The 113,064-nt window shown below is 49.5% G+C and carries 92 protein-coding genes and 2 pseudogenes; 46 read left to right on the top strand and 48 right to left on the bottom strand.

What is annotated here, in order from left to right; translation table 11 throughout:
* Positions 1-356: 356 nt before the first annotated feature.
* From LC073_RS17150 to LC073_RS17015, 28 genes and pseudogenes are all read left to right on the top strand, one after another.
* Positions 357-758: a hypothetical protein gene (locus LC073_RS17150; protein ID WP_226648538.1), complete on the top strand. Its 402-nt coding sequence runs from the start codon at positions 357-359 to the stop codon at positions 756-758.
* A gap of 768 nt (positions 759-1,526) precedes the next feature.
* On the top strand, positions 1,527-1,733 hold the full coding sequence (locus LC073_RS17145) for a hypothetical protein (RefSeq protein WP_226648537.1): 207 nt from the start codon (positions 1,527-1,529) through the stop codon (positions 1,731-1,733).
* A 775-nt stretch (positions 1,734-2,508) separates the two neighbouring features.
* Positions 2,509-3,093, top strand: a complete 585-nt coding sequence (locus LC073_RS17140; protein WP_226648536.1) for a hypothetical protein — start codon at positions 2,509-2,511, stop codon at positions 3,091-3,093.
* Between the two features lie 771 nt (positions 3,094-3,864).
* Entirely contained in the window at positions 3,865-4,455 is a 591-nt protein-coding gene (locus LC073_RS17135; protein ID WP_226648535.1) for a hypothetical protein, read from the top strand.
* A gap of 482 nt (positions 4,456-4,937) precedes the next feature.
* Positions 4,938-5,183 carry a VF530 family DNA-binding protein gene (locus LC073_RS17130; protein WP_226648534.1) on the top strand — a complete coding sequence of 82 codons (246 nt, stop codon included), beginning with the start codon at positions 4,938-4,940 and terminating at the stop codon, positions 5,181-5,183.
* 620 nt (positions 5,184-5,803) lie between these two features.
* Positions 5,804-6,490 (top strand): DUF1963 domain-containing protein, encoded by a 687-nt coding sequence (locus LC073_RS17125; protein ID WP_226648533.1) that lies wholly within the window; start codon positions 5,804-5,806, stop codon positions 6,488-6,490.
* A 545-nt stretch (positions 6,491-7,035) separates the two neighbouring features.
* A complete protein-coding gene (locus LC073_RS17120) occupies positions 7,036-7,452 on the top strand; it encodes a hypothetical protein (RefSeq protein WP_226648532.1) in 417 nt (138 codons plus the stop codon).
* Positions 7,453-8,223: 771 nt separating this feature from the next.
* Positions 8,224-8,718: a T6SS effector amidase Tae4 family protein gene (locus LC073_RS17115; RefSeq protein WP_226648531.1), complete on the top strand. Its 495-nt coding sequence runs from the start codon at positions 8,224-8,226 to the stop codon at positions 8,716-8,718.
* Positions 8,718-8,930, top strand: coding sequence for a hypothetical protein (locus LC073_RS17110; protein ID WP_226648530.1), 213 nt, complete (start codon positions 8,718-8,720; stop codon positions 8,928-8,930). The genes LC073_RS17115 and LC073_RS17110 overlap by 1 nt, the downstream gene beginning before the upstream one ends.
* A 136-nt stretch (positions 8,931-9,066) precedes the next feature.
* A complete protein-coding gene (locus LC073_RS17105; protein WP_226648529.1) occupies positions 9,067-9,954 on the top strand; it encodes a homocysteine S-methyltransferase family protein in 888 nt (295 codons plus the stop codon).
* An 830-nt stretch (positions 9,955-10,784) separates the two neighbouring features.
* A complete protein-coding gene (locus LC073_RS17100; protein WP_226648528.1) occupies positions 10,785-11,018 on the top strand; it encodes a DUF5062 family protein in 234 nt (77 codons plus the stop codon).
* Positions 11,019-11,773: 755 nt separating this feature from the next.
* Positions 11,774-12,019 carry a VF530 family DNA-binding protein gene (locus tag LC073_RS17095; protein ID WP_226648527.1) on the top strand — a complete coding sequence of 82 codons (246 nt, stop codon included), beginning with the start codon at positions 11,774-11,776 and terminating at the stop codon, positions 12,017-12,019.
* A gap of 676 nt (positions 12,020-12,695) precedes the next feature.
* Positions 12,696-13,010 (top strand): annotated as a pseudogene (locus tag LC073_RS17090) (class I tRNA ligase family protein).
* Positions 13,011-13,022: 12 nt separating this feature from the next.
* The gene (locus tag LC073_RS17085) at positions 13,023-13,217 is read left to right on the top strand and encodes a hypothetical protein (RefSeq protein ID WP_226648526.1); all 195 of its coding nucleotides are present in this window, start codon (positions 13,023-13,025) and stop codon (positions 13,215-13,217) included.
* A 548-nt stretch (positions 13,218-13,765) separates the two neighbouring features.
* The gene (ndhC, locus tag LC073_RS17080) at positions 13,766-14,179 is read left to right on the top strand and encodes an NADH-quinone oxidoreductase subunit A (RefSeq protein ID WP_226648525.1); all 414 of its coding nucleotides are present in this window, start codon (positions 13,766-13,768) and stop codon (positions 14,177-14,179) included.
* An 18-nt stretch (positions 14,180-14,197) separates the two neighbouring features.
* Positions 14,198-14,845, top strand: a complete 648-nt coding sequence (locus LC073_RS17075; RefSeq protein ID WP_226648524.1) for a NuoB/complex I 20 kDa subunit family protein — start codon at positions 14,198-14,200, stop codon at positions 14,843-14,845.
* A gap of 41 nt (positions 14,846-14,886) precedes the next feature.
* Positions 14,887-16,692, top strand: a complete 1,806-nt coding sequence (gene nuoC / locus LC073_RS17070; protein WP_226648523.1) for an NADH-quinone oxidoreductase subunit C/D — start codon at positions 14,887-14,889, stop codon at positions 16,690-16,692.
* A gap of 131 nt (positions 16,693-16,823) precedes the next feature.
* The gene (gene nuoE, locus LC073_RS17065) at positions 16,824-17,390 is read left to right on the top strand and encodes an NADH-quinone oxidoreductase subunit NuoE (protein ID WP_226648522.1); all 567 of its coding nucleotides are present in this window, start codon (positions 16,824-16,826) and stop codon (positions 17,388-17,390) included.
* The gene (gene nuoF, locus LC073_RS17060; protein ID WP_226648521.1) at positions 17,368-18,642 is read left to right on the top strand and encodes an NADH-quinone oxidoreductase subunit NuoF; all 1,275 of its coding nucleotides are present in this window, start codon (positions 17,368-17,370) and stop codon (positions 18,640-18,642) included. The genes nuoE and nuoF overlap by 23 nt, the downstream gene beginning before the upstream one ends.
* A 53-nt stretch (positions 18,643-18,695) precedes the next feature.
* Positions 18,696-21,536: an NADH-quinone oxidoreductase subunit NuoG gene (nuoG, locus tag LC073_RS17055; RefSeq protein ID WP_226648520.1), complete on the top strand. Its 2,841-nt coding sequence runs from the start codon at positions 18,696-18,698 to the stop codon at positions 21,534-21,536.
* Positions 21,537-21,539: 3 nt separating this feature from the next.
* Positions 21,540-22,496: an NADH-quinone oxidoreductase subunit NuoH gene (nuoH, locus tag LC073_RS17050; protein WP_226648519.1), complete on the top strand. Its 957-nt coding sequence runs from the start codon at positions 21,540-21,542 to the stop codon at positions 22,494-22,496.
* Between the two features lie 40 nt (positions 22,497-22,536).
* A complete protein-coding gene (gene nuoI, locus LC073_RS17045; protein ID WP_226648518.1) occupies positions 22,537-23,055 on the top strand; it encodes an NADH-quinone oxidoreductase subunit NuoI in 519 nt (172 codons plus the stop codon).
* A 198-nt stretch (positions 23,056-23,253) separates the two neighbouring features.
* A complete protein-coding gene (nuoJ, locus tag LC073_RS17040; RefSeq protein ID WP_226648517.1) occupies positions 23,254-23,778 on the top strand; it encodes an NADH-quinone oxidoreductase subunit J in 525 nt (174 codons plus the stop codon).
* Positions 23,768-24,085, top strand: a complete 318-nt coding sequence (gene nuoK, locus LC073_RS17035; protein WP_264190656.1) for an NADH-quinone oxidoreductase subunit NuoK — start codon at positions 23,768-23,770, stop codon at positions 24,083-24,085. The genes nuoJ and nuoK overlap by 11 nt, the downstream gene beginning before the upstream one ends.
* 1 nt (position 24,086) lies before the next feature.
* Positions 24,087-25,925: an NADH-quinone oxidoreductase subunit L gene (gene nuoL / locus LC073_RS17030; RefSeq protein WP_226648516.1), complete on the top strand. Its 1,839-nt coding sequence runs from the start codon at positions 24,087-24,089 to the stop codon at positions 25,923-25,925.
* Positions 25,922-27,514 (top strand): NADH-quinone oxidoreductase subunit M, encoded by a 1,593-nt coding sequence (gene nuoM, locus LC073_RS17025; protein WP_226648515.1) that lies wholly within the window; start codon positions 25,922-25,924, stop codon positions 27,512-27,514. The genes nuoL and nuoM overlap by 4 nt, the downstream gene beginning before the upstream one ends.
* Positions 27,511-29,052 carry an NADH-quinone oxidoreductase subunit N gene (locus tag LC073_RS17020; RefSeq protein WP_226648514.1) on the top strand — a complete coding sequence of 514 codons (1,542 nt, stop codon included), beginning with the start codon at positions 27,511-27,513 and terminating at the stop codon, positions 29,050-29,052. The genes nuoM and LC073_RS17020 overlap by 4 nt, the downstream gene beginning before the upstream one ends.
* A gap of 82 nt (positions 29,053-29,134) precedes the next feature.
* Positions 29,135-29,593 carry a hypothetical protein gene (locus LC073_RS17015; RefSeq protein WP_226648513.1) on the top strand — a complete coding sequence of 153 codons (459 nt, stop codon included), beginning with the start codon at positions 29,135-29,137 and terminating at the stop codon, positions 29,591-29,593.
* Between the two features lie 106 nt (positions 29,594-29,699).
* Here LC073_RS17015 and LC073_RS17010 read toward each other — a convergent pair whose 3' ends face one another.
* The 5 genes from LC073_RS17010 to LC073_RS16990 all read right to left on the bottom strand — a co-directional run bounded on the left by LC073_RS17010 (position 29,700) and on the right by LC073_RS16990 (position 37,173).
* Positions 29,700-32,225, bottom strand: a complete 2,526-nt coding sequence (locus LC073_RS17010; protein ID WP_226648512.1) for a TonB-dependent receptor plug domain-containing protein — start codon at positions 32,223-32,225, stop codon at positions 29,700-29,702.
* Between the two features lie 530 nt (positions 32,226-32,755).
* On the bottom strand, positions 32,756-33,466 hold the full coding sequence (locus tag LC073_RS17005) for an aspartate/glutamate racemase family protein (RefSeq protein ID WP_226648511.1): 711 nt from the start codon (positions 33,464-33,466) through the stop codon (positions 32,756-32,758).
* A 119-nt stretch (positions 33,467-33,585) separates the two neighbouring features.
* Positions 33,586-34,404, bottom strand: coding sequence for an MBL fold metallo-hydrolase (locus LC073_RS17000; protein ID WP_226648510.1), 819 nt, complete (start codon positions 34,402-34,404; stop codon positions 33,586-33,588).
* Positions 34,405-34,552: 148 nt separating this feature from the next.
* The gene (locus tag LC073_RS16995) at positions 34,553-35,056 is read right to left on the bottom strand and encodes a protein disulfide oxidoreductase (RefSeq protein WP_226648509.1); all 504 of its coding nucleotides are present in this window, start codon (positions 35,054-35,056) and stop codon (positions 34,553-34,555) included.
* A 59-nt stretch (positions 35,057-35,115) separates the two neighbouring features.
* Positions 35,116-37,173: a protein-disulfide reductase DsbD family protein gene (locus tag LC073_RS16990; protein ID WP_226648508.1), complete on the bottom strand. Its 2,058-nt coding sequence runs from the start codon at positions 37,171-37,173 to the stop codon at positions 35,116-35,118.
* Positions 37,174-37,294: 121 nt separating this feature from the next.
* Here LC073_RS16990 and LC073_RS16985 point away from each other — a divergent pair, with 121 nt between their 5' ends.
* Complete coding sequence (locus LC073_RS16985; protein WP_226648507.1) at positions 37,295-38,149, top strand: alpha/beta fold hydrolase; 855 nt, start codon at positions 37,295-37,297, stop codon at positions 38,147-38,149.
* 57 nt (positions 38,150-38,206) lie between these two features.
* Here LC073_RS16985 and LC073_RS16980 read toward each other — a convergent pair whose 3' ends face one another.
* The gene (locus LC073_RS16980) at positions 38,207-39,235 is read right to left on the bottom strand and encodes a glycosyltransferase family 4 protein (RefSeq protein WP_226648506.1); all 1,029 of its coding nucleotides are present in this window, start codon (positions 39,233-39,235) and stop codon (positions 38,207-38,209) included.
* Positions 39,236-39,329: 94 nt separating this feature from the next.
* Positions 39,330-40,487: an NAD-dependent epimerase/dehydratase family protein gene (locus LC073_RS16975; protein ID WP_226648505.1), complete on the bottom strand. Its 1,158-nt coding sequence runs from the start codon at positions 40,485-40,487 to the stop codon at positions 39,330-39,332.
* Between the two features lie 1,134 nt (positions 40,488-41,621).
* On the opposite strand from LC073_RS16975, the gene LC073_RS16970 reads away from it, so the two are divergent.
* The gene (locus LC073_RS16970; protein WP_226648504.1) at positions 41,622-43,247 is read left to right on the top strand and encodes a di-heme oxidoredictase family protein; all 1,626 of its coding nucleotides are present in this window, start codon (positions 41,622-41,624) and stop codon (positions 43,245-43,247) included.
* Positions 43,248-43,332: 85 nt separating this feature from the next.
* Here LC073_RS16970 and LC073_RS16965 read toward each other — a convergent pair whose 3' ends face one another.
* The gene (locus LC073_RS16965; RefSeq protein WP_226648503.1) at positions 43,333-43,812 is read right to left on the bottom strand and encodes a GFA family protein; all 480 of its coding nucleotides are present in this window, start codon (positions 43,810-43,812) and stop codon (positions 43,333-43,335) included.
* A gap of 92 nt (positions 43,813-43,904) precedes the next feature.
* Here LC073_RS16965 and LC073_RS16960 point away from each other — a divergent pair, with 92 nt between their 5' ends.
* Positions 43,905-44,699, top strand: a complete 795-nt coding sequence (locus LC073_RS16960; RefSeq protein WP_226648502.1) for a class I SAM-dependent methyltransferase — start codon at positions 43,905-43,907, stop codon at positions 44,697-44,699.
* Between the two features lie 35 nt (positions 44,700-44,734).
* On the opposite strand, the gene LC073_RS16955 is transcribed toward LC073_RS16960, so the two are convergent.
* The 27 genes from LC073_RS16955 to trmJ form a co-directional block, all read right to left on the bottom strand.
* Positions 44,735-45,466 carry a phosphatase PAP2 family protein gene (locus LC073_RS16955; RefSeq protein WP_226648501.1) on the bottom strand — a complete coding sequence of 244 codons (732 nt, stop codon included), beginning with the start codon at positions 45,464-45,466 and terminating at the stop codon, positions 44,735-44,737.
* On the bottom strand, positions 45,459-47,066 hold the full coding sequence (locus tag LC073_RS16950; protein WP_226648500.1) for a phosphoethanolamine transferase: 1,608 nt from the start codon (positions 47,064-47,066) through the stop codon (positions 45,459-45,461). Before LC073_RS16950 ends, LC073_RS16955 begins: the two co-directional genes overlap by 8 nt.
* Positions 47,067-47,209: 143 nt before the next feature.
* Positions 47,210-48,475 carry a sensor histidine kinase gene (locus LC073_RS16945; protein WP_226648499.1) on the bottom strand — a complete coding sequence of 422 codons (1,266 nt, stop codon included), beginning with the start codon at positions 48,473-48,475 and terminating at the stop codon, positions 47,210-47,212.
* A complete protein-coding gene (locus tag LC073_RS16940; protein ID WP_226648498.1) occupies positions 48,472-49,149 on the bottom strand; it encodes a response regulator transcription factor in 678 nt (225 codons plus the stop codon). Before LC073_RS16940 ends, LC073_RS16945 begins: the two co-directional genes overlap by 4 nt.
* Positions 49,150-49,641: 492 nt before the next feature.
* On the bottom strand, positions 49,642-50,463 hold the full coding sequence (locus LC073_RS16935; RefSeq protein WP_226648497.1) for an MBL fold metallo-hydrolase: 822 nt from the start codon (positions 50,461-50,463) through the stop codon (positions 49,642-49,644).
* 165 nt (positions 50,464-50,628) lie between these two features.
* Positions 50,629-51,318: a tRNA (N6-threonylcarbamoyladenosine(37)-N6)-methyltransferase TrmO gene (tsaA, locus tag LC073_RS16930; RefSeq protein ID WP_226648496.1), complete on the bottom strand. Its 690-nt coding sequence runs from the start codon at positions 51,316-51,318 to the stop codon at positions 50,629-50,631.
* 60 nt (positions 51,319-51,378) lie between these two features.
* On the bottom strand, positions 51,379-52,842 hold the full coding sequence (locus LC073_RS16925; protein ID WP_226648495.1) for an NAD-dependent succinate-semialdehyde dehydrogenase: 1,464 nt from the start codon (positions 52,840-52,842) through the stop codon (positions 51,379-51,381).
* 138 nt (positions 52,843-52,980) lie between these two features.
* Positions 52,981-54,375: a ribosome biogenesis GTPase Der gene (gene der, locus LC073_RS16920; RefSeq protein ID WP_226648494.1), complete on the bottom strand. Its 1,395-nt coding sequence runs from the start codon at positions 54,373-54,375 to the stop codon at positions 52,981-52,983.
* Positions 54,376-54,515: 140 nt separating this feature from the next.
* Positions 54,516-55,679 carry an outer membrane protein assembly factor BamB gene (gene bamB, locus LC073_RS16915; protein WP_226648493.1) on the bottom strand — a complete coding sequence of 388 codons (1,164 nt, stop codon included), beginning with the start codon at positions 55,677-55,679 and terminating at the stop codon, positions 54,516-54,518.
* Positions 55,679-56,389 carry a YfgM family protein gene (locus tag LC073_RS16910; RefSeq protein ID WP_226648492.1) on the bottom strand — a complete coding sequence of 237 codons (711 nt, stop codon included), beginning with the start codon at positions 56,387-56,389 and terminating at the stop codon, positions 55,679-55,681. Before LC073_RS16910 ends, bamB begins: the two co-directional genes overlap by 1 nt.
* A 70-nt stretch (positions 56,390-56,459) precedes the next feature.
* Positions 56,460-57,722: a histidine--tRNA ligase gene (gene hisS, locus LC073_RS16905; protein ID WP_226648491.1), complete on the bottom strand. Its 1,263-nt coding sequence runs from the start codon at positions 57,720-57,722 to the stop codon at positions 56,460-56,462.
* A gap of 66 nt (positions 57,723-57,788) precedes the next feature.
* Positions 57,789-58,901 carry a flavodoxin-dependent (E)-4-hydroxy-3-methylbut-2-enyl-diphosphate synthase gene (ispG, locus tag LC073_RS16900; protein ID WP_226648490.1) on the bottom strand — a complete coding sequence of 371 codons (1,113 nt, stop codon included), beginning with the start codon at positions 58,899-58,901 and terminating at the stop codon, positions 57,789-57,791.
* 100 nt (positions 58,902-59,001) lie between these two features.
* Positions 59,002-59,955, bottom strand: coding sequence for a helix-turn-helix domain-containing protein (locus LC073_RS16895; RefSeq protein WP_226648489.1), 954 nt, complete (start codon positions 59,953-59,955; stop codon positions 59,002-59,004).
* The gene (pilW, locus tag LC073_RS16890; RefSeq protein WP_226648488.1) at positions 59,945-60,724 is read right to left on the bottom strand and encodes a type IV pilus biogenesis/stability protein PilW; all 780 of its coding nucleotides are present in this window, start codon (positions 60,722-60,724) and stop codon (positions 59,945-59,947) included. The genes LC073_RS16895 and pilW overlap by 11 nt, the downstream gene beginning before the upstream one ends.
* 406 nt (positions 60,725-61,130) lie before the next feature.
* On the bottom strand, positions 61,131-63,071 hold the full coding sequence (locus tag LC073_RS16885; RefSeq protein ID WP_226648487.1) for a cytochrome-c peroxidase: 1,941 nt from the start codon (positions 63,069-63,071) through the stop codon (positions 61,131-61,133).
* A 449-nt stretch (positions 63,072-63,520) separates the two neighbouring features.
* On the bottom strand, positions 63,521-65,449 hold the full coding sequence (locus tag LC073_RS16880) for a cytochrome-c peroxidase (protein ID WP_226648486.1): 1,929 nt from the start codon (positions 65,447-65,449) through the stop codon (positions 63,521-63,523).
* Between the two features lie 292 nt (positions 65,450-65,741).
* Entirely contained in the window at positions 65,742-66,860 is a 1,119-nt protein-coding gene (gene rlmN, locus LC073_RS16875) for a 23S rRNA (adenine(2503)-C(2))-methyltransferase RlmN (RefSeq protein ID WP_226648485.1), read from the bottom strand.
* Positions 66,861-66,922: 62 nt separating this feature from the next.
* Positions 66,923-67,351, bottom strand: a complete 429-nt coding sequence (gene ndk, locus LC073_RS16870; RefSeq protein ID WP_152451925.1) for a nucleoside-diphosphate kinase — start codon at positions 67,349-67,351, stop codon at positions 66,923-66,925.
* Positions 67,352-67,551: 200 nt separating this feature from the next.
* Entirely contained in the window at positions 67,552-67,746 is a 195-nt protein-coding gene (gene iscX, locus LC073_RS16865) for a Fe-S cluster assembly protein IscX (RefSeq protein WP_226648484.1), read from the bottom strand.
* 28 nt (positions 67,747-67,774) lie between these two features.
* A complete protein-coding gene (gene fdx, locus LC073_RS16860; protein ID WP_226648483.1) occupies positions 67,775-68,113 on the bottom strand; it encodes an ISC system 2Fe-2S type ferredoxin in 339 nt (112 codons plus the stop codon).
* A gap of 77 nt (positions 68,114-68,190) precedes the next feature.
* On the bottom strand, positions 68,191-70,062 hold the full coding sequence (gene hscA / locus LC073_RS16855) for a Fe-S protein assembly chaperone HscA (protein ID WP_226648482.1): 1,872 nt from the start codon (positions 70,060-70,062) through the stop codon (positions 68,191-68,193).
* Between the two features lie 81 nt (positions 70,063-70,143).
* Complete coding sequence (hscB, locus tag LC073_RS16850; protein WP_226648481.1) at positions 70,144-70,671, bottom strand: Fe-S protein assembly co-chaperone HscB; 528 nt, start codon at positions 70,669-70,671, stop codon at positions 70,144-70,146.
* A gap of 123 nt (positions 70,672-70,794) precedes the next feature.
* Complete coding sequence (gene iscA / locus LC073_RS16845) at positions 70,795-71,118, bottom strand: iron-sulfur cluster assembly protein IscA (RefSeq protein WP_226648542.1); 324 nt, start codon at positions 71,116-71,118, stop codon at positions 70,795-70,797.
* Positions 71,119-71,157: 39 nt separating this feature from the next.
* Positions 71,158-71,580, bottom strand: coding sequence for a Fe-S cluster assembly scaffold IscU (iscU, locus tag LC073_RS16840; protein ID WP_226648480.1), 423 nt, complete (start codon positions 71,578-71,580; stop codon positions 71,158-71,160).
* A gap of 27 nt (positions 71,581-71,607) precedes the next feature.
* On the bottom strand, positions 71,608-72,822 hold the full coding sequence (locus LC073_RS16835) for an IscS subfamily cysteine desulfurase (RefSeq protein WP_226648541.1): 1,215 nt from the start codon (positions 72,820-72,822) through the stop codon (positions 71,608-71,610).
* Between the two features lie 64 nt (positions 72,823-72,886).
* Positions 72,887-73,363, bottom strand: coding sequence for a Fe-S cluster assembly transcriptional regulator IscR (iscR, locus tag LC073_RS16830; protein WP_152451911.1), 477 nt, complete (start codon positions 73,361-73,363; stop codon positions 72,887-72,889).
* Positions 73,364-73,468: 105 nt separating this feature from the next.
* Entirely contained in the window at positions 73,469-74,260 is a 792-nt protein-coding gene (gene trmJ / locus LC073_RS16825; RefSeq protein ID WP_226648479.1) for a tRNA (cytosine(32)/uridine(32)-2'-O)-methyltransferase TrmJ, read from the bottom strand.
* 135 nt (positions 74,261-74,395) lie between these two features.
* Here trmJ and LC073_RS16820 point away from each other — a divergent pair, with 135 nt between their 5' ends.
* A complete protein-coding gene (locus tag LC073_RS16820; RefSeq protein WP_226648478.1) occupies positions 74,396-75,199 on the top strand; it encodes an inositol monophosphatase family protein in 804 nt (267 codons plus the stop codon).
* Positions 75,200-75,260: 61 nt separating this feature from the next.
* Here LC073_RS16820 and LC073_RS16815 read toward each other — a convergent pair whose 3' ends face one another.
* Positions 75,261-77,264, bottom strand: coding sequence for an ATP-binding protein (locus LC073_RS16815; protein WP_226648477.1), 2,004 nt, complete (start codon positions 77,262-77,264; stop codon positions 75,261-75,263).
* A gap of 607 nt (positions 77,265-77,871) precedes the next feature.
* Between LC073_RS16815 and LC073_RS16810 the strand changes: the two genes are divergently transcribed.
* Both LC073_RS16810 and LC073_RS16805 read left to right on the top strand, forming a co-directional pair.
* Complete coding sequence (locus LC073_RS16810) at positions 77,872-79,041, top strand: fatty acid desaturase (RefSeq protein ID WP_226648476.1); 1,170 nt, start codon at positions 77,872-77,874, stop codon at positions 79,039-79,041.
* A gap of 307 nt (positions 79,042-79,348) precedes the next feature.
* On the top strand, positions 79,349-80,500 hold the full coding sequence (locus tag LC073_RS16805; protein WP_226648475.1) for an acyl-CoA desaturase: 1,152 nt from the start codon (positions 79,349-79,351) through the stop codon (positions 80,498-80,500).
* Between the two features lie 54 nt (positions 80,501-80,554).
* Here LC073_RS16805 and LC073_RS16800 read toward each other — a convergent pair whose 3' ends face one another.
* From LC073_RS16800 to LC073_RS16775, 6 genes are all read right to left on the bottom strand, one after another.
* Positions 80,555-81,559 (bottom strand): alpha-L-glutamate ligase-like protein, encoded by a 1,005-nt coding sequence (locus LC073_RS16800; RefSeq protein ID WP_226648474.1) that lies wholly within the window; start codon positions 81,557-81,559, stop codon positions 80,555-80,557.
* A gap of 9 nt (positions 81,560-81,568) precedes the next feature.
* Positions 81,569-83,101: an inactive transglutaminase family protein gene (locus LC073_RS16795; protein WP_226648473.1), complete on the bottom strand. Its 1,533-nt coding sequence runs from the start codon at positions 83,099-83,101 to the stop codon at positions 81,569-81,571.
* Between the two features lie 61 nt (positions 83,102-83,162).
* Positions 83,163-83,855, bottom strand: a complete 693-nt coding sequence (locus LC073_RS16790; protein ID WP_226648472.1) for an ATP-dependent zinc protease — start codon at positions 83,853-83,855, stop codon at positions 83,163-83,165.
* Between the two features lie 297 nt (positions 83,856-84,152).
* Positions 84,153-84,476 carry a YqcC family protein gene (locus LC073_RS16785; protein WP_226648471.1) on the bottom strand — a complete coding sequence of 108 codons (324 nt, stop codon included), beginning with the start codon at positions 84,474-84,476 and terminating at the stop codon, positions 84,153-84,155.
* Between the two features lie 106 nt (positions 84,477-84,582).
* Complete coding sequence (gene dinG / locus LC073_RS16780; RefSeq protein WP_226648470.1) at positions 84,583-86,721, bottom strand: ATP-dependent DNA helicase DinG; 2,139 nt, start codon at positions 86,719-86,721, stop codon at positions 84,583-84,585.
* Between the two features lie 100 nt (positions 86,722-86,821).
* Positions 86,822-87,991, bottom strand: a complete 1,170-nt coding sequence (locus tag LC073_RS16775) for a 1-acyl-sn-glycerol-3-phosphate acyltransferase (RefSeq protein ID WP_226648469.1) — start codon at positions 87,989-87,991, stop codon at positions 86,822-86,824.
* Between the two features lie 246 nt (positions 87,992-88,237).
* On the opposite strand from LC073_RS16775, the gene nhaC reads away from it, so the two are divergent.
* The 4 genes from nhaC (at position 88,238) to pgi (ending at position 93,548) form a co-directional block, all read left to right on the top strand.
* Entirely contained in the window at positions 88,238-89,821 is a 1,584-nt protein-coding gene (nhaC, locus tag LC073_RS16770) for a Na+/H+ antiporter NhaC (RefSeq protein WP_226648540.1), read from the top strand.
* The gene (locus tag LC073_RS16765; RefSeq protein WP_226648468.1) at positions 89,814-90,902 is read left to right on the top strand and encodes a DUF3549 family protein; all 1,089 of its coding nucleotides are present in this window, start codon (positions 89,814-89,816) and stop codon (positions 90,900-90,902) included. Before nhaC ends, LC073_RS16765 begins: the two co-directional genes overlap by 8 nt.
* A gap of 513 nt (positions 90,903-91,415) precedes the next feature.
* Complete coding sequence (locus tag LC073_RS16760) at positions 91,416-91,610, top strand: hypothetical protein (protein ID WP_152451883.1); 195 nt, start codon at positions 91,416-91,418, stop codon at positions 91,608-91,610.
* A 315-nt stretch (positions 91,611-91,925) separates the two neighbouring features.
* The gene (gene pgi, locus LC073_RS16755) at positions 91,926-93,548 is read left to right on the top strand and encodes a glucose-6-phosphate isomerase (protein ID WP_226648467.1); all 1,623 of its coding nucleotides are present in this window, start codon (positions 91,926-91,928) and stop codon (positions 93,546-93,548) included.
* 82 nt (positions 93,549-93,630) lie between these two features.
* Here the strand turns inward: pgi and LC073_RS16750 are convergent, their stop codons facing one another.
* From LC073_RS16750 to sbcB, 4 genes are all read right to left on the bottom strand, one after another.
* Entirely contained in the window at positions 93,631-94,395 is a 765-nt protein-coding gene (locus tag LC073_RS16750) for a slipin family protein (RefSeq protein ID WP_226648466.1), read from the bottom strand.
* A gap of 80 nt (positions 94,396-94,475) precedes the next feature.
* On the bottom strand, positions 94,476-95,897 hold the full coding sequence (locus LC073_RS16745) for an NfeD family protein (protein WP_226648465.1): 1,422 nt from the start codon (positions 95,895-95,897) through the stop codon (positions 94,476-94,478).
* Between the two features lie 118 nt (positions 95,898-96,015).
* The gene (locus tag LC073_RS16740; RefSeq protein ID WP_226648464.1) at positions 96,016-97,032 is read right to left on the bottom strand and encodes an aspartate carbamoyltransferase; all 1,017 of its coding nucleotides are present in this window, start codon (positions 97,030-97,032) and stop codon (positions 96,016-96,018) included.
* A 111-nt stretch (positions 97,033-97,143) separates the two neighbouring features.
* Positions 97,144-98,595 (bottom strand): exodeoxyribonuclease I, encoded by a 1,452-nt coding sequence (gene sbcB / locus LC073_RS16735; RefSeq protein WP_226648539.1) that lies wholly within the window; start codon positions 98,593-98,595, stop codon positions 97,144-97,146.
* 135 nt (positions 98,596-98,730) lie between these two features.
* Here sbcB and argS point away from each other — a divergent pair, with 135 nt between their 5' ends.
* The 6 genes from argS (at position 98,731) to LC073_RS16705 (ending at position 106,284) form a co-directional block, all read left to right on the top strand.
* Entirely contained in the window at positions 98,731-100,467 is a 1,737-nt protein-coding gene (gene argS, locus LC073_RS16730) for an arginine--tRNA ligase (RefSeq protein ID WP_226648463.1), read from the top strand.
* Positions 100,468-100,629: 162 nt separating this feature from the next.
* The gene (locus LC073_RS16725; protein ID WP_226648462.1) at positions 100,630-101,517 is read left to right on the top strand and encodes a dTDP-4-dehydrorhamnose reductase family protein; all 888 of its coding nucleotides are present in this window, start codon (positions 100,630-100,632) and stop codon (positions 101,515-101,517) included.
* 206 nt (positions 101,518-101,723) lie between these two features.
* Positions 101,724-103,202 carry a nucleoside hydrolase gene (locus LC073_RS16720; protein WP_226648461.1) on the top strand — a complete coding sequence of 493 codons (1,479 nt, stop codon included), beginning with the start codon at positions 101,724-101,726 and terminating at the stop codon, positions 103,200-103,202.
* Between the two features lie 451 nt (positions 103,203-103,653).
* Positions 103,654-105,255, top strand: a complete 1,602-nt coding sequence (locus tag LC073_RS16715) for a J domain-containing protein (RefSeq protein ID WP_226648460.1) — start codon at positions 103,654-103,656, stop codon at positions 105,253-105,255.
* The gene (locus LC073_RS16710; RefSeq protein ID WP_226648459.1) at positions 105,255-105,596 is read left to right on the top strand and encodes a tetratricopeptide repeat protein; all 342 of its coding nucleotides are present in this window, start codon (positions 105,255-105,257) and stop codon (positions 105,594-105,596) included. The genes LC073_RS16715 and LC073_RS16710 overlap by 1 nt, the downstream gene beginning before the upstream one ends.
* On the top strand, positions 105,589-106,284 hold the full coding sequence (locus LC073_RS16705; RefSeq protein WP_226648458.1) for a DUF1266 domain-containing protein: 696 nt from the start codon (positions 105,589-105,591) through the stop codon (positions 106,282-106,284). Before LC073_RS16710 ends, LC073_RS16705 begins: the two co-directional genes overlap by 8 nt.
* 146 nt (positions 106,285-106,430) lie before the next feature.
* On the opposite strand, the gene LC073_RS16700 is transcribed toward LC073_RS16705, so the two are convergent.
* Positions 106,431-106,793: a hypothetical protein gene (locus LC073_RS16700; protein ID WP_226648457.1), complete on the bottom strand. Its 363-nt coding sequence runs from the start codon at positions 106,791-106,793 to the stop codon at positions 106,431-106,433.
* 637 nt (positions 106,794-107,430) lie between these two features.
* Between LC073_RS16700 and gcvP the strand changes: the two genes are divergently transcribed.
* Positions 107,431-110,322, top strand: coding sequence for an aminomethyl-transferring glycine dehydrogenase (gcvP, locus tag LC073_RS16695; protein ID WP_226648456.1), 2,892 nt, complete (start codon positions 107,431-107,433; stop codon positions 110,320-110,322).
* Between the two features lie 507 nt (positions 110,323-110,829).
* A pseudogene (locus LC073_RS16690) lies at positions 110,830-111,780 on the top strand (IS5 family transposase).
* Positions 111,781-112,003: 223 nt separating this feature from the next.
* Here the strand turns inward: LC073_RS16690 and LC073_RS16685 are convergent.
* Positions 112,004-112,903: a hypothetical protein gene (locus LC073_RS16685; protein ID WP_226648455.1), complete on the bottom strand. Its 900-nt coding sequence runs from the start codon at positions 112,901-112,903 to the stop codon at positions 112,004-112,006.
* Between the last annotated feature and the right edge of the window lie 161 nt (positions 112,904-113,064).

Here is a 113,064-nt window from a genome sequence, read left to right as displayed (position 1 = left end):
TACGACGCTTGAGGTTGTATTCTGCTTCGGCAAAGGTGAATTGGTGCATGATCTATCGTAGCCTTGACGGATAGCCTAATACTACCAAATTGACTGGGAATTATTCAGAGGTTCCTTAGATGTTACAAATATAAAAATGTTTGCCAGAATCTCCAAAGTAGAATTCAAATACGAAGAATATGAAAAATCATATATGGATTTTCAAATCTGGCTCACAAGGAAAAAGGTAAAGCCAGAGTCGTTGCAATGGTAAATCCACGTACCCTAACAAACCAACCCAAAAAGGAGCAAAGACCAACGCGGAGCTGAGTAGGGCGTTAGGGTCTTTATTTATCGGAGTATAGAAAGGTAAAGAAATGGAAAAAAATGAAATAGGTTTAAGAGACATAAGTATTAACTGTCTCGAAAATTCGATCATAAAATACTTTAAACAAGAAATTAAAAACATATCTTATGACAGTAGAATAATTAATAGCTTTCATTATTATGGTCAAAGTGAGCTGAATTCCATTGCAATTAACGTTCGACTTAAAGTGGGGAACGCATTTACCGCTTATGAAGATTGTGATTTTACTAAACTAAGTATTACAGAATATACTAAAGTTATTGAAAAAGCTGTATTAGATGTTACAAATGTAAAAGTGTTTGCCAGAATCTCTGAAGTAGAATTCAAATACGAAGGAAGTATAAATTCATATATGGCTTTTCACGTTTGTCTTACAAGGCAAAAGGAAAAACCAGAGGCTTTGCAATGGTAAGTTCACACGCCCTAACAAACTACTCCAGCCGACGTTTTCGTCTTCGCTCCGTTTTAGGATGGCTACGCACTCTACCCCCAAAACTCCACTACAACGAAAACGCACCTAAGTAGGGTGTTAAGTGAGTAATCGAGGTTGACCACAAATGATGATTCACTTCAAAGTTGAATGCAGGACTAATGAGTAGGCTATTTTTCACGTAGAAGCACAATATGAAAAGTAGGGTGAGTTTTTCTACACCCTCGTTAACTTGTGCGGAAGTTAAATTGACAAAAGGAGTTGGAATGCAAGTTTCGCATCTAAAAACAATCAATAAATATGAGAAGTTGGGCTCTCAAGCAAGAGACATGGCATCCAGAAAATACCAAGGCACCTCCTCGGAAAAATTATGCTAGAGGCAATAGATCACAAAGCTCTTGCTGCTTTCAAATCAATAGATTTGGATCAAGAACGCTCTGTGAGTTGGAATTGGAGTTTTTCTAGCCGGTATAAAATTTTCTATCCAAAGGCGTTTGACCTTTCTGTGTGGCATGGAAGTACTTTGTGCTCATTAACTCTCGGTCGACCGACATACAGAGGCACAGCTATACGTTTGGATTTTATTGAGCGTTTCAACAAGCATGTTTTGTTCGCAAACGATATGTTTCCTATTTCATTATTGGCCTATGAAGCGTATGCGCGTCTAATCGGCGCGACTCAAATTAGAGTAATGGATCCACTCAACGATAAATTGGTGAAATATTATTCATCTCAGGGTGGATTTTCGTTATGCCCTGGAAAGCAAGGCGTACCGCATCATTTGGTAAAAAATCTATGAGAAAAAGTGATGAATTGAAGAAAATTGAAGAAGGATTAAAGAAATCCTCCGAAGATCTCTTTAAGCCTCGCCCTAAAGACATCGAAGATGAGTTGAGTAAAAAAGATACATTCGGTGCTCCAGATAATCTGGTAGAGCGGGACGACGTGGAAGAATAAGCTAAATCGGGTAGCCGGTAGTTCCCAGCCACTGGCTCCCAAACCACCCATCGTACGGGGCCGCAATGGGCGGTTTCCTATCCGTAATGAATCTCTATCTAAGAGTAGTGTCACGGCAATGTACTACCTCAATTTTACCCGACTGGAAACATATCGGTAGGCTAGCCCAATCTTTTTAACACATGGATTTAGGCTCCGGCCTTCCCTGTCCAAGGTATTAATCTTGGCATTTGGCCACTATGCCATCTGCTTACTTATGTTGAATCACCTTGGTCAGTAATGACCAAGGTACTGTTGTGTTCCATCACTTTTTACTATCCCGGCGATGGTGGCAACCTACTTATGAGTCAGGAGCCACACTGACTATTTCACAGCAGCAAGTTAAACAGATCCCCCCAGGTAAGAACATGAACTATCACAACACAACTGCATCATTTACTCTACCCAGTAAATCACTTGGCTTCGGTGCCCTTGCCCACCTTATCTCTAGACTAAGCCTTATAGGATATTTCTGTTCGTCAGCTTATAGTCTTGCTAGCAGCTTCCTCTCCACAAGACCTTACGGTATTACAGTTGCCATTCGCTAGTAGTTAGCATTTAATGGAACCCATTAAACGGTGATCTTCCCAAAGGGGACTTTCACTCATTAGTCCGCGTCCATGCTGGGCGTACCAAGCCGAACCAAGAACTTCCCTTGGTCGCTGGTACAGCCAAAACGCTGCGCTTATCTGCCTGCCCTTGTTCAGGGCGCGATATCTCAGGAGATTGAAGAGTTGTGATTATTAGGAATGTGGTGTTAGTAATATCCTTTCTGGGGCTAGCTGGGTGTGCTTCAACCGAGTTGAAAAAATCATTTAAGCCAGTAAAAAATACATATGAAAGTATACAATTCAATCCTGTATTTGGCGAGGTGACTAGTAAACATCCAGAATATTTAAAGGCCCAGAAGGAGTGTGAAAATACTATTTACGCTGACGGGGTCAAAATTAATGATATATTTGTACATGATCGATCAAAGCTAAACGAAATATCCACCAAACACATGTCTGAATATATTAAAAATAGATTATCTCTGGGTTTAGGCATTAATGGATCATTTAATTTGGCCAATACGGCTTTATCTATCCCAATTGAAAGTGATACCCCCTCTTATCAGTCTAAGGGTAACCCCAAAACATATGAAGATTATTCAAAAGAATATATGACTCTGGAGAAGCCGACTGAAATTAAGACTATTAATAGCCTTCAGGAGAAATATATTGAATGTATGCGAGAAGAGAAAAAATTTGAGCCTATAAAATTTATTATAAAGAATTCTGAAACAGGTGAGATAATAAGGGAACACAAAGTCAAAAAATAAGACATATCGAGTAGTTGGCAGCTTTAAGCTGCCAACCATTTTGCGAGTCCGCAATGGGCGGTTCCCTATCCGTAATAAATCTCTGCCCAACGATAGTGTCGAGCAGATCTTGAGTTGAGTGTCATGGCAATGCGCTACCTCAACTTTATCCGAATGGAAACATATCAGTAGGCTAGCCGCGTCTTGTATCTTATGGATTTAGCTCCAGGCCTTCACCCTGTCCAAGGTATTACTCTTGGCATTTGGCTACAATGCCGTCGGCCGACTTCTCTCTAATCACCTTGATCATTACTGACCGAGGCGCTGTTATGTCCCACCACTTTTGTCTATCCCCGGATGGCGGCTAGCGGGCTGGACCTATTTATGAGTCAACGGCCATGCTAACAGCTTCACAGCAGCAAGCTAAACTGATCTCCCCAGATAAGAACGTGAACTTTCACTACACAACTGCATCATTGACTCTACCCGCAAGATCACCCGGTTTTGGTGTCCTTGGCCACCTCACCTCCAGGCTAAGCCTTATAGGATGCTCTGTTCGTCAGCTCGTAGTTTGCTAGCGGCTTCCTCCCCACAAGACCTCGCGATATTGCAGTTGCCATTCGCCAGTAGTTAGCATTTAATGGAATCCATTAAATGGTGAGCTTCCTACAGGGGGACTTTCACATCATTAGTCCATGCCCATACTGTGTGTAGAAAGTCAATCAATGCCACCCCTTCGGGGCTGGACCTCCACACTAAGTGCTTCGGCCCATTATTGAGGCGTTAAGTGAAATGATGAAATACACTCCATTACTCTTACTATTGATGTGGGCTACACCAGAAAATGTTTTTGCGTGTATGAAAATTGCTCCCTTAATGCTTAAGGAGTATGAGGGTATGTCAGTCTATGAATCGAATTTGGCGTCGAGTGATATTGCTTTTCGAGGTTACTTGATACAAGCGGAAACTACGGCACGAGCATCTCGGGAAGAGGGTGGTGCAAGAATCTATAAGTATCTCGTAATTGAGCCATTTAAAGGGAATATTAAAAAAAATGAGATCGTGGAGATATCACAAAATCGTACTTATTGTAGCTTTACCTATAGTATCGACAAAGAACATTTAGTTTATCTTACAAAAGATAAAAACGGACTATATCAATTTGGTATGGCTAACTCTGGCCCGCTATTAGATCAAATTCTTGATATGGAAAAAGAGGAAGATGTAGAGTTTTATCAAGAGATCGTGGAAGCCGGTAGAGGATCTGATTATGTGGTGCGATCATATTTTCCCGACGGGAAGCCAAGAATTTACACATATAGTGTTGAAAAACAGCTGGACAAAGTTCGTGCCGCATCATTATTTAAATCGGGTAGTCAGTAGTTTCTACCTGCCGGCCCCACACCACCCATCGTACGAGTCCGCAATGGGCGGCTCCCAATCCGTACAAGCCAACGATAGTCTCGAACAGCTCTTCATTTGAGCTGAGTGTCATGGCAGTACGCTACTTCTGAGTCAGCGGCCACGCCGACAACTTCACATCAGCAAGCTAAACAGATCTGCTCAGATAAGATCGTGAAATTTCACTACATAACGGTATTATTGACTCTACCCGTTAGATCACCCGGCTTCGGTGTCCTTTGCCACCTCCCCTCCAAGCTAAGCTTTATAGGATGTTTCTGTTCGTCAGCTTGTAGTTTTGCCAGTAGCTCCCTCCCTACAAGACTTCCTGGTGTTGCAGTTGCCATTCGCCAGTAGTTAACATTTAATGGCGACCATTAAATGGTGATTTCCCTATAGGGGACTTTCACCCCATTAGTTCACGCCCATGCTCGCGGCATTAAACATAGGGTATTGATTGAAGAATGAGTAAAGAACAACCAAATAATCCGCTACATGGTATTACTCTTGAGAAAGTTGTTACACGATTGCAGGAGCATTATGGCTGGGATGGTTTGGCAGATAGGATTAATATCAATTGCTTTAAGAGCGACCCATCAATTAAGTCTTCGCTCAAGTTTTTACGCAAAACCCAGTGGGCGCGAGATAAAGTCGAGAATCTGTATATCTCAACTTTTGAAAATAAATCTCCGTGGGGTAATCGTAAATAAGCACTATTTGGTAACCACATAGATGTCGCTGTGATTAGGCAGGGACAGGCGCATAAATCGGATAGCCGGTAGTTTCTAGCTACCGGCCCCCACACCACCCATCGTGCCAGTCCGCAATGGCCGGTTCCCTATCCGTTGAATCCCTACCCAACGATAATATCGAGCAGCTCTTCATTTGAGTAGAGTATCATGGCAGTGCGCTACTCCTGAGTCAGAGGCCACGCCGGCAGCTTCACAGCAGCAAGTTAAACTGATCTCTCCAGATAAGAACGTGACCTTTCACTGCACAGCTGCACCATTGACTCTACCCTTAGACCTCCCCGTTTCGGTGCCCCTCCAGGCTAAGCCTTATAGGATGTTTCTGTTCGTCAGCTCGTAGTCTTGCTAGCGGCTTCCTCCTCACAAGACCTCACGGTGTTGCAGTTGCCATTCGCTGGTAGTTAGCATTTAATGGCGCCCATTAAACGGTGATCTTCCTACAGGGGACTTTCACCCCATTAGTTCATGTCCATACTAGGCGTACCAAGTTACTCAAGTACACTCCGTTCCGCTTCCGCGGGACAACCTACACTGAGTTTCAGCTGCCTATTAGCAACGGTTTAGAGTACACAAGGATAAGTATGATTACTCGGAATACAATAAAATTCAAAGTAACTGAACTACCGATTTCTGATGTTGTTACAAAATTTGGCGGTCAGCCCAATTGGCTTGAGGAAGCTCAATGGCCAATAAGCTCTGAAATAGATTCTCCCATGCGCTTTATTTGTCAGATCAAACTTACAAATGATCTATTCCCAGGTTGTGAGGGAAAAGTGGCCTATATCTTCATGACAGATGATGATGAGTACGTTGATGGAACATGGGAGCCAGATGGTGGCGAGAATGCAGTAATTATTCAACCGGGTGGTAAGCCTCAAATTAAGGTACGAAATAACACCACTGGACCAACTTTACAGGACTTTGTTGAAGTAAAGGGAAAAACTGGTCTTTACCCAATAGACATCGAATTAGCTGTTGATCTTTCAGCCTCAAAAGACCCAGAGTTCATTCCAGAAACAGAACGCTTTGACCTAGCTGACGAGGACTATGAAAAATACTGTAATAAGCTGGGAGGAAATAAAATTGGTGGGACACCTAGCTTTCTACAAGGTGACGAATTTCCCGGAAATACGGATGATTGGTCACTTCTTATGCAGCTAGATTCCTGTGAAGTTCCATTTAGTATCAATTTTGGAGACTCCGGTGTTTCATACGCATTTATAAATAAAGAGGGAACGATTGGTAAGTTTCTCTGGCAATGTTGTTGAGTGGCTCAAGATCATGTAGCCGGCAGTTTCTAGTTACCGGCTATTACACCAGCCATCGCGGGGGTGCGTAATAGGCAGTTACCTATCCATATGCTTAACGATAGTCTCGAACTGGTTAAGCCCATATATGAGTCTATTACCGCCCTGACAGCTTCACTGTAGTAAATTAAACAGAACTCCCCAGTTCAGAGTATGAACTTTCATTACACAACTGCACCTTTGACTTTACCCGTTAGATCACCTAGCTTCGGTGTCCTTGGCCACCTCACCTCCAGAATAAGCCTTATAGGACGTTTCTCTTCGTCAGCTCGTAGTTTTGCAAGTAGCTTCCTCCCCACAAGACCTCGCGGTATTGCAGTTGCCTTTCGCTAGTAGTTAGCATTTAATGGAAGCCATTAAATAGTGATCTACCTAAAGGGTACTTTTATCCCATTAGCCCACGCCCATGCTGAGCGTACCAATTCAATCAACTACAAGCCTTTGGCGTCGGACTGGCATACAGCCAGCCGGTTGTTGAGGCATTAGACCGTAAATATGAGAGTAGAATGAATAAATTAGTTCGAACGGCAAGCACTGTAATTTCAATACTTCTTTTTCTATATACAACTATAGTATTCGGCAACTCTCCCCCTAAACCGAAAATTCAACCTCAGACGCCCGTCTGCAGTGAAAATCGTTCACCATACCGCGACCTGGATTTTTTAGTTGGCCGCTGGGATTTTTTTACGATAGATGGAAAAAAAATCGCCGATCAAGTTTACTTAAAAAAAGAGCAAGGATGTCTTATCCATGAAGACTGGTCGTCAATATTTGGTGGTACTGGAACAGGGATGAATTTTGTAGATCCTGCTACCGGAAAGTGGCGACAAGTCTGGATGAGTCCTCGCTATCATATAGATTACTCTGGTGGTTTAGTTGAAAACGGTGATTTTGTATTAGAGGGGTCGCATCTATCCGAATAATGGTGAACCTGTATCTGCTATAAGGGGAGTTTATTCGCGGCAAGCCGATGGTTCGGTGGTGAAGGAGTTTCTTAGGCTCGACGAATCAACCAAAATATGGAAGCGATTTTTTATAGGCGTAGCTCGTAGGCACTTAGAGAAAGAAGAGTAATGTGAAAGTATTTATTGCCTTAAATCGGGTAAGCGGTAGTCTCTAACTACCGCCCCCTACACCACCCATCATGCGGGTCCGCAATGGGTGGTTTCCTATCCGTTATGAATCTCTACCCAGCGATAGTGTCGAGCAGTTTTTTATTTGATAAGAGCATCATGGCGGTGCGCTACTTCTGAGCCAACGGCCACACCGACAACATCACAGCAGCAAGCTAAACAGGTCTCCCCAGATAAGAACGTGAACTCTCACTACACAACTGCATCATTGACTCTACCCTTTAGATCACCTGGCTTCGATGTCCTTGGCCACCTCTCCTCCAAGCTAAGCCCTATAGGATGTTTCTGTAGGACTGTTACTAGCGGCCTACTCCCTACAAGACCTCGCGGCATTACAGTTGCCATTCGCTAGTAGTTAGCATTTAATGGAAACCATTAATCGGTGATACTCCTACAGGGGACTTTCACCCCATTAGTCCACGGTCATACTGGGCGTATTAGGCGCCTGCAATCTGACTTCCGGCCACTGTTACCTCTTGTACAAAAAGCCGTACAAAAGCTACCGGCGGTTGAGGTAGGCGTTAGCTTTAGTCGGAAATAGCAAACCAACAAGGAAGTTAAATGGTACGTTTTGATAGATTATGGAAAAACTACCCAAATGAAGATCCATGTGATGCAAAGAACGGGGATGGTGAAAAGCTTTTTGGAAACCAATGCGCGATTCGGCTAAGTCATGCAATGAAAAAATCTGGCATTAAATTCAATACTTTTCCAAAAGGAAGGAAGTGTTGGGTTCACCCTGGGGAAGAACATATTCTTGCAGCAACAGAGCTTGCAGACTGGATCGAAAAATCAAAAATTCCAAATATGCTCGTTACGGAAAATATTACCGGTGAAAACTGGAGGAAAAAAGTAGAGTCGAGGAAAGGAATCATATGCTTTGAAGATTACTACCTCCGTGGTGATGGTAGTGGTGGAGATCATATCGATCTCTGGAATGGTAGAGCCATGACTGGAATTGGTTCATATTTTCGCACAAGATTCAATATAGTTATTCCAAGTATTTGGTCTGACTTAGGTAAATCTAAGAAAATAAGGTTCTTTCCGGTAGCATGATGAAAAAATTACTTTGGTTTATCGTCGCTTTTGTTTGTATCAGCCTTGCCTATTTCTTCTTAGTGTATTTGGCTGGATGGGCCCTGAGCCTGGCAGATTTCAGGCTCTATAATTCTGAAGCAGATCAACAGCGTAATTTCAACATCGTAATGTCAGGGTGGCTTTTACTTTCTATAGTTGGTGCTGCTTGGTTAAGTAGGCGAAAAAGCTAACAATGCGCTGTAGTCCTCAGCTTACTGTGGGCACCTTTTGCGCGGTCGCTGCGCGCCTATTATTTCGGACAATGCGCCCGCAGCGTGCTGAGGCTGAGACTGAGCACGGCGTTAATTGTATTTAACCGGGATTTTTATGCACGATTTCCTTAGTCAAGATTTTATATTGTCAGAGGCGGCGGTAGTTGAGCGGCTGCGTGAGATGCCAGAGGTCAGTCTTGATGAAAATCTTATAAATACTCATCTTATCTATAGTCCAATTGGCAGATCATCTTTAGCCAAGATCTACAATGAATATATTTACTTAGCTATTCAAGCTAGCCTTCCTTTACTAATTGCAGCTCCAACATGGAGAGCTAATTATGAACGTGTATTAGCATCTGGATTTCCAGAATGTATCAATCAAGATTCTGTTACATTTATTCGTTCATTGATTCCTGAAACTGTTCATAATATTAAAGTCGGCGGTCTCATTGGCTGTAAAAATGACTGTTATAGGCCTGAGCAATCACTTTCTATTTCTGAAGCTCAATATTTTCATTCTTGGCAGGTTAATGAGTTTTCAAATACAGATGTTGATTATCTCATGGCCGTTACGCTACCAAGCTTATCAGAAGCACTTGGTCTAGCTATTTTAATGTCAAGGCAACCTAAGCCCTTTATTATTAGCTTTGTACTTGATGATCAAAGTAACTTGTTAGATGGTACTCCTCTTCATATAGCAATCTCTGAAATAGATGAACTGCTAACATCAAAGAAACCACTTGGCTACTTTATTAACTGCGTACACCCTAAATATATCAAATTAGATAAGGTGCCTTGTGGTAGATTACTTGGTGTTCAAGCAAATGCTTCTTCGCTATCTCACCAAGAACTAGAGCTCGCAAGTATTGTACAGATTGATGATATTCATGAGTGGGGTAGTGCAATGATAAGTTTACATTCCAATTATGGGGTTAAAGTTTTAGGTGGTTGCTGTGGCACAGATAAGAGGCACCTAGAATATCTGATAGGAAAGAGCTAAATCAGGTAGCCAATAGTTTCTGGCTACCGACCCCCACACCACCCATCGTGCGGGTCCACAATGGGTGGCTCCCTATCCGTAATGAATCTCTACCCAACGATACTGTCGAGCAGCTCTTCATCTGAGTTGAGTATCCTGGCAGTGCGCCACCTCAACTTGATCTGACTGGAAACATATCGGTTGGCTAGCCCTATCTTTTAACTCGTGGATTTTGAGTTCAGGCCTTCACCCTGTCCAAGGTATTAATCTTGGCGCTGGGCTACTTTGCCGTCTTCTGACTTCTGTTGAATTACCCTGGTCATTACCGATTGAGGCGCTACTGTGTTCCACAATTTTTGTCTATCCCCGCGATAGTGGCTAGCGGGCTGGGCCTACTTATGAGCCAGCGACCACACTGACAGCTTCACAGCATAAAGTGAAACAGATCTCCCCAGATAAGAGCGTGAACTTTCTCTACACAACTGCATCATTGACTCTCCTCGTTAGATTACCCAGCTTCGGAATCCTTGGCCACCTCGCCTCCAGGATAAGCCTTATAGGATATTCTCGTTCGTCAGCTCGTAGCTTTGCTAGAGGCTTTCTCCCCCCAAAACCTCGCGGTGTTTCAGTTGCTATTCGCTAGTAGTTAGCATTTAATGGAAACCATTAAACGGGGATCTTCCTACTGAGAACTTTCACCTCATCAGTTCAAACCCATGCTGGGCGTAACAAGCGCCTGCAAATTGACCTCCGGCCACTATCACTTTTTTTGCCAAAATCTTGACAAAAAAGGCACCAGTAGTCTCCGGGCGTTAAGTGTCTAATATCGACGACCTTTTTGAGACATGATAATGAAGAAACTAAAAAACGAAAAAGAGTTGGTGAAAAAGGCTATAGCACTTGGTACTGCATATGGAACCAAACGAGGAGTTGTCGAATTCGAAGCTACCGATTCAGCTCACGAGAAACTCGAATATATTTATCGTCTTTTAGTTCACGATAAATTAATTCAACCGCTTCAAGAAGACAAAATATCACAGAAGGCTATCATGCATAGGTTGGCAATTTGGGCCTCAAAGCAATGAGGCTCTAATAGGGTTTTCAACTGAATCAGGTAGCCAGTAGTTTCTAGCTACCGACCCCCACACCACCCATCGTGCGGGTCCACAATGGGTGGCTCCCTATCCGTAATGAATCTCTACCCAACGATACTGTCGAGCAGCTCCTCATTTGAGTTGAGTATCCTGGCAGTGCGCCACCTCAACTTGATCTGACTGGAAACATATCGGTTGGCTAGCCCTATCTTTTAACTCGTGGATTTTGGGTTCAGGCCTTCACCCTGTCCAAGGTATTAATCTTGGCATTAAGCTACTATGCCGCCGGCTGACTTCTGTTTATTCACCTTGGTCAATTACTGACCGAAGCGCTACTGTATTCCACCACTATTTTCCTTCCCCGTGATGGTAGCTAGCGGGCTGGGCGTCAGCGACCACGCTGACAGCTTCACAGCAGCAAGCTAAACAGATCTCCCTTGGTAAGAGCGTGAACTTTCACTACACAGCTGCATCATTGACTCTACCCGTTAGATCACATCGCTTCGGTACCTCCGGCCACCTCGTCTCCAAGCTCAGCCTTAGGGTGTTTCTGTTCGTCAGCTCGTAGATTTGCTAGCGGCTTCCTCTCAACAAGACCTCACGGTGTTGCATTTGCCATTCGCTAGTAGTTAGCATTTAATGGAACCCATTAAACGGTGAACTTCCTGCAGGGGATTTTCACACCAATAGTTCACGCCCGTGCCCGCGGCATTATGCGTCATTAAACATAGAGTATTGATTGAAGAATGAGTAAAGAACAAGCAAATAATCCGCTACATGGCATTACTCTTGAGAAAGTTGTTACACGTTTGCAGGAGTATTATGGCTGGGATGGTTTGGCAGATAGGATTCATATCAATTGCTTTAAGAGCGACCCATCAATTAAGTCTTCGCTCAAGTTTTTACGCAAAACCCAGTGGGCGCGAGATAAAGTCGAAAATCTGTATATCTCAACTTTTGAAAATAAATCTCCGTGGGCTAATCGTAAATAAGCACTATTTAGTAACCACATAGATGTCGCTGTGATTAGGCAGGGACAGGCGCATAAATCGGGTAACCGGTAGTTTCTAGCTACCGGCCGCCACACCACCCATCGTCCGGGTCCGTAATAGGCGGCTCCCTATCCATAATGAATATCTACATAACGATAGTGTCCAGTAGCGTTTCATTTGAGTTAAGTGTTATGTCAGTGCGCTACCTCAACTTTATCCAACTGGAAATAGATCGCAGGCTAACCCTACCTTTTAACTCATAGATTTGGGTTCAGGCCTTCGCCCTGTCTAAGATATTCAAATTGGCATTTGGCTACTAGCCGTCTACTGACTTCTGTTTAATCACCTTGATCATTGCTGACCGAGGCGCTGCTGTGTTCCACCACTTTTTCTCTATCCCCGCGATGGTGGCTAGCGAGTTGGGTCTATTTACTAGTCAGCGGCCACGCTGATAGCTTCAGAGCAGCAAGCTAAACAAATCTCCCCAGATAAGAACGTGAACTTTCACTTAATGGAAACCACTAAACGGTGATCTTCCCACAGGAGACTTTTACCCCATTAGTTCACGCCCATGCTGGGCGTACCAAGTTGCTGTTGTACATTCTGACAACAAAAAGGGTGGCCTCCACCGAAGGTGCTATCGCGCACCGCAAAGTAAGGCGGTAGCAACTATAAACTGACCATCGCCGATCTCTGGATTATCTCCCAGCTACAACGCACCGAGATTAGCGTATGCAAAGCCATGGACAGCTACCGCTTCGACCTCGCCTCCCAGACGCTCTATGACTTTGTCTGAAGCGAATGCTGTAGCTGGTACCTTGAGCTGTCTAAGCCAGTATTCTGGGATGACAACGCGCCCAACGTAGTGAAGAAAGACACCCGACGTATTCTGATCCGCGTACTGGAAAATATTTTGCGCTTGGCGCACCCGCTGATGTCTTATATCACCAAGGAAACCTGGCAGCGCGTAAAAACCCTGGCCGGCGCCTAGGTCGAAATCATCATGCTGCAGCAGTACCCAGAGCCCAGCGCCAACAAAATCGATGAAGAGACGGAAGCGGCTATCGTTTGGCTGAAGCAAACCATCGAAGGGATGCGTAATATTTTCTGTGAAATGAATATTTCCCCGACGAAGAAAATTCCGTTGATTCTGCGCAATGGCTCTGCACGTGATAGAGAGTTGCTAGTTCAGGCGTAAAGCCTGCCAACCAAACTTGCCTACCTTAAGGCGATCACCTGGCTGGAAGCCGGTGAATCAGCAACCGTTATGTTGATCAGTTTTTATTATTGAAAATAAGGTGATTCTGCCCCCTTATTTATTACAATTTCATTACTCAGGCTGCCCCCGACTCCCTTTCAAATATCGTCTCTTCACTCATTTATTTATCAATTGAGACCTTCAAATATTTCCATTTGCGGAAAAAATGTGAAGCCTCTTAGCCACTGACGTTAATTGTTACAGAATCCCAGCTAATAAAAAGCAAAGTCGTAAGAAGTAAACGTTCCTTAGTGGCACTGGCGCAATCTACAGCTAGGCCTTATAAACAGTGAACGGCCGGACAAGGTTTTTAGATTTTAAATAATATCCATTGAAACAGATGCCAATCCAAGAATAAAAACTTACTGTCCAATTCGCTTTCACCCGCAGAGAAAGCGTCCCCACCAAGTATTATTTGTTCAGTATTCTCACGGTGGTATTAAGGATCAATTCGGGCCAGGCCCAATAGAAAAACGGGGTGAAAGACGTTGAACTACCCAGAACAGCTCAACCCGATAGTATGGCCTCTGGTTGTTTATTGCCTCGCTGTGCTCGCATTAATCGTGTTAATGCTTAGTCTCTCCTATTTTCTGGGTCAAAAGAGAAGAGACCCTGCCACTGATGAACCCTTTGAGTCTGGCATTATTTCGCAGGGCAGTGCTCGGTTACGAATATCCGTTGCTTACTATCTGGTTGCCATTTTATTCATCGTGTTTGACCTAGAAGCGGTCTATCTATTCAGCTGGTCAATTGCTTTCTTTGAAACTGGACTACTCGGCTTTATCGAAGCCAGCGTATTTATCATCATTCTACTGGTGGGATTGATCTATCTCTGGCGCCTAGGTGCCTTGGAGTGGGGAGGAAAGCAGAAAAGCCTGATCAATCGCAAAAATCATCAATAAAGAAAATCTGGAAAGAGCATGCGCTGGAAGCTGAGTAAAGCCGACGATGTCATTGCCTCCGACTCACGTAAGACAGATAGCGTCGAGATGGAGGAAGACCTGCAAAAGAATGTCCTACTCGCTAAATTAGAAGAGTTGGTAGCCTGGGGGCGCTCTAATTCACTTTGGCCATTTAACTTCGGGCTCTCCTGTTGTTATGTGGAAATGGCCACCGCATTTACCAGTCGCCACGATATATCTCGCTTCGGCGCGGAAGTGATTCGTGCAACGCCAAGACAAGCTGATCTTATTGTAATTTCCGGCACCGTATTCTTAAAAATGGCGCCAGTGGTACAGCGCCTTTATGAACAGATGATTGAACCCCGTTGGGTTATTTCCATGGGTTCCTGTGCCAATTCTGGAGGCATGTACGATATATACAGCGTGGTGCAGGGAGTCGATAAATTCTTGCCCGTCGATGTGTACGTACCCGGCTGCCCTCCACGTCCCGAAGCCTTATTGCAAGGGCTCACCCTACTACAAAAATCAGTCGCCTCCGAACGTAGAAACTTTAGTTGGGTAGTGGATGAGCAAGGGACCAGAAAAGTCCCAAAACCTAGCCAGAGAGATTTACACCGAGAGGAACGTATGCGCACAAAGCTATTGCGCTCTCCAGATACGGTATAAAAAGTTTAAAGTGCAACAAGAAAAATAAAAACGGAACTCTCATGACTGGCGTTATAGCAAAAAGTGTTCACTGCGAGACTGCCTACATCCAGGAGGCTGAACTGTTCCTGCGTGAAATAGATCTGGAATATCATTCACATAACTACTGGTTACAACCTAACTGTGGGGATATGCCCACCCTATGGGTAGACGCCCAGTCACTGATTCCCCTATTACAATTCCTTAAGCAGAATATTTCCCGTCCATTCGACATGCTCTACGATCTCAGTGCGATAGATGAGCGATTGAGGGTAAATCGTGGAGAAGGACCGGAAAAGCAGCCGGCCAGTGATTTTACCTTGGTCTATCAGCTTCTCTCTTTCACCCGAAATTTATTTATCCGCATCAAGGTCGCACTGGCCGACTCCAAGCTTTCAGTACCCTCAATTTCAGGAGTTTGGGAAAACGCCAACTGGTATGAGCGGGAAGTCTGGGATCTCTTTGGAATCAACTTCGAAGGGCATCCACATTTGCGTCGAATTATGATGCCCCCCACCTGGAAAGGGCATCCCCTCCGTAAAGATCATCATGCGCGCGCCACAGAAGTAGACCCTTTCACTCTCTCTGAAGAAAAAGAACGCAAGGAGCAAGAGGCGCTATTGTTCCGCCCTGAGGACTGGGGCATGGCCCGCGCCAATGAAGACTCGGAATTTATGTTTCTAAACCTGGGGCCCAACCACCCTAGCGTACACGGCGTTTTTCGTATCGCCCTGCAACTCGATGGCGAACAAATCGTGGATGCGGTACCGGATATCGGATACCACCATCGCGGCGCAGAAAAGATGGCGGAACGTCAGGCCTGGCATACCTATGTGCCCTATACAGACCGTATTGATTACTTGGGTGGTGTTATGAATAACCTGCCCTATGTATTGGCTCTTGAGCAACTCGCCGGAATTCAGGTGCCCGAACGCGCCCAGGTTATTCGAGTGATGATGTGCGAGTTTTTCCGTATTTCCAGCCACTTGGTATTTTTCGGCACTTTTGCGCAAGATGTCGGCCAGATGTCTCCTGTCTTTTACATGTTTATCGATCGGGAAAAGTTATTTGGTATTGTCGAAGCCATCACTGGCGGAAGAATGCATCCAGCCTGGTTTCGTATTGGCGGCGTAGCCCAAGATCTTCCAGAGGGCTGGGATAAAATGGTTCGGGAATTTCTCGACTATATGCCCGAACGGTTGCGCGATTACGATGGCATGGTAATCAAGAACAAGCTATTACAAAAGCGCACTCGGGGAATCGGTGTCTACAATACCGCTGAAGCAATAGAGTGGGGAGTTACAGGCCCCGGCTTACGCGCAACCGGGCTTGATTGGGATTTACGCAAAAAACGCCCCTACAGCGGCTACGACCAATTTGAGTTTGATATTCCCAGCTATGATGGTGGTGACTGTTTTGATCGATGCCGTGTACGAGTGGATGAGATGTGGCAGAGCTTGCGCATCATTCGCCAGTGCCTGGAGAATATGCCCACGGGCCCTTATAAATCCGATCATCCATTGACGACGCCGCCGCGCAAGGGGCGCACTATGCAGGATATCGAAACCCTCATTCAACACTTCGTCAATAACAGTTGGGGACCGGTAATGCCAGCCGGTGAAGTGTGTTTCCCTATCGAGGCCACCAAAGGTCTCAACAGCTATCAGATAATCAGCGACGGGGGGACAACATCCTATCGCACTAGAATACGCACCCCCTCATTTCCACACTTGCAAATGATCCCACTGATGTCTCGGGGGCTACTAATTGCGGATTTGATTGCAATTATTGCCAGTATTGATTTTGTTATGGCTGATGTGGACCGATAACTAAAAAAATGCACTTATATTTGGGAGGGGATTTTTATGAAATTCACAGTTCAATGTCTTCTTGTCGCAATAACAACCGACGGCAACGGCATCTTCTAGATGCCTCCGTAAGTTCAACATAGGAGGCGTAAATGTCCAGCTTATTAGAACCGGAAGCTATTGAAGTAATGGAGCGAAGCAACAAGGACCCAGACCAATTCTCCGGAACCCTCACCGATGAGGAAAAAAGAGAAATTGACGAAGAAGCCGCTCATTATGAGGGTAAGTCTTCAGTGGGTTTAGAGGCACTCAGAATCGTACAAAAGCATCGGGGTTGGATTTCAGATAGCAGCCTTCAGGCTATTGCAAATTACTTGGAAATACCGGTGGCTCAATTGGAAGGTGTAGCCACCTATTTTCAACTGATATTCCGCCAACCGGTTGGTAAAGAAGTGATATACCTGTGTAAAAGTGCCAGTTGCTGGATTATGGGGTGCGATCAATTACAAAAACATATAAGTCAGCGCCTACAAATTGAGCCTGGCCAAACATCTGCTGATGGAATCTTTACCTTACTGGAAACTCCCTGCCTGGGAGACTGTGATAAAGCGCCAGTGCTGATGCTGGGAGATGAAATGTATAGAAATCTAGATGAATCAGCCATCGACGCATTAATTGAGAAAAAGAAACAAGTCCATGCTGACAAATCCTCTCACTAAAAATATCACTAAAGATAATATCGCCGCTGATATCACACGATACTTGGCTAACGATGGTTACCAAGGATGGCGCAAGGCTCACTCTATGGCGCCGGATGACATTATCACTCTTGTCAAAGAGGGAGGGTTACGTGGTCGCGGCGGAGCCGGATTTAATACCGGACTAAAGTGGAGCTTTGTTCCCCGTGGTGAGGGTTCTCCAAAACAAAAATTTATTGTCTGCAATGCAGATGAAATGGAACCCGGCACCTTTAAAGATCGCCTTTTGATGGAACGTGATCCTCACTTATTACTAGAAGGCATGGCAATTGCTGCCTACGCCATAGGTGCGTCTGTTGGCTACATTTTTATTCGCGGAGAATATCATCTAGCAGCAGAGCGCTTGGAATTGGCAATTGAGGAGGCAAGATCCAGAGGATTCATTGGCAATAATATATTTAATGGTGAATATTCACTGGAAATCTTCGTGCATCGTAGTGCAGGTAATTATATCTGTGGTGAGGAAACAGCACTGCTCAACGCCCTTGAAGGGCGCCGTGCAATTCCCAGAGCCAAACCCCCCTTTCCCCAGGTAAGTGGTCTCTGGGGTAAACCTACGGTAGTCAACAATGTAGAGACCTTCTGCAATATCCCACATCTGGTGGCCCTTGGGATCGACTGGTATCGAGGCTTGGGAGTGGGTCAGGATGCCGGCAGTAAAATTTTTGGTGTCAGTGGCAAGGTCAAGAATCCAGGTGCCTGGGAACTGCCCATGGGGACATCCATTCGCGAAATTATTGAACAGCATGCCGGAGGCATGCGAGATGGACTGAGACTGAAAGGTTTTCTTCCAGGTGGCGGATCTACCGATTTCCTCGGACCCGACCACCTGGACCTTCCCATGGATTACGACGTAATCGGCAAGGCTGGCAGCCGTATGGGAACCGGCACAATTACAGTGATGGATGATAAGACCTGTCCCGTTGGGCTTGTGCTAAATCTTACCCAGTTCTTCGCTCGCGAGTCCTGTGGCTGGTGTACCCCCTGCCGGGATGGCTTGCCATGGGTTGTGAAAGTTCTACAGCGAATAGAAAACGGTGAGGGTCTACCCGAGGATCTCGAACTTCTACAAGAGCAATGTGAACGAATTGGCCCTGGTAAAACTTTCTGTGCACTGGCTCCTGGAGCGGCAGAACCCATTCAGAGTGCCCTCAAATTGTTCGAACGAGACTTTCTAGACCATATTAAAAAAGGCTGTTGTCCCTATAAATAATTAACAAAAATTGGCCAAGGCTCAAAATAACATCGATAAAAAATGGATTAGCGATGCCAACCATTACGATCGACGGCGAGAAATACCAGGTTGATGGTGATCAGAACCTACTCAGTAGCTGCCTGACTCTGGGTTTAAATGTTCCCTATTTTTGCTGGCACCCAGAAATGGGCTCAGTAGGCGCCTGCCGGCAATGTGCCATGATCGAATATAAAGACAGCGAAGATCAATCAGGCCGCCTGATTATGAGCTGTATGACTCCAGTTCGTGATGGTGGCATTTACAGTGTCAATGCAGAGACTGCAAAAGAATTTCGCGGCAGCATAATTGAAGACCTGATGACCAATCATCCCCACGATTGTCCAGTTTGTGAGGAGGGTGGCGAGTGTCATTTACAGGACATGACAGAAATGTCAGGCCACACCATGCGTCGCTATAGGGGCACCAAGCGTACACACCGCAATCAATATCTTGGCCCATTTATCAATCATGAAATGAATCGCTGTATTACCTGCTATCGCTGTACAAGGTTTTACAACGATTATGCCGGGGGGAACGACTTACAGGCTCTTGGCCGAAATCATCAGGTTTACTTTGGCCGTCAGCAAGAAGGACGTCTGCAAAATGGCTTCAGTGGCAACTTAGTTGAAGTCTGCCCAACAGGCGTTTTTACCGATAAGACTTTTAGCGCACATTTTGTACGTAAATGGGATCTGCAAACTGCGCCCTCGATTTGTGAGCACTGTGCAGTGGGATGTAACACCGCCCCTGGTGCAAGGGAATCCGGTAACGGCCACGACCCCATGCTAAGGCGTATTACCAATCTCTACCATCACGATATAAACGGTTATTTTCTCTGTGACCGCGGACGTTTCGGCTATGAATATGTCAATAGTCCAACACGTATTGATCAGGTATTAAGTGCTCGAAATGAAGAACTTATCGGCTCTACCGCAGATACTAAAGATCAATTACATCGTCAGGTAAATCCCCGTGACGGCGTTCTCCATCTATCAGTTCAAATCACTGCAGCTCAGCGCAAACTTCGCCGAATCATTGGTATCGGCTCCCCCCGGGCATCCCTTGAAAATAATTATGCACTACGACAGTTAGTTGGGCTCGATAACTTCTTCTCTGGATTAAACCGTCTCGACCAACATTTGCTACAACTGGTCAACAACATACACAGTGACAACCGAATCACAAGCCCCAACACCCCGGAAATAGAAACCGCTGATGCAATTTTGATCATCGGTGAAGATATCTATAATACGGCTCCACGCATTGCCTTGGCCGTACGTCAAGCAGCACGTAATCGTCAGAAAAAACAAGCACAAGATCTAAAAATACCACTGTGGCAAGATACCTCAGTTAGACAGTTAGAAGGTGATCCCAGCCCAATTATCTTTATTGGAACAGAGTTCACCGAGCTAACAGACATTGCCACAACTACTCTATTTGAATCGCCGGAAAGAGTCACCCTCTTCACCCAAGCCCTTACTCAGGAAATATCTAAATCTAGCAAGCAGTCCACAGAAATTTCTCCAGAGTTTCAGAAAGAAGTCAATCACACTGCTGAGATATTACTCAAGGCGACGAACCCACTCATTATTTCCGGAATCTCCAGCAGGCACCTCGACACTCTAAATGCGGTAGCAAATCTGGCTCGTGTTCTTAGTAATCATAGAAAGGTACCCACTAAGCTGTACTTGAATTGTGGTGAAGTGAATAGCCTGGGGATGATCCAGCTTTTTAATGAGAAAGAAGGTAGTCTGGAACAACTTATGGAGTCACTATCAGTCTCAGATAAGGAAATACCTACCAGTCTTATCGTACTTGAAAATGATTTATATCGACGACTGGATACACCATCCGTGGAAAAACTGCTTTCTCTCGTGGATGAAGTGATTCTTATCGATACCCTACTTACACCCACAGCCAAGAGGGCAAACTGGATCTTTCCGGCATCTACAACAGCTGAATCACAAGGCACTTATGTAAACAATAATGGCCTGGCACAGCGATTCTACGCGGTCTATGAAGGAAAAGGATACATACAAGAGAGCTGGCGTTGGCTGGTGGATGCAGTAGATTTTTGCACAGAGAAATCTGAAAATTACTCAGTTCTCAGAAGCTGGAAACACAGTACAGATCTCAGTGATGCTCTGGCAAGAGAGATTTATACGTTGAAGGTTTTGGCCGAAATCGGCCCAAATGAAGATTTCCGAATAGATGGTCTTAAAGTCGCACGTCAAAGTGCCCGTTATAGCGGCCGTACAGCTATCCACGCCCAACAACATGTCTCAGAGACGCCGCCTATTAAAGACCCTGATGCTCCAATGAACTTTAGTATGGAAGGTATACACAATCCCAATAAAACTCAGCTACAGGCTAATATTTGGTCACCCGGATGGAACTCTAACCAGTCTATTTTTAAGTTTCAGCAACAAGTTGGCGGTGAACGTAAAGGCGGTCCATCAGGAAAATATATTGAGTTCTCCCAACACTCTACACAAGACTCGAATGTTTCTGAAGAAACATCAGTAAAACCAACTGAAACCTCCAATAATTTACAGATGCTGCCCATTTATCGCCTATTTGGCAGTGAAGAGCTCAGCAACCAATCGATGTCCTTCTCTGAGGTCATAGAGGCTCCCTTCATATTGATGCATCCCGATGAAATATCTCAGTACGATACCCAAGAGGGAGAATTGGTAGATATCGAAACTAACTGTGGCAACTACAGAGCTGAAATTAAAGGCTCTAATACGATCCCACATGGATGCATTGGCGTACCTTTTGGTTTGCCGGGCCTGGAATCTCTAGCTCCTCAGATCCCAGGCTATGCTTCTCTACGACCGGCTGTGACACCGGCAATAAGTGAGGAACAGTAAGCCATGAATACTTCAATCTGGATTACTCTGTTAAATATTTTCGGTGTACTTATCGCTACAGTGTTACTCGCAGCCATTCTCACCTGGGGAGAAAGGCGACTGCTGGGATTCTGGCAAGACAGGCCAGGACCAAACCGGGTGGGTCCATTCGGCACATTACAAGTCATTGCCGATATGATTAAATTATTTTTTAAAGAAGATTTCACTCCTCGATTCGCCGATATTCCAGTCTTTGTTCTAGCACCAACTGTCGTTATGGCAACGATGTTAATCGCCTTTGCAGTTGTGCCTATGTCACCGAGTATTGGTGTTGCAGATCTTAATATTGGTCTCCTATTTGTGCTGGCAATGAGTTCCATTGCGGTTTACAGCATAATCCTCGGAGGTTATGCCTCCAACAATAAGTATGCACTACTGGGTGGACTTAGGGCCGCCGCTCAAACCGTATCTTACGAAGTCTTTATGGGATTGAGCCTGATGGGCGTAGTGATGATGTCCGGTAGTTTCAATCTGCGGGATATTGTCATTGCCCAGGCGGATACTTGGTTTATTGTGCCTCAGTTTCTTGGATTTATCGTTTTTTTTATTGCCGGTATTGCCGAAAGTCGCAGGACACCCTTTGATCTCCCTGAGGCAGAGCATGAATTGACGGCAGGATTTCATACCGAATATTCAGGTATGAAATTTGGAATGTTCTTCGTCGGTGAATACCTTGCCGTAATTCTAATAGCTGCACTGATCACCACTTTATTCCTAGGGGGGTGGCACGGCCCCCTGCTTCCACCTATTATCTGGTTCTGCCTCAAAACTGCTTTCTTGGTTGCCATTTTCATCCTGCTACGAGCCGCCCTCCCACGCCCTCGATACGACCAGTTAATGAAATTTGGATGGAAAGTCATGCTGCCATTATCACTGGTTAATCTGCTCGCCACCGCTGGAATACTGTTATGGATCGCCTAGGCATTCAATCATATCTACCCAGCAGCGCCGGAGAAAGAAAATGATCGCCAGTCAAATTCGCAGTATGTGGTTAGTTTTTAAGCATTTATTTCGACGCAATGTCACTGTGCAGTACCCCGAAGAGAAACCCTACTTGGCACCTCGCTATCGAGGAAGAATTATTTTAAGCCGCGATCCTAATGGGGATGAGCGCTGCGTTGCCTGCAATTTATGCGCGGTTGCCTGTCCACCCGATTGTATTTCATTACAAAAGACAGAAGACCCTGATGGTCGTTGGCGCCCTGAATATTTCCGTATCAATTTTTCACGCTGCATTATGTGTGGACTCTGTGAAGATGCATGTCCAACCTATGCCATCCAGCTGACACCTGACTTTGAGATGTGTGAATATGATCGGCAAAATATGGTGTACGAAAAGGAGGATCTCTTAATTGATGGACCGGGAAAATATCATGACTACAGTTTTTATCAAGTCGCCGGCAAAGCAATTAAAGGGAAAGATAAGGGACAAGCTAACAATGAGGCAGAACCGATTAATGTTAAGAGCCTTAATTTGTAACCTATAAAAACAGGAAGTATTAGAGACCTTTATCGATTAAAAGTTACAGATCAATAAGAAAGACTTAGCTCCATAATTCAAAAGATTACTGAATTCAAATAAACATTTAGAGAAACAGTGATCGCATTGTCTGAAACGCAGCCACAAGCGTAACGACCTCTAAATTGACAACAATATTATTTAGGAGAGATCAGAGATATGAATTTTGTCTTCTACTTGACATCTGCTATAGCAGTGGTAGCAACTGCGATGGTGATCTTTCATAAAAATGCCGTGCATGCGCTTCTTTATCTTGTAACTTCATTATTGGCGGTGGCTGTTATCTTTTACCAGTTTGGAGCTCCTCTGGCTGCAGCCCTAGAAGTCATTATTTATGCCGGTGCCATTATGGTGCTCATTGTTTTTGTAATTATGATGCTCAACCAGGGAGATTCCACTGTAGTACAGGAGCAAACCTGGCTTCAACCCAGAACATGGTTAGGCCCTGCTTTATTATCTGCCCTATTGTTAGCTCAACTAATTTTACTAGTAAGTAGTGGAAAGATTTCCTCAAACCAAACTTTCCACTATATAGGCCCCAAGCAAATTGGTATCGCACTCTTCAGCCATTATGTCCTCGCCGTAGAGTTGGCCTCAATGTTATTACTGGCCGGGTTAGTCGGCGCGTTCCACCTGGCTCGGCGCAAGAAAATTGATTCTGAGGGTTCCAGCAATGCCTATTGAAACCGCACCAGGGCTTGAAGCAGGAATCATGCTCTCATCCATTCTTTTTTGTCTTGGCCTAGCCGGCTTAATGATGAGACGAAATGTCATCTTTATGCTGATGTGTGTAGAAATATGTACAAATGCGGCAGCATTGATGTTTGTTGTGGCCGGTGCACACTGGGGTAATGTTGATGGGCAAGTAATGTTTGTATTTGTGGTCACCCTGGCAGCTGCAGAGGTTGCCATTGCTCTCGCTCTGGTTCTGCAATTTTACCATCGTAAACACACCGTCGATATTGATCAACTAAATGAACTGAGAGGTTAATATGCAGGGGCTATTGGCTTGGGTGCCTCTTTTACCGCTGATTGGCTTCCTGATATTGGTTGCTATACCGCTTTTTCATCGAAGTGAGCCACCTCAAAAATTTGTTGCTTGTATCGGCGTAGGCAGTGTTGGCTTGGCCGCACTATTGACAATGATCGTAGCTTTCACTTTGTTTTGGAAAACTCCATCCGAGCTAGTCAATATTTCTCTATGGCAGTGGATGCTTGTGGATAACCTGCAAGTGGGTTTCAACTTCCATATAGATTGGTTAACTATTGTGATGTTGCTGATTATCACAGGAGTAGGATTTCTAATCCATCTTTATTCAGTGGGTTATATGCGGGACGATATGGACTTTCGCCGTTATTTCGCCTATCTGAACTTATTTGTATGTGCCATGCTGATTCTGGTTTTGGCTGATAATTTGGTTTTACTCTATTTAGGTTGGGAAGGTGTTGGGCTCTGCAGTTACCTGCTAATAGGATTTTGGTACAAAGAGCCAGCCAATGGTACCGCTGCACAAAAAGCGTTTATTGTTACCCGAATTGGCGATACTGCAATGGCCATCGGCCTATTCCTACTTTTTTATGAGTTTTCAACACTTAATATCCAACAGCTTATTAGTGTCATCGATGGTCAAGAAGTAAATACCGAAATAATCACTCTAGCATGCTTACTTTTATTGGGGGGGGCCGTAGGCAAGTCCGCTCAATTACCGCTACAGACTTGGTTACCCGATGCAATGGCCGGTCCAACTCCTGTTAGCGCCTTAATTCACGCTGCCACCATGGTTACCGCAGGAGTTTACCTAATTGCCCGCATGCACCCTCTATATATGTTATCGGAGGTGGCCATGAACGCGGTTGCATTTGTCGGTGCTACCACGCTACTTATATCGGGATTTAGCGCAATCGCCCAAAGTGATATTAAAAGGGTACTGGCCTATTCCACAATCAGCCAGATTGGCTATATGTTTCTTGCTTTAGGGGTTGGCGCTTGGTCAGGTGCCATATTTCATTTAATGACCCATGCTTTTTTTAAGGCCTTACTTTTTCTATCCGCAGGTTCAGTAATTTTAAGTCTACATCATGAACAAAATATCTTCTCTATGGGTGGTCTTTACCGAAAAATTCCATTGACTTTTATCTGCTTTACTATCGGCTGCGCATGTCTTGCAGCACTTCCCTTCACATCAGGATTCTATAGCAAAGACCATATACTGTTGAGTGCATGGGAATACCACCAGGGAGTTAATATTTTATGGCTCGCCGGTATACTTGGAGCATTGGTAACTGGAGTTTATAGCTTCCGTCTATTGTTTTTGGTTTTTCTCGGCAAAGAAGGTACCGCTTCAACCCACTGTAAAGATGCCAACACTCCTGTGATGAGTATCCCTCTTTGTATCCTCGCAGCACTGGCATTATTTGGTGGGTTATTGGCTCCCCCTCTGCAGGCAGTATTTGGTGTTCGCCCAGATGAAGACCACTCCGCCTGGATCGAAGGTGTAGCCATAGCAATGCCACTAATTGGACTAGCCATTGCCTGGAGATTATTCCTCCATGAACAAAAATCCGGGGAACAACGCTCACCCCTTATGCAGTTCTGGTTCTCTGGGTGGGGCTTTGACTGGTTGTATGGCCATCTGTTGGTAAGGCCCTTCAAGTATCTCTCTCAAATAAATCATAACGATATTATTGACAGTCTTTACAAAGGTACTGCGGCAGTTAGTCGGCAGATGAACGCCCTTTTAAGCGCTTCTCAAAATGGACAGGTACGTTGGTATCTAACTTCTTTCGCAGTTGGCTCCATTCTATTCCTCGCACTTCTGGTGGCTTTATGACCCTATTGGCAATCATTATTATATTGTTCACTGGCGGCATAATTGCTTGGCTGTCAGAACGTTATTTTAAAGCTGGTGGACGTTGGATCAGTCTGATAACTCTGCTGCTCACCGCCATGCTACTCACAAACTATTTCACATTTATTCATTCAACCGGAGTGGGGACAGCGGAACCATGGTGGGATAGTTTACAAATATCTTGGATTCCCCGGTTTGGAATTGACTTCCATCTAGCCATTGATGGCTTAAGCTTTCTCATGCTGGCGCTGACCCTGGCAATGGGTATTTTTGGCGTTTTGATGACATGGAACGATATAAGTTTCCGCAGAGGATTTTTCTATTTCAATTACCTGTGGACTCTGGCTGGGGTTGTGGGTGTTTTTACCGCTATTGATCTTTTCCTGTTTTTCTTTTTTTGGGAAGTCATGTTGATACCCATGCTATTTCTTATCGCGGTGTGGGGATATGAGCAGCGTATTTATGCCGCGATCAAATTCTTCATTTTTACTCAGGCTAGTAGCCTTCTCATGTTGATTGCTATAGTTGGTTTGGTTTACATTCACTATACCAACACTGGGCAGCTAACCTTTAATTACAATGCACTGTTAAATGCCCGCCTCCCACCGGGAATTGCCTACTGGTTAATGCTGGGCTTCTTTGTTGCTTTTATCGTCAAATTACCTGCACTACCTTTCCATACCTGGCTGCCTGATGCACATACTCAAGCACCTACGGCAGGCAGTATCCTGTTGGCTGCCATTCTCCTTAAAACTGGAGCTTATGGTCTATTACGCTTCAATCTCCCCCTATTTCCTGAAAGCTCTATTGAATTTGCACCTGTTGCGATGACCATTGGCGCTATCAGTATTATTTATGGTGCGATGCTCGCGTTTGCCCAACGAGATATGAAGAGACTCGTAGCCTATTCCAGTGTTAGCCACATGGGATTTGTTTTACTTGGTCTTTATGCCCTTGACACTATTGCGATACAAGGGGCAGTAATGCAAATGATTGCTCATGGTTTGAGTACCGCAGCACTGTTTGCCTTAGTAGGAGCCTTGCAACATCGCCTCCATACCCGGGATATGCAGCAACTGGGTGGCCTTTGGGGCAGACTGCCAAAGTTATCTGCCATTGCGCTTTTTTTTGCTGTGGCATCATTGGGCCTTCCCGGCCTCGGCAACTTTGTCGCCGAGTTCACTGTACTGGTGGGTAGCTTCCGTACCAATCATTGGATGACAGCCCTAGCGGCAATCGGGCTTATTGGTGCTGCGCTCTATGCCCTACTCATGATGCAAAAGGTCTTTTTTGGGAAGTTAAATAAAAGACTGGAAAAGCCAATTCGAGAGCACGAAGCGACAGATCTTAATATACGAGAATCCTGTGCCCTGCTCACACTCGCCGCACTTCTGGTATTTATCGGTTTACATCCACAACCGATATTCAATATCGCCGAACAGACCGTACAACGATCTACTACGAAAATTGAAGCGGTGTTAAATATTCAGAAATTCTCCCCTGAAAAAATATCTTCTCAAACACACCCAACCAGGCTCGAACACACCTCAATAGAGGATACAACTCCATGAGCGCTCAGGAACTTTTTGGGATATTACCCCTACTGATACTAAGTGCAGGTATAGTGATTCTTTTATTACAGGTATCATTTTGGCGAGGGCACCTGGGTGCGTTGGCAACCACCACGATCACTCTGGTGTTAGCCATGACATCTTGTTTTTGGGTTGCTGGTTCTCTATCTGGAGCGACCAGCTCTATTCAGGTGACTGGATTACTCCAGGTTGACTACACCGCTTTATTTTTCTGCCTCATATTACTTCTAACAGCCTTTGCGATTAGTATCATGGGGTATAACTACCTACGTTTGCGCTGTGATCCCAAGGGGATCTCGGGAAGTTACCCTGAGGAGTATTACATCCTATTGCTACTGGCTATGTTAGGCGCTTGTACACTGATTTTTTCGAGCCATTTTGCCACTTTCTTTCTTGGTCTTGAACTTATCAGTCTCTCCCTATACCCAATGCTCGGATTTTCATTGACTGGCGACCTATCCCCTAAAAGAGAAAAACTTCAATCTCTTGAGTCAGCAATTAAATATTTAATTCTGTCAGCACTATCCACCGCCCTTGGCTTATTTGGAATTGCCCTTATTTATAGTGCAAGTGGAGCACTGGATTTTGTCGGAATAGCTTCGCGCATAACAGAGCTATCCCAGACCTCCACATTATTTGCAACCGGAGTTACCTTACTGCTCATTTCTATAGCTTTTAAATTATCTCTGGTGCCATTTCACATTTGGACACCAGATGTATATCAAGGAGCCCCAACACCGACAACCGCCTTAATTGCAACTGTTGGCAAAGGTGCTGTAATAGGTTTTCTATTACGTTTTTTTAACATCTTGGATCTGTACAGTAGTCAGGTTTTACTCGATATGCTCTCTATAGCAGCCATAGCCAGTATGTTGGTAGGAAATCTCCTGGCATTGATGCAAACTAATATTAAACGACTTTTAGCCTACTCCTCTATTGGCCATATCGGTTATTTGATTGTGGCCTTTATTATAGGTAAAAGCACTTTTGGTACTGAAGCAGTTATTTATTATCTGGTGGCATACATAATTACCACGCTGGGATCTTTTGCAGTTATAGGCTTAGTAGCTGATTCTGTTGAAGAAAAAGTACTTAAAGGCGAGTACCCTGAAAGCCCCCTTTCAGACGTACAAAACCCCTATCAACGAGCGTTTTATCGGGGACTATTATGGCGCTCCCCTTGGCTGGCAGGTTGTTTTGCCGCCATGCTGCTTTCCCTCGCCGGAATCCCCCTGACTATTGGTTTTATTGGCAAATTTTATGTATTTACCGCTGGTGTAGAAGGACAAATGTGGGTGCTTCTTGCGGGTGTGGTAATTGGCAGCGCACTGGGACTTTTTTACTATCTACGCTTACTCCTAACTATGGTTCAACGTGATAATGTTCCCGACATAAATAATACCGGAGCGGTACAAATCGCTACATCTGGTCAGCTATTGTTGTTGATACTGACAACGGCTCTATTGGTTTTTGGCATATTCCCCCAGATCTTGATCAACTGGATAAATGCACTATAAAGATTAATTAGGGTATGGCCGCAAGAAGAAACGACCTGTTTTCTGCCCAATAACAATTTCCTAGGTACCAAAGGGCAAATCTATGAAAACTTTCAAGCAGGCATTTGAGATCATTCGAGACGCGGAGAAGTTTCACCTGGACATGGCGGTCTTATATGAAGATTTACTCGACAAATCCGAGGATTATCGAACGCAATTGTTGTTGAAGCATATGTTGGAGCACGAACAGCGTATGGCGAGAAACCTCTCGAATTATGGAGAAATCGCCCAGCAAAGAGTCATGCAGACCTGGCTACAGTACACTCACGAAGAAAGCGCTCACGATTTTATTCGGCAACTACCACTAAGCGATCCTCCCACAATTAAAGAAGTCAATAATATTGGACGGGAAGTGGATCGGTATTTTTCAAGCCTCTATGAAGCCGTTTATGGCGCTATTGAGTCTATGGAGGTGAAAGAAGTCTTTGAGGATTTAAAGCAGATTCAAGACAAAGAACGCATCACCCTATCTATGGCAACTAATTCGCTCTGGGATATGTAACACAAGAAAAAGCCCGCAGAATCTGCGGGCTTTTCATAGGAGGTACAGCTTATAAATAATAACGTTGTATAAAGGCCAATCTAGCCCTCCAACTTACCTAACAAGCTTAAAAGTCATACTGTGCACGCACATAGTAGAGCGCACCATTGAAGCCCATGGGGGCGGTTTCCGGGTATTTAGCACCTGCTACACCTGACCAGGGGTTTTTATCTGGGTAGTTGTTAAACAGGTTCTCTGCACCAGCAATCAGGGACAAAGACTCCGTGAAGTCGTAAGCCCCTTCGATATCCACCGTCCACTCATCACCGGCATCAATGGGTAAGCTGTAATCATCCAAATGCGCCTCCCAATAGCTACCGTAGTAGTTCAGACGAACCAACCCACGCCAGCCATCACCGGCATGTGAAACGGTTGCATTACCACGAACATTAGGCAGACCATCTTCCAGCTGCTTGAGGCGCATATCATCCATTGTATCTGGACTGAAATCGGTAACCTCTGTATCTGTCCAGTTGGCAGCAAAGCTCAAGTCGGTGGCGTCACCAAGTGGATAAGTAGCCACTAGGTCGATACCACGGGTCTTGGTATCAAAGTCATTGGTATAAAAACGGAAGTACTGAAGGGAGTCAGCACCACTAATTCCATCTGCCACTAGCTGAGCACGCTCAGCGTCACTCAGTTCCTGATTCGCAGACTGGGTGATACGGTCGCTCACGGCGATTTGGAAGTAATCGAGCGTTATATCCCAGTCGCCAGCAGCAATGATCGTACCAATGGTAAAGCTCTTAGACTCTTCAGGTTGCAGTTGCTTACCGCCCTTCAATGCTGCAATAGGGTTAGTTGGAGGGATAGTGCCACGGTTCGCCAACTGACCATCGGTAAATGCCGTAGTCACATTACTGATATTAGACTGGCCAGGTGTCGGCGCACGGAAGCCGGTACTGTAGGTAGAGCGCAACGCAATTATGTCGTTGATTGCCCAGTGCGCGGAAAGCTTGTAATTGAAAGTGCTGCCGAAGTCAGAAAAGTCCTCCCAACGTGAGGCCGCACCTAACCGTAAGCTATCGGTCATTTCCAGTTCAAAATCAGTGTAAAGGGCAATATTGTCCCGATCGAAAGTGCCAGCTACTTCCGGGCCAAAACCAGAAAAGCCATTGGAACCTATCAAGAAGCCCTGCTCAGTCAAGGGTCCAGTAGTCCAAGAGGCTTCATCTCCCATTCTGACCTGGAATTCCTCCTCACGCCATTCAAAACCACCGGCCATGTATAGTGTTTTACCGGCGACTTCCGCAGCCTTGGTCAGGTCAATATTAAAATTGGTTTCAGTTTGCGCATATCCGCCGGGGCTGAATTTGGTTGGAGTATCAGGACCCATGGTGGCATTCACGGTATTGTAGATATTAAAATCTACCTGGTTACGCCCCCTACTGGCGCTGACATCATAGCCAATGCCATTGGCGAACTCACCACGAAGGCCTAAGACCATGGAGTAATCTTCCAGGTCACCACCAAAGCGAGGAGTAAAGCCGCCGGGGAACATCTCGGTATAGGAGAAACACTCATCAAGATCGTGGGCTTCAGAGACACTGACATTTTGACAGTCATCAATACCATTGCTGGGATCTAGGTCGCCTATCAAAGGAACTAGAATTTTATCCAGTTCCCCATCACCATCTTCATCCACATCTGAATCAACCTCCTTTGCAAAAACGCCTGCCCGAGTCTCAGGATTACGATAATAGAATCCCCCATCGGTGGAACGGCTGGCGTAGTTACCAAAAGCATATAGCTCAACCGCATCACTTAACTCAATGGCACTGTTAATAAAGAACTTAGTGTCATCATTAACTTCGGGCTGGCCCCAGATTTGCGCAGGGTTAGCAACATAGGTGTTGCCATCCGCGATCAGCTGAGCAGCATCATCCCGCTGTACACTGCGACTGGTGGAGTCCTGTTCACGATACTCCATGCTGAAGTTGACGAAGCCGGAATCGGTTAGTGGCAGGCCGAAATTAGCGGCAACCATACTCTGGTCACCATCGCCTTCTGCGGTAGTGGCATGCTTCACTTCAACGGTGCCACCCTCGGCAGCGTCTTTAAGCTGGAAGTTAATCACCCCGGCAATAGCATCGGAGCCGTACTGAGCCGCTGCACCGTCGCGAAGCACTTCTACCTGCTTCAGTGCTATGGCTGGTATGGCGGAGATATCCGGGCCCTGAGCGCCATCCGATACACCACTTCCCAGGAAAGAGATTACCGAAGCTCTGTGACGACGCTTGCCATTTACCAATACCAGGGTGCTATCCGGTGGCAGTCCACGAAGGTTCGCTGGGCGCACGATGGATGCCGCATCGGAAATTGGCTTGGCATTCACATTGTAAGAGGGCACTACATTACGCAGTAGGTTGTTGAGATCCCCATCCCCCTGGTTAACGAATTCATCACCGGTGACAATATCGATTGGTGCCGAGGAATCTGTCGCAGAGCGCCCTTCAACACGGGTACCGATGGTGATGACCTCCTCCAGAAGGGCATCCTCGGCAATTGCGGGGCTAGATGCCGCGGCAACCGCCATTGCCAGCAGTGATGGAGCGCCACAGGCTACTAGCCAGCGCTTCTTATCTTCTTTCATGTAATTACCCTGTCAATTATTAATTTTATCTTCTAATCCCAATCAATCAATTTTCGGCAATGTGTTGGCTCACGTATGCACGAAATCAGAAACAGCGAAATCTGCGCCTGATTTAGATAGCGCGCACTGAGTAACGCACGAATTTAGGCCGAAAACCTCAATGATGAACATCATCATTTTTAATCACTGCAAGAAGCGTGACACAGGTAAAAAATGCCAGTAAAAATGGAAAATTAAAATACCTAAATAACAGATATTGACAATTTAAATCATGTCATTCTGGGAAATGATGCCATTTATGACATTAAGATAAGAAAGGATAAAACGGACTTAAAGGGAATTGTCGCCCTGAAAAAATTGGATACTGACTAGGTAATTATCATCCAAATCGAGCACAGGAAGAATATTAAATGATATTTACCCAAAAGTGAAACTGAACATCCTATAAATGGAAAACTTTAGGGGACCATCATCCACGATGAGATACTGGGACTCACAAAGCTTACTGGAGCCCCCAGCCCATAGATAAGCTACAAGTCGTCTAAAGCAAAATCCACAGCCTTATTAGCATGTATTTGAGTAGTATCCAGAAGTGGAATTTCTATATCCTCTTGAGAGACCAACAGACCAATCTCGGTACAGCCCAGAATCACAGACTCAACTCCTTGACCAGACAGAGAGCGGATAATGCGTAGATACTCCACTCTTGATGAATCTTTGATCCTTCCTTTACAAAGCTCCTCATAGATAACACTATGCACAATTTCCCTGTCAGGAGCCGAGGGAACAACTAGAGTTATTCCATATTTATCCTGGATATATCTGCGGTAAAAATCCTGCTCCATGGTGAAAGCAGTACCTAGCAATCCCACTTTCTTCACATTTTCTCTGAGCAAAACTTCAGACACGGCATCTGCAATATGAAGGAGAGGGATATCAATCGAAGACGCTACCTGCTCGGCCACTTTATGCATTGTGTTGGTACAAATGAGAACACAGTCTGCCCCTGCCGATTCCAAAGCCAGGGCTGCCTTGGCCAACATCTGCCCGGCTTCTTCCCATTTACTCATTCTTTGGAGCTTCTCCACTCTGGCAAAGTCGACACTGTATAAAACAATCTCTGCTGAGTGCAGCCCCCCTAGATGTCGATTAACCCCCTGATTAATTAACTTATAATAAAGCTGCGTACTCTCCCAGCTCATACCTCCGAGCAGCCCTATTTTTCTTACTGACTTTTCCACCGTATCCTCGTTTTGCACTTAAAACATGAAGCAACAAATTTATGCCAGGTAGAAAATAGAAACAAGCAACTGTGAAAAATTGTATTGTAAAAGTTATGAGGCTAATCAATCCTAGCAGGTTACTCATTCTCATTGGATGGTTCCAAAGCCATACAAGAAGCTATTAAATTTCTTTTACTGAAGTTATATCCAGAAAGAAGAGCCATCATATTCTCCCTTCCCAGAAGTCTACGAGTAATTTCTTTTAGAGAGACTCCTTGACGCCCTAACTCCTGAGCAGAACACGATAAGTTAAGCAAGTAATCATATTTATCCTGCAGCCTCTTTTTACCATTTTCCACCATACCCCGATGGGGACAAAGGACAAGGTCAAAATTATATTGAAGCACTTTGCGAATACTTTGCATCAGAACCGGAATGCTCTCATCTCTGCGCAACATTTTCAGGTGACTGGCCACATAGAGGTCTGCCGTGAATATCCAACCTCGATCCTCCATCAGGTAACAGGTCATATCCTTGGCATGTCCCGGAGTCGGGATAGGAATCACCTTCTCACCGGCTATTCGTAAGTTCTTTGGCAGCTCTGCCGCTTCCGCCAGCCCCGGCGCCCCCCAAATAAGTCTTTGAAGTGGTGGGATACGAAAACCTCGCTTTAAAATTTCTATCGTTGCTTTAGGAGCTCGAGGCTGAACACCTGTCAACTTATAGATAGCTCCAGCATTGCCACTATGATCTTCATGGTGATGAGTTAAGAGAAGCTGACGAAAGGGTTTATTTTTCACAAACCACTTGACGTATTTCCATTGATTGCTAGGACCTGCATCTATAATGGTGTCTTTCAAACGATAAATGATAAATGTGGTGTTAATTCCAAAGTCAAATCTGCCAACTCTCTGCGCATCGAGATCTTTGTAATCAAATGAATCGATGACCGACACACAAGCCTCCGTCACCTGAAATCAATAAATTGTGAAGACTAGAGATTTAAGATAGTTATATCTTGTGGTGAAGGGCTGGATATCAGGGAAACTAGGGATAAATAATACGACATCTTGATATTAGTGAATGGCGATCATGCTTAAAGGGTTACTCAGTCAACTCCATACGCAGCTTTAATCCTAGTTTGGATGTAGCACCACTCGTAACCCAAGAAATCTTTCCATCGCTCCCCACAATAATTATCGTTGGCGTTACTTTGATCCCCCACTGAGCACTTATGCTACCCATAGGGTCATTAATTGTTGGGAACTTTAAATTATGCTGAAGCATATATTCTTTAACTACGTCCTCCTCCCCAGATTGCATAGCGACACCCAGGACTTGATATTCGCGCGCCAACTCAGAAATTTTTGGCGATACTATGCGACAATATGGACACCATGAGCCCCAGAAATAAATAAGAACCGGACCATGAGTCGTCATATGTTCAAGGTCCATTAAATTTCCATTCAATGTTTCCCCTTTCAGCGATGGCGCCAGATCTCTTGGGATATCCCGTTGCTGATAGTAAGCTACCGCCGCCATCACCAAGATGGCCAGTATGGAAAAAATCACTAGTTTTACTGTAAATCGGTACCAGAGAATATGCACTTCAGCCTATTCCTATTTTTCATATTTATATTAAGTCAATCCTAGAAACCAAATGCAGGCTAACGACTGGAAGAGGACTTCTCTTCTTTATCTTGATCTTCCTTGGAGAAAGAACTTTCATCAAATAAATCGACAATCATATATTCCTGCAATATCTGAGGTAGAATTTGTGGCCTCTTGGCGCCAGCAGGATACCAAGCATAGACAGGTATTGAGTTGCGCCCCAATGCGGCAAGAGACTCAGTGATTACAGGGTCTTCTCTGGTCCAGTCAGCACGGAGCAGTAAAACACCATTATCCTGGAAAATTTTCAAGGTTTTCTCTTTATCGAGTACACGCTTCTTATTCACTTGGCAAGTTACACACCAAGCTGCGGTATAATCGATAAACACAGAACGTTTTTCTTTTTGTGCCTGCTTAAGCAACTGGGGATCGTATTCTTTCCACCCCATAGTAACGGGAAGAGGCTTCTGCTCTTCTTTATCTAGAAGCAAAAAACCTGCAGGCAAACTTATGATTAATATCATCCATGAAATTACACTAACAACTCCAGAGTAATTACGTATCATCCAGAGAGCAAAGGTTACCAGCAATACCATTGAGGTACCTAGTAACCAACCTGTTTCCCCTTCCATACGTCCAAAAACCCAAAGCAACCAAATCACCGTAGCGTAAAGAGGAAAAGCTAATAATTGGCGAAGTTTATCCATCCATGGCCCAGGTGATGGAAGGCGACTCATAAGGGGAGGACATATACAGAGAATTAAAAATGGCGCAGCCAAACCTATCCCCATACATATGAAAATCAGCATGGCTTCTAAAGGAGGTAAAACTGTAGCGGTGCCAAGGGCGACCCCCATAAAAGGGCCCGTACAGGGGGCGGCGACAAATACCGCAAGTACACCTGTAACGAAGGTGCCGCCTTTACTGAGACCGGCCACCTTCACCAAATGATGGCCAAACTCAAATACACCATGAAAGGACAAAGCCATCACCCAAAACAGTACTATTAATGCCAATACTACGGCGGGTGATTGTAATTGAAACCCCCAGCCAATTGAGGAACCCCCTGCACGAAGTATTAAAAGTAGAAGACCAAGGATACCAAAGGTAAGGACCACCCCTGCAGAATATAAGAGCCCCTCTCGCAAACGAGAACCACTGTTGTATCCCCCTCCTATCAATCCGAAAAGCTTGATGGAAAGCACGGGGAAAACGCAGGGCATCAAGTTTAGAATGACTCCCCCAGCCAGAGCTGCAAGTATGATTAACCAAAGTGGACGCCACTTTGCTGCCGGTAGAGGACTGTCAAACGCGACATCATCAAATTTCCAGGCGCGATATCCATCACTCAATACAAAGCTGACTGACTCGGGGATTTCCACATCTGGTTGGCGCTTAAAAAGGTAAACGAACATATTACCATCTCGTTCCATTATTGGCTTGTCGGGAGAGAAAATTTTCCCATCCAAAGGAAACACCTGTGGTGCACGTCCTTTCTTACGTGCTTCAGTCAACAGACGTATATGGTCTTTTCCTTGTAACACCAGAGAGTCCAGCATCCAGGGGCTGCTTTCCTGCGATATAGGCAATTTTTCTGCAAAACGGTCTCGCAATGTCAGGTCTTCCTCAACCCATTTAGACTGCTTTTCAACCGGGCGGGATAGTGTCATGGTGCCACGCCCTGGAATACACTCAACCTTACATACAAGCCACTCAAGATCCGTGTTCAAAGAGACTTTTGGCGCCCCAAACTTAGGCCTCAGATCAAAAAGATAAGCGACATTTCCCTCATATCCCAGGTTTGTAAAGTGCTCTACCCTAAGGCGAGTTGGAAAAGGCCATTCGATTTTTCCAAAACTTGCACCCTGCGCCTCTATATCAAAACGGGGAGCTTCACCTGAGTCTCCTGGATTTCGCCAATATACATGCCAACCTGGATCTACCTCAAAGTAGAAGCCGATTTTTTCTGTGATCCTCTCTTCGAAAATAGAAGGAGCCAACCAACGAACTCGCACATGTTCGCCCGAAGCCTCCTCCAGTGCATAATTGCTAGAAGCGACGCAAAAAGCTAAAACACCAATGATAATTATCAAGACAAACTTGATTTTAAACACACTCTTTTCCTTGAGCCTTAGGCCTGGAAAATAAATAAGTTCATTTCTGGATTTCTATCATTACTATACTCTGGGATAACCACTTTAGATCAATAATTGAGACGCATATTACCCTTTCATTATGCCCGTGATGACCCTTAGAGATGGGCGAAGTCTCTCATTTAATATATATGGCGACCCCAAGGGTTATCCGGTAATTTTTAATCATGGTTTTTCAGATTCCAGTCTGATTCGTAACCCCGATGACACACTTACCATAGCCCTTGGCATTAAAATGATTGCCGCAGACCAGCCAGGAGTTGGAAGCTCATCCCCATACAGAGGGAGAAAAATGGTTGATTGGGGATGGGATATGGAGGAACTAGCAAACTTTCTCCAGTTGGACCAATTCTCCGTTCTTGGACATTCTGGCGGTGCACCCCACGCTCTATCTATCGCTTACAATATTCCCAATAGAGTTCATAAAATATCTCTCGCCTCTCCAGTAGCCCCTCTGGGTGAGGCTGGAGTAACCTCGATGCTGAAGAACCGGGATCTAAAACTCATCGCGAGAATCCACAGGATTCCTTTTCTTATTAGATGGATCTGTAGTTTTGCTGCACGCAGTGCCATTAAAGATATTGATAAATTTATCCAGCAAACTGCGCTGGAAGACCCTTCAGATGCAGCCACCCTATTGGGTAATCCCAAATTTAAGGAAATGTTTAAGGCTTCTTTTAGAACTGGAATGAGCCAAAATGGTGAAGGGCTTTATGAGATGATAATGGCGCTCTGGGATTGGGGGTTTGAACTCAGCAACCTGAATAATACAGTACAAATCTTCTTTGGAAAAAAAGACGATATTATAAACTTCAACATGCCTTTATATCTTGCGGAAAGGCTCCCTCATGCAAAAACATACACCTGGCCTGAGGCGGGACACTACGGATTTGTAAATCGAGATAACTGGTCTGAATTTTTATCTTCTGTTTTATAAAAAGCTATTCAATAGTGAGCACTTCCTCAATAAAGTCCCGCATTAATTGCATCTATTTTAATAATCGGCTGCTAACGGCTGCTCCATATTGACAGGGACCAGATTCGAAATAAAATCTTCAGTAGCCAAATCCCAACAAAAGGTTTTCGCTCTGGCAATACAATCCTCTGATTTAAAGGAAAGTGCTCTTTGAACAGCCACTTCTAGATCCTCATCCATAGCGCCAACGGGTGCATTACCTATGATATCTCTTGGGCCCGTAACTGGATAAGCGGCAATTGGCAGGCCGCAGGCAAGCGCCTCTAAGTTAACTAACCCGAAGGTATCTGTTAAGGATGGGAATACAAATACATCTGCCCCGGAATAACACTCTGTTAATTCCTTCCCCTCTTTAACCCCCAAATAAATAGCTTCCGGAAACGCTTTCTTTAAAGCATTTAATTGAGGACCATCCCCAACCACCACCTTGGTGCCAGGGATATTAATAGACAAAAACCTATCCAGCGATTTCTCTACAGCAACACGACCGACATTTAACAAAATTGGTCTTGGTAAGCCTGAAAAAATATTTGTTTTAACGGGATGAAATTTATCCAATTCAACACCCCGGCGCCACCTTACTATCCTGCTGATACCTAAAGCCTTTGCTTCAGCCTCCATACTCGCAGTAGTTACCATTGTTTGTGCTGCTGCCTGATGGAAATTAACCAATAACTTATGCAGCCATTTAACAGGAATTTTATAACGCAGGGAACCATACTCACATAATCTGGAAAGCCAGGAAGTAGTGAATTTTAATCCCCGCTTTTTGCAATACCTACGCATTGAAAAACCAATTGGCCCCTCGGTCATAATATGAATAGCATCAGGGGAAAACTTATCCACAATACGGGCAATACGGGATCCAGGGAATATGGCAACTCTTATCTCATGGTACCCTGGCAAAGGGATATATTTAAAATCATCCACTGACAAGAGCTTAACCTCATGCCCTCGTACAGATAATTCTTTTATCGTTTTCTCAAGAACCCGCGACACACCATTAAGCTGCTTTGGATAAGTATCCGTAGCAATTAATATTTTCATACCAGAAAACCTTTATCCCTAAAGATTGAAACATGTCCTGTCATGCAATGATGCGCATACAAATACACTGTATGATCTGGATCGACTCCCTCAATTACCATCTGGACAAGCAAGGTATTTTGTTTTGATCACATCGGCTGGAGTATTTTTTTGCAACCTGCTCTACTTCATTGAGAAGTTCCTCGTTTAGGGTAATTGGTCGCAACCCCATCTCTAACAATTGATCATTAACGGCCAATAGGTCATTCTCCGCAGATTCTTTTCTTGGATTATCCACATAGGCTATACCCACACCTGTTTTGTCTGATATCAACTTGGCCAAATCCCTGACACGGTGGATTTCAGTCATTTGGTTCAGTATTTTGACGCGGTCCGTCTTTTCTGGAGGGTGTTCAATAGCCAACTGAATACTACGACAAGTATCCTGAATGTGGATAAACGCACGCTTCTGTCCACCAGTTCCATGGACAGTCAAAGGATAGTTTATAGCCGCCTGCATCAGGAATCGATTTAGCACGGTGCCATAATCCCCGTCATAGTCAAATCGATTGATGAGATATTTATCCCGGCGAGTTTGAGAGGTCTGGGTACCCCAAACAATACCTTGATGTAAATCAGTAATACGCAATCCATCATTTTTATTGTAAAAAGCAAACAACAACTGATCCTGTGCTTTAGTCATATGATAGATAGACCCGGGATTTGAGGGGTATAATATCTCTCTACCCCTAATCTCACCATCCTCCTCAACCTGCACTTTAAGATATCCTTCCGGAATTTTCATCCCGGTAGTACCGTATCCATAAACCCCCATAGTACCCAGGTGAACAAGGTGTATATCCAATTTACTTTCTACAATTGCGGCAAGAACGTCGTTAGTAGCACTCAAATTATTATTAACCGTCAAGCGCCTATGGCTTGATGATTTCATCGAATAAGGTGCCGAACGTTGTTCTGCAAAATGCACAATTGCATAGGGTTTCTCTGAGACCAACAGCTCTAGTAATTCGCGATATTCTTTACCAATAGTAATTGCAACATGCCGAATATTACGACCCGACACATCCCGCCACACCCTGAGCCTCTCCCCTAGAGGCCGAATAGGAGTCAAGGACTCTACTTCAAGCTCTACATCTGTTTTCCTTCTGGAAAAATCATCGACAATAATCACTTCATAGCCTGCATCAGAAAGATGAAGAGATGTCGGCCAACCACAGAATCCATCCCCACCAAGAATCAGTACTTTTCTCACCCTGACCTCATTTATTAGTGACAAAAAAATGACATTGAATCGAATAAACTCCCTTAGCAGCATATAGTCCGCTGATTCACCACTCTATCCAGGACCCCGATCCAAGAGCAAAATCCATTCGCTTATTGGTTAATTCAATCAGCAAGCTTTCCCCGGACCTATCTCACCGAAAAAGCCAACGATCTCTACTAGAACTATCTCACTGTTTGCAGTATGAAATATATGGCGTCAAAAGCAATTAGCGCGCCAATTGAAAGGATAAGGCGCCAATTTTTATTTTTTATATTTTTAGAGAAGCAAAACCAGGCCATTAGACAATCTAGAGCAGCCTTAAATACCGCCCGGTAAGCTCGGGATATACAACCAGAATGGAAAAGGCCTAAAGAAACAAGCAATCATTTTTGATTATTACTAACACTTAAATTATTAGAAATATTCCATCAAAAGCACAAAGTAAAACAAAATAAGAATATAGGTAATGCATTAGCAACCAGTGAAATCGATCATTAATGCCAGTACCAGTACCAGTACCAAGCCGATACGTGCTATTTGAGTTGCAACCAAGTGTTGGCATGATCGCAGGATCCACAGCTAAGGCGAGCCGTGAATCCAACCAGTCTTATCATTTGGACGAGAAGTCTATCCCAGACTAATCACAAGCCTGGGGATCTTTACTCAGAGGTTTCCTGTCACCGAAAAACAACTTTTTAATTTCCATAAAAAAAAGGGAACTTCAAATATAAAGGTGGCAACTAAGACACGTAAGACAAATACAAAAGGTCTGTGCAAATGCGCAGAGGGTTATGGGCAAAAATAAATATTTGGGGTCGTACTTCGGGCGTTAGCTCTAACGGAAAGTTAGCTTTCTCTTAAAGCTATTTTTCAGTAAATCTCCCTATTTTTTTGAGCCTAATCCCACTAGTGGTTTCCCACGAGTGGCTTGCAAGGATGCATTTTAGCGTTATTGAGATGCACTTTGTGAGAATGAATAGGTCCTGACCAAGAATCTATTTAGCAATTTTTCCCGTGACTGTCTGGGCAGACTCGAAACAGATTGCCGTTATTTCTTCCCGTGCATTTCCATAAAAAATATTGCTCCATCCGCACCCTATTTCGTACCGGGAGATATAGCTGATGATATCAAAAAGACACTTATTGCCTATTTCCCTGGCAATATCAGCTCTAACATTTACTGTGCCACCAGTCCTAGCGGATTTTGGTTCTAAACACGACAAACATCGGGTACCTAAAAGCGCGAGGCAGGGCCCTCGACCACCAAGGGAACAACCTTTTGATTTCAGTACTATTTTCAATACCGTTCAGATCCTGGAGGCCGGTGCTGTAGAAATACATCTCGGTGGCCACATAAACCAGGCCGAACTAGAAGCCATGGACCCTATTGAGGCCTATGTTCATGCTTTCGAAGAAGGTGATGAGCTCTTTGAGATAAAATACAACGCTCTCGATGGAGTGGGCGTTAATGTCGGTAACGGCAAACGCTTCACCAGTTTTCCGCGCCCGGATCTCAGAGGCCCAATGGCCTGGGCCAACATTCTGCCCCACCGGGCCACAGGCCCCAACGGAGACTCCTGTATCAGTTGTCACAATGCCCCCGTGGCTGATGGCGGCGGCGGTGTAAACGACAATGTGATCCGTATGGATCCTGAGCGTAAACAGAAAGGCTTTATTGAGCGTAACTCCCCGCACCTGTTCGGTATGGGTGCGGTACAGCTAGTGGCCGAAGAAATGACTACCCAATTGCAAAGCCTGAGGGACCAAGCCGTCGCCGACAGCTGTGCTTCAGGTGAAAGTGCCACCGTGGAGATGGTAGCCAAGGGCGTGAATTTTGGAGAAATTTCTGTCTCCTGTGAAAACGTCAACTATGACAATCTCGCTGGTATTGATACGGACCTCATCGTTCGTCCCTTTGAGTGGAAGGGCTTAACTGGTTTCGTAAGGGCCTTTGTTCGAGGAGCCGCCCACCAGGAGCTTGGTATGCAGGCCACCGAGCTGGTAGGCGATGCTGATAGCGACTTCGACTCCGTCACCAATGAGCTAAGTGTCGGGGATATTACCGCATTGACGATCTACAATGCCGCTCAACCGCGACCAGTCACCAAGATTGAGCTGAATAGCGTGATTGACACCCTGAATGAAGAAGAAAAGGAAACCTACGGCTTACCTCTCAGTGAGGCCGATATTGCCAGCATTCAAAATGGCGAAGAAATTTTCTCCTCTATCAGCTGCGCCTCGTGCCACTCTCCCGAGATGGAGGTCTCCTCACCCGTATTTTATGAGCCCTCGAAGCACGCCAACTATCGCGATGAAACCTATCCCGCAGGAGATATTGCCGGGTTACCCACCGCCTCTCTGCAATTTAACCTGCTCACAGACATTCTCGAAAACCCTCAGGAGCTGCCTTCCGGTCAGACCTTGGGACAATTCGAAGAGTCTGAAAATGGCGGAGCCATTGTGCGGCTCTTTGGCGACTTGAAACGACACGACATGGGTCGGGCCCTCGCCGAGGAGTTCGATGAAGGTAATGTGGGAGCCTCCGTATTCCTCACCGAAAACCTATGGGGAGTAGGCTCCACAGCACCCTATCTACATGATGGCCGCGCCACCACTATGACAGAAGCCGTTCTCTTTCACGGTGGAGAGGCACAATCCAGTAAGGAGCAATTTGAAGCCCTTAGCGATGCCGAAAAAGCCGACCTGCTGAAATTCCTGGATAACTTGGTGCTCTACCTGGCCCCATAGCAAGCTTTTACAACTTAGCACCAACTGCGGGGCGGCTAATTGGCCTGCCCCGCTGACTATCCAGCACTATAGACTTTACTTTTTCTCATAAATTATGGCGCTGATGCCACTCTGCCAATGACTCATCTGGATACTCATCGAACTGATTGTCCCCGGCTCTAATATCCGGCTCTACCCAGGGTTTGGCAAAAGCCAACATCACATGGGTACGCTCAGGCGGTATGGGCAGTTCAGTATCGATCGCAGAGGCAAATGGGTGGACCAGATCGGGCCAGCGGGGATCCCACAGCCAAAGCGCACTGCCACAGTGAGAACAAAAATGTCGCTGGGCCGGGCTGGTACTATTGCTACCAGATTCGTCGCGCAATACCGCCTGATACGTTGAAATAAACTCCTTCCCCTGAATCACCAGCGACTGATAATCCCCACCCAGATTCACGGCATAGCCCCCTCCCCCAGCTGTCTTACGGCAAATCGAACAGTAGCAGCGGGTAAATGGGTAAGGTTGTTCACATTTGAGACTAAAGCGTACCGATTGGCAGTGACAGGAACCATTGAGTTTCACCTTTGAATCTCCCCGATTAGCATGGCCACGACTTTATTCACTGTATCTAGGCTAGACTGGATAGCGGTTGCACAATCAAGGGTTATGCCGCCATGACAGCAGAGAAATCCACCAGACACGATAAATGGCAAGCCCAAGAGTATGTGAAGGCCTCCTCCATGCAGTGGCGACAGGCCATGGAAGCCATCCAGCGCTGCAGCTATCAGGAGGTCAGCGCTATCCTCGATGTGGGCTGTGGCGATGGCAGAATCACCCGCTATCTGGCCGAGCGCCTCAAGAATGGCAAAATTATCGGTGTGGACCTCACTGAGGATATGATTCGCCACGCCCGCAAAGCCCACGCCAGAGTACCCAATCTCGCCTTCGAGCAGATGAGTGCCGATGAAATTCATTTTGAAGAGCAGTTCAATATTATTTTTTCTTTCAGCTGCCTGCACTGGGTGGCAGATCAGAAAAAAGTCTGGGATGGTTTCTACAAGTACTTAAGAGAAAATGGAAAGGTGGTGGTTGGCTTTCAGGTTGGTCACGAAAATTTCTGGGATACGGTGTACGAACTCCAAAATAGTACTCAGTGGCAACCTTACTTTGAGAGTTTTATCGACCCCTACAATCACTATACACTGAATGAAATACGCCGTTATATTGAGGAAGCAGGATTTTATCTTCCCAGGATCGATGAAATTCATCATGTGGAAAACTTTGGAACGCGAGATACGCTTACAACATTTTTCTTATCTTGGGTGCCCCAGTTCCGTCATCTTCAAAGCCCAAACAGGGAAAAGTTCGCCCAACAGATAATGGATGATTACTTTAAAAAAATACACCCTACAATGCAAAAGCAGGCTGGAGTAAGAATCAAGAGATTTATTATTGAGGCTAGCAAGTAAAACAGGCAAATTGAAAACTATTTGGCAAATAACAATTATCGTGACGTGTTATCAATCTCCAGATCAATGTCATTTTCTTTGACTCCTCTCATAAAAAAATTATTCACAAACGCAGCAACTGATAACGTAACCAGCCAAGCAATACACATACTCACCAGAGTGTGACTGAGAAAATGGTCTCCAATTAACATTTTGTAGATACCAAAAATCCACCCCAGTGACATCCCTAAAGCAAAGCCAATCCACTGATTACGCCGCTGGCGGAATAGAAAAAATAGAGAAAGCATAGCGAATCCACCGCTGGCATGACCCGCAGGAAAACATCTAACGTGCTGCAAATCTTCAGCAATAGACACACGATGTAGAAAGGTTATATATGGATAATCACCACCAAATAGACTTAGGTCTTTCGGGCAGGGAATATTGGTAAGTGTTTTCAGCCCTCCCACAATAGCGACTGTCAAAACTATAGAAACCAAAACAACAATCAAACCATAACGATAAGGCTCTATCCATTTACTCCTCCAAAACACCACTAGCATCAAAGGAATAATTTTTACCAAATAGGTCAGAACTTGCTTAGGTCCATCATAAAAAAACTGTCTTTGTATTTTGTGATGCTTGTTTAACAGCCAGCTTTCAGTGTTATATTGATAGAGATGCGACTGCAACCAAAGATCAATATTTGTAAAATCAAAAATCACTATTACCATTACCAGAAAGGTGGCAGTAGCAAAGACCTGCCTAAGCAAGAACTGATTATCCATCGGAAAAAATATCCATTTCTGCCTTATAAATACTTGTTTTTATAGCCATCAGGCCCAGCACAGTGTGAAACAGATTGTCATGACTCAATCGACGTTCAACCGAGCTCTTATCTAAAATATCTTTTTTACTCTCAATATAATCAGAGTCCGCCCAAAATATCATTGGAACATGCTTTTGAACATCAGGAGCGAAAGAGTATGGGAAGCCATGAAGATAAATGCCACTCTCACCCAGGGATTCACCATGATCACTAATATATAGCATTGCGGTAGACATCTGACTTGTCTGAGATTTCAAATAGTCAATTATCTGACTTAGGAAGTAATCAGTATATAAGATTGAATTATCATAGGCATTATTGATTTCATCTTGCGAACACTCATTCAACAAATTACTCTGACAGCTAGGTGAAAAGTGCTCAAACTCCTTTGGATAACGTTTGGCGTATTCTGGACCATGACTTCCCATTTGATGCAACACGACCAGAATGTCTCCCGCCGGAGTTTCGGAAACAAATTTTTTGACACCAACCAACATCCCCACATCTCTACACTCAATATCACAATCTGGATTTATACTGCTGCTACGATAGCTAGCATAGGGCACTCGTAGAGCAACACCTTTAGAATCAGAATTATTATCAAACCATACAACATGTACTCCAGCACGCTTAAGTACATCCAGAACATTGTCAGTATTTTCCGCTACTTTTTCTCTGTAATTTGATTGATTAAGCGAAGAGAACATACAAGGAACAGATACTGAGGTCGCAGTACCACAGGACCAGACATTATCAAAGCTTACAACGTGTCGTTGATCGAGCAATGGATTAGTATTTTTTATATATCCATTTAATGAGAAGCGATCCGCTCGCGCCGTTTCCCCAATCACTAAAATTAACAATTTTCGCTTACCTACATAAATATCACGATGAGCATCTAGACCAATTTTTTGATAAGTAAAATTACCGTCACTCACCAACCTACCATTAAAATACTTAAAGGCTGCATAAATTGGGGTAGTAGGATTCGTGTAATAACGGATTGATTTATGCTCTCTAAAAAAAGATGCATAGGCATCACTAAATATCAGAAGCATGGAAAAAATTACCGCAGCAGATGCGCCAAACAACTTTAAGCGAGAAAAAAAGGCCATACGAAAGGGAAGAGTCCGTATATTCACACGACATACAAGAAATGAAGGAAGTACCCCAATCAATCCAAGATATAGTGCCAACTTTACGTTTAGCAACCCAAAAGATTCTGAAACATCAGTTTGAAGAACACTTTTTACAACTTCCATACTAATAATGGTGTTATAAGAGTCCATAAAATAGGCAGTTACTGAACCTACCATCAATATGATGATCAAAATTAGCTTTAATAATCGACCTATGCCCATTGCTGCTAGCAAAATAACCATGATAGCTGTGAACAATAAACACAAAGATATCAAAAAACCAATATTGGTAACCGTAATTGGATAAGTGCTCAGAAGGTGTGAAAAAAAAGAATAATTATCGAAAAGCACCATCCATACCGAAACAGCTAAAATCATAACTTCAGCTGAATAGTGACGTTGACCTGGCCGCTTTATCATGCGCCCTTCTCCGTTAGTATACAACATGTGCAGACTAACGAGTCCAGGGTCAAATTAAGGTCGAAAAATTGTAAAAATTATGTAAAAACCGCTAATTTTTTAGCGAAAATCTTTGCTTGAAGCAAACTATTGATAGAAATCAATCAATCAGGAGCTAGCTTAACACAAAAAACACAACCCCTTGACCTGGATGGCATCATACTGACAGTCCATCCCTCATGATCACAAATTCGCTTCACAAGGGATAAGCCCAGCCCAAGCCCCTCACCTCTGACTTGAGACCCTCGATGGAAAGGTTGAAATATTTGTGACTGTTGTTCTGGAGCAATTCCCGGGCCTGTATCCTCAACCCGAAATCCGCCATTAAACAATACAAGATGCACATGCCCTTCATCCGTATAATGTAATGAATTCCTAAGCAAGTTCGACATAACTGTACGCAGGAATATTGCAGGGTACTGTCCGCTATCCACAGTCTCAACGGCGCAATTATAGTCGATACCCCGTTCGGAAAACTGATCCCGCCAAATATCGTTCTGCTGGTCTGCCACCTCCACCAAAGTTTGCCTTCTCGTAGGCTCTAAACCAACATTACGCTCTCTAGCCAACATCAGTAAAGTTTCTACCAATTCAAGCATCTCAGCACTGGCGCGTTGGATTCTACTCAAAAGTGTACTTTGCTTTTCTCCCAAAGCTTTATTCTGGGCAAGCAGCTCACAGGAAGTACCAATCACCATCAAAGGCGTTCGCAATTCATGGCTAACATCACTAGTGAAGAGCTTTTCACGCTCTAAAGAGCGGTTCAGTCGCTCAAAGGTTTTATCGAAGATTTCTGCAAGTCGCCCCACTTCATCATCAGCATAGTTTGAAGCAAGAGGCCTATTATTTTCATTTCTAGTACCCAAGAGTACTTCATCGGCTAATTGGGTTACCGGCCGCATGACTCTGTTTGCTAGAAGTGAGCCAAGTCCCCAGGCAACCATTAGACTTGCAATAAAGCAGATTAACACCACTTCGAAAAGAATCTGTTCTCTGGATTCAAATTCGCTTTGATCCTGAACTAGTAAATAGGTAATTCCATCTCGGCTCAGCTTAAAGGCGTAGTAGGCTTTTTCCCCCTTTACCACCTCAGAAAAACCTTCCTCTATCTGGGAAAATTCCTCCGGTGGAGAAGTCTGAGGGGATACATCAGAAAAAACCTGCGAGTCCTTACTGAGCTGCAGAGGTTGCCCAGTACCAAGCTCATCCATCGCGATAAGAAGCTCAGACCGCATTTTGTCTGACACCAAATGTTCTTCTACCAAGTGTACAGTTTCAATAATACCAATCGAAAATGTCCCACTTACGAACAATGTCATCAAAACAAATGCAATGACAATTCTCTCTCTAAGTGGCTGCTTGATTTTCATGCTTCTAGTTCAGCAAGACGGTATCCGATGCCATGTACCGTATGTATGAGTGGTCTAGTGAATGGCTTATCAACAACTTGGCGTAACTGGTGGATATGACTGCGTAGACTATCCCTATCCGGGATGTCTTCCCCCCACATCTCAAGTTCCAAGTCCTCCCGTTTTACCACTGCCGGGCTTTTTTTCATCAATAACACGAGAAGCTTAATACCCATAGGATTGAGTTTCAGTATCTGACCCGAACGGCTCACTTGATGCGTTGCTGGATCGAAAACCAGATCGGAAACGTATAGTTGTGCAACCCCTTTCCCCTGACTACGACGCGTAATTGCCTCAATTCGAGCGACTAATTCCGCGAGAGAAAATGGCTTTACTAAGTAATCATCAGCGCCGAAGCGAAGACCACGCAGTCGATCCTCCAGTGCATCTCTGGCCGTTAACATTAAAATCGGTGTATCAAGTCGAGCATCGTTCCGAAGTCGTTGGCAAAATAGATAACCATCGATACCAGGCAGCATAATATCGAGAACAATCAAATCATACTGATGGGTTGCGGCCAAGTGTAATCCACTAAGACCGTCCTGTGCAGAGTCAACGTTATACCCTTCATTCTCTAAGTATTCGATTATATTTATCAGGATGTCTCGGTTATCTTCAACAACTAAAATCCGCACAAATTTTCCCCTCTTAAACTGTAAGCAACTTGATTTGAGTATAGAAATATACCCAAGAGTGACCCTTTAGTAAGTCTTTAATTCACAATGCAGCAAACATTTTTCAAGTAAATTAGCCTTACAAAACAACCTCATCCAAATATTGGATTTCTGTTGTTACCTGCTATCAATGGATTATTACCAAAATTTATTTGCTCTTATAAAAATTCACAACCGTCATAAATTTTGACCAATTATTACGCTAACAAAGGTTATCTCTATTATCATCAGCCTTATTACAAATAGAAAATTGTGATGTAGATATGCGAACCAACTGAAGTATTGAGATGCTGCACTTTTTCTGCTCTATCTAGATATCCCTTTCGTCATCATTTGTACGTACTTAAACTTTCTTTACAAGGCTATCATCACGTCAGGAAATAAAATTGAGAATTCTCAAAATACCCAGTGAAACAACCGAGATTCGGATAAAAACCATTAGATATCAAAACGTTAAAAATATTTCATCTTAGCTAAATCAACCTTCAAACAAGAGGCTATTAGGTTCCTTTTACAAAAATTGTAGCCAGTCAAAATACTGAATAAACCCTCTTTTCCCAACAAGCGCAGAGTGATCTGCTCTAAAGGAAGCCCCTGCTGTTCGAGCTGTTGGGCTTCTGCAGACAAATTTAGCAAGTATTTATATTTCTGATTCAATTGCTGCCAACCATCCTCCACTACCCCTCTATGCGGGCAGAGAATCACTTGGAAGGGGTGGTCCAGTACATTTTTAATACTGTTTAACAAGGTAGGGATATCTTCATCAATGCGAAGAAACTTCAGGTAATTGGCGATAAATAAATCCGCGCTGAACAACCAGCCGCGCTCTAGCAACAGGTAACAGGTCATATCTTTGGCATGACCAGGGCTAAACAAAGGTTGCACTTCCTCTGTGCCGATTCGTATATCCTCTGGCAGTAGCGACACTTCGGCTTTTCCGGCAGTTCCCCAAAAAAATTTTTGCATTGGGGGGATACGAAAGCCCTTTTTTAATATCCCAATAGTTAAGTCTGGAGCAAAAGCCTGCACGCCGGTGAGTTCTTGAATAGCGCCGGCGTTGCCGCTGTGATCCTCGTGGTGATGGGTCAGTAGTAATTGCTCTAGCGGTGAATTTTGAATAAATGGCTTAACATATTTCCATTGGTTGCTGGGGCCTGTATCAATTACCGTGCCATTAAGCCTATACACGACAAAGGTGGTGTTGATCCCCATATTCAGACGACCTACACGAATTGCTTCCAGGCCCTGATAGTTAAAGGTTTCTCTTACTGACATGGGGAGCTCTCTTACCGATTTTGGGGTATTTTCAGGCAAGTGCTATTAGTCGAGAAATTGCAAATTCCTCGAATGTTGGTGACATATCACTACTATTCACCACATTATCCAAAGCAAGTAGTCTCTAGCGAGAGACGGAACCTTTTTCTCCTGAGATAAAATTCTTCACAAAGACTCCAGTGACACCACCTCAATCCCATTTTCCGTATAACACCAACACAAATTAAAACCACACAGAGCCATACCATAAATGCGCTGTGGATCACTTTTCTGATAGGCGGGTCTGGGGTCCTGAGCCAGTACCTGCTCAATTAACCTGGGCAGATCAGTATCCCAGTCATCTTTATAGGCTCTGGCTTGATGAAGAATCTTTTCAGGGATATTTACTGCAGTTAATGCCGGAGCGGCATCGGCAAAGGTACTTTCAGCATGGTACAGGGCATCGGCATAGGGCACGTAGGGCTTAATATCCAAAACTGGCGTGCCATCCACCAGATCGGCTCCGCCGACAATTAATTCGACTTTTGGGAAAGTTCGCACCTCCAATAAACGTACCACCGAAAGGCCGATATTGTTGGGGCGAAAGGGTGAGCGTGTGGCGAGTACGCCGAGTTTCTTATTTCCGCCCAGACGTGGGGGGCGCACCTTGGCGGACCATTGTCCTGCGGCCTGGTGAAACTGAAAGACAACCCAGATATGGCTGTTTTCCTCAAGCCCTGCTACCACCTCCGCTACATTCAGTGGCGGTAGCAGTTCAATACTGGCCCGGCTGGCATCGGCGAGCAGTGGTTGCCGGGGAATGCCAAATTTTTCACCAAAGCAAGAGTGCACACGGGCTATGGGCTCAACAACCATGGAAATTCCAGAAAACCAATTTTCAATGATGAGCCCGGCATTTTAAACCAGTTGAAGGCGTTATTTATCCACACCTGCAATACATAGATATTTTATTTCGAGGTAATCCTCGATACCGTATTTGGAGCCTTCCCGCCCCTGTCCTGATTCTTTCACCCCGCCAAATGGAGCCATCTCATTGGAGATGATGCCTTCATTCACCCCTACCATGCCATATTCCAGGGCTTCTGATACCCGAAAGATGCGGCCGATATCACGGGAATAAAAATAAGAGGCGAGACCGAACTCAGTATCGTTGGCCATACGAATCACCTGTTCTTCTGTGGAAAACTTGAACAGAGGGGCTACTGGGCCAAAGATTTCCTCTTTGAACAGATTCATCTTCTCTGTGGCATCGCCCAATATTATGGGGGCATAAAACTGGTCTCCCATGGAGCCAGGTCCGCCAGCCACCAAGGTTTTCGCACCTTTTTGCAAGGCATCCTCCACCAACCCCTCCACCTTTTCTACCGCCTTGGTGGTAATCATGGGGCCAATATCTGTTCCCTCCTCAAAGCCATTGCCCATCGTCAAATCGTTCACCGCCTTGGCAAATTTTTCTGCAAAGGCCTCATAAACCCCTTCCTGTACGAAGATCCGATTGGCGCAGACACAGGTTTGCCCTGCATTGCGGTACTTACAGACGATGGCGCCTTTCACTGCTTCATCCAGGTCCGCATCATCAAAGACAATAAACGGCGCATTGCCGCCCAGTTCCATGGAGGTTTTCTTCATGGTTTCTGCACACTGGGCCTGCAATTGCTTACCCACGGCCGTAGAACCAGTGAAGGTAAACTTGCGTACCAGCGGATTGGTGGTCATCTCGGCACCAATATCCTTGGCCGAGGACCCTGCGACAATACTGAAAATACCAGCCGGGATACCCGCTTCCTCCGCCAATACCGCCAGTGCCAGGGCCGATAACGGTGTTTCCCGGGCTGGTTTGGCGATAAACGGACAACCGGCAGCCAGAGCCGGCGCCATCTTGCGGGCGATCATGGCGTTAGGGAAATTCCACGGTGTAATCGAGCAGGTGACCCCTACTGGTTGCTTGATGACTACAATACGGCGGTCGTTGGCAGGTGGAGCTATGACATCGCCATAGACGCGTTTGGCCTCTTCGGCAAACCACTCGATATAGTTGGCGCCATAGACGATTTCAGTCCGGGCCTCGGAGAGAGGTTTACCCTGTTCCGCAGTGAGAATTCTGGCCAGGTCCTCGGTGTTTTCAATTACCAGGTTGTACCAGCGCCGCAGCAACTTGGCCCGCTCCTTGACGGTAGTGGCGGCCCAATCAGACCAGGCGGCACTGGCCGCCTCAATAGCGCGGCGGGTTTCCGCTGCGCCAAGGTCTGCTACGCTGGCGACCACCTTGCCGGTGGCCGGATCTTTGACATCGAATGTGGCGCCGGAATCGGCATCGATCCACTGGCCGTTGATATAGGACTGGGTGCGCAACAGCGCAGGATTTTTAAGCTCCAGCATCGCCATCTCCTTAGGTGTCTTCCCTGATCCCGGTCGGGCCCGCGATCAAACGCTAAGGATATTAACCCGTAAAGTCCCCCCCGCAGTGCAACACTAGGGGGGAATTGGCGACACTCTGACTCGCTGGCGGATAAAGCTTTATTTTTTCTTTTTCACAAACTTCATCAGGCGGCGCTTCTTGGCCTTCTGGCGATCACTCAGTTTGTTTTTCCGACCTGCATAAGGGTTGTCCCCAGTGCGGAACTCGATCTTCACCGGTGTTCCGTGCAAATCCAAAGCCTTGCGGAAAGTCTTTTCCAGGTAACGCACATAGTGCCCCGGGACCTGTTCGGTCTGGTTGCCGTGAATCACGATCACCGGCGGATTCTGACCACCGGCGTGTGCGTAACGCAGTTTGATACGGTGTCCGTGCACCAAGGGTGGTTGGTGCTCACTTACCGCCCACTGCAGGATACGCGTGAGGTGATTGGTGGAAAGCTTATCTGTGGCACTCTGATAGGCAGCCTCGATAGACTCGTACAAATGGCCAACACCAGTGCCATGCAGCGCGGATATAAAATGCACATCGGCAAATTCAACAAAGCGCAGGCGGCGCTCCAACTCCGCTTTGACATAATCGCGGTGCTCCGCCTCCAGGCCATCCCACTTGTTCAGCGCAACTACCAAGGCGCGCCCCGCCTGGATCACGCTGCCCATCAGGTGCATATCCTGATCCACCAGGCCCTCGCGAGCATCGATCACCAGCACCACCACATTGGCGTCTTCCACCGCCTGCAGGGTTTTGACGATGGAGAACTTCTCCACCGATTCTTTGATGTTCTTGCGTCGGCGGATACCAGCGGTATCAATCAAGGTGTAAGGCTTTTCATCGCGCTCGTAATTGATGTAGACACTATCGCGGGTAGTACCGGGCTGGTCGAAAACCACTACACGGTCCTCGCCCAGCAGGCGGTTGACCAGGGTAGATTTACCCACGTTGGGGCGACCGACGATGGCGATCTTGATTCCGGTGGCCTCTTCAGGCTCCTCTTCTGCCGCAGGCTCCGGCAGGTCTTCCACCACGCGCTGCATCAGGCTGCGCACACCGCGACCATGGGTGGCCGTGGTGGGGAACAGTTCACCGATGCCCAGCTCGTAGAAAGGTGCCAGGGCGATATCCGGGTTGACCCCATCGACCTTGTTGGCTACCAGAAAGGTAGGCTTTGAGCGGGTGCGCAGTCGGTCGGCGATCATTTCATCCGCCGGTGTCAGACCATCGCGGCTATCCACCAGGAACAGCACGATATCCGCCTCTTCGATAGCCTGCATAGACTGCTGCGCCATAGCCGCATCAATGCCCTCTTCCCCGCCGGTGATACCGCCGGTGTCGACAAGGAGCAGCTTGCGTCCGTCGATTTCGGCTTCGCCGTACTTGCGGTCGCGAGTCAGACCGGCGTAGTTGGCCACCAAGGCGTCGCGGCTCTTGGTAAGACGATTAAACAGTGTGGATTTGCCCACATTGGGGCGCCCGACCAGGGCGATAACTGGCAGCATAGAATTCTGGCTTTAGCCTAATAAATAAATACAAACGCCCGCACAAGGCGGGCGATTTCAATTCACCTGCGAAGCAGGCTCCTTTTGCGGGCTTTGTGCCCCATGGCGGACTGCCTGTCCGCCGCAGCAATCTTGCGCGATTAACCCTGAGCGAGTGTCAGAGCAACCAGCTTGCCGTCGTCAGACAGGACAAACAGCAGGTCACCATCCACCAGCATGGGGATACGGATCGCGTCATTGTCGACCTCTTCTCGGCCGATAAACTGACCGGAATTGGGGTCGAGTACATGCAGGTAACCTTCCAAGTCACCGACAACCACAACATCCTGGAAATACGCCGGGCCACTTAAATCGCGGCGCAGTAACTCGTTATTGCTCCAAGCTATCTGTCCAGCGCCCACATTGTAAGCGTACACACTACCCGAGGCATCGCTCAGGTAAACATTGCCACCTCCCACAGCTACCGCATGGTGGGTGGAGGCATCGCGTGCCCAAAGGCCACGGCCATTTTCCTTGGATAGGGCAACAACCCGGCCCTGATAGCTGGCGGCAAACACCAGATCACCGCGCACTACCGGCGAGCCGTCAATATCCACTACTCGCTCCAGTTCGGCCGAGCCCTGTGGTATGGCAACGCGCTGCTCCCAGCGGGGAATGCCATCGCGGGCATCCAGGGCGATCAATTTGCCGTTGTCGAGACCGGCGATCACCAGGCCGCCGCTGATCACCGGCGCCGCCGTGCCGCGCAGAGTCAATACCGGTAGAGTGGTGTTGTGACTCCACAGTTCTTCGCCATTGCTGGCATCTAGGCCCACCAGCTTGCCATCCACGGTTTGCAGGACCACAACCCCGGAGCCAACTGCCGGCACGGCGACCACTTCACCGGAAACCTGGTGCTTCCACAGCTGGGCGCCGTTGTTCAGGTCCAGGGCTATCGCGCGGCCGCGATAGTCCACCACTACGGCAAGGCCGAGGCCAACGCCAACACCGCCGCTCAATTCGATATCCAGATCGGTTTCCCATTGGGGGCTGCCGCTGCTGCGATCAAAGGCGGTCACTTCACCGTCGCTGCTGGCGGCCACCAGTTTACCGTCCGCCAGACCCGGCTGCAGCATGGCGTAACGCTTCTCATCGATACTGCCCACATCCGCCGACCAGACTTCGCGCAGCTGTACACTGGGGGTAAAATCCACCAGTTCGACCGGCTCGATATCTTCCTTTTTGTCGTTGGAGGCGCAGGCACCCAGGGCTACCGCCAGGGCAACCGCTGCCGTGCGCCCCACTGCGCGATTGAAAAATCCCATCACTCATCTCCCTCAGGTGCTGGTTCGCCTGGTTTCTGTTCCTGTTTCTCGCCGGAGGCCACCGCCAGACTTTCAACTTTGAGGCGCAGCAGTTGGGTGCTGCCCGCCTGTTCCGGCAACAGCTCGGATATGGCCTGTTCATAAGCGCTGCGCGCTCCGGCGTCATCGCCTTTCTGTCTGAGGATATCGCCGCGAGTCTCAGAGTAGAGTGCGGCAAAAGCCGGGGGAACAGTGCCGTCAATCAGCTTCAGCGCTTCATCCGGGTTGCCGCGGGCGGCGATCACGGTGGCCAGGCGGCGCTTGGCCAGCAGCTCCAAGGCTTCTTCTTTGGTGTTATCGAGAACCCATTGCAACTGCGTCTGTGCAGCTTCAAGATCATTCTTGTCGGCAGCGATAGCGGCTAGGCGCAGAGAGGCCTGGCTGGCATAGATACGGCTGCCATATTCGTTTTTCAGCTGCTCGGCGAGGGCTTTCGCGGTAGTCAGCTGCTTGTTGTCCGGCTGGTTGTTATTGGCGGAAACCGCTTCAATAAATCCCTGGTATAGGTCGGATGCCGCCTCGGCCTTAGCCCGCTGGTCACCCTGCCACCACTGATAACCGAAGTAGCCGACCAGAGCCAGGACCACGCCGGTTACAATGCCCCTGCCGTTTTCCGCCCACCAGCGCTTCAGCGTTTCTATTTGTTCTTGTTCGGTAAGATGCTCAGACATTGGGTAAATCGCCTTTCCTGTGGTTTTCTAACTATCCCGGCGGGGGCCTCCGCCACCCTGAGTATTTGAATCAGCCCTGCAGCAATGCCGCCAGCTCTGTGAGCGCGAGGGTCTGTTGCTGTTGGTCGGAGCGCAGATACTTCACTGTAATCTGACCGTTAGCAACCTCATCCTCGCCGATAATCAGTGCGTAATCGGCACCGCTTTTATCCGCTTTCTTCATTTGGCTCTTAAAGCTACCGCCTCCGCAGTGTGCCTGCAGGCGCAGCCAAGGCAACTCGTCGCGCAATTGCTCGGCGGCGGCCAGGGCGGCTGATTGTACATCACCCACCGCTACCAGGTAGGCATCTACCTGTTGCGCTAGGCTCTCTGGCAATACTTCGAGGGTTTCCAACATCAGCACCAGGCGCTCGGCACCCAGGCCAAAGCCCACTGCGGGAGTGGATTTTCCACCCATCTGCTCCACCAGGCCATCGTAGCGGCCACCGGCACACACAGTGCCCTGGGCGCCGAGGCTGTCGGTCACCCACTCGAAAACGGTTTTGCCGTAATAGTCGAGACCGCGCACTAACTTAGAGTTGATCTCATATTTCACCCCCGCCGCATCCAGCATTTCGCGCAGTTGGGCGAAGTGGGCGGCGGATTCCTCATCGAGGAAATCCAGTAGACAGGGGGCGTCGGCAAGCAGTTCCTGGGTTTGCGCATTTTTACTGTCGAGAATACGCAGGGGATTGCGCTCCAGGCGGCGCTGGCTGTCCTCATCCAGCTGTTCGCGGCGCTCGCTGAGATAGGCCACGAGGGCCTCGCGGTAAGCCGCACGGCTGTCGGAGTTGCCCAGGCTGTTCAACTGCAGGGTGACGTGATCAGCAATGCCCAGCTGGCGCCACAGGCGCGCGGTCATAATCAGGATTTCCGCATCGATATCCGACCCTTCGATGCCGAATACTTCCACACCAAACTGGTGGAACTGACGCAGGCGGCCCTTTTGCGGGCGCTCGTAGCGGAACATGGGGCCGAAATACCACAGGCGCTGGGGCTGATTCAGCAGGTTGTTCTGGATCGCCGCGCGCACGGTGCCGGCAGTACCTTCCGGGCGCAGGGTAACACTGTCCCCGCTCTTGTCCTCAAAGGTGTACATTTCCTTTTCGACAATATCAGTAGCCTCGCCCACGGCGCGACTGAACAGCTGGGTCGCCTCCAGGATGGGCGTGCGGATTTCACTGTAGCCGTAACGGGCGAAGAGTTCACTGAGAGTGGCTTCCACATACTGCCAAGCCGGGGACTGATCCGGCAGCAGGTCGTTCATGCCGCGAATTGCGCGAAGTTGTTTCAACGCTGTTCCTTAAATTTCTAAATTTCTTAAATCAACGATTCAGGTGTGGTGCAAGGGGCGTGCCCGTTACGCCTTGGCGATGATATCCGCTTCGCGCTCGGCCTTGGCTGCGGCCTTTTCGCGAATGAGGCGTTCCAGATCATCCACCAGATTCTCACTTTTGAACTTGCGATCCGGCTGGCCGTCTACATAGACCGCGTGGCTCGGGGTACCTCCGGTGAGGCCGATATCCGCCTCCTTCGCTTCGCCGGGGCCATTGACGATACAGCCGATCACCGCCACATCCAACGGTGTAGTGACGTCTTCCAGGCGCGTCTCCAGCTCATTCATGGTTTTTACCACATCAAAGTTCTGGCGGGAGCAGCTGGGGCAGGCGATAAAATTGATCCCTTTACTGCGCAGGCGCAAGCTCTTAAGCAGGTCCCAACCCACCTTCACCTCTTCCACCGGATCTGCAGCCAGGGAGACCCGCAGGGTATCGCCGATGCCGTCGAGCAGCAGAGCGCCGAGGCCGATCGCAGATTTCACCGTGCCAGCACGCAGGCCACCGGCCTCGGTAATCCCCAGGTGCAGGGGTTGTTCAATCTGTTGGGCCAGTTTGCGGTAAGCGGCGGTAGCCATAAAGATATCCGAGGCCTTTACGCTCACCTTGAAATCCTGGAAGTTCAGGCCATCGAGAATCTCAACGTGACGCAGTGCGGATTCCACCAATGCATCCGGGGTGGGCTCACCGTATTTTTTCTGCAGGTCTTTTTCCAGAGAGCCCGCATTCACACCGATACGAATCGGAATATTCAGATCGCGGGCCTTGTCCACCACCGCGCGGATACGCTTCTCACGGCCGATATTACCGGGGTTGATGCGCAGGCAATCCACGCCCAGATCCGCCACGCGCAGGGCGATGCGATAGTCGAAGTGGATATCCGCTACCAGCGGGACATTCACTTGCTTTTTAATTTTCCCGAAAGCCTCGGCGGCTTCCATGCTGGGCACTGAGACCCGCACGATATCCGCACCGGCTTTCTCCAAACGCTGGATCTGGTCCACTGTGGCGGCCACATCACAGGTTTCGGTATTGGTCATGCTCTGCACCGAGATCGGGGCATCGCCACCAACCGGTACATTACCCACCATGATCTGGCGCGACTTGCGGCGGACAATGGGAGATTCAAATTGCATAGGGCTGACCTGGCAGTATTGCTGCTAAAAAATCGAGGGGGAGATTATAGAGAGATTGGGCGCAAACCTACAGAGTTCGCGCCCAAACGGAGAAGATCCTTTAATCGCCCACAATCAGGCGGCGGGTACGGCGGCTGCCGATCGGGTCACTTGCAATGGTTTGTTCGCGATAAACCACCTTGGTTGCGCGGGCATTACCGAGCATCACTTCAAAGGGAGCGCGCCCATCCAGACTCTTGGAAGTACCCGCTTCCTGCACGCCGGCAAGCAACACTACGCCCTCGGCATCCTTCACTTCAACCCAGGAATCCTCATCGAAAGTGAGACGCAGGGCTCCCTGTAACTGCTCATCCAACTGCACCACCGCTTCGGGAAGTTGCGCTGCCGCTTCTTCAGTTTGCTCGCTGGGCTCGGGTTCGGAAAGTGCATTTGGCTCTGGGATTTGAGCCTCCTCCGCCACTTCTTCCTCGGCGAACTGTGACTGTTGCTCCGATGCCTCGGCAAGCTGCAGCTCAGTCGAACTCGGCTCAGCCAACACTAATTCAGTGGAAGTAATGGATGGCTCGTCCATTTCGGCAAGGGGGGCATTTTGTTCCGTTGATGTCCGTAGGCCTGGAATATTTACTGGGCCACCATAGAGCCACCAAAACACAGCGCCAGCCGCCACCAGTGGTAAGAGTGCCAACAGGCCGTGACCACGCTTGCGCGCCGGGCGCAGAGCATCAGCCTTGATCTCGATCCGGCGCGACTCTTTGCGCGTCTGTGGCTTCGGGCGTGCAGCATCATAGGCCGCGAGCACAGCTGTGGAGTCAATATTCAGCTCGCGGCAGATATTGCGGATATAGCCTCGCGCATAGACTGCTTCCGGCTGACGCTCAAAGAGGTCTGTCTCCAGCCACTCCACAGTGTTGTCGATAATACACAGGCGCCGAGACAGCTCCTCGCGGGAATGTCCGGCCGCTTCGCGCGCGGCGAGCAATAGCGCACCGGGAGAAACCTGTGTATTGGATTCGGCTTGTCCGCTGTCACGGTGCACGGAATTACTATCCGTCATTACCACTCAACTCCTGATATTTCAGTGTTTCCGCAGAGTACGGGTACAAATTTTTCAGCGCAAGAGCGTAACTCAGCTCCTTGTCGCGATTGCCAAACACCTTCTCAATACGAATCCCCAACCATAAAGATTGCGGTGTTTGACGGTAATTTTCGCTGTACTGGTCCAAGTACTGCTTAGCCCTGGCGTAATCGCCGGCATCATATTTAAGCTCTGCCAGCTCCAATAACGCAACAGGCAGATTGCTATTCAGGGCGAGGGCACGCGTAAAGGCTTGCTCGGCCTCCTCTACCATACCCAGGCGATTGGCGGTGCGGCCGTAATTGACCAAGGCGAAGAAGCGGCGATTATAGGTCAGGTCACTAGAGGCGTGGCGGAACTGTTCCAGGGCATCCTCGTAGCGCTCCTGTTGGTACAGAAAAACCCCATAATTGGTGCGCGCCATCGAGAAGTTATCGCTATAGCGTAGGGCTTTTTTAAAGTGGGACTCAGCCACCTTTAATTCACCATCAGCCTGGTACAGCAAGGCCAGGCCATGGTGAGCCAGCGGATCTTTAGGACCTAACTCCAAGGCCTTGTTGAAGTGGTGGCGAGCCTGCTCGCGGTTATTTCCACTCTGCAGGTAGCGAATACCCAGTTGAACGTGAGTTTCCAGTGCCTTATCCAGGTTAACCTCCTGGCGCTCCGGCAAGCCAGTGGTCACACATCCCCCCAGTAACACAGTGAGAATCAGGCCAAAGAAAGGCAGGCCAAAAAATTTTGCAGACACAACGTCACCTGTACATTTATTTTTCATCTATCCATCAAGCGGGATCGCATTGATTGATCACAATCGATCAACAAACTGGGGGAGGAATAGGAAACAAAACAGCTTTGTGAACTCTCTTGCAGTAAAACTGCCCCCATAATCACTCGGCTTCCCCATCACCAGTCCGTTTCAACTCCAGATCACAGCCTGAGCATCCCAGTTCAACCCCGCTTTTCCCCACTCACATAGTGCCGCAAAGTACCGCCAGTTTCAGCTGTGTACACCTAATAAATTCCAATTAGCTCGGCAGTGCTCCCTTTAGGTAGCAAAATAAAATTGAAACACACGCCTACAAGAAATCCCGGAGAGCAACTAGCTCTCAGGGGAGAAACAAAACTCCCCAAGGGTAAAGAAGGTTACGCCGCCACTAGAGCTCGTTACCGGCGCCATCTTTAGCGTCAAGCTGTTTGCCGTCAGGGCCGCCATCGCGGGGAGGGATCAGAGCGCGGACGGGGTTGGAGGCCACATTGGCGGCATCCGGGTCGGTCAGTGTCTCGAGAAAGCGCACAACCAGATCAATCTCGGCATCGCTGAGATTATTCCCAGCATCCCCGCCAGTAGCCGCGAGAATCGCCTGGGAGAGTGCTGGGCCATTTGGGGCAACTTTATTGGCGCAATCTGCTAATCCCTGAAACTGTGCCAAATCACACATTTCGCTATTGGTGTAGTACTGGTTAACCGATGCGGCGCGATCGCGATAGTGTTCAACATTTCTGCGCAGGGTCGCAAATTGACCACTGTGCCCCCAGGGACCAGTGAGCGCGACATTCAATAGTGTTGGTGGGCGGAAAGCACCAGCACCGTTCGCACCCAGATCCGCGCCGCTGCCATTTTCATCGGTGCCTATACCAATTTGTGGATAGTTCGCTGGTCGCGGGCCTTCTGTGGTAAAAAATGCCCCCGCGTGGCAATTGGTACAGCCGGAATTTCCCGACATAAAAGTAATGGCTCCGCGCTTCTCATCACTATCGAGCGCATTCAAATCGCCATCCACATAGTCGAAGAAGGGGTTATGGATAAAAAGCTGTACCGCTTCAAAAGCTGCTATGGCCTGCGCTATGCGACTGAAAGTAATCTGGTCATCACCAAAAGCCGCACTAAATAGGGCGCTCCAGGATTCCCGCCCCAGATTGGCCGCTATGATGTCCTCGCGGTAATCCGTATTGCCGCTGTCAGTATTGCCATCGTAACCAAATTGAGTGACATCCCCCATTTCCGCAGGATTGGTTACCGGAAAATGCGCCTGCGCCATCATCAATGCCAGGGTGCCAGTGCCCACCGCCGCTTCGGTATTAAAACTGACATCCCGTGAGTCGGTGCGCAATCCACGATCAGTAAGAGCCACCCGGTTATCCCAAAAGAGCCCGCTGCTCCAAAGTGCCACATTACAAATAGGCTGGGCGTTTCTGGGTACTATGGGCACCTCATTAATACCGTCTGAGCGGCCTGGGCCAACCAATGCAGGATCTAGCGGATTCATACCCACGGGCATGGAGAGATTATCACCACCACAGCCAATAGCGGCGTGGTGGCAGGAGGCACAGGCCACGTCGCCATTGGCACTGAGGGATTGACTGTAGAACAGGCGCATGCCCAGTTCGACCAAGGCTGGGTCTTGTTCACTTCGCACCCTGGCGGCAAAAGCGCGCATATCTTCCAGGTGACCAGCCATGTTGTTCAATTCCAGTATGGCTGCCAGGCAGGTATCCAAATCTCCATCCAATAAATTCAGTGCGCTGCGAACATTTTTGCATTCGCTAATGTTCACAAGACGATCGAGGATCGGAGCCGCCACCGCACCATTGCTAAGGCCGCTATTAGTGTTATTGACTAGTGTTTTCGCAGTAACCCGTACCGTTTCACCATCGTTGCCCAAATCGCCACTGGTTACCGAGTAGCTGTACTCGGTATTGACTGAAAGCCCCTGATCTACGTAATTGCTGTTATTGGTCTCGGCAATTTTTTCTCCATCGCGATAGATGGTATAGGTCACCCCATCGCGCTGCCAGGAAAGGCCGATACTGGTTCCGGAAAAGGCATTGGCGATCAGCTCCTGCGGGGCAGTACCCTGCCCGCTTCCTGTGCCGGTGTCTGTACCCGTATCTGTATCGCCGTTATCGTCCGCATCATCACCAGTCTCTGTATCGCCACCAGAACCAGAATTACCTTCTACGGTTTCCGAGCTGGTGCTGTCATCGCTACCAGAAGAACCTGAACTACAGCCTACCGCCAGCAAAAATAGAGGCAAGATCAGCAATCGTAGCAATGCCATGACCGGCACAATTGAATTTTTGCTTTGTGATTCCATAAAACCTGATCGACCCTGCCCATTAAAATCGTTCGAGAAACTCTGGACAGGCAATGGGTAAACTAGTGCCCTAGACGGCACCAAAAGCTAATACTCCCAGAGTTCTCCGATTCCTGACAATTTAGCCAGGCATAAAAATAACGAGCCTAAAGCCTTAACCCTGCGAATTCTGTTGAGAGAGTCGCAAAGCACTTACACTCGGCGAGTGAAATGAGATAGTGTGAATTACCTCAGGATATAAAAGAGGCAAAAGGCACAGTGACAAAGCCAACCACTTGGCAGCCCTACCTCAGCTGTGACCTAACCAGAAATATTAAATTCGCAAAACCTGTTGCTATCACAGAGGAGGGCACAAAGAAGTCAAAAATCAGCAACCCCTATTATGCCCATCATTTGTTTCTAATTATTTCTAGCCATTCATATGGCTATGCTATGGACCAAACTGGAGACTATAGATTATCCCCACTCCGGTTTTTAGCATCCAATTGTTTGCCGTCTGGACCACCATCTCTGGGAGGGATCAAGAACTGGATCTCATTCGAGCTGCTATTTGCCGCATTTGGATCGGTAAGAGTGCCCAGAAATGTAACAACAAGATCAATCTCATCATCGGTCAGGCGATTAACGCCACCGCCATCGTTTCCGGCAAGAATATCCTGGGACAGTGCCAATCCATTGGGGGCCAATTTACTGGGACAATCCTGAATATCTTTAAACTGCTCAAGATCACACATCTCATTATTGGCAAAGTAGCTGGCAATTGAGGCTCCCTGATCCCTGTAATGCTCAACATTCCTTCTCAAGCTAGCAAACTGCCCGTTATGTCCCCAGGGGCCCGTAATTGCCACATTTAACAAGGTGGGAGCGCGGAAGGCTCCAAAACCCAAGGAACCCTCTCCGCCCAAATCCGCTCCGCTTCCACTCTCGTCAGTACCTATTCCGATCTGCGGATAGTTGGCAGCCATCAGTGCCTCGGAAGTGAAGAAGGCCCCTTTATGACAAAAAGTACAGCCAGCATCTCTTGACATAAACGTGACAGCGCCACGTTTTTCTTCAGCACTGAGCGCTTGCAGATTGCCCTCGACATAGGAAAAAAATGGATTGTCGATAAATATCTGTACTGCCTCATAAGCGGCAATGGCTTGGGCAATACGACTGAAATTAATCTCGGCATCACCAAAAGCAGAAGTGAATAGCGGTTCCCAAGCTTCAATATCCAGGTTGGCTGCCAAAATATCTTCGCGGTAAGCCGTAAAGTTCTCATCGACAGTATCATCGTAACCGAAGTCGATGATATCCCCCATTTCTGGCGGAGCTGTAACGGGGAAATGTGCCTGTGCCATCAGTAATGCCAAAGATCCAGAACCCACGGCATCGACGGTATTATCCGTAACATCTCTCGAATCCGTGCGAAGGACCCCATTGGGACTCATTGAAACTCGGTTATCCCAGAACAGACCGCGAGACCATAAAGAAGTATTACATATCGGCTGAGCGTTCCTGGGGACTAGCGGCACTTCGTTAACGCCATCAGAGCGCCCAGGACCCAACAGAGCAGCATCTACAGCATTAACCCCGACCGGCATCGACAGGTTGTCCCCTCCGCAGCCTATTGCGGGATGATGGCAGGATGAACAGGAGGCATCTTGATTTGCACTTAAGGATTTATTGTGAAACAGCCGCATGCCCAACTCCACCATGGCCGGGTCCTGTTCACTGCGAACACGTGCGGCAAAAGCGCGTATATCTTCAACAAGAGATACCATGCGATTGAATTCGAGCATGGCCACCAGGCAGTTATCCAGGTCCTCTTCGAGTAGATCGAGCGCACTAGGGGCATTTTTACACTCGGTAAAAGTGGATATACGCTCATTTAAGACATCGTCTTCAGTACCGTTATTTAGCCCCACATTCGTATTGTTGACTAATGTTTTTACGGTAACCCAAGAAGCCTCTTCTTCACTGGCAGTATCGGCTGTATTTACCGAATAAACATATTCCGTATTTACCGAGAGACCCTGATCAACGAAAAAACTGTTGCTGGTTTGTGCAATTTTTTCGCCATTTCGATAGATAAAATAGGTTTCACCATCCCGCTCCCAAACAAGACCGATGCGGGTTCCGGAATAGGCATGGCCAATCAAATCATTGGGCCCACTATCCTCCTCAGGTTCAGAATCGGGTTCAGGTTCTGCCTCGGGATCAGACTCGGAATCGGTGTCAGAATCACCGTCATTCTGTACGGCATCAGGAGATGGATTGTCCTCACCACCTGATGCCCCTGAATCACATCCAGCCAACAATAAACAGAATAATAGAAAAAAAAGCCGCAATAGCTCCCTGGGAAAAACCTTTGTATCCAGTGTCTGAACTCGCATAAGTTATAACAGTCCTTTCTTTCGATTTCTAAAGCTCTGGACTGTTAACGCCGTATCAAGGAACTTGGTTGACACCAAAAAGAAAAAATTGTGTATCACCAAGACGCAAGCAAGGTGCGATCACAATTACTTTCAGGGAAATAAAAGAGTTGGAAATAGTACCTTCTACCAGCGCCACAAGTGATAAGTACGTAAATGGCAAATGATAGAAGTTACCAAGACAGCCCAGACATGTATTAGCGATCAGCTAATCAAGACTTCCGGGCTGAATAGATCAATCAGTATAAAACAATCAGCCGACAATACGCACCGGGCGTTCGGCATTGCGATAGCGCTCGGAGCGGCGGGTGCGGTCATTCACACTGCCTGCCAATTGGCCACAGGCCGCATCGATATCGTCGCCGCGGGTGGTACGCACGGTAACGGTATAACCCTTGTCGAGCAGAATCTGCTGGAAGCGGCGCAGAGCATTGTTACTCACACGCTGGTAGTCGGACAGCTCGAATGGGTTAAAGGGAATCAGGTTGATCTTCACCGGAATATCCCGCAGCAATTCTGCCAATTGTTCGGCGTGCTCGGGGCGGTCGTTGATCTCACGCATTAGCGTGTATTCGATCGTCATCTTGCGGTGCGTATCCGGCATACGCTCGATATAGCGCTTGGCGGAATCCAACAACATGGCGATGGGATATTTTTTGTTGATCGGCACCAACTCGTTGCGCAACTCATCATTGGGCGCATGCAGAGAAATTGCCAGGCTCACATCGGTCACATCCGCGAGACGGTCCAGAGCCGGTACTACACCTGAGGTCGACAGGGTCACTCGACGCTTGGAGATACCGTAAGCATTGTCTTCCATCATCAGGTTCATGGCATCGACCACATTGTCGAAATTGAGCAGCGGCTCACCCATGCCCATCATTACCACATTGGTGACTTTGCGCGGACCTTTCGGCTCTAACTGGCCAAAAGATTTACAGGCAATCCACACCTGCCCGATGATTTCTGCTGCCGTCAGATCGCGGTTAAAACCCTGCTTGCCGGTGGCACAAAAACTGCAATCCAGGGAGCAGCCCACCTGCGAGGAGACACACAGAGTGCCTCGATCCCCATCGGGGATATAGACAGTCTCGATGGCATTGCCACCTTCAACTTCAATCAACCATTTGCGCGTGCCGTCGGCGGAATCCCATTGTCCCATGACTTTTGGCGCGCGAACTTCAGCCACTTCTGCCAGTTTCTCGCGCAGGGCCTTGCTGACATTGGTCATTTCAGCGAAGTCATCGACCCCATTCTGGTGAATCCACTTTAAAACCTGAACCGCGCGGAAACGCTTCTCGCCCAATGATTCAAAAAAGGCGGCCAGCTTTTCGACAGAAAGGCCGAGCAGGTTGGTTTTCTCTGTGGTCATTCAGTTCACCTCGGGGAAGAGTTGCACCGGTCCGGACGGACCGGTGCGATTCAGGGCGCGAATTAAGCGCGCGGGCAGATTTCGTCATCAGCGAAGAAGTAGCTTACTTCGCGGGCAGCGGACTCTGCAGAATCGGAACCGTGTACGGCATTGGCGTCGATGCTTTCAGCAAAGTCGGCGCGAATGGTGCCGGCAGCAGCTTCTTTCGGGTTGGTAGCGCCCATCAGCTCGCGGTTAGCCAGGATAGCGTTTTCACCTTCCAGAACCTGTACAACAACCGGGCCGGAAGTCATGAAGTCAACCAGGTCTTTGAAGAAAGGACGCTCTTTGTGCTCAGCGTAGAAACCTTCGGCTTTCTCGCGGGACAGGTGCGCCATCTTCATAGCAACGATGCTCAGGCCAGCTTTCTCAAAACGGCTCTCGATTTCACCGATTACATTCTTGGCTACTGCGTCCGGCTTGATGATAGAAAGGGTACGCTCCAGGGCCATGGTTATCTCCAAATTGATTTTTCGTAACTGAACTTACATACAGAAAGAGCAACCTGCTCAGTTGCTCTTCCGTGATATTCCTTTCATACCCACCGGGGGGTACTCAATTTTTAATCACCGCTTTTCGCGGCCGGCGGATTATACGGGGTATTGATCGACTTTTGTACTCCAATACCAATACCCCTATAAACCTGATCTGGTTAGTCGCGCTCCTCAATCCAGGCGGCTTGAATAGCCTCCAGAATTTTTTCGCCGCAACGACTGGGATCATCGTCAAATTCCGGCAGTGCCATTACCCAATTGCGCAGGTCGACAAAATTGACCGTGAGCGGGTCCACTTCTTCGTGCGCATCACAGAGCTCGATAGCAATATCGTGAATATCGGTCCACTTCATTGATTAGGCTTCCTCAAGATCGCCGTGCTCAGTGCTTTTCCGACACTTGGTTGATGGTGTATTTGGGAATTTCCACTACCAGGTCTTCATCTTCAACGATCGCCTGACATGACAGGCGCGACTCTGGCTCCAGGCCCCAGGCCTTATCCAGCAGGTCCTCTTCCAGCTCATCGGGCTCTTCCAGGGAGTAGAAGCCTTCGCGCACGATGACGTGGCACGTAGTACAGGCACAGGCTTTTTCACAAGCGTGCTCTATCTCAATGTCATTGGCCAGGGCCGCATCAATCACAGTGACGCCGCTCTCCACTTCTACCACTTTACCCTCGGGGCACATTTCCGGATGGGGTAAAAATACAATTTTCGGCATGGGTACTGACTCTCTATGGTCTCAATCCGACGGGGGCAAGCCCCGGCCGCAGGTTGTGCAGGCTAGGCGCCCACCGCTTATTTATCAAATTCGTTCAGGCTGTGACCGCGCATGGCGCGCTTGATCGAAGCGTCCATGCGCCGTGCGGCGAAAGGCTCGGACAACTTGTTCAAGGCCTCCATACGCAAGCGGATCTCCCCTGCATCGCCGGCATTATGGGCCAACCGCAGAGCTTCCATAGCGTGTTCCAGCTCACTCAGCTCGTGCTCTTCCAGCAGCTCGGCACCATTCTCTCGCAGGGCAACCAGCAGACTCTCCAAGGCCCGCTCCGCCTCTATCTGGGCCTCGCGCAAAGCGCGTAGGGCGATATCTTCGGCGGCATGGGTGTAGGACTCCTGCAGCATGCGCGCAATGTCCTTGTCCTCTAAACCGTAGGAAGGTTTCACCACGATATCGGCGCTGACACCACTGCTTTTCTCCATCGCAGTCACAGATAGCAGGCCATCCGCATCAACCTGAAAAGTCACGCGGATATGGGCGGCACCCGCCACCATTGCGGGAATGCCGCGCAATTCGAAGCGGGCTAGCGAGCGGCAGTCGCTGACCAGCTCCCGCTCGCCCTGCACCACATGAATCGCCATAGCGGTTTGGCCATCCTTGAAAGTGGTGAACTCCTGAGCCTTAGACACTGGAATAGTGGTATTGCGCGCAATCAGCTTCTCGGTGAGTCCACCCATAGTCTCGATCCCCAAGGACAAGGGGATTACATCCAACAGCAGTAGATCGTCATCGGACTTGTTGCCCACCAGTACATCGGCCTGCAGGGCGGCACCAATAGCCACCACCTGATCCGGGTCGATTTCAGCGTGGGGCGCCCGGCCAAAGTAGTCTTCAACCCGCTCGCGTACCCGCAGCGTGCGAGTGGAGCCGCCCACCAGAACCACTTCTTGCACTTCATCTACAGCGATATCCGCATCGCGCAGTGCGCGCTTACAGGCACGCAGGGTCTTGTCGATTAGAGGGTCCAACAGTGAAGCCATGGTTTCCCGATCAAACATGCCGGTCCAGTCCCCGTGGCGCACTTCGACTCGCTCTACACTGGCCAGGGCTTCCTTGGCGGCACAGGCGCTATCCAGTAACCGCCGCTGGGTCGACGCATCCAGGTCGGAGCCGAGGCCCGCCTGCTCGGCGATCCAGGCAGCGATAATGCGGTCAAAGTCATCACCACCCAGAGCGGTGTCGCCGCCGGTGGCCATTACTTCGAAAACGCCGCGGGACAGACGCAGAATAGAAATATCAAAGGTTCCACCGCCCAGGTCATAGACGGCGATCACGCCCTCTTCTCCCCGATCGAGACCGTAGGCCACCGCCGCAGCGGTGGGCTCGTTGAGCAGGCGCAGCACCTTGAGGCCGGCCAGTTTGGCCGCATCTTTGGTGGCTTGGCGCTGGGCATCGTCAAAGTAGGCCGGCACCGTGATCACCGCGCCGTCGAGTTCCCCTCCCGCTTTGCCGTAAAGTGCATCGCGGCCGCGCTGGGCCAGCTTTTTGAGAATTTCCGCAGATACCTGCACCGGATTGACCGGGCCGGCAGCGGTTTCGATGGTGGGCATGCCGCCATCATTGCCGGAAAAATGGTAGGGCAGCTGCTCACCCAGGCTTTTCACGTCGGCAACACCCCGCCCCATCAAACGCTTGATGGACAGCATGGTGTTGTAGGGGTCTGCGGCCGCACGGGCACGAGCCTCAGCGCCAACAGTGATGCCTTCACGACTGTAATGCACCGCCGAGGGCAGGATGACACTGCCATCCTCTACTGCAATGGCTTCTGCCGAGCCGCTGCGCACCGTGGCCACCAGCGAGTTGGTGGTGCCCAGATCGATGCCCACCGCGTATTTGCGCTGATGGGGGTCGGGGCTCTGTCCCGGTTCGGAAATCTGCAGTAATGCCATTACTTATCTCTTCTGTCAGCGGGATTAATCGCGTTGGCACAGACGGTGCCAGATCCCGGTTTATTTTCTGGTAGCGCCTGCTTAATCGCCGAATAAATCGGCTTCCAGCTCTTCCACCTGCGATTGCAGCTTCACTAGAAACTGCTGCTTGCGCAGGGAGTCCTCGGCTTCGCTGAACTTGCCTGCGGCATAGGTCTCGGCAAATTGCCGCTGCTCACCGCGGTAGAGGCCATCGACCTCATCGGCGAGCTCCTCCAGGGCGGCGGCGGGATTTGGCTGTTCGCGCACTTCCTCAAGGCGCTCGCGCAGCAGCATTTGCTGCATCAGGAATTCCGTATCGGCAGTAGTCTGCTCCGGCGGCACTTCCACACCGGCGAGTTTGAGTAGGTAGGCGGCGCGCTGCACCGGATTACGAAGAACCGTGTGGGCTTCGTTGATCTGCGCAGCCATTTGGATAGCGAGTAGCTGTTCGCGCTCGGACTTGGAGGCGTATTTGTCCGGGTGGAATTCCCGCTGTAATTCCCGATAGCGCGCGGCCAGGGCGTTGCGATCGAGTTCAAAGACGGGCTTGAGCCCGAATAATTCGAAATGGGTCAGGTTGGTTGCCATCTCAGTTCACCTGCCGGCACTGGGCCTTAAAAAACTGGGCGGCGGCGCCCCACCCGGCAATTGCCGGGCCAATAAAAAGGCCGGCATGCGCAGTGCACCCGGCCTCACTGTAGCGGGCCACACTCAGACGTGGAAACTCTCGCCGCAGCCACACTCGTTCTTGACGTTGGGGTTAGTGAAGGTAAAGCCTTCGTTGAGCCCTTCCTTGACGAAATCGAGCTGGGTACCATCCAGGTAAACCAGACTCTTGGGATCTACGATCAGCTTTACATCATCCTGCTCGAACACCACGTCTTCGGCCTCTGCCGAATCGACAAATTCCAGTACATAGGCGAGGCCCGAACACCCGGCGGTCTTAACACCTACACGAATGCCGATACCTTTGCCACGCTTGGCCAGCTGACTTTTGATATGAGCCTGAGCGGCCTCGGTCATGGTAATAGCCAAAACAATACCTTCACTACTATTGGGCACAGGGCCCAGTGGTTAACCTGCGGCGGATTCCTGCGTGCCAGCAGCTTCGACAGATTCGCCGCGCTTTTCACGAATATTGCGCACAGCGGCCTTGATCGCATCTTCTGCCAGCACCGAGCAGTGAATCTTCACCGGTGGCAGGGCCAGCTCCTCGGCAATTGCCGTATTTTTGATCTGCTCCGCCTCGTCGATGGTCTTGCCTTTTACCCATTCGGTGAGTAGCGAGCTGGAGGCGATGGCGGAACCACAGCCGTAAGTTTTGAACTTGGCGTCTTCAATCACACCTTCGGCGTTCACTTGGATCTGCAGGCGCATCACATCACCACAGGCGGGCGCGCCCACCATACCGGTGCCCACGTTGTCCGCCTTGTCGTCCATACGTCCGACGTTGCGGGGATGTTCGTAGTGGTCAATTACTTTATCGCTATAGGCCATGACTTTTCTCCTAACTCATGCGCGCGCTTAGTGAGCGGCCCATTCAATCTTGTTCAGGTCGACACCGTCTTTGTACATATCCCAAAGCGGCGATAATTCACGCAGTTTCTCCACCGCCTTGCGCACGGCGGTCGCTGCGGTATCCACGTCCTGCTCGCTGGTGAAGCGGCCGAAACTGAAACGCAGTGAGCTGTGTGCCAGCTCATCGTTCACACCCAGAGCGCGCAGTACATAGCTGGGCTCCAGGCTCGCAGAGGTACAGGCGGAACCGGAGGAAATCGCCAGGTCACGCAGGGACATAATCAGGCTTTCGCCCTCCACGAAGGCAAAGCTGACATTGAGGTTGCCCGGTACGCGCTGTTCGGCGGAACCGTTGATATGCACCTCTTCCATATCTTTGATCTGGTCCCAGAAACGGTTGCGCAGGGACACCAGACGCTCACCTTCTTGCACCATTTCCTCTTTGGCGATACGGAATGCTTCACCCATACCGACAATCTGGTGGGTGGGCAGGGTGCCGGAACGCATACCGCGCTCGTGACCGCCACCGTGCATCTGAGCTTCCAGTCGCACGCGGGGCTTGCGACGTACGTACAAAGCGCCGATGCCTTTGGGGCCATAAACCTTGTGGGCGGAGAAGGACATCAGATCAACCTTCATTTCCTGTAGGTCGATAGGCAGTTTGCCCGCGCTCTGCGCCGCATCCACGTGGAAAATTACTTTGCGTGAACGGCACAGTTCGCCGATTGCGGCGATATCGTTGATCACACCGATCTCGTTGTTCACGTGCATCAGGCTCACCAAAATGGTGTCCTCGCGCAGCGCTTCCTCAACTTGTTGCGGGGTAACAATGCCATCTTCACGAGGGTTCAGGTAGGTGACCTCGAAACCTTCGCGCTCCAGCTGGCGGCAGGTATCCAGTACTGCCTTGTGCTCGATCTTGGAGGTGATGATGTGCTTGCCGCGACCCTGGTAGAAGTGAGCCGCACCTTTGATCGCCAGGTTGTCGGACTCGGTGGCACCACTGGTCCAGACGATCTCGCGGGGGTCGGCATTAATCAGCTCGGCCACCTGCTGACGGGCATTTTCCACCGCTTCCTCGGCCTTCCAGCCGTAAAGGTGGGACCGTGAAGCCGGGTTACCGAAGTTGCCTTCCATCGTCAGCTGCTCTGCCATCTTTGCAGCGACACGCGGGTCAACCGGACAGGTAGCTGAATAATCCAGGTAGATGGGAAGCTTCATAGTCATACCGTTTCCGCTCAATAATTCTCAAATATTCCGCTTTGGCCAACGCTGTGGCCGATATTTACAGACCGCCGAGTACGGCGACCCGCTGTTCCGGTGCTTCACGCATATCCTGGCGGCGCGCCACTTCCTGCACCTCGGCGCGAGACACCAAGTTGGCCAGACTGATACCGCTCAGGAAACCGTGGATCTGGTCACTTAAATCGGACCAGAGGTAATGGGTCAGGCACTGCTCACCATTGGCGCAATCGGCGTTGCCGCCGCAACTAGTGGCATCTACCGATTCGTTGACCGCATCGATAATTTGAGCCACAAAAATCTCTTCGCCATCCCGCGCCAAGCGATACCCGCCACCGGGGCCGCGCACACTGGACACCAGCCCAGATTGCCGCAGGCGGGAAAATAACTGCTCCAGGTAAGACAGTGAGATGCCCTGCCGTTTGGAAATATCTGCCAAGCTGATCGGCCCGCGCTCTGCATGCAACGCCAGATCCAGCATGGCGGTTACCGCATAGCGGCCTTTGGTTGTTAAACGCATACCAGCTCCCAACTGATGTACAGCCTTTTCCGATCGGGGCGCGAGTATGAAATAACCCAGCACCTTAGTCAAGTATATAACCGAGCAAAGTACTCGGGTACTCAACTAGTCGGGACGCCCCTTGCCACCAGAGCGGTGGATATAGTTCTGAATGGCAGTGAGCATGCCGCGCAGGATGCCCAACTCCATATCGTCCGGGCGCACACGGCTATACAGTCGGCGTAAACGGGTCATAGTCTGGCGGGGGTTGTCCGGGTCGATAAAACCGAGCTCGCCCAGTGCTTGTTGCAGGTGGTCGAAATAGAGCTCCATATCGCTGGCTTTAGCCGGTGGGCGGTCCCAGTCGGCATAACTCACGGGCTCGCCTTTTTCCGCTTCCAGCGCTGCCATACGCACTTCATAGGTCAGCACCTGCACGGCGGTGGCTAAATTAAGAGAGCTGTACTCCGGGTTTGCCGGGATATGCACATGATAATTACACGCCTGTAGCTCTTCATTAGTGAGGCCGCGATCTTCACGACCAAACACCAGCGCCACCGGATGGCTGGAGGCCTCAGCCACTGCGCGCTCGCCGCACTGGCGCGGGGTTAGCAGGGGCCAGGGGATGCGCCGCTCACGGGCACTGGTGGCCACGACCAGGCCGCAATCTGCCACCGCTTCTTCCAGAGTGTCCACCACCACGGCGCTATCCAGTAGCTCCGCTGCACCGGCAGCGCGCCACACGGCATTGGCCGCAGGGAATTCCCGCGGCGCCACCAGATAGAGCTGGCTCAAGCCCATATTCTTCAGGGCGCGCGCGGCACCGCCGATATTTCCGGGGTGGGCACTGTTAACCAGGACCACGCGCACATTATCGAGCGCATTGAGCGGAGTCGTATCTAAAGGGGACTTGGCCATACTGAAAGTAATAATTCGGTGTCATGGGGGCGCGCGAGTGTAGCAAAAAGGAACGGGAATCCATACAATCGCGTCCGCTGCGGTTAACCCGCGGTCTGCTTTTTAACCACTTCAACCACTTAGTGCGGAATAGTTATGGAACCCATGCTAAATATTGCCCTGCGCGCGGCGCGCAAGGCCGGAGAATTGATCGAACGGGCCTGGGAGCGCGGCGACCTGATGAAATTCGAGGAAAAAACGCGCAACGATTTCGTCACCGAAGTGGACAAGGCCAGCGAACAGGAAATTATTTACCACCTGCGTAAAGCCTACCCAAAGCACAGCATTCGCGCTGAAGAAAGCGGCCTGATCGAAGGCGCAGAGCCAGACTACGAGTGGATTATCGATCCCCTCGACGGCACCACCAACTTTATCCACGGCGTACCCCAGTTTGCGGTTTCCATCGCCTGTCGCTACCGCGGTCGCATTGAGCACGCGGTAGTGCTAGACCCCATTAAGCGTGAAGAATTTACCGCCAGTCGCGGCCGCGGTGCGGCCCTGAACGGTCGCCGTATCCGCGTTTCCCCACGCCAGGGCCTGCGCGGCGCACTGATTGGCACCGGCCTGCCCTTCAATGGGCCGGCCCTGGAAAATATCGATCCCTACCTGAGCGCCCTGAAAGAAATCGCTGGGCAGACCGCCGGCATCCGCCGCCCCGGCGCCGCCGCGCTGGATCTGGCCTATGTGGCAGCCGGACGCTTCGATGGTTTCTGGGAAATGTACCTGAACACCTGGGATATCGCTGCGGGCTCCCTTCTGGTCAAAGAGGCCGGCGGCCTGATCAGTGACTTCCGCGGTGGTGAGGATTACCTGGATTCCGGCAATCTGGTATGCGCCACCCCCAAGGTCTTCAAGCCACTGGTGCAGATCGTTGGCAAGCACCTGGGTTCTGTGCGCTAATCCTGCCCTATTCATTTTCATTGGCCCGGCAACGCCGGGCCAAACCTTACCTTTTCATGGTTTAAACCAACCTTCCAGACCTCCCGAGGGTTTCCGCTAGCACTCGCGATAGCTGCATAAAATCAAACTCTGCCGGTAGGGTCAGATAGCTCTCCCCACTGGGTTTTTCACCTATCAATACAAAGCGCATAGACCTGGTATTGATATCCTCCTGCAAGATAGACACCAGATCGGTGGCGGTCATACCCGGCACCTCACTGTGAAACAGCAGTACATCGGGACGTTGGGTGCGCGCGATAAAAATTGCCTCCACCACATCGGTGGCGACCAGGCACTGGATCTGGGGAGTGTCCTTCAGCATTTCTTTTAACTGGTCCGCCGCTGCAGGGCGGTTATCCACAAATAACACTCTCCCCTCCGGCAGCTGCGGCGGTTCCTGTGGATGAGTTGAAAAGCTCATCAGGGCATCGGGCGCGTCGATCATGGGGAACTCGATCCAGAAAACCGAGCCCTGCCCCTCCTGACTATCAAAGTCGATACGCCCCCCCATCGCCTCGGTGAGCCGCTTGGCAATGGCCAAACCCACACCGGTGCCTTCGATATGGCCCTTTTCTTCTCCCAGCCGATTAAAGGGTTCGAACACCTCGCTGCGCCGATCCGGCGGGATACCCTTGCCGGTATCGAGAATACTCAGGCGCAGCCATCCATCCGCCTGGGGAGTGAAATTAATAATGACCCGGCCATTGTCCCGGTTATATTTCACTGCGTTACCGGCGAGGTTCAGCACTACCTGCTTGTAGCGCACCGGGTCCGCACAGATATAAGCGGATTCCCAGCCGAGAGGTTCGTAAACGAGACTGACCCGACGGGTCTCTGCCAGCGGTTCCAGCAGGCGCTTGCATTCCGCCACCAATTCCACCGGGCGCACCGACTCCATTGAGGGGCCGAGCCGACGGCTATCGATACGGGCGAGCTCCAGTACATCCCCAACCAGATGTAATAAATGCTGACCGGCGCGGCGGATCTCCCCCAGGCGCTGGCGCTGATCGGAATTCAGGCTCTGATCCAACTCCACCATTTGGCTGTATCCCAAAATGGCGTTGAGGGGGGTGCGCAGCTCGTGGCTCAGACTGAATAAAAGATCCGCACGGTGAGCGTTTTCCTCGCGCTGCTGGTGCAACTCCCGCTCCAGCCGCGCCTGTGCCTCACGTCCAGCGCTCACATCCTGCAAAATCCCTAGCACCCGCACCGGTTGGCCGCGACTGTCTAGCTGGGCCTTGCCGCGGCAGCGCACCCACACCAGGCTGCCATCTGAGCGCCATAGCCGGAATTCCACATCCAGGGGCAGTCGGTCGCGCACATGGTCCAACAAAGATTGCTCCACCCTGGCGATATCCTCTGTGAGAATACGCGCCTTCCACTGCTCGGCGGCAGAGCGCCCGATACTGCGAATCGGGCTCACCTCGTAGCCGAGAATCGCCCAGCAGGCGTCATCGAGGACCATTTCATCGGCGCGTAAATCCCACTCCCATAGGCCATCCCCAACCCCGGAAAGCGCCTGAAGCGGCCGCTCACTGGGCAGACTGGCTAGGTAGCTCTGGGAAAGGGACTCGCTATAGTCGGCGCAGGTGCCTATGGCAATGACCTCGCTGCCGTCTGCACTGGTGGTCGCCCGCCCGCAAAAACGCAGCCAGCGCAGTTGGCCGGTGATGTCATAGGCGCGAAAAGCGATATCAAAATAACCACCGTGATTGGCGATTCGATGGCGTAGCGCAAGAATGCGGTGACGCTCATCGGAATGTACTGGGTGCAGTTCGGTGCCGGACCAAAGAGCCTGAAGGGCCCGATCAGCGCTGTCGGCGAACAAGTGCCAGATATCTCCCTGGGCGCGCTGGGCGCCGCTTTTCAGGTGCCACTCCCATAAGCCGCAATCCACATCCATCAACAGCCCCTGCAGGCGACCTGTTTGATGGGTAAGCTCCAACGTATCCAGAGAAGGCAACTCCTCTGGAGTGGCCAGCAGGAAAGGGATAGGTGGTGGGACGGGATTATGAGGTTCGGACACGCTTAACTCTATTCGATGGCATTGCAGGCAAAAAAAGGGGGCCTTTATACCTAGGCGCGAATGGGGCGTCTATTTACCAGGCATTAGTGCCGATCAGAATTCCACACGAAGTCACAAAAATAAAATTTTTTTCATATGAGAGCGTGAGGGAAACAAAAAGAAGAATAAAAAAAAGACCCCGCATTGCGGGGCCGTAATCAGCGATGATGAGAGAAAACGGGAAGTTCCTCAGTGGAAACGGTTTGCCATAACCCCATGCAAACTCCCCGAAGTACGGGTCATGCGTCCCGTACACTTTCTGTAATGCAAGTGACATGCCAAGTTTTCAATAACGTTTTACGGGAATTGGTGCCTCTTGTGTTCAGGCAACCCAGGCAATATGAACCAATAAGTGCCAAAAACCTCTATTTTTGCACCAAAAAAACGCATAGCCATCGCTAGAGCCACACACGGTATCCAATCTCTCCATCTCTTCCGACAATTTTGTGCCACAATTTTCGCAAGGATTAACTTCTGGCTTGGGAGAGCCTATTGAGCAAACTCCTAAAAAGCGCTCCTGTGGCTTCTAAAAGCCACTCGAAGCCGCCGCTTGGTCCCAGAGAGCTATATGATGAATACAGCTTCAACACCCGCCACGACCAAGAGAAAAAATTATTGGGTTCCCACCATTCTCCTTGCCAGCACCGGCTTTATGGCCCTGACAGCCGTACCCATATACGGCATCGTCTACGGCTACCACTGGTACCAGTGGCTCGCCTTTCTTGTTATCACCTCTTTGTGTGGTCTTTCCATCACCGCAGGTAATCACCGACTCTGGACACACAGGACATATGAAGCGCACTGGCTCCTTCGCTTACTATTTTCATTGTTCAGTGCAGCAACACTGCAAAATACCACTTTAAATTGGTGCTCAGAGCACCGCCGCCACCACCGCTATACCGATGACAACGAGCACGATCCGCACTCTTCTGCGCGAGGCCTGTGGTTTTCTCACATCGATTGGATGCTACACGAGCATCCTTCAGGTAAAAAAGATTACAGTAATGTTCCCGATCTCAAGCGCGACGAGATTGTAATGTGGCAGCACAAAAATTATCTCCCAATCACCCTAGGAATGAATTTTTCCATCTGCCTGATACTCGGCCTTATAACCGGCGATATTCTTGCCATGTTCCTGCTGGCCGGGGTTTTGCGTATCGCAGTCAACCACCACTCAGCTTTCATTATTAATTCAATCGGACACTATTGGGGCCAAAAAAAATATAAGAGTGATGTATCTGCTCGAGATAACCCACTTATCAATATTTTTTGCTTTGGAGAGGGATATCACAACTACCACCATGCATTCCAGACGGACTACCGCACTGGCATAAGATGGTATCAATACGATCCCAGTAAATGGCTAATCAAGGGACTAAGCTGGTTTGGCATCACCAAACAGCTAAGGGCCGCCTCGGAGCTGCAAATCCGAAAAGCCATGCAGGAAGTAGCAATTGAGCAGGTAGAACAGCAACTAAAAAAACTGGCGACACAAAATCAGAGATACTGGCGGGAACTGTTACAGCGGGAACGCCTGGATTTTTGCGAAATATTCGACCGCTGGCAGGCACTGATGACCCAGCGTCGCGCCATAGACCCAGATAGCTCCTCGGCCAAATGGAAGCTGGCGACTATTCAAACGCAAATTCGCGAGTTGAAATTCAGGCTAAAGATGCAAAGCGCACGCCTGCGACTCTTGATGCGCCAACTCCCATTGAACCCCGTAACGGCAGGCTAGTCTGGGCTCTGTTGTGCTCTATTAGCCCCGCTAGATCGTCGCGGCTCCACTGGATTTGAAAGACGCTGTGGATAACGCTCGCCGCAAACCCAGCCTCAACCAAGCTAATTCGTGCCATCTTGTCCTTGATTGATGACCACGAAGAGCCCTCCGTATCTCCTCTCAATAATTATCTATATTCTCTGAGTACCATTATGTTTGTAACTGGATACTATTCCCAGGAACACACCGCTAAATAATGTAATAGAAAACTGCGCCGCCAAAATATGGGACTTACCCGAGACCGTTTCACAGACAGGCTCGAAATATGAATACCGCTTCGTCAACATCCACAACCAAACGCAAATGCTTTTGGGTTCCCACAGTGCTATTTGCCAGTACAGGCTTCCTGGCGCTGACCGCCGTGCCCATCTACGGCTTGTTGTATGGATATCACTGGTACCAGTGGCTCTCCTTCGCTGTATTAGCCGCCCTATGTAGCCTCTCGGTGACAGCGGGTAATCACCGGCTCTGGTCTCACAGGAGCTACAAAGCGCACTGGTCGCTGCGCTTGTTCTTTGCCTTATTCAGTGCGGCTGCCCTGCAAAATTCCACCCTGACCTGGTGTGCCGCTCACCGATTACACCACCGCCATATTGACGACAATGACCGCGACCCCTACTCGGCGATGCGCGGCTTTTGGTTTTCCCATATCGACTGGATGATGCACGAGTACCCGAGCAGCTACCTCGATTACAAAAATGTCGAGGACCTGAAGCGAGACAAGATCGTGATGTGGCAACACAATCACTATATCACCATCACCCTCTCCATGAATCTGGGCATTCCCTTCGTACTGGGACTCCTCACCGGAGATGTGATAGCGATGCTTTTGCTCGCAGGAATACTGCGTATCGTGGTCAATCACCACACTACTTTTATGGTGAACTCCCTCGCACATATGTGGGGCAAGCGCCCTTACAAAAACGATATCAGCGCACGGGATAATATCTTTCTCAACCTGCTTGTATTCGGCGAGGGATATCACAACTACCACCACGCCTTTCAAACCGACTACCGCAATGGCATCCACTGGTATCAATACGACCCGACCAAGTGGTTAATCAAGCTACTGAGCTGGGTTGGCATTACCCGCGACCTGAAAACTCCTCCTCCGGTACAGATACAAAAAGCCAAACTGGCGGTGCAGTTCAGCCAGGCGGAGGAAAAGCTCGGGGGCAGGGAGGACTGGTTAAAGCTATTGGAGAAAGAGGCCATACAGTTTGCCAGAGCACTGGAAAACTGGAAAAACCTGCAGTTACAGCGCGCCCACTGCCGTGGGGATCAAATCGCAGAAAAGTGGCGTTCACTGGCCATTCAAAGCAAGATTAAAGAACTGGAATTCAGTCTGAAAATGCAAAGCCGGCGTCTGAGTAGGCTGATAAAGCAGTGCCAGTCGGATTCAGCCACATCCTCCTGACACATCACTTGAGAAGGTAATAAAACCGGTAACGAGTATCCGCAGCCGAATAGGTCAGAGGGTTTTTTCCGCAGCGAATTCACGCATGGAAAATGCCACCCGCTCGTCTACTTTTTTCTCGTGCATTTCCTCGTCCAAACCCTCAATAAAGCGCAGGCGCTGGCGTAAACCGACACCGTTAGCCACCTGAATGGCGAGGCCGGGACGGGCATTGGCTTCGAGCAACAGCGGACCGCGCTCCCGGTCCAGAACGATGTCGCAACCAAGATAGCCGAGGCCGGTCATTTCGTAACAGCTTGCCGCTAAACGCACCAGATCGTACCAACCGGGAACCTTCAGCTCACCGAAAGACATCTTCGTATCCGGATGGTGCTGAATACGCAAACCGCGCTGGACCGCATGGCAGCTTTTGCCCGTGGCCAGGTCAATACCCACCCCCACGGCACCCTGGTGCAAATTGGCTTTGCCGTCGGAGCTATGAGTGGAACAGCGCAACATCGCCATTACCGGGTAGCCACGGAATACGATCACGCGAATATCCGGCACGCCCTCAAAGGAGTAATCCTGGAAGATTGGATCGAAATCCACCAGGGCTTCTACCATCACCCGGTCGGGCTTACCGCCGAGGCTATAGAGGCCACTGTGGATATTGTTGACGTGACGCAGAATATCCAGGGCTTCAATTTGAGAACCGGAAATCTTCTTGTATTTTTCCCCTTCGCGCCCAGCAATGACCAAAATGCCTTTTCCCCCGGAGCCACGAGCGGGCTTGATCACAAACTTCCACAGGGGGTCGATAACCTCCATCACCCGCTTGCGACTGGCTGGAGTCTCGAAAGCCGCGATCAACTCCGGCACCTGGATACCCGCGCGCCTGGCCGCACGTTTGGTATTGAGCTTGTCATCGACAATGGGAAATTTTTCCCGGTCGTTGTAGCGCGCAATATAGTTAATATTGCGCGCATTCATGCCAAGTATGCCCATCCTGTTCAAGGCCTGTGGAGAAACGATCCCGCCGCGGACCTTGTTGATGATGTGCTTGAATGAGAATTGCAGCATCGCTATCCCCTACTTGACCAATGGGCGGAAACGCATCAGCTCACTGAGGCGATAGCCGGTGTAGTTGCCCACAACCAGGATAAAGGCCAGTAGTACCAACAGCAGTTCAGGGAAATTAAAGGTCCAGTGCTCCACATAGCGGTTGGTCATCACCCACCAGGCCAACACGGCCACCAGCAGGCTGCCGCCGGCTTGTACAACCACCTCGTAGGGGCCATCTTCCTCCCACACGATGGACATACGCTCAATGGTCCAGGCCAGAATAATCATCGGGAAAAAGGTCACCGTCAGCGCCTGCTCGATGCCGAGCTTAAAACTGACCACACTAATCACCCCCATAATCAACACCACCGTGACCACCACGGCGGCGATCCTCGACACAAGGAGCAAATTAAGCCTGCTGAGATAGAAGCGCACCCACAGGCCGAGTACCAGGATCAAGATAAAAATGGCCAAACCTGTGAGAAGCTGAGTCTCAATAAAGGCAATCGCCAACAACACCGGCATAAAGGTACCGGAGGTGCGCAGCCCGACAAAAATGCGCAACAGCACTACCACCAGGGCACCCACCGGCACCAGCAAGATCAATTTAAAAATACTCTGCTGCTCGATAGGCAAGCTGTAGATAGAGAAATCCACCAGCGCTTCTTTCTCATCCCGAGTACTGCGCATGGAGACATCCCGCGCGGGCACGTCGTTGGAAATCACCGAGAAGGTCACCTGAGAATTGCGACCGCCTTCCAGGTCGAGCAGGCTCTTACCACCCCGCTGCCAGATAAAAAAGTTATCGGGAACACCTGGCATGCCGCTAGTGGGTTCAAACACAATCCAGCGCTTGCCGTCATACACCTCGAGTAGGTCCTCTGGGTCGAGGCGACGACGGTCGTCCTCTAAGTAGAGACCGCGGATGCGATGAGCAGGGATATCCGCGGTGGCGAGCATCAGCAGAGCCACGTCTACCAGAGACTTATCGGCGTAGTGGCGGAAGATCAGGTTGCGGTCCTGGTTGCCATCATCATTTAACTCAAACAGCAACTGGGTGGTGAAGGACTCCACATCGGAGGAGCGCTCGCGGGCCTGCTTCACCAGGGAATCAATTGCCAGGCGCACGGCTTCCTGCTCGCGTGCCCCGAGGAAGGGTTTTTTCACTTCAGTGCTGAGGTTCAGGGGCTGCTCCAGTGCCGCGCCGGGTGTCTGGTAGACATCAAGGCGGTAGAAAAGGGACTGGGGCCCCTCGGCGGAGCGACGTGTCCATACAGCCCGATACTCGTCATTTTCACGGCCGATGAAAAAGCCAAAGCCGGAGGAGCTGAAAGTCTCCCCGAGGATTTCCATATTGCGCTGCTCACGAGGCAGCGTCAGCGCCGCCTTAACCGGACCGCCTTCGGCGTCGAAGCCCACCTTGGCTTCAATAGTCCACACGGTGCGGTATTCACCCGGCAGCAGTGGAAAACCCAATTCGAAATGTTTGTAAGCGGTAAGACCCGCTCCGATCAATGCGAGCAATGCCGCAATAACATAAACTTGAACGCGCGGCGACATTCGCCCTTCCCCGTAAATCTATGGTTCCAAAGGGAACCTAACTGTAAATGCGATAAGCGATCTATTTATTCCCGAATACTCGAGGTTGTCCCTGGATATTGCGTCGGCTCACATCGACAACCGCAGCATCCTTAAGGAAGTTGCGCCCCAGCACCATCATAATATCGTTGCCACCCTCATCGGTCAGACTGACCTCAACCATATGGGTAACCTCTCCCACGGTCAGGTTCATTTCCACCACCGGGCGACGCTGGCTAGGAAAACCGACACGGTTCGCGCGGATATGACGTTGAATAGGCAGCTCTATAGCAGAGGTTTTGGCTTTGCCATCTACCTCTGGCAGTGCCAGTTCAATTCTGATCCAGTCTTCACCATCTCGCTCGAAGCGCGTCAGCGTCTGAGCCCGTAAGGTAGTTGTCGGTGCACCGGTATCCACAACAGACTCAATAACCAAGCCTGAGGGTTCGATAGAGATTTCCTCCACTGCTCCAAGGACCAGTTTGTCTTTGGCAACGGGCACTTCGACTACTTTTTCAACAGTTCGTTCGACTACTTTTTCAACAACTCTGACCTCAGGCTCTGCGCAAACCACCTCTACAGGCTCCGGGCACTGTAGTATTTCTCCCTGAGATTGCCCCGGTTGCTCAGCAGTGGGTTCAGCCCCCTGCTGGTTCTGTGTGGGATACATCAGCGACTGACAGCCCAGTAGTAACTGGACCGCCACCAATAACCACAGAAGGGAAAGTTTCTGCATCCTAACGATTACCTCTAGCCCCATTAGTGTTTCAATCCGACCACGCCGTCTGCGCAGCGTTCACGGTAACAAGCGCAGAAATTCCTCCCCACGCAAGCAAAAAGTCGATATTAGCCTATGAAAGAGCCCGGTGAACAGGGATGTTCCTACAGTCGAGCTATGCAAGCGCGACAATGTGACACGCGCCAGATCTTGAGGATTCGGTTGTTAAGTGTGAATCGTTACTGGTTGGGAGGTATTTGAAGATAGACGAAAAGGAGAGGAGGTGCCCTATGGATGGGCACCGGACAGAAGCACTCAACCACGCTGCAGTCGCTCATCGATGCCCTTGAGAATAACGACCAAAGGCTCGGCGCCACCGCGGTCTTTGAAAAATTCTTCCGCAATCGGCGCTATGCCGCACTGCCGCGGTAGAGGCATCTCCCCCTCGATCAACTGGTGCATACGCGGCAGGAATATAAACTGCAGCCACTGGGGCAAAGTCAAAGTGTCGACACAGAAAGGTTCTGTGCTGGCCAGAGCTTCCGCCGTTGGGATTTCCTCCTGCCAAAGGGCCATGCGACGCAACTCCGCCTCGAGCTGCAACAGTTGATCGGCGACTTCAAAGTAAATAGCTTGCATAAATCCAAAACCTGGGACCGCCCTACCCGACGGTGTGTGATTCCAGCACCCCCGGCAGGCACGCCAAGCCAGTTGGCGAAAATGGGGCACACTTAAGCGTAAAAGCTTATTCAATATGACGGTTAAAGGGTGGCAATGAATTGAGGATTGCCTGGCCGTAGCGACGGCTCACTACCCGGCGATCCAACAGGGTCACAGTGCCACTATCCCCCTCCGCCCGAAGCAGGCGACCACAGGCCTGCACCAGCTTCAGGGCCGCATCCGGCACGGTGATCTGCATAAACGGATTGCCACCCTTGGCCTCAATCCATTCCGCCAGGGCCGCTTCAATAGGATCATCGGGCACCGCAAAGGGCAACTTGGCTATCACCACATGCCTGCAGTAGTCCCCCGGCAGATCGAGGCCCTCGGCGAAGCTGGCGAGACCAAACAGCACACTGCTTCCACCACCATCGACGATTTCACGGTGAGAGTCGAGTAACTGCTGACGGGATTGCTGCCCCTGCATCAGGATTCGATTGCGCCAGGTGCCCGGCAACGCCTCGTAGACGGTCTCCATTTGCCGGCGTGAGGAAAACAGCACCAGCGAGCCGCCGGAACCTTTGAGCAACTCCGGCAGGGCATCGATCACCGCATCCGTGTGCTGATCCGCATTACCCGCATCCACCGCGCAGGCGGGCACCTGCAGGGTGGCACGAGAGAAATCGAAGGGACTGGGTACCACCTGATAGCTGGCATTTTCCGGGGTGCCGGCACGCATGCGCAAACGATCAAATTTGCCCAGTGCGGTGAGGGTCGCAGAGGTAAGCACCGCACCATAACAGCGCCGCCACAAGCTGTACTCCAGGGTCTTGCCGGCCAGGATTGGCGAGCAACAGACTTCGAAATCCGTCGAACCACCCCAATCTACCAGGGTGACCCAGCGCGCCTGTGGCAGAGCCCCGTCCGCGTCGGCGCGGGCATAGTTGGCCCAGAGCATCAAATTGGCCTCGGCGCGTCCATACCAGCTTCCGAGCTGTGGGTACCAGCGCTCCAGATCCACAATGGGCACCGGCGAGTGGACATCCTCCAGCATGCGCTGGGCCGTTTGCAGCATCTTGCCAAACAGACTTTCCAGTTCGTCGAAATCCTCGCGCAGCTTTTCCGCCAACTGCATCATGGAATCCGGTACCACACCGCCCTCGAAGCGGTGACGAGTGGTATTGCCGCGCTCATCCTCGAATTCGCACAGTTCTTCGATCAGCGGCCACATCTGCTCCAGGCCCTGTTTGGCGGAGGTGAGCACCGCAGGCAGCTGTTCACCACAGCGATCCAGTTCGGCGCCATCACCGATCTCACCGAGCATCTGCCCCAGGGCCTTATTGGCCTGGTCGAGCCAACCGGTAGAGGACCCGACGCGGCTGTGGTGGGAGAAGTGATTGAGAGCCTTGTCCGGCAGGTGGTGGGCCTCGTCGAGCACATAAATGGTCTCTTCAGGAGGCGGTAATATGGCACCGCCGCCCAGGGCCAGGTCCGCCAACAGCAGGTCGTGGTTGGCAACGATCACCTGGGTCTTACCCAGACTCTCCCGCGCACGGAAAAAGCTGCAATTGGTAACATGGGGACAGCGACGGCCACTGCACTGGCGGTGATCTGTCGTTACCCGGCTCCAATCATCGACCTCAATCGCCTCCGGCCAGTTGTCGCGGTCACCATCCCAGCGACCAGAAGTGAGACTGTCGGTCATTTTCTGGTAGAGGGCAATGCTGTCCTCCCCTACCTGGGGCAACTCGTCTTCATAGAGACCCAGGGAAAGGCCGGTACCGCTGGAGGAGAAACTGGAGAGCAACTGGTCCAATTTGGACAGACACAGGTAGCGGCCGCGCCCTTTGGCCAGGGTAAACTCGAAGTTGAGGCCGCTGTGTCGCGCCACTTCTGGCAGATCCTTGTGGATAATCTGTTCCTGCAAGGCCACAGTAGCGGTGGAGATCACTAGGGTTTTGTCTTGGGCCTGGGCCAGGGGAATAGCGGCGAGTAAATAGGAAACCGTTTTGCCGGTGCCGGTGCCGGCTTCTACCACACAGATATGCTCGCCATTGGTTTTATCGCTATCGCGCTCGCCACTGGCATTTTGTGCAATCGAGCCTAGGGTGCGGGCAATGGCCGCCACCATCAGTTTTTGCCCATAGCGGGCCTTGAGACCACGGCTGGACAGGAACTGGCTGTAGGCAGCCTGGATGGCGCTTTTGTGTTTGTCGTTGAGCACGGGGGAGAGTCTATTCGCTAGTGGGTGGCGCAGGGGGCGCTATTATCCACTAAGCGCCCGCTCGCCACCAGCACCGCTAAGGCAAGAACCCCAGTGACAATCACTCAAATGCCAGACGGGAGACCACCGGATTCGCGTAGGCCTGGATTACCTTATCCCGCCAGCGCCCATCAATCTTGGCCATGCGCTCTTCGAACTTCTCGCGAGTTTCCCGGTGTTCACTGGCATCCCAAGGCTTGTGCGGGTAGCCAACCGGTAACCCGGACACTTCGCCATAAATCTTCTCGTAAGCGATCAGGTTCGTGGGGTGCAGGGTGTAATTGCCGACGATCTGTCGGTCGATCTCCTCGGCGAGGCTGTTCACATCCTTGAAGTCTGATTCGATGGGTGTACCAAATGCGGTGTGGACTCGTCCCTTGAAACCGATCACGCCCTTGCCGATGGAAGCTAGATCCTCATTTTTGGCTTTTTTGTACTCTTCCTTGTGCTCTGTAATGTAGAGCTCCTTGGCCTTCTGAGCATCACAGGGGTCCCACTCATAGGAGATCGATAGCGGCACTATGTGCAGCTTGCGCCAGAAGTCCGCAAAGGACATATCCCGATTCTTGGTCATGGCAAACATGGCCGCCAGAGCCGGGTTGGTACGATCCATGCCGTCCTTCGCGCGTCCGGAGCGCTGCGCGATCCACACGTGCTCATTGTCATTCACAATGGAGTGATAGATATAGTTGGATAACTCCATGGCGGCCTGCAGCTTTTCACGACGACTACCGGAGCTGCGTTTGACCGTAAAGCATTTGTTAAGCTTCATAATATCGCTGGCGAACTGCTTGCTCAGCAAGTTATCACCGATGGCGATACGGGAGGTTTCGTGCCCCTCTTTATACATGGACACAATGGCGAAGGCCGGGTCCATAGCGATATCGCGGTGATTGCTCACAAACAGACAGGCCCGATCTCTCGGCAGGGTATCCAACCCGGAAATCGTCAGCCCCGAGGTGGTGCGCCTCACCACCTTGTCGATGTACTTTTCGATAATCGCCTGCACACCGCGTACATCGTGCACCTTGCGGAACTCAAAACGCAGGAACTGACGCACCAGCCAGGCCAGGGGGCCTTCCAGGCGCGCTAGTTTGGGAATCAGGAAATGCGCTACGGCGTGGGACATTTCCGGGTCGGCGATCAGCCTGTCCAGAACCGCGCGCACCTCATCGTCTCGATAGGGGCGCATATCCTCAAATTGAGCGGGGTCTAACTCACTTGCTCTCATGACATCACTACCTGCCGGGCCCACTGACTACTGGCGGCCCGGACTCATTTTATTGTGCGGCCACTGGGTAGCCGGGATAAGAAATCGGCGCAGAACATACCGGAAGCCACGCCGAACTGCTAGCACCTCACCCGACCAGTTACCTGACCAAGGTGATGAAAGCATGGTTGGACGGGTTAGTCAGTAAAAAGGTTCTCCTGCCCTATTCGTTATTCAAAGTAGACTTCACCGCCCCAAGCCGAGAGAATAGGAAGGTCAACCGCCGCCGACGGCAAAAACAACGATAACGAATACGGCACTAGCCACGCAGCCAAGCAGGAGTTCACCTTGTCTCAAGCCACCCCCACTAATGAACCGCGCACGCCCAGCCTGCTGGACTCGTTAATCCCCCTGGGGATCCTGATTGCCCTCTTATCGCTGTCAGTCTATTTCTATGGCGCCGACTCCTCCTACGGCCCCAACCAAATCGCACTGTTGTTATGTGCCTGTGTGGTTGCGCTGATGGGCATGAAGAATGGCCACAGCTGGAATGATATGGAAGAAGGCATGCTACACGGCATCGGCTTGGTATTTGGCGCGATTCTGATACTACTGGCCGTGGGGGCTTTGATCGGCAGCTGGATATTGGCCGGCACGGTGCCATCGATGATTTATTACGGGGTACAAATTCTCTCACCCCAGTGGTTCTATGCTGCCAGCTGCATTATCTGTGCCGTGGTGGGACTCAGCATCGGCTCCAGTTGGACCACAGCCGGCACCCTCGGTGTAGCCCTGATGGGGATCGCTGGCGCTCTTGGCTTATCCCCGGAAGTAACCGCCGGCGCGGTAATTTCCGGCGCCTACTTTGGCGACAAGATGTCGCCGCTCTCTGACACCACCAACGTAGCCGCGGCGGTGACATCAAACGATTTGTTCCAACATATCCGCCATATGATGTCGACTGCGATTCCATCCTTTGTAATAGCCATCGCAATTTTCGCTTTTCTCGGCTTTACCTCAGAAACCAGCACCTCATCGGCCTCAGATATTGAGTCGTTGCTCGGCGCTCTGAAAAGCGAATTCAAAATTTCCCTGATCAGTCTGCTGCCTCTGATCTTGCTGCTGGCAATGGCTTGGCGCAAGGTTCCGGCATTCCCGACCCTAATCATCGGCTCCTTGGTAGGCTGTGCCATCGCGCTGATTTTCGAACCGGAAACCGCCCGTCGCCTGGGTGGTGGCGAGGGTGTATTAGCCGGCCTTAAAGGCGCCTGGTACAGCCTGTTCGATGGTTATAAATCTACCTCCACCAACGAGAATGTCGCGGCACTCCTATCCAAAGGCGGCATGAGCAGTATGCTCAATACCGTATGGCTGATCACCTCCGCCATGGCCTTCGGCGGCGCTATGGAGCGCGCTGGATTCTTACAGGTCATCGTCAACTGGACTTTGTCGCGCGTTAAGACTGTGGGTGGCCTTGTAACCTCTACCGTACTCACCTGCTTCGGTATGAATGCCGCCGCTGGCGACCAGTACATGGCGATTATTATTCCCGGCCGTATGTTCCGCGATGCCTTTGCTGAGAAGGGCCTGCACGGACTGAATCTGTCCCGCACCCTGGAGGACTCCGGCACCATCACTTCAGTGCTGATTCCTTGGAATACCTGTGGGGCTTATATGACTGCTACATTGGGCGTTTACACGTTCTCTTACCTGCCCTACGCCCTGTTCAATATCATCTGTCCGCTGCTGGCGATCGCCTACGGCTGGCTGCACTTCAAGCAGATGCCCATCTCAGTGGCGGCTACAGCATCCCCCAGCAAAGAAGGAAATCTACAAAGCTGTCATGAGTGAAAGCGGTACCCTGAGCGCCCTGATAGAAGAGGCGGACTTTAAATTGCGCTGGTTCGATTTGGGCCGGCGCCTCCAGGCTGTGCCAAAATCCATAGCCGAAGCTTTCGAGGCGGGGCAAAAAGCCTGGCCCTATCCTTATTTGCGCCAGGCCTGGAGCGGACTCTTGTTAGAGCCCACCGAGGGTGGTGAGCCCGCTGTATGGTTTCTTCGCTTCCCTCTCGATGAGCAGGGTATGCTGCAGTTACAGGCCCGCGATGGCTTGCTGCGCGCCCTGGCTCAGGAGCTTAAACAGGGCCCCTCTTCCGAATCTGCGGTACAGCTCGATCAGCTTCTACAGCAAAGCGGCCTGCTTTACACGCCCTCCAGCGAGCGTCAGGCGGCATTCCACGCCTATACCGGCAAGCTACTGAAGCGTGCACCCAGCGCGCACTATGCGGCAGTGCTCGATTATTTCGGCAACCCTCAGAATTCCCGCTGGGACAATCTCGCGCTACAGGGTATCGCTGACCTGGCTACCCGCTGGGAGTTACAGAAAGAACTACTGCTGCGCGAGCTTCCACATATTGCCGCGCCGGTTTTTATCAACCTTTGCCACTGCCTGGAAAATGAAGCAGTTGATCACCAACTGGTAGAGGTAATCGCCACACGCGCACGGGAATCATTGAAAATTGATGCCCAAGATACCCCAGACTTCACGGTGATTGCCGCCGCGGTGCGGGGGATTTCCAATTCACCGGCGCAAGGCCTACGCCACACTCTGCAACAAGAGCTGCTAGAGGCGCTGCAACAACAGCCGTCATCAAGCGGCGCACGTCCTGTCTCAGTCCAACCCATCGAGCTGCTCACCGCCATCGGCAGCCGCTGTCCCCAGGACCTGGAAGATCAGCCCCTAGCCCGGCTCTGGCTCAATACTCTGGCTCAGAGTAACAACCAAAGCACATTCAATTTATTGCTCTCTGACTTGATGTTCCTGCCCAGGGTGCGTGCTTCTCTGCTGAGCATATTGCGCGACCCCACACGAGATGAAACCCTGGCTCAGGCTTTCGGAAATTTCCTGCACGGCCCGAAGCCAACCCACTAATATTGCTAACTCGACGTTGAAGCAGTCAGATTTCCACCTGCTTCAACGCCAAACTTTTTTCTTTTTATTTACTACGCATCATCTCCAGGCAGTCAAATAGTGCTGCCGCTCTCCACCAAACAAGCAACTCATTGATACCCCAAGTGAAAAGCTGCCATTTTTTCAAGCGCTCTTACCAATCCAAGAAAAACTCACCTAAAATATATTCCTCCATCCTACATGCCACCTAATCAAAATTTACTTCGAAAAACAAAAGCTAATTTATTTAGAAAAATCACTCAAAATCCCAACACCCCACGCATCACACCAAAGAAAAACTCCGCTTTTTACAGGATAAAACCCATAAACTGGCGTAATTTTCTTCCAGACTTATCTCCTGACGGCATTTTTCTCTCTGCGCCTATTACACTCAATTAGGCGGCATCTTTGTAAAACACATTTTACAAAGCTGACCAACAGGTGACGTTTTATTGGCTATGCTAATGGCTAACATCAACGGAAAGGAGTTAGGGGATGAATTTCACTCCAGCCAAGTACTTAATCGGTATTATCAGTGCACTGGTTCTAGCAGGTTGCTGTAGCCCTCCGGCACCGCCAGCTTACTGCCCACCAGGCGCTGAACAAATTCCAACTTCCATGGCCTGCCCCGCAGATGCTGACTGCTGGATGGCTTCTGATAGAGTACGCTGCATGAAAGTGGTGAAGTAAAATCATTTCAAGCAGAACAGCGTGGTGATTCATACTAAATGAGGTTTTGACTAAATTTGCCCTGATAGACACTTAAGGAACAAAGCTTTATTTAGTATGAATCACCACCAAATGCCGCTTTAACGAGCGGCATTTGTTTTTTTGTGCCACCCATTCTTACCGAAAACTCTTTTCCTGTAATAGACTGTACCGTCTCGGACACAGGTTCGGCGGAGGGAATGCGTTAGCATTGCCAACCTTTTATCGGCAAGTGCCGATAAGCTTGCAAACACCGCAATAAAGAATTACTCATAAGAGAGTTAATCAACGACCACCATGACAAGTGAAACTTTAACTCTGAGCCGCTCCTCAGCGATTCAACAATTACAATCTCATTTCGAACAACAAAAGTGGTCTTTACGTGAACTGTTCGCCACCGACCCCCAACGCATGACCAGTTTTAGCTGCGAGGCGGCCGGCATCTATTTGGACTTCAGCAAAAACCACTTACGGCAAGAGACATTGCAGCTGCTGCTCGACTATGCCGAAGACCAGGAGTTGAGCCGTCAAATTGCAGCCTTGCTCAGCGGTGCCAACGTCAACAATACCGAGCACCGCCCAGCATTACACACTGCACTCCGCTTCCAGGGAACGCCCAAAACCGAGCACGAGCGCGCCGTGGCCGACTGTCGTGCACAGATGCAACGGTTTGCGGATAGTATCCACGAAGAAAAATGGTTGGGGTTTAGCGGCAAACCCATTCGCCATATTGTGAATATTGGTATCGGCGGTTCCGATCTCGGCCCTCGCATGGTGGTCGAGGCTCTGAGCTCATGGCACAAAACAGGTATTAACGTACACTTCGTAGCGAATATTGATGGTGCTGACCTGAGCGGTACGATCCAAGATCTCAACCCGGAGGAGACTCTCTTTATTGTTGCCTCCAAGTCTTTCTCCACCCTGGAAACCCGAGAGAATGCCTTAAGCGCGCGCCGCTGGGTTTTGGCCTCTGGCGCCAATGAAAAACAATTGTCCCGGCATTTTGTGGCGGTAAGCAGCAATATTGTTGCAGCACAGGACTTTGGCATCGCCCCGGAAAATATTTTCCCCATGTGGGACTGGGTGGGAGGTCGCTATTCACTGTGGTCTGCTATTGGCCTGCCGATTATTCTGGCCTGCGGCTACACGGTGTATGAGCAACTATTGGCCGGTGCTCATAGCATGGATACCCATTTTGCCAATGCCCCACTGGGGGAAAACCTACCGGTATTGCTGGCTCTCATTCAGTTCTGGTATCGCCAGTGCTGGGGTACCAGCAGCCAGGTGATTCTGCCCTACGCTCAGCGTCTGTCTAAGTTTCCCGCCTGGATGCAACAATTGGATATGGAGAGTCTGGGCAAAAGCGTAGATAAAGAGGGGAAGTCTCTGGAGTATCCCAGCGGCAGTGTGATCTGGGGCACCGAAGGCACCAATGGGCAACATTCCTTCCATCAGCTGTTGCACCAAGGCACCGATCTGATTCCAGCGGATTTTATCGCCATAAAGAAGCCAACTTCCGAACTGCACGAACAACACCGCTGGCTACTGGCTTGCTGTATCAGCCAGAGCCAGGCTCTGCTGCGCGGCAAATCCCTACATGAGGCACGCCAGGAACTAGAGGATGCCGGCTATACACACCGCGAGGCCCATGCGTTGGCTCCACACAAAGCCATCCCAGGTAATCGCCCGAGTAATACCCTCATCCTGGAGCAGTTAGATCCACATCATCTGGGCGCATTGTTAGCACTTTACGAACACAAGGTTTTCACTGGCGGTTGCCTTTTGGGAATTAACCCATTTGACCAATGGGGCGTAGAGCTAGGCAAGCAGTTAAGCACAAAGATATACAAAGCCGCAGAAGGACAGGTGCCTGAGGATTGGGATAGTTCTACCCGCTCTTTAATGGAAAAGCTCTTATAAAATAGTTTACCAAGAGTTCCACTAAAAAGGCCGCATCTCAATGCGGCCTTTTTAGTTCCGTTCCCCAGAGAAAAGAGCTTTCTTATTTATGTGCCTCGGCACGATGTTTTAATAGGGGCTCAATCAAATCCAACGGCAAGGGAAATACAATAGTTGAGCTATTATTTGCTCCGGCGATATCAATCATGGTCTGCATGTAACGCAAAGTAATCGCGTTGGCATTTTGCGAAAGCTGATTGGCCGCTTCCGTTAACTTCAAGGCCGCTTGGGCTTCGCCCTCTGCATGAATCACCTTGGCCCGCCGCGCCCGCTCCGCTTCGGCCTGCTGGGCAATTGCACGCACCATGCTCTCATCCAAGTCGATATGTTTAATTTCAACGTTAGTAACCTTCACCCCCCAAGCATCGGTCTGCTCATCGAGGATTTTTTGAATATCCACATTGAGCTTGTCTCTCTCAGAAAGCATTTCATCCAGCTCGTGTTTACCCAGCACTGAACGCAGAGTGGTCTGGGCTAACTGGCTGACAGCCTCGTGATAAAACTCAACATTGATAATCGCCGACTGCGAGTTGACGACCCGGTAATAAACCACTGCATTTACCTTTACCGAAACGTTATCACGGCTGATCACATCCTGGGTGGGGACATCCATCACGACTGTGCGCAAGTCCACACGCTCCATGGTTTGAATAATCGGGATAATGATAATCAGGCCAGGCCCCTTAACCGTCTGAAAGCGCCCCAGAAAAAAGACTACTGCACGCTCGTATTCGCGCAAAATACGGATGGCATACATCAGCAGTAGTACTAGTGCGAGTACTAACAGCCCAATAAAATAACTGACCATGCTATTCTCTCCCTGTCACTAGCTGCAAAATTTATCGGGGCTCACGGCCCACCTGATAACAATCAATTGCTAACCTAAAACTAACCCGGCTCCACATAGAGCAGCAATCCGCGCTGAGCGATAATACGAACACGCTGCCCTGGCTCCAGTGGCGTCTCGCAGTGCGCCCGCCATATCTCTCCATCGAAGTGTACTAACACCTCTTCCTCGCTCACATTACTGACTACCGCCATGCGCCCTATCAGGGCCTGATCGGAGGTCAGCCGCGGTTTGCGTAAACTCCTGCCCACCGCTAATAAAAGGCCCAAGAGAAAAATGCCACTCACCGCAGCAATAGCAGCGATCAATTTTCGTGACACCTGCATACCCGGTACATCGGTGTCGATCAGCATCACCGAGCCAATCACCAACGCAATAATTCCACCAATTCCCAGGGCGCCAAAACTGGGCATAAAAACTTCCGCCACAATCAAAAGCGCCCCAACAATAATCAGCGCCAGACCAGCATAATTGATCGGTAAAACCTGTAAAGCATAGAAGGCCAGTAACAGACAAATTACCCCCACGATGCCGGGCACAAAAGCCCCGGGGCTATACCCCTCGAAAATCAGGCCGTAAATACCAATTAATAAAAGAATATAAGCCACCTGAGGATTAGTGATCAGGGCCAGTAATTCATTGCGCCAATCTGGCTCGTAATTTTCTATGGGGAGTTGGGCAATCTCTGCCGAAATGGTAATTTCACCGGAATCGAGAGACACTTTACGTCCGGCCAGCTGTTTCAGTAAATCCTCGTCATTCTTGGCAACAATATCGACAACATTCATCTCCAGAGCTTCTGAGGCAGTCAGGGTTGCCGCTTCACGAACGGCTTTCTCCGCCCATTCCGCATTGCGTCCGTTGCGTTGTGCCAGACCGCGAATAAAAGCAACGGAGTCATTCACCATCTTGCGCTCCATGGCGGTGCCGGATAATGGCTTTTCCTTTTTGCCTTCTGCGTCTTCTTTATTCGCTGTTTCCCTTTCCTCTTTTTGATCGCTCTCTTTTGGGTTATCTCCGGGAGCCGGCGTTCCCGGTGCTCCGCCTATCTGCACTGGTGTCGCGGCGCCCAGTGTTGTAGCCGGGGCCATGGCCGCTATCTGGCTGGCATAAAGAATATAGGTACCGGCACTGGCTGCACGCGCCCCAGAGGGATACACATAGGTGATAATAGGGATTGGGGAAGAAAGGATATGTTGAATAATATCCCGAGACGCTGCATCGAGACCGCCGGGGGTATCGATATGCACAATAATTAACTCAGCACCGCGCGCGCCGGCATCCTCAGTGGCGCGCTTAAAATAATCGGTTGTGGCCGGGCCTATGGCACCATCAATAGACAACAACGCCACATGGGGGGAAGCATCTTCCTGTGCGGCACTTTTCGAGATCAAAACGACAAGGAGCAGCGTCAAGAAGAGCGCGCCGCGCAAGAATACCGCTGACGATATCTGATTCGACATGCATCTTTCCCTGATGCGATTGCGGAGAAACCCAGGCCAGCCATTGTATTTCTGGCCGGGGTAACTCAATCAGATTAACAGAAAAAAACGGCGTTATCTGAAAACAAGGAAAGTGACGTTAAACCGGGTTGCGGCGACTGTGCCAGTTCACTTCGCGGGCGTACTTATCCACCTGGTTTTCCACCCCCAGTAATAGGGCGAACAGAGCCATACGTACCAGTAGACCGTTATCGGTCTGACGGAAGATTGCCAGGCTCGGATGTTCGTTCAAATCAATATCCAGTTCGTTGGCCTCCGCGCGCGAATCTCTCGGCAGGGGGTGCATTATCACCGTATTGGGCTCAGCGTAGCGGGTAAATATCGCCCGGTTTAGGCGGAAACGACCGCGGTAGCGGTTGGCCTCATCCTGGGAGGCAAAGCGCTCCTCCTGGATACGGGTGGAGTAGACGATATCCACATGGGCGATCGAAGATTCCAGCTGGTCAGTCACGGTCACCTCGTGCCCAACCGCGCGCAGCTTCTCCACTATCACCTCGGGCATTGCCAATTCCGGTGGGGAAACAAGAGTGATATGCACCTTACCAAACAGGCACAACAGCTTGCACAGAGAGTGCACGGTGCGGCCGTGTTTAAGGTCGCCGATCATGGCGATGCGGAAGTCATCCAGAGTGCGGCCATGGGCAGCCAGTTCTTTGCGAATGGTGTAGAGATCCAACAGTGCCTGGGTGGGATGCTCATTAGCGCCATCACCACCATTCACCACGGGCACGCGGCTCGCTGCCGCGAACTCCGCCACCGAGCCCTCCTGGGGGTGGCGCATACAAATCACATCGCTATAGCCGGACAGTACCCGCGCCGTATCGTAGAGGGATTCTCCTTTGGCCATAGCGCTGGCGGTAATCCCGACAGTTTCCCGAACCGTGCCACCCAATAGGTTAAAGGCGGCCCCAAAACTTAAACGGGTACGGGTGCTCGGCTCCATAAACATATTGCCGAGAATCGCCCCCTCCAACACGCGTGTGACTTTGTCGCGCTTTGCGTAAGGGGTCATGGCGTCAGCCACATCGAATACGCGCTCTATATCGGCACGTTCGAACTGGCTGACGGACAGAATATTGGCTCCGATAAAGTCCATGGTTACTCCAGTGATTGCGCCTTGCTGGCGCCAAGTGTTCGCGAGCGGCATTCTACTCGGGCACCGCAATAGAGCCCAGTGGAAGAATCACCGCTGGCGTGATTCGACACATTAGGCAAGCAGACTATCGCCCCAGTTTTCCAGTTCGGAAATCAGCGATATCCGATGTGGATGCTGCACCCGCAGTTCGGACAACTGGCGGAAATAATCTTCGAGGGTGATTGAGGCCCCTGCAGTGGGATCGGTTAAACGCTGGAAACACCAAATCTGCCAGCGCTGATGCTCCTCTTCAGATAAGGTCTCGGGGAAGTTGCGCGCACGCATGCGAAACAGCAGTTCTGGCAGGCGCTTATCGTTGAATGGCACTTCCCCAGCCAGGGCTTCGGGCCCGCGGACTGCCAAGCCGCGGTGCAGCTCTCGGCAGATATCGCGGTCCGCATCGCTGAGGAAACCACCATAGAGATCCGCCTCCACATCCTTCTGGGGAAACTCCCGATCCAGAAATACGTTGTGCAGTTTCTCGGTCAGATCGACGTTCTTCAACTTCTGCCAATTGGCCTCACAAGCCGCCCGGTCGATGCCCAGTTCGCTGGCGCGTTTGTCGTCAAGCATATTGGCTGGAGCCAGTATCGGGCATTTGTTCAAATGCACCAGCTTCAGGCCCACCGGCAGTTCGCTTTCACTCAGCTGATCCCGAGCGGTATAGAGGCGCTCACGCAACGTATCCGCATCCAGGTTGAGTAAAGGCTCGGGGTCCATCGCCAAATTGGCAACAATCACGGCATTGCGATTTACCGGATGACTCGCCAATGGCATCACATAAGTTAAGTGCCCGTGATTGGCGGAGACCTTACCGGAGATATGCAACAGCGGACGGCGCTCACGCATATCGATCATCTTGGCGGCCTCCTGCTTGCGGCGCAGGCGGAAGACATAATCGTAAAGCTTCGGTTGCTGCCTGCGGATCAGCCTCGCCATATCAATGGTGGCGTGGACATCTGAGAGCGCATCGTGGGCGCCCTCGTGGGAAATTCCATTGGCAGCGGTCAGTTCTTCCAGGCGGAAAGACGGTGCACCGTCTTCGCGTGTCGGCCACTGGATACCCTCGGGGCGCAGGGCGTAAGTGAGACGCACCATATCGATAATGTCCCAGCGGCTATTGCCGGAGCGCCACTCGCGCTCATAGGGGTCGAGCAGGTTGCGATACAGGGTGTAGCGGGTCACTTCGTCGTCAAAACGCAAACTGTTGTAGCCCACACCACAGGTACCGGGCGCACCCAGCTCGGCGAGGATGCGCTGAATAAATTCAATTTCCGGTACACCATTGGCCAGGGCCTTTTGTGGACTGATGCCGGTCACCAGACTCGCCATAGGCTGCGGCAGGCAGTCCGCTGAAGGGCGGCAGTAAATCATCAATGGCTCGCCGACGATATTCAGCGCTTCGTCGGTCCTGATACCGGCAAACTGCGCCGGCTTGTCAACACTCGGGTCTGTGCCCCAAGTTTCATAATCGTGCCAATAAAGTGTGGTAGAACTCACGGTACCTCCATAATTTGGCGGCATCATACCACTGAGCACCACGCCATCTGGACACCTGAACCCAGATTTGAGCCGCTCTCCAGTGCACGCTGGTTGCAAAGCCGCCACCGCCCATTAAAATTCGGCGTTTCCACGAATTTAAGACAGCTATATCCCTCTATGAATATTCGCCAACTCCTCTCCGATAAATTCCAGGCCGCCATGCTTGCCGCCGGTATCCCCGAAGAATGCGGCCCCATCGTGGCACCTGCGAAAAAAGCCGGATTTGGCGACTACCAGGCCAACGGCGCTATGGGCGCTGCCAAGCGACTGGGTACCAACCCGCGCGAACTGGCCAGCAAGATTCTGGAGCAACTGGACAAGGGCGATATGATCGAGAAGGTCGAGATCGCCGGCCCCGGCTTTATGAATATCCACCTGAGCGAACAGTGGCTGAGCCAGCAACTGTTGGTGGCCAAGGCTGATACGCGCCTGAATATCCGCTCGGTTGAAGAACCGAAGACCGTAGTCATCGACTACTCCCACCCGAACCTAGCCAAAGAAATGCACGTGGGCCATTTGCGCACCACCATTATTGGGGATGCCTTGGCGCGCCTGTTAGAGTTCCAGGGTCATAAGGTTATCCGTCAGAACCATATGGGCGACTGGGGCACCCAGTTCGGCATGTTGCTGGCGCACCTGTCCGACAAACTGGCAGATAGCGATGCGGCAGTGGCCCTGGCCGACTTGGAAGTCTTCTACCGCGAAGCCAAGGTGCGTTTCGACGAGGAAGAGGGTTTTGCCGATCGTGCCCGTGAATACGTCGTGAAACTACAGAGCGGCGACGAACAGTGCCTGAAGCTGTGGAAACAGTTTATTGATATCTCCATCAGCCACTGTGAAGAGATCTACTCCAAGTTAAATGTCACCCTTAAGCAGGAAGATGTTTACGCTGAGAGCCAGTACAACGACGATTTGCCGGTGCTGGTTAAAGAGCTACTAGATCGTGGCATCGCCGTGGAGGATCAGGGCGCTATCGTGGTATTCCTGGAAGAGATGGCCGATAAAGAGGGCAATCCCAGCCCGATGATTATCCAGAAGAAGGGCGGTGGTTACCTGTACGCCACCACCGACCTGGCCGCCATTCGCTACCGCGCCAACCAGCTCAAGGCCGACCGTATCCTCTATGTAGTGGATGCCCGTCAATCCCTTCACCTGCAACAGGCATTTGTCGCCTCACGCAAAGCAGGCTTTCTGCCGGAATCCGTTTCACTTGAGCATTGCGCTTTTGGCACCATGATGGGCGACGACGGCAAGCCGTTTAAAACCCGCACCGGCGGTACGGTAAAACTGGCCGCCCTGCTGGAGGAGGCGGTAGAGCGTGCAGAGAAACTGGTAGCCGAGAAGAATCCGGAGCTGGATGCACAAACCTGTGCGGAAATCGCCCGCAAGGTGGGCATCGGCGCGGTGAAATATGCGGACCTGAGCAAGACCCGCACTAACGATTACATCTTCAGCTGGGAATCCATGCTCAGCTTCGAAGGCAATACTGCACCTTACCTACAGTATGCCTATACCCGCGTGCGCAGTATTTTCCGCAAGGCCGGTATTGAGGCGAGTGAACTCAAGGGCGATATTCATCTGGAAAGCCCCCAAGAGCGCGCACTGGCAGTAAAACTCAGCCAGTTTGGCGAAGTCCTCGATCAGGTAGCCAAAGACACCTTCCCACACGTGCTCTGTACTTATTTGTACGAGCTAGCCAGTGCCTATATGAGCTTCTACGAAGCCTGCCCGGTATTGAAAGAAGGGGTAAGTGAAGAGCAAAAACATAGCCGCCTGCAATTGTGTAACCTGGTGGCCAGTACGATCGCGACTGGCCTCGGCTTGCTCGGTATTGAAGTCATGGAGCAAATGTAATTGTTCCTGCCCGGCCCCACCTCCAGCAACCATGCAGGCAGGCTGGCCGGGCGGCTCTCTGGCGGGCAGACTTCTCCAGTCTCCCGCCAAACCATCCCGCACCATCCATTGCCCCATATAGGCCACCTTTTCCCCACAGGCCTAACCGAGGGAAAGTAACCCGTGAAAATCCTGATTACCGGCGCCTCCGGCCTGCTGGGCCGTAGTGTATTTAAGCAACTTTCCAACAACCTTACTTTTTCCGTAATCGGCACCGCTTTTTCTCGCGCAGGCGAAAACTTAATTCGCCTGGACTTATCGGATAGCAGCGCAGTCAAAGCTTCTCTGCGGGAAATTAAGCCGGATGTGGTAATCCACTGTGCCGCCGAGCGCTGGCCTGACCGCTGTGCCGATAATCCAGATACCGCCTGGCAACTCAATGTCAGCAGCACAGAGTTGTTGTCCAAGTACTGTATCGAAATCAATGCTCAGTTGGTGTATATCAGCACCGACTATGTCTTTGATGGTACTGCCCCACCCTACACTTCCGATGACACACCCAATCCCGTGAATTTCTATGGCCGCAGCAAGCTGGCTGGAGAGGAAGCGGTATTGAAAAACGGTAACCATTGGGTTTTAAGATTACCCTGGCTTTTTGGACCCGTCGCCTACCTGGAGGAATCTGGTATTACCGCCCTATTAGAGACGCTGCGAGAAAAAAAGCCGGTCACACTGGATCACTGGGCAATTCGCTTTCCCACCAGCGTGGAGGAAGTGGCAGAAGTATTGGAGCAATGCCTGTTTAACATCCAAGGTGGCACCCAGTTTGAAGGAATCTACCAGTGGAGCGGCAACACCGCCTGCACCCGCTTTGAACTTGCGCAAATTATTGCCGAAGTATGCGAATTGAGTGCTGACCATATCAGCGCAGAGAGCGAACCTAATTTTTCAGTACCGCGCCCCTACAATAGTCAGTTGGATAAATCACGCTTAGCAAATCTGGGGATCAACGGGCGTGAACCACTGCCTGAACAGCTGGCACGCAATCTGAAACCTTTTATCCAAAAATAAAAGCGAGCGGAAAGCGAATACAAAGAAAACAAATGGTATAGGGACATACCAGTGCCAGCCTATAAGCCGGCATTAACTTTTGTAGTTGAACACCATTGGTTGCTAACAAGTACTAATGGCTATTAATACAGAAGTGGCCATCCATCAGCTCAAGGAAGAATTGATGAAATGCCAATTTAAAACACTCGAACCTTAGGGAAATATAGATGAAATTAAAATGTTGGCTTTCTGCCGGTGCTCTGATTCTGGGTAGCTTTGCAACCCTGGCCTCCTGCCATGCGGACAATGACCGTCATGGAAAACGCCTGCACCAGGCAACTAAGAATCAAGATGCCCAACCGATTATCTGGATCGGCGACTTCAATAACTTTGACGATGCCGTAGCATTGATGCTGATTGCCAAAGACCCGCGCTATACCCTAGAACTGGCAGTGGTTGAAGACTCCTTCAATACTGTAGCGCACGGAGCCAACACGGTTTACAACATCCTCGAGTGGCTGGGCAACAACGATACTAAAGTGATTCGCGGTGCCTACTTTGCCACACAAGAGGTCGCCTACGGGGCTAACGGCAAAGCTTCCAACACTCCGGTAAATGACGAAAAAGCTGTAGCTGGCCGCGATGATTACCAGCTGCCTAACTCCTCAGATTTCACCACCGGCACCTGGAATCTGGAACGCCGCAATGCCATGGGCATTAATCTCTATGGCCAGTATGTACCCGGCCCCTGGCGCGACAACGGCTCCACTCTATACGGCACCGATCACCTGATCCCCCGTGCAAAACAGGATCACTATCGCTACCAGGGCAACAATGGTGTTTCCTTTAAGTTTGAACTGGCCGAAGACATTATCCTGGAAACATTGGATAACCTGGAGCAGCCTCCAGTCGTTTTCAATACCGGCAAACTGACCACCCTGGCCCGTGTACTCGGCAAGGCCAATGAAGAACAGCTGGCTAAAATTGACCGTGTTATTATGATGGGCGGTGGCTTTGAAAATTATGAGCCCTTCACCGCAAATCACGAAGCGGCCTGCTTCGGAGATAAATCCCGCAACTTGGGCGGCAATATTTTCTCTCACCCCAGCTTCAACTGTGACAGCGACTTCAGCACCCACCAGGAATTCAATATTCTGCTCGACCCACTAAGTGCCCAGTGGGCCTTTGACGCCCTGAGTGAAAATAACATTGAAGCCTATCTGGTACCCACCAACTCCACCGATATGGCCAAAGTACAGGGCAACACCATCGAAGCCCTGGCTAAACGCCGCGCAACGCCGGAAGCCTGCTACACGTCTCAACTTCTCAGCTCTATTCGTGAATTTGAAGGTGGAGATTTCCAAGGTAATGGTGACTTCGCTATGGATGCCGTCATCCGCCTGTGGGATATTATCGCCGCACTGGTGTTGTTGGAGCCTGAAACTCTGGAGATGGACCTGGTACCTGGGTTTATCGAAGTAGACCAGCTAAATGCCGGCCTGGCCGACAGTATGACTCCCTACGACCCCATCACCTTCGACCCTACCGTGGGTAAAACCACCTTTGCTGAAAACGGCGAGGGCCTAGCAGTGAATGTGGTTATGGGTATCAACCACGACGCCGCTCGTACCGCGATGATCGATCGTTTACGTGACCGATTTAATGCGGCGCGGAAGGGGCCTAGATGCCAAGCTAAACAACGTTAATTTCCATCCGAATTAACACATGGGAACCTTTGAATATTCACCAATTTCGTGGATATATTGAAGGTTCCCGATTTAGCTTGCCTCTACCTGGCACGATGGTTCGCGAACATAGTATTTCAACATTAAAGTCTTTACTAACTGCTAACTAACATTACCCGGAAAGATAAAAGATAAACTACAAAAATTACGTATCTATTTTTCTTTCACCTCTCCAAATCCCCCTTAAGAGAAACAGATCACTTTTCTTGCCACCATAAATCTGGCATCTTCCCCTCAACATCTCTCCACCGTCATCTTAAATTATCACCGAAGGATTAACTGGAAATCCTGATAAAACAAATCAACCAGAAGTGAAGCGCTTTTCCTAATTAAACAGCCAAACACATCAATCTAGGTCCAACATCAACCAAAGTGCTCGCTAGTTAAATTTATTCAATCAAGGATATATGAAATGAATTGCTGGGAAATCATAGGGATACCCCCTACGGTCGACAAAAGAACCATTAAACGTGCCTACGCCACCAAGCTAAAAACCCACCGGCCAGATGAAGATCCAGAAGCCTTCAAAGTTCTAAGAGCTGCCTTTGAAGAGGCTATTGAGGAGGCGAAATATTATCAACCTAATGGTGAAGCCACCGAAAGACATACAAACTCAACAGAAACAAGCTCAAATAACTCAAAATCCAACCAAGCCAATAGGCAACCCTCAACTACCAATATTGACTGCAACACTGAAAATACAGAAGAATTCATTAAATATATACAAACAGCCACAGTTGAAATTTATGAAAACTTCAATGAGAGAATACAAATCTCTTCATGGAGAGACATATATGAAAGTGAGAGCTCATGGAGCTTAGAAGTCAAGCAACATATGGCACTCTGGCTATTTAGCTTTATTGGTCGAAATAGATTTATCCCCAAAGAGATCATAGAGTACCTAGAGAATATTTTCCTCTGGCAGGAAAATTATAACTGGCTGAAACGCACTTTTGCTGAGGACTTTGTTAGATACGTCTTAAATCGAATAATCACCTCACAATGGAGTTTAAGCTACAAAGGCATAAATTTCCCGGAATCCATAGATTTTCAGGGCATTGAGACCTACTTCGCACAACGGGAACATTTGGAGTATCTTACAATCAGTAAGGAATCTAAAAATAGAGATGAGCTACTTCAGGCGATCATCGACAAGAATATCCAGGATCCTGAATTATACCGATTACTTTCATCACTTTATTTTGATAATCAAGAATTAACCCCAGCCTTAGAATATAGCCGGATACTGGCCAAAGAATACACTAACGAATTAGAAGGTCACCTAACAAAAGCCGCCATCTACTACAAGAAAAAAAACTTTAGTGAAGCATTGGCAAGCTATGAATCAACCTTATCCATAGATGAGGATCATGACATAGCTCTAAAGGGCCTAGCAGCGTGCTACCTGGAACTCAACGATTTACATTCAGCGAAGTGCCTATATGAGCAAGTATCAATCCAGTCCCCCTTTGATTTAGAGGCTCGCATTCAATTAGTTCGCATCAACCAACTATTAATTAAAGAAAACCTGAGGGTACTATCGGATAGTCCAGAAGATACCAAAGCTCAACTTCAAACTGCTGAGAGCTACTTTGAAATTGGTGCTTATAGTGAAGCCATTCAATTTATTTTGTCAATTATTGAAAAAAACGCTCCCGCTACAGAATATATCGGTGATTTGCACCACTTATTAGGGCTTTCTTATGAAGCCATCTACAAAATTTCCGATGCCCAGCCTCACTTCATCAAGGCTCTCGAAATTTCAGAAGAAAACGGAGAAAATGGATACTACTCACTCATCAAACTGGGCGAGCTTTATATCAAGCAAGATCAGCATGATAAAGCCTTAGGCCTGCTCACAAAAGCCCTAAGATACAACCCGGATTCTGCAAAAGCACTTGAATTACTTGCAAATGCTCAGCGCTGCTTAAACTTGAATGATGAAGCACTACAAAATATAAATCGCTCGATAGGAAAGAGTGGCATAGCTACTCTATTCGCTCACTGCTATTAATGTCTGCGAAAGATTATAGCGCTGCAGCTAAAGACCTAAAGGTGGTTCTACGTTCAAAACACGATTTCGCTTTAGCTTGGTACCGCCTAGGCACTTGTCAAAACCAACTAGGCATTTTTGATGAGGCAATGACTGCATTTGAAAAAGCCCTTTCTTACAACACCAAGCTCAAGAGTGCTGCCCTGGAGTGGATTGAAGTTGCCTGCAAAGTCGACAATCTTGAAAATGCTGAGCATGCGATGGAAGCATTCTTGGCTGCCGACGGAAATCCAGACGACGTAGCAGAATACATCAGCGGCATCGAGAGCATGAAAAATAGAAGGAATAGCGAACATGGATAATAATAGAGCGCATACTTATAACCCTGATAACTTGTCAGATGCTCAACTTTGGGGGCTAGGCGTTAGTTCTCTGCTCACGGAAATGAATGGAAAACGGCATGACACACTGTATCAATCAGGTGTCAGAAGTGAAAAGGTAATCGCAGGACTTAAGCACATGATGAAGCGTGATTGGGGAATAGAATCTCGCGAAGAGTACCTCGATATGCTGGAATGGTTATTGAAAGAAGGTCATAACCATTCTTATATGCAGATTCAAAATCATTTAAATGCATTGTCAGAGAGCTCGATCAGTGCATTGATAGCAGCCTGTTCACATGATACTGATAGACAAAACTGTCTTAAAATAGTAAGAAATTATCGCCATACTTTAAGAATCGGCGGCATCGGTGCCTGGGATGATGGTCGGTACGTTTCAATTTGTCGCTGGGGAGCCACTACGGGTGTACTCACAGAAGATGAGGCCTGGGAGAAGATACATCAGGTTGCTCTCAGAGTACAAAAATCCTATGACAGCTGGTATAGCTTTGGCTTAAGTTACATCGCTGGCCGGCAGTATTGGCGTAAGGATGCTTCCGAGTTCTTTGCCAAAGATGCAATGGAAATGGTCAGAGGGCTCACAGGTGATTCTAAAAGCCCTTGGAATTCGCTGGACTGGAACTTGGACTTATCCAATAACTCTCGCTAAACTGACGCACAGACTGTAGCAGTTTAAATTTGATCTGATAGTTAGCTACATATAAAGCAATGTTCTGTCAGATCAAATGCGAATCCTCCAAATTAATACTAGTCAGTTCAAAAGATAGTTTCTTCAACTATTACCGCCAACATTGCTCAATCACATGAATCAAGTGGGCATCCAGTATATTCCCACCCCATATCCTCAAAAGTATGGCGAATTTCATAATATAAGGTTTCGGGAAAGTCGAAAGCACTAGGCTGTCCAGCAATTATGTAATATGCAAATTCTGGTGCTGGACTCCCTAGCAGAAGGCCTAGTTTAGCCAGGTCCTCGACCAGCTTAATACGGCGCAGCTTTGCTATCACCTGATGCTCCCCTTCCCTGAGATAACCAGAGGGGTTTTCTTTAACTTCCTTGTCGGACAAAAAATACTGTAAAGGCGTAATTTTGCAGGAATCAACGCCCTTCACTTTTTCAATACCTATCCTGTATTTTTCATCGATAGTAAGCAGCAATCCACACTTACCCATTAAACACCGGCCTATTTAACTTATTAATTCATAATTACCAGGGGACTGAAATATATGGGATATCCCTTTAATGCGACGAGCAACCCATATAGGCCTGAGGCCAGAAAAGATTCACAGCCTTTAAGTACGAGTGATGGTTACTCAGCAATCCATGAGTCGACTGGCTGGGGGATCAATTCCTCAAAACAATGCAGAACCGACATCCAGCCGCCTCCAAAAGTTATCCACAGCCATTTTATTTGCCTTCCCTATCCAGCAACCTGACACCTTTCGCCAAGTCGGCTCTGTCCTACGTAGAACAAAATCCCCCCAACCCCCATCTCACAGGATTTAACCCACTTTTTACGCCCAAATTTAGCAGTTTCCTCGTTCAAATCCCGCAGATTGCCCACACCCGCAACGGTTGCTAAGATGCGCGCCTGCCGCTATGGCCCAGCTTCCCTGCAGACTCCGTATTCCGCCTGTGGGGCCGCTACCAGACCGATCTTCCCAAGCGTTACCCTCGCCTATCCGCAACGCGGAGGCCCGAGGCTTTCCAAAGGAAAAGCGGTACCGAGGCCAGGTGCTATTTTTAACCGCGCGCGCACCGCGACGACTCCCTGCGACTACAGGAACGAAGTTTATGACCCAACCATCGCTGCAGCAGTTGGAACAACACGACGCCTTTATCCATCGCCATATTGGCCCCGATGCCAAGCAGGTAGAGGCCATGCTGGAAACCCTCGGAGTTGCCAGCCTCGACGAGCTGATCGAGAAAACTGTGCCCGAAGCCATTCGCAAGACCGATGAGCTGGACCTGGCCGATGCGATCAATGAAGTTGAGGCCCTCGCGGAGCTGAAAGATATCGCGGCGCGCAACAAGATCTATCGTACCTTTATTGGTATGGGCTACCACGACACCATTACCCCCAATGTGATCCTGCGCAACGTGCTGGAAAACCCGGGTTGGTACACAGCCTATACCCCATACCAGCCTGAAATTGCCCAGGGGCGCCTGGAAGGCCTGCTGAACTTCCAGCAGATGATCATGGATCTCACCGGCATGGAACTGGCCAATGCCTCCATGTTGGATGAGGGCACCGCCGCAGCGGAAGCTATGGCCATGTGTAAACGTCAGGCCAAACGCAACAAGTCCAATGTCTACTTTGTGGACCAGGACTGCCACCCGCAGACCATTGCCGTAGTTAAGACCCGCGCCGAACACTTCGGCTTCGAAGTGGTTGTGGGCGATGTGGAAAAAGATATTCCCGCCGAGCTGTTCGGCGCGCTGCTGCAATACCCCGGCAGTACCGGCCGTGTACGCGACCTGACAGATATTATCGCCAAGGTGCACGAAGCCAACGCCCTGGTAACCGTGGCCGCCGACCTGATGAGCCTGGTAGCCTTGAGAGCACCGGGTGATATGGGAGCGGACGTAGTCGTTGGCTGCAACCAGCGATTCGGTATTCCTATGGGCTACGGTGGTCCCCACGCCGGTTTCTTCGCCTTCCGCGAAGCTTACAAGCGCTCTGCACCAGGCCGTATTATCGGCGTTTCCGTCGACAGCAAAGGCAAGCGCGCACTGCGCATGGCCATGCAGACCCGCGAACAGCATATTCGCCGCGAGAAGGCCAACTCCAATATCTGTACTTCCCAGGTACTGCTGGCGGTAATGAGCGCTTTCTATGCGATTTATCACGGCCCCGAAGGCCTGAAAACCATCGCTGCCCGCATCCAGCGCCTGGCAGATATCCTCGCTTCCGCCCTGCAACGAGAAGGCTTTAATCTGGCCCACGACAGCTGGTTCGATACTGTGACTGTGACTGTTGGCGTCAAGCAGGAAGAGATCTACCAGCGCGCCCTAATCGCCGAGATCAACCTGCGTAAGGTTGGTGAAGATGCCCTGGGTGTGAGCTTGAGCGAAACCGCCACGCTGCAGGATGTGTCCGACCTGATCAACGCCTTTATCGGCACCGAGCACAGCATCGACCTGCACGCCCTGGACAGTGAACTTGCCAGCAAGGGCTCCCTGGGTGTGCCCGCTTCCCTGGTGCGCGATACCGAATTCCTGACTCACCCAGTGTTCAACACCTATCACTCCGAGACCGAGATGCTGCGCTACCTCAAGTCTCTGGAAGCCAAGGATATCGCCCTAAATCACTCCATGATTCCCCTGGGCTCCTGCACCATGAAGCTGAACGCCACAGCCGAGATGATCCCGGTCACCTGGCCCGAATTCGGCAAGCTGCACCCCTTCGCGCCGGCAGACCAAGCGGAAGGTTACGCGGAAATGTTCCGCCAGCTGCAACAGATGCTGGCGGCCTGTACCGGATACGATGCCGTGAGCCTGCAGCCCAACGCCGGTTCCCAAGGCGAGTACGCCGGCCTGGTTGCCATCAAGAAGTACTTCGAAGCGAAGGGCGAGAGCCAGCGCGATATCTGTCTGATCCCCGCCTCGGCCCACGGCACCAACCCGGCTTCGGCCATGATGGTGAGCATGAAAGTGGTTGTGGTTGCCTGTGATGATAAAGGCAATGTGGATATCGAAGACCTGAAAGCCAAAATCGAAGAACACGGCGATCGCGTTGCCGCGCTGATGGTCACCTACCCATCCACCCACGGGGTGTTCGAGGAAGGTATCCGCGAAGTTTGCGATCTGGTGCACCAGGTTGGCGGCCAGGTTTATATCGACGGCGCCAACATGAATGCCTTGATCGGCGTCGCGGCTCCGGGCCAATTCGGCGGTGACGTATCTCACCTGAACCTGCACAAAACTTTCTGTATTCCCCACGGTGGTGGCGGCCCCGGTATGGGCCCGATTGCTGTGGGCGAACACCTGAAACCCTACCTGGCAGGCCACCCGGTCACTGAAGTGCCGGAAACCAATGTGGATAACGGCACTATCTCCGCCGCTCCCTGGGGCTCCGCCAGCATCCTGCCGATCAGCTGGATGTATATCCGCATGATGGGTAGGCAGGGCATGAAGCAGGCCACCGAAATGGCTATCCTGAATGCCAATTACGTCGCCAAGAAACTGAGCGAGCACTACTCCCTGCTCTACACCGGCACCAATGGCTTTGTTGCCCACGAGTGCCTGGTAGATCTGCGCCCACTTAAAGAAGCCAGCGGCATCACCGAGGAAGATATCGCCAAGCGCCTGATGGACTTCGGTTTCCACTCCCCCACCATGTCCTTCCCGGTAGCCGGCACCCTGATGATTGAGCCTACCGAGAGTGAATCTAAAGGTGAGTTGGATCGCTTTATCGAGGCCATGGCCACGATTCGCCAGGAAGTGGAAGATGTCACCAGCGGTAAGTACACCCCTGAAGACAACCCACTGCACAATGCCCCTCATACCCTTGAGGACGTGATGAGCGACGAGTGGACCCACAGCTACTCCCGCGATATCGCTGCACGCCCGGCGGCGTGGCTGAAAGAGCACAAGGTGTGGCCAGCTGCTAACCGTATCGACAACGTATACGGCGATCGCAACCTGATCTGCTCCTGCCCGCCGATCGAGAGCTACGCGGAGTAAAATCCAACGCTCTCACAGGTGGATTTAAAAGCGGGCTTTATGCCCGCTTTTTTATTCGACCCACAATGCTTTTATCGAACTGGCACAAACACTCTCTTCCTGTATAGCTACGTATTTGCAACCATCACCGCTCAACAATATTATTCTGCGTTAACTTAGTTAAATGATCCTCACATAGGCGGCGCCTAGCAACAAGGAAACGGTGATAAAAGGTTTTGATAAACTTTAAACCAAATCTTCTAATCGCCCTAAGCCTTCAACATCGGAGGTGGAAGTGACCATAAAAGTTTTAAAAGAAATATTAATTGCGAAGGGAAAAGCAGACTCTTACTCTGACGGTGAAACACCCCTGGATCTATGGAGAGCTCTGAACAAAAAATCAGATCAAGGTGTCTTCAACTTTATCGAAAAAGGTTTCATTCTGTCTAACGGACGTCCTAGGGAACCTCTGAATAATTCCCAGTCAATTTGGTAGTATTAGGCTATCCGTCAAGGCTACGATAGATCATGCTCCAAGTCACCTTTGCCGAAGCAGAATACAACCTCAAGCGTCGTATAACTCGCCGAGAGAAGTTTCTTTCTCAGATGAATGCCCTCATCCCATGGGAGCGACTAGAAGCTCAAATAGCGCCTTGTTATCCACGGGGTAAGCGTGGCCGGCAGCCTTATCCATTGAGTGTCATGCTGCGCATTCATTGTATGCAGCTGTTTTACAATCTCAGTGATCCGGCTATGGAAGATGCGCTATTTGAGATTGAATCCATGCGTAACTTTGCCGGGTTGACTCTGAGCGGTCCAATTCCCGATGAGACAACGATTCTTAACTTTCGCCACTTATTAGAGTCGAATCAGCTGAGTACAACTCTATTTGGGGAAATTAATAAACACCTCGCTGAGAATGGCATGGCACTGCGTAAAGGTACCATTGTAGATGCCACTATTATCTCCGCTCCAACTTCAACTAAGAACAAAAAGAAGAAGCGCGATCCATAAATGCACCAAACTAAAAAAGGTAATCAGTGGCATTTCGGGATGAAGATGCATATCGGTACAGCTGACACCCTCGGACTCATACATAGTCTCGACACAACAGCCGCTAACAAACATGACATTACTGCAACAGGCAAATTGCTGCATGGTAAAGAGAAGCGAGTTTGGGGAGATTCTGGCTGCACGGGTGCAGAAAAGCGAGAAGAGCTTAAATCTAAAGATGTGGAGCGGCTTATTGCAGAGAAGCATAGTCGCCTGAAGCATCGCCCGCGCCGAACTGAGTCACGAAAGGTAGAAAAAATAAAGGCGCAGGTTAGGGCAAAAGTAGAGCACCCATTCCGACATATTAAAAATATCTTCGGGTATAGCAAAGTACGCTATCGAGGATTAGAAAAAAACTCTCAGCGCTTATTTCTGCTGGCTGGCTTTACCAACTTACTAATTGGAAAAAAGTATCTGCTGGCCTAGGGTTAGTGTGCCTTAAATTCGCCAAACGCGGATCTAAGGCAGAAAAAATGGAGATAACTATGTATAGAAAGTAGGGTTTCGAGTAAAAAATAGGCATTTTTAGCTATAGGAAGCCTGATGCAAGGCTAAAGGCTGATTTTTCAGAGGATCCATAACTGTATTTATATACAGCTACATATGACTTGGCAAGGGTGGCAATTAGGTAATTTTTTGCGAAAATTATTCACTCGTCTAAAACTTTAAGCATTTTTTCTGCCGAATCAACTTCGGAAAAATTTCTTATCGTACCCTTATCCCCAAACTTATCCTTTAGCACAGAAGACAACCTAGAAAATTCTTTCAAAAGATATATATCATTGTCAATCATCATGTATTCATAACCCTGAAACTCACCAAAGACAAAAATAATCTTCTTTGCAGAATCACACCACTCAAACATTCGATTGATCCTCTTATTGAGAATACTATTAATATTCTCAATGTTTTTATCAACCTTATACTCGCCGCCGCTTTTTTCCACACTCGCAAACTGATGCCAATTATAATGTGCCAATACAAAAACATTTGAAATATCTAAAGTGTAATAACCAAAAGTACTGTCTAGATATTTATGTATATCAGCCTGATCCCTACTTTTCGATATGGCGTTAATCACTTCATAAGTTGACCTTTCAAATCTTATACCCCTCCCATGAATGGGGTCATAATTTCTCTCATATTTCACACAAACTGTGTGGTTATCTCCACTTAAATCTGGATACTCAAGATTCACAGCACCTCGCTCAAGTATTCTGGCTATTGATTCAGGAGGAAAAAAACCACTATCAAAAGGCATACTAGCCTGTTTCAACTTTACTTTCCCAGCCAGCTCGATTTTTGTGCGACACCTAAAACCAGCAGGAATAATGGAAACCTCTCCACTTGACACTAGCTTCTGAAGCCTTAACTCGCACTTCTTTACATGCCCCAAGCCCCGATTGTAGGCCTCCAACTTCTTTTTAATAAATTTCCCCTCAGGCCGCATATCATGAGCTAACTGCATTAAGTCTCTAGCCATTTGAAGATGATCTTTTTCAAGAAGAACCGCTGAATCCCTAATTAAATCAATATCTTTATTTCTCATAATGCGCACCAATTCTCTTTATGCACGTAATCTTTTAGAAAGCTTGGTTTCAAGTAATAACTGCAATACTTTCATGCTGCAAGAAGATTGTCTTTCAGACCCAAAAATAGCTCATTCGGTGATCTCCCACCCCGACTCGCTCTTGGTCTGCTGTTTAAGCG

The organism is Microbulbifer variabilis (genome assembly GCF_020524905.1).
Taxonomy (GTDB): domain Bacteria; phylum Pseudomonadota; class Gammaproteobacteria; order Pseudomonadales; family Cellvibrionaceae; genus Microbulbifer; species Microbulbifer variabilis_A.
The sequence above is the reverse complement of the archived record's forward strand: the minus strand, read 5'-3'. Positions and strand labels throughout refer to the sequence as shown.

Excerpts from the sequence above, each read along its gene's own strand:
- LC073_RS17150 (WP_226648538.1), top strand. The coding sequence starts at position 357 with ATGGAAAAAAATGAAATAGGTTTAAGAGACATAAGTATTAACTGTCTC.
- LC073_RS17145 (WP_226648537.1), top strand. The coding sequence starts at position 1,527 with ATGCCCTGGAAAGCAAGGCGTACCGCATCATTTGGTAAAAAATCTATG.
- LC073_RS17135 (WP_226648535.1), top strand. The coding sequence starts at position 3,865 with ATGATGAAATACACTCCATTACTCTTACTATTGATGTGGGCTACACCA.
- LC073_RS17130 (WP_226648534.1), top strand. The coding sequence starts at position 4,938 with ATGAGTAAAGAACAACCAAATAATCCGCTACATGGTATTACTCTTGAG.
- LC073_RS17125 (WP_226648533.1), top strand. The coding sequence starts at position 5,804 with ATGATTACTCGGAATACAATAAAATTCAAAGTAACTGAACTACCGATT.
- LC073_RS17120 (WP_226648532.1), top strand. The coding sequence starts at position 7,036 with ATGAATAAATTAGTTCGAACGGCAAGCACTGTAATTTCAATACTTCTT.
- LC073_RS17115 (WP_226648531.1), top strand. The coding sequence starts at position 8,224 with ATGGTACGTTTTGATAGATTATGGAAAAACTACCCAAATGAAGATCCA.
- LC073_RS17110 (WP_226648530.1), top strand. The coding sequence starts at position 8,718 with ATGAAAAAATTACTTTGGTTTATCGTCGCTTTTGTTTGTATCAGCCTT.
- LC073_RS17105 (WP_226648529.1), top strand. The coding sequence starts at position 9,067 with ATGCACGATTTCCTTAGTCAAGATTTTATATTGTCAGAGGCGGCGGTA.
- LC073_RS17100 (WP_226648528.1), top strand. The coding sequence starts at position 10,785 with ATGAAGAAACTAAAAAACGAAAAAGAGTTGGTGAAAAAGGCTATAGCA.
- LC073_RS17095 (WP_226648527.1), top strand. The coding sequence starts at position 11,774 with ATGAGTAAAGAACAAGCAAATAATCCGCTACATGGCATTACTCTTGAG.
- LC073_RS17085 (WP_226648526.1), top strand. The coding sequence starts at position 13,023 with ATGCTGCAGCAGTACCCAGAGCCCAGCGCCAACAAAATCGATGAAGAG.
- LC073_RS17075 (WP_226648524.1), top strand. The coding sequence starts at position 14,198 with ATGCGCTGGAAGCTGAGTAAAGCCGACGATGTCATTGCCTCCGACTCA.
- nuoC (WP_226648523.1), top strand. The coding sequence starts at position 14,887 with ATGACTGGCGTTATAGCAAAAAGTGTTCACTGCGAGACTGCCTACATC.
- nuoE (WP_226648522.1), top strand. The coding sequence starts at position 16,824 with ATGTCCAGCTTATTAGAACCGGAAGCTATTGAAGTAATGGAGCGAAGC.
- nuoF (WP_226648521.1), top strand. The coding sequence starts at position 17,368 with ATGCTGACAAATCCTCTCACTAAAAATATCACTAAAGATAATATCGCC.
- nuoG (WP_226648520.1), top strand. The coding sequence starts at position 18,696 with ATGCCAACCATTACGATCGACGGCGAGAAATACCAGGTTGATGGTGAT.
- nuoH (WP_226648519.1), top strand. The coding sequence starts at position 21,540 with ATGAATACTTCAATCTGGATTACTCTGTTAAATATTTTCGGTGTACTT.
- nuoI (WP_226648518.1), top strand. The coding sequence starts at position 22,537 with ATGATCGCCAGTCAAATTCGCAGTATGTGGTTAGTTTTTAAGCATTTA.
- nuoJ (WP_226648517.1), top strand. The coding sequence starts at position 23,254 with ATGAATTTTGTCTTCTACTTGACATCTGCTATAGCAGTGGTAGCAACT.
- nuoK (WP_264190656.1), top strand. The coding sequence starts at position 23,768 with ATGCCTATTGAAACCGCACCAGGGCTTGAAGCAGGAATCATGCTCTCA.
- nuoL (WP_226648516.1), top strand. The coding sequence starts at position 24,087 with ATGCAGGGGCTATTGGCTTGGGTGCCTCTTTTACCGCTGATTGGCTTC.
- nuoM (WP_226648515.1), top strand. The coding sequence starts at position 25,922 with ATGACCCTATTGGCAATCATTATTATATTGTTCACTGGCGGCATAATT.
- LC073_RS17020 (WP_226648514.1), top strand. The coding sequence starts at position 27,511 with ATGAGCGCTCAGGAACTTTTTGGGATATTACCCCTACTGATACTAAGT.
- LC073_RS17015 (WP_226648513.1), top strand. The coding sequence starts at position 29,135 with ATGAAAACTTTCAAGCAGGCATTTGAGATCATTCGAGACGCGGAGAAG.
- LC073_RS17010 (WP_226648512.1), bottom strand. The coding sequence starts at position 32,225 with ATGAAAGAAGATAAGAAGCGCTGGCTAGTAGCCTGTGGCGCTCCATCA.
- LC073_RS16985 (WP_226648507.1), top strand. The coding sequence starts at position 37,295 with ATGCCCGTGATGACCCTTAGAGATGGGCGAAGTCTCTCATTTAATATA.
- LC073_RS16980 (WP_226648506.1), bottom strand. The coding sequence starts at position 39,235 with ATGAAAATATTAATTGCTACGGATACTTATCCAAAGCAGCTTAATGGT.
- LC073_RS16970 (WP_226648504.1), top strand. The coding sequence starts at position 41,622 with ATGATATCAAAAAGACACTTATTGCCTATTTCCCTGGCAATATCAGCT.
- LC073_RS16960 (WP_226648502.1), top strand. The coding sequence starts at position 43,905 with ATGACAGCAGAGAAATCCACCAGACACGATAAATGGCAAGCCCAAGAG.
- LC073_RS16955 (WP_226648501.1), bottom strand. The coding sequence starts at position 45,466 with ATGGATAATCAGTTCTTGCTTAGGCAGGTCTTTGCTACTGCCACCTTT.
- LC073_RS16950 (WP_226648500.1), bottom strand. The coding sequence starts at position 47,066 with ATGATAAAGCGGCCAGGTCAACGTCACTATTCAGCTGAAGTTATGATT.
- LC073_RS16945 (WP_226648499.1), bottom strand. The coding sequence starts at position 48,475 with ATGAAAATCAAGCAGCCACTTAGAGAGAGAATTGTCATTGCATTTGTT.
- LC073_RS16935 (WP_226648497.1), bottom strand. The coding sequence starts at position 50,463 with ATGTCAGTAAGAGAAACCTTTAACTATCAGGGCCTGGAAGCAATTCGT.
- tsaA (WP_226648496.1), bottom strand. The coding sequence starts at position 51,318 with ATGGTTGTTGAGCCCATAGCCCGTGTGCACTCTTGCTTTGGTGAAAAA.
- LC073_RS16925 (WP_226648495.1), bottom strand. The coding sequence starts at position 52,842 with ATGCTGGAGCTTAAAAATCCTGCGCTGTTGCGCACCCAGTCCTATATC.
- der (WP_226648494.1), bottom strand. The coding sequence starts at position 54,375 with ATGCTGCCAGTTATCGCCCTGGTCGGGCGCCCCAATGTGGGCAAATCC.
- bamB (WP_226648493.1), bottom strand. The coding sequence starts at position 55,679 with ATGGGATTTTTCAATCGCGCAGTGGGGCGCACGGCAGCGGTTGCCCTG.
- LC073_RS16910 (WP_226648492.1), bottom strand. The coding sequence starts at position 56,389 with ATGTCTGAGCATCTTACCGAACAAGAACAAATAGAAACGCTGAAGCGC.
- ispG (WP_226648490.1), bottom strand. The coding sequence starts at position 58,901 with ATGCAATTTGAATCTCCCATTGTCCGCCGCAAGTCGCGCCAGATCATG.
- LC073_RS16895 (WP_226648489.1), bottom strand. The coding sequence starts at position 59,955 with ATGACGGATAGTAATTCCGTGCACCGTGACAGCGGACAAGCCGAATCC.
- LC073_RS16885 (WP_226648487.1), bottom strand. The coding sequence starts at position 63,071 with ATGGAATCACAAAGCAAAAATTCAATTGTGCCGGTCATGGCATTGCTA.
- LC073_RS16880 (WP_226648486.1), bottom strand. The coding sequence starts at position 65,449 with ATGCGAGTTCAGACACTGGATACAAAGGTTTTTCCCAGGGAGCTATTG.
- rlmN (WP_226648485.1), bottom strand. The coding sequence starts at position 66,860 with ATGACCACAGAGAAAACCAACCTGCTCGGCCTTTCTGTCGAAAAGCTG.
- ndk (WP_152451925.1), bottom strand. The coding sequence starts at position 67,351 with ATGGCCCTGGAGCGTACCCTTTCTATCATCAAGCCGGACGCAGTAGCC.
- iscX (WP_226648484.1), bottom strand. The coding sequence starts at position 67,746 with ATGAAGTGGACCGATATTCACGATATTGCTATCGAGCTCTGTGATGCG.
- fdx (WP_226648483.1), bottom strand. The coding sequence starts at position 68,113 with ATGCCGAAAATTGTATTTTTACCCCATCCGGAAATGTGCCCCGAGGGT.
- hscA (WP_226648482.1), bottom strand. The coding sequence starts at position 70,062 with ATGGCATTACTGCAGATTTCCGAACCGGGACAGAGCCCCGACCCCCAT.
- hscB (WP_226648481.1), bottom strand. The coding sequence starts at position 70,671 with ATGGCAACCAACCTGACCCATTTCGAATTATTCGGGCTCAAGCCCGTC.
- iscU (WP_226648480.1), bottom strand. The coding sequence starts at position 71,580 with ATGGCCTATAGCGATAAAGTAATTGACCACTACGAACATCCCCGCAAC.
- LC073_RS16835 (WP_226648541.1), bottom strand. The coding sequence starts at position 72,822 with ATGAAGCTTCCCATCTACCTGGATTATTCAGCTACCTGTCCGGTTGAC.
- iscR (WP_152451911.1), bottom strand. The coding sequence starts at position 73,363 with ATGCGTTTAACAACCAAAGGCCGCTATGCGGTAACCGCCATGCTGGAT.
- trmJ (WP_226648479.1), bottom strand. The coding sequence starts at position 74,260 with ATGGCCAAGTCCCCTTTAGATACGACTCCGCTCAATGCGCTCGATAAT.
- LC073_RS16820 (WP_226648478.1), top strand. The coding sequence starts at position 74,396 with ATGGAACCCATGCTAAATATTGCCCTGCGCGCGGCGCGCAAGGCCGGA.
- LC073_RS16810 (WP_226648476.1), top strand. The coding sequence starts at position 77,872 with ATGATGAATACAGCTTCAACACCCGCCACGACCAAGAGAAAAAATTAT.
- LC073_RS16805 (WP_226648475.1), top strand. The coding sequence starts at position 79,349 with ATGAATACCGCTTCGTCAACATCCACAACCAAACGCAAATGCTTTTGG.
- LC073_RS16800 (WP_226648474.1), bottom strand. The coding sequence starts at position 81,559 with ATGCTGCAATTCTCATTCAAGCACATCATCAACAAGGTCCGCGGCGGG.
- LC073_RS16795 (WP_226648473.1), bottom strand. The coding sequence starts at position 83,101 with ATGTCGCCGCGCGTTCAAGTTTATGTTATTGCGGCATTGCTCGCATTG.
- LC073_RS16790 (WP_226648472.1), bottom strand. The coding sequence starts at position 83,855 with ATGCAGAAACTTTCCCTTCTGTGGTTATTGGTGGCGGTCCAGTTACTA.
- LC073_RS16785 (WP_226648471.1), bottom strand. The coding sequence starts at position 84,476 with ATGCAAGCTATTTACTTTGAAGTCGCCGATCAACTGTTGCAGCTCGAG.
- LC073_RS16775 (WP_226648469.1), bottom strand. The coding sequence starts at position 87,991 with ATGAGAGCAAGTGAGTTAGACCCCGCTCAATTTGAGGATATGCGCCCC.
- LC073_RS16765 (WP_226648468.1), top strand. The coding sequence starts at position 89,814 with ATGAGTGAAAGCGGTACCCTGAGCGCCCTGATAGAAGAGGCGGACTTT.
- LC073_RS16760 (WP_152451883.1), top strand. The coding sequence starts at position 91,416 with ATGAATTTCACTCCAGCCAAGTACTTAATCGGTATTATCAGTGCACTG.
- pgi (WP_226648467.1), top strand. The coding sequence starts at position 91,926 with ATGACAAGTGAAACTTTAACTCTGAGCCGCTCCTCAGCGATTCAACAA.
- LC073_RS16750 (WP_226648466.1), bottom strand. The coding sequence starts at position 94,395 with ATGGTCAGTTATTTTATTGGGCTGTTAGTACTCGCACTAGTACTACTG.
- LC073_RS16745 (WP_226648465.1), bottom strand. The coding sequence starts at position 95,897 with ATGTCGAATCAGATATCGTCAGCGGTATTCTTGCGCGGCGCGCTCTTC.
- LC073_RS16740 (WP_226648464.1), bottom strand. The coding sequence starts at position 97,032 with ATGGACTTTATCGGAGCCAATATTCTGTCCGTCAGCCAGTTCGAACGT.
- sbcB (WP_226648539.1), bottom strand. The coding sequence starts at position 98,595 with ATGCCGCCAAATTATGGAGGTACCGTGAGTTCTACCACACTTTATTGG.
- argS (WP_226648463.1), top strand. The coding sequence starts at position 98,731 with ATGAATATTCGCCAACTCCTCTCCGATAAATTCCAGGCCGCCATGCTT.
- LC073_RS16720 (WP_226648461.1), top strand. The coding sequence starts at position 101,724 with ATGAAATTAAAATGTTGGCTTTCTGCCGGTGCTCTGATTCTGGGTAGC.
- LC073_RS16715 (WP_226648460.1), top strand. The coding sequence starts at position 103,654 with ATGAATTGCTGGGAAATCATAGGGATACCCCCTACGGTCGACAAAAGA.
- LC073_RS16710 (WP_226648459.1), top strand. The coding sequence starts at position 105,255 with ATGTCTGCGAAAGATTATAGCGCTGCAGCTAAAGACCTAAAGGTGGTT.
- LC073_RS16705 (WP_226648458.1), top strand. The coding sequence starts at position 105,589 with ATGGATAATAATAGAGCGCATACTTATAACCCTGATAACTTGTCAGAT.
- gcvP (WP_226648456.1), top strand. The coding sequence starts at position 107,431 with ATGACCCAACCATCGCTGCAGCAGTTGGAACAACACGACGCCTTTATC.
- LC073_RS16685 (WP_226648455.1), bottom strand. The coding sequence starts at position 112,903 with ATGAGAAATAAAGATATTGATTTAATTAGGGATTCAGCGGTTCTTCTT.